We start from the raw sequence: 115343 nt of genomic DNA, 5'->3' as shown, positions 1-115343 counted from the left end.
TAACCTTGATCACCCGGGTTTTTACCGGATTTCCACTGGATTTGGTCGGCGCGACGGAACGAGTTGTTGATGCGCTTGACCACGGTTGGAACGGAGTCCACCGGGTACAGCGACTGGTCGGGGTACATGGATTCAGCAGAGTTGTTATCTGCCGCCACTTGCCAGCCCGAGAGGTAGATAGCCTGGATGCCGGCTTTAACCTGTTGTACTGCCTGGCCCCCGGTCAGGGCGCCCATGCAGTTGACGAAATCTTTTTCAGGACGGAAGGACGGGTGTGCGCCCTGAGTCACCAGTTTCCACAGCTTTTCGGCGCCCATTTTTGCAAAGGTGTGCTCGGGTTGAACCGAGCCGCGCAGGCGGACCACGTCAGCAGCGGAGTAATCGCGAGTCACGCCTTTCCAGCGTGGGTTTTCGGCCCAGTCTTTCTCGAGGGCTGCAATTTGCTGTTCGCGTGTCAGTGCCATGGTGATAAACCTCGTCGCATAGGTCTGGGTTGAAAAATTTTTGCTCCACCAGGCACACAACCATTTTGTTCGTATACGTGCGTGAATGGCTTCTCGCTTGCGGTCGGGGGCGCTTTGCAGGGCCTCTGATCGGCGGGAGCGGGGCCATCATGCCTTCGCTTTTTTGAGCCGTCAAACGTTTTGTAGTGCTTTTATGGTTGCACTACATATTTGGTCTAATACGACTCGTCAGTCAGTTTTGGCCCTTTTGGTCGAGCGCGTCGACTTTGACCCGCAATGTCATGTCATCCCGGTTTTGGGTCGAGTATGTAAGGGTTTGGCCCTGCTGCCCTGCTTGATTCTGGCCGCTGATGCCCGCCACTGTGATCCATTGTCCAAGGGGGCCGCTGACTTGTGTGTCGGTACTTTGCACGTTCACTACATCCGGTTGTTCCTGGCTCATGCGGTCGCGGTTGGTGCTGATCGCCAGGTGTACCGTTTCACCTGTAACACTGGCTGTGATGTAGAAACCCCGGGTCACAGTGCGGTAAGTGGTTTGTGCAGAGAGGCGCCCGTATGCGTCGGTCTGGGTGCTGGTCTGGGGAATGCTTTGGCCTGTCTGGATCAATGCAGGCACACCTTCAGTGGCCTGAATTTGCTGAACGCCGCCGTCACGGCTGGCGGTGCTGTAAACCCGTGTGCTGCTGTTGGTGTCCGGCAGGTTGTTATCGCTGGTGTCGACGGTGATGAGTAAACGGCGTGCAGGTTTGTCGAGTTGTCTGAGCAGCGCTTCCAGGCTTTGGATTTTCTCTGACGGCGCCTCGACGATAAGTTGATTGCCGTAAACGCTGACGTTGCCGTCCTTGCCGATAAACTGCTGTGCAACCGGCAGTAAGTCTGCGCTGGTGCGGTTTTTCAGGGTGATGACTTGGGTGTCGGCAACGGCGTTGAGGCTGAACAGCAACATCAGACCGGCGATGAGGGGGCGTAAGACCATGTCTGTTATCTCCGCAAGGCTTGAAAAGGGATGAGGGCAGTGTGCCAGTTTGTCGGCGCAAATGTGACGAGGTTGAATGACACTTGGCAAAACGCCCTGCGATCCGAAGATGGCAGGGCGTTTTCTTATCCAGCAACGGGGATCGCTCGTGTCAGGCGCAGCGCACCATGTCCACGTGCGGAATGCCCGCCTCCAGAAACTCTTCGCTCACAATCTTGAACCCGAGTCGTTCATAGAAAGGCGTAGCGTGCACTTGCGCACTTAGCTTCTGCTCTTTCAGGCCGCGTTTTTCGGCTTCTTTGAGGGTGGCTTGCATCAGCGCGTCGCCAACTTTCAGCCCGCGCCAGTCCTTGAGCACGGATACCCGGCCTATATGGCCGTCAGCCAGGAGCCTGGCCGTGCCAATCGGGTAATCACCCTCAAACGCCAGAAAGTGCACGGCGCTGCTATCGTCCGAATCCCACTCCAGCTCGGGCGGCACCTGCTGTTCATTAATAAACACCGCTTCACGGATGCGTCGAAGTTCGGCGTTATCCTTTTGCCAGTCGGCGACACGTACGTGAATTCTATTCATCAGCGAACCCCAGGCTTCCTTGTTTAACCAGCTCACAGAGCAGGTTGCGTCCATCTTCATCGGCCAGCCATGGGCCGAGGTTTTCAGCGTGCAAGGCATCAGCCGCACAGATCATTTTCAAGAGCTCGCGCAGTTTGCCCGGTAGCAGGCGGCTCTGGCCGCTGGCAAACAACAACAGGTCTTCATCCACTTCAGACCAGGCTAAGCGGGCGCTCGGGTTGCGAATCAATACCGCGCCCTGGTCGAGACTGCCCAGCAAGTCTTCCTCTTCGAGTTCGGGGCCAACCACGAGTTCCGGATATCTTGGCTCGGTCATGAATTGGCCGAACCAGGTCAGAAGCATGCGTTCATCGCTCATGTGCTCAGCGAGCAGCCCTTTGAGGCGATCCAGCGCATCGTGCTGGATCTGATGCGGGTCGCTGACCGGTTGCGCGTCGGCGTCCGTATAGCGCTCTTCATCGGGCAGGTACTGGCTCAGGAAGTCGGTGAAGTGAGTCAGTACTTCAGCTGCGCTTGGCGCGCGGAAACCGACCGAGTACGTCAGGCAGTCGTCGACTGCCACTCCGCAGTGGGCCAGGCGTGGCGGCAGATACAGCATGTCGCCGGGTTCCAGGGTCCACTCGTCGGTGGCCTTGAAGTCAGCCAGGATACGCAGGTCGGCGTGTTCCAGCAGTGCGCTGTCTGAGTCGCACATCTGACCGATCTGCCAGTGGCGCTTGCCGGCCCCTTGCAGCAGGAACACGTCGTAATTGTCGAAGTGCGGGCCTACGCTGCCGCCGGGCGCGGCGTAGCTGATCATCACATCGTCAATACGCCAGCTTGGCAGGAACCGAAAGTTCTCCAGCAGCTCGCCCACTTCCGGCACGAATTGATCCACCGCTTGTACCAGCAGGGTCCATTCGCGCTCGGGCAATTTGCCGAACTCATCTTCGGCAAAAGGCCCGCGGCGCAGCTCCCACGGGCGTTCGCCGTGCTCGATGACCAGTCGCGATTCGACCTCTTCTTCAAGCGCCAGACCGGCCAGTTCGTCGGCATCGATCGGGCTTTCGAAGTCAGGGATTGCCTGTCGGATCAGCAGCGGTTTTTTCTGCCAGTAGTCGCGCATGAATTCGCGTGCAGTGATGCCGCCCAGAAGTTGAAGAGGAAGATCAGGATTCATGTGTAACCTATTGAAAAGTTGCGCTTTGTATTCGGGAATAAAAACGCCCGGCACGGCCGGGCGTTAGTAGGTCGTACAGCGATCAGATGCGCTTGGCCTGTTCGACCGCGTTGCCGATGTAATTGGCAGGGGTCAGCAGCTTCAGCTCGGCCTTGGCCGCTTCCGGCATTTCAAGGCTATCAATGAAAGTCTGCAGCGCTTCAGGGCTAATGCCCTTGCCGCGCGTCAGCTCTTTAAGCTTCTCGTACGGGTTTTCAATGTTGTAGCGACGCATGACGGTCTGGATAGGCTCAGCCAGGACTTCCCAGCAGGCATCCAGATCCGCAGCGATCTTCTGGGCATTGAGCTCCAGCTTACTGATGCCTTTGAGGCTGGCTTCGTACGCGATCACGCTGTGGGCAAAACCCACGCCGAGGTTGCGCAGCACGGTGGAGTCGGTCAGGTCGCGCTGCCAGCGGGAGATTGGCAGCTTGCTGGCCAAGTGCTGGAACAGTGCGTTGGCGATACCCAGGTTGCCTTCGGAGTTTTCGAAGTCGATCGGGTTGACCTTGTGCGGCATGGTCGACGAGCCGATTTCGCCAGCGATGGTGCGCTGTTTGAAATAACCCAGGGAGATGTAGCCCCAGATATCACGGTCGAAGTCGATCAGGATGGTGTTGAAGCGCGCAATGGCGTCGAACAGCTCGGCAATGTAGTCGTGCGGTTCGATCTGCGTGGTGTACGGGTTGAAGCCCAGGCCCAGTTCGCCTTCGATGAAGGCGCGGGCGTTGGCTTCCCAGTCAATCTGCGGGTAGGCCGACAGGTGGGCGTTGTAGTTGCCTACGGCGCCGTTGATTTTGCCCAGTAGCGGTACCGCGGCCACTTGAGCGATCTGGCGCTCCAGACGGTAAACCACGTTGGCCAGCTCTTTACCCAGAGTGGTAGGCGACGCCGGTTGGCCGTGGGTGCGCGACAGCATCGGCACGTCGGCGAAGCGGATGGCCAACTCGCGGATGGCTTCAGCAGTTTGACGCATCAGCGGCAGCATCACGTCATCGCGGCCTTCGCGCAGCATCAGGGCGTGGGACAGGTTGTTGATGTCCTCGCTGGTGCAGGCAAAGTGGATGAATTCGCTGACGTTGGCCAGTTCAGGCAACTTGGCGGCCTGTTCCTTGAGCAGGTACTCAATGGCTTTGACGTCGTGGTTGGTGGTGCGTTCGATCTCTTTGACGCGTTCGGCGTGTTCCAGAGAGAAGTTCTCGGCCAGTTCATTCAGAACGGCGTTGGCTTCGGCGGAGAAGGCCGGTACTTCAGGGATGGCGGCGTGAGCGGCCAAACGCTGGAGCCAGCGAACTTCAACCAGTACGCGGGCACGGATCAAGCCGTACTCGCTGAAAATAGGGCGCAGGGCCTGGGTTTTGCCGGCGTAGCGGCCGTCAACAGGGGAAACCGCAGTGAGCGAAGAGAGCTTCATGGGGTGTTCTCGGACAGTCGGGCAACGAAATGGGGCGCGTATCATACATGAAAAAAACGGCCGGTCCGTTGCCAAGTGACCGGCGTCTTACGCGAAAGCGACGTTACAAAAGTGTGCGTTCTGGCGGTTTTTAGCCGCGCAGCATTGGATATAGCTCTTTGAGCAGTTTGCGACGGCTGAATACCAGCTGCCAGCGGTGACCGCCCAATTGCCGCCACAAGCGTGCCGAGCGAATCCCTGCCAGCAGCAGCGCGCGAATTTTGGCGGCGTTGTTGGGTTGTTGCAGGTTGCGCATGTCGCCGTGAACCTGAATCCGCTGTCGCAGGGTGCTCAGGGTGTCCTGATACAGTGCGCCGCACGCAGCCACTACGTTTTCATGGGCCGGACCGAAGTGCTCGACCTGCGACTGGATCTGCGGCAAGCGTTTGCCGATGAGTTCAAGCATGTCATCGCGCTTTGCCAGTTGGCGCTCCAGATTGAGCATCGACAGTGCGTAGCGCAAAGGTTCGCGCTGCAAGGTATTGGGATCGCGCTCAAGGGCGCCGATGAGCGCACGGTAACCCTCGCGCAGGTTGATGTCGTCGCCGCCAAACACTTCCAGCGTGTCTTTCGGGTCGCGCACCAGCAATGTGCCAAGCATGCAGGCCAGGTCAGCTTCACCAACCTGGCCGGTACGCGCGATCTTGTCCACCAGCACGGCAGCCAGAAAAACACCGCCGAGCGCGATCAGTTGTTCCTGGGTGGCATTCATGCCTGTTCGCCCTTGTTGGACCAGGGTTCAGCAACTTCGATCACGCCGCCGCCCAGGCACACGTCACCCTCGTAGAAGACCACGGACTGGCCAGGAGTAACGGCGCGTTGCGGGTCATCGAAGGTCGCGCGGTAGCCGCTTGCGGTTTTTTCCAGCGTGCACGGCTGATCGCTCTGGCGATAGCGCACTTTGGCGGTCAGGCGCAGCGGGCTGCCGAGATCAATCGGGTTGACCCAAAAGATTTCCGAAACCAGCAGGGCGCGCGAAAACAGCCATGGGTGATCGTTACCCTGACCGACAATCAACTCGTTGTTTTCGAGGTCTTTGTGCAGCACGTACCACGGCTCGTCGCTGGCATCTTTGAGGCCGCCAATACCCAGACCCTGCCGCTGGCCAATGGTGTGATACATCAGGCCGTGATGACGGCCGATGACCTCGCCTTCGGTGGTTTTGATCTCGCCCGGCTGTGCGGGCAGGTATTGCTTGAGGAAGTCGCTGAAGCGGCGTTCACCAATGAAGCAGATGCCGGTGGAATCTTTCTTCTTGGCGGTCGCCAGGCCGTGTTTCTCGGCAATTTTGCGCACTTCGGGCTTTTCCAGTTCGCCGACCGGGAACAGGGTACGGGCGATTTGCTCGCCGCCGACGGCGTGCAGGAAGTAGCTTTGATCCTTGTTCGGGTCCAGGCCCTTAAGCAGCTCAGTGCGGCCGTCGAGGTCGCGACGGCGCACGTAGTGGCCGGTGGCAATCAGGTCGGCGCCAAGCATCAGGGCGTAGTCGAGAAACGCCTTGAACTTGATTTCACGGTTGCACAGGATGTCCGGGTTGGGCGTGCGCCCGGCCTTGTATTCGGCCAGGAAGTGTTCAAACACGTTGTCCCAGTATTCGGCGGCAAAGTTGGCAGTGTGCAGCTTGATGCCGATTTTGTCGCACACGGCCTGGGCGTCTGCCAGATCATCCATGGCGGTGCAGTAATCCGTTCCGTCGTCTTCCTCCCAGTTCTTCATGAACAGGCCTTCCACCTGATAGCCCTGCTCCATGAGCAGAACGGCGGAAACGGAAGAGTCAACACCGCCGGACATGCCGACAATGACGCGCTGTTTTTCGGGGGCGACTAAGGCTGGATCACGCATAGGGGTTCAATGAGTGTCTTGAAAAAGGACGCGATTCTAGCAGGCCCGAGCGCTCAAGGCTAAACCGAAGGGCGGATTAACGAGAGGTCGAACAATTTGCCGGCCAGATAATCATCAATGCAGCGCAGGGTCAGTTCGCTGCGCCAGCGGTGGCGCTGTGCGAGTAGTTCGTTTCGGGTCAACCACAGTGGGCCGATAATCCCGGTATCGAGGGGCGAGTCGGGGTGATGCTTGAGCACTTTGCCTGCAAAGCACACGCGCTGATACGTCACACCATTGCTGGGGGCGGTGTACAGGTAAATGCCGATCACGCCGGTCAATTCGACGTCATAGCCAGTTTCTTCAAAGGTTTCGCGAATCGCGGCTTCGAGGAGGCTTTCATTGGGGTCCAGGTGCCCGGCAGGTTGATTAAGCACGGCACGTTCGTGCTTCAGTTCTTCGACCATGAGAAAGCGGCCGTGGTCCTCGACGACTGTGGCAACCGTGATGTGGGGTTTCCATTCCATGAAATCTGCTCGGCTTGAAGGTGGTGGGGTTCTGGATGCTACAGAAAGTTTGTGCCAAGCCCCAAATGTGCAGGTGTCGCAACACGGGGGGCCAAAAACACAAACCCCGGCGTCGTGGGCCGGGGTTTGTGGTGTTGCGGTGTTGCTCTTACACCGACGCGATGATCGCGTTCAGCGTGGCGCTAGGGCGCATTACGTTGCTGAGCTTGTCGGCATCGGCGTGGTAATAACCACCGATGTCTACCGGCTTGCCCTGAACAGCGTTGAGTTCGGCAACGATGGTTGCTTCGTTCTCGGCCATGGCTTTTGCCACAGGGGCAAATTGGGCTTGCAAGTCTTTGTCTTCAGTCTGGGCTGCCAAGGCTTGTGCCCAGTACAGTGCCAAGTAGAAGTGGCTACCGCGGTTGTCGATATTGCCGACTTTGCGCGATGGCGATTTGTTGTTGTCGAGGAACTGGCCGGTGGCCTGGTCCAGGGTTTTGGCCAACACCAACGCTTTCGGGTTGTTGTAAGTCGTGCCCAGGTGCTCCAGGGAAGCTGCCAGCGCCAGGAACTCACCCAGCGAGTCCCAGCGCAGGAAGTTTTCTTCCAGCAGTTGCTGCACGTGCTTGGGCGCCGAACCGCCAGCGCCGGTTTCGAACAGGCCGCCGCCATTCATCAGCGGAACGATCGACAGCATTTTGGCGCTGGTGCCCAGTTCCATGATCGGGAACAGGTCAGTCAGGTAGTCGCGCAGAACGTTACCGGTCACCGAAATGGTGTCCAGACCCTTGCGGGTGCGCTCCAGCGTGAATTTCATGGCTTCGACCGGGGACATGATGCGAATGTCCAGGCCGCTGGTGTCGTGATCCTTCAGGTAAGCCTGAACTTTCTCGATCATCACGCCGTCGTGGCTGCGTTTTGGGTCGAGCCAGAAGACAGCCGGGGTGTTGCTGGCGCGAGCACGGTTGACGGCCAGTTTGACCCAGTCACGGATCGGCGCGTCTTTGGCCTGGCACATGCGCCAGATGTCGCCAGCTTCGACTTTTTGTTCCATCAACACGTTGCCGTTGCTGTCGCTCACGCGAACCACGCCGTCTGTCTTGATTTGGAAGGTCTTGTCGTGGGAGCCGTACTCTTCGGCTTTTTGTGCCATCAGGCCGACGTTCGGCACGCTGCCCATGGTGGTCGGATCGAAGGCGCCGTGTTGCTTGCAGTCTTCGATAACCGCCTGGTAGATGGTGGCGTAGCAGCGGTCCGGGATCACGGCCTTGGCATCGTGCAACTGACCGTCGGTGCCCCACATCTTGCCGGAGTCGCGGATCATGGCGGGCATCGAGGCGTCGACAATGACGTCGCTCGGCACGTGCAGGTTGGTGATGCCTTTGTCGGAGTTAACCATGGCCAGCGCAGGACGATTGGCGTAGACCGCCTGGATGTCCGCTTCGATTTCGGCTTGCTTGTCCGCAGGCAGGGCCTTGATGCGGGCGTACAGGTCACCGATGCCGTTGTTCAGGTTGAAACCGATTTCTTTCAGGACGTCAGCGTGTTTTTCCAGCGCGTCTTTGTAGAACTCGGCCACGATCTGACCAAACATGATCGGGTCGGAGACCTTCATCATGGTGGCTTTCAAGTGCACCGAAAACAGTACGCCTTGTTTCTTGGCGTCTTCGATTTCGGCCGCTACGAACTGGCGCAGGGCTTTTTTGCTCATCACGGAGCAATCGATGATCTCGCCGGCCTGTACGGCCGTTTTTTCTTTCAGGACGGTAGTGGTGCCGTCTTGAGCGATCAATTCGATTTTGACGCTGTCCGGGGCTTCAATCAGGGCTGCTTTTTCGCTGCCGTAGAAGTCGCCTTCGCTCATGTGAGCCACGTGGGACTTGGAGTCTGCGGCCCAGGCACCCATTTTGTGCGGGTGCTTGCGCGCGTAGTTTTTCACCGACAGCGGGGCGCGGCGGTCGGAGTTGCCTTCGCGCAGTACCGGGTTTACGGCGCTGCCCATGACTTTGCTGTAACGCGCTTTAACGTCTTTCTCGGCGTCAGTGGTTACAGACTCAGGGTAATCCGGGATATCGAAGCCCTGCGCTTGCAGTTCTTTGATCGCGGCCTGCAATTGCGGGACCGAGGCGCTGATATTAGGCAGCTTGATGATATTGGCTTCAGGGGTAACGGCCAGGGCGCCCAATTCGGCGAGGTGGTCCGCTACAGCCTTGGCACCCAATTGCTCGGGGAAGCTGGCAAGGATTCGGCCTGCCAGAGAGATGTCGCGCGTCTCAACAGCGATATCAGCCGGCGCGGTGAACGCTTCGATGATAGGCAGCAGTGAATAGGTGGCGAGGGCCGGAGCTTCGTCGGTGAAGGTATAGATGATCTTCGAACGGGTGGGCATTTCGGATTAACTCTCTTCTTTGCTGAGCGTGCTCAGATTCTCGAGATGCGCAGGGTAGGCGCTTTCGTTCACAGTGAACAATGAGCCGAAAGTCGAGGTTCTTCGCGGTGATGTGAATGCATCAGTAGAGCGTCAAGCGGTCGAGCCGGGGTAACGGCTCAGCCTTTCTAGGCCTGAAAGACTCATTGCAGTGTGGTGCCTCGCGATGACTCCGCGGTCACCGGCGCAGTATACATAGGTCACTAATGTTCCGGCGAGGGCTGAGGTGGATCAGTGGTCATCCATTGGTCTAAGAAGCGTTCGCATATCGCCCTGTGTTTTGTCGCCAGGTCCTTTGTATCCGGGGTTGTCAGGGGCGCTGTGGCAGGCATGTAACCGGGTATGTAGAACATTCGGTTTGCGTGCCCATTCAACTGGGTTACGCTCGAGAGCGGCATAGATGTTAAACCCACATATGGAGTTCAGTATGGGATACAACAAGATCAAGGTTCCAGCCGCAGGTGAAAAAATCACCGTCAACGCAGACCACTCCCTGAACGTGCCCGATAACCCGATCATTCCTTACATCGAGGGTGATGGCATTGGTGTCGACATCAGCCCGGTCATGATCAAAGTAGTGGATGCTGCCGTGAACAAGGCCTACGGCGGCAAGCGTAAAATCTCCTGGATGGAGGTGTATGCAGGCGAGAAGGCGACTCAGGTTTACGATCAGGACACCTGGCTACCACAGGAAACACTGGATGCCGTCAAGGAATACGTTGTGTCGATCAAGGGGCCGCTGACCACGCCGGTCGGTGGCGGTATTCGATCGCTGAACGTGGCTCTTCGCCAGCAACTCGATCTGTATGTCTGCCTGCGCCCGGTGCGTTGGTTCGAAGGCGTGCCCAGTCCGGTCAAAAAGCCGGGTGATGTGGACATGACCATCTTCCGTGAGAACTCTGAAGACATTTATGCCGGCATCGAATGGAAGGCCGGTTCGCCCGAAGCCAATAAAGTCATCAAGTTCCTGAAAGAAGAAATGGGCGTGACCAAAATCCGTTTCGATCAGGATTGCGGTATTGGCGTCAAGCCAGTTTCTAAAGAGGGCACCAAGCGTCTGGCGCGTAAAGCCTTGCAATATGTCGTGGATAACGACCGCGAGTCGCTGACCATCGTGCACAAAGGCAACATCATGAAATTCACCGAAGGTGCTTTCAAGGAATGGGCCTATGAAGTGGCGGCTCAAGAGTTCGGCGCAACCTTGCTCGACGGCGGGCCGTGGATGCAATTCAAGAACCCGAAAACGGGGCGCAATGTCATCGTCAAGGACGCCATTGCCGACGCTATGCTTCAGCAGATTCTGCTGCGGCCAGCAGAGTATGATGTGATCGCCACGCTCAATCTCAATGGCGATTATCTGTCCGATGCGCTTGCTGCTGAAGTCGGCGGTATTGGCATTGCGCCAGGTGCAAACCTGTCCGACACCATTGCCATGTTCGAAGCGACTCACGGCACGGCGCCCAAATACGCGGGCAAGGATCAGGTCAACCCCGGATCACTCATTCTGTCGGCTGAAATGATGCTGCGGCACATGGGCTGGACCGAAGCGGCCGACCTGATCATCAAGGGCACCAATGGTGCGATCTCGGCCAAAACCGTCACTTACGACTTCGAGCGTCTGATGGAAGGCGCCAAGCTGGTGTCGTCTTCAGGTTTTGGCGATGCGCTGATTGCGCATATGTAGGCATTGCAGTAACAGAAAAGGCCGACTCACGTGAGTGAATCGGCCTTTTTTTGGCGCTGACTGTGGGATCGGCGGGTCAGACCGAGAGGCTATTGGCCTCTATGGCGGTCGCGGCAGGGGCGACTTTGGTGCTGGTAATATTCACTGCATGCAGGCCTTTGGGGCCTTGAATGATTTCGAAATTGACTGGCTGGCCCGCTTTAAGCGTTTTGTAGCCGTCCATGTCAATGGCTGAAAAGTGAGCGAAAAAGTCGATCTTGTCTCCTTGTTCATCTTTGCCTTCCTTGGCGTCCGTGTTGATAAAGCCGAAGCCTTTGGCATTGTTGAACCACTTGACCGTGCCTTGCATACTCATATCCCTCTGCTGCAAACGACTCCATCACTGGAGTATCATCCAGTTCACTCGCACATCGACCCTGAAAGTGGTTGACTGTGCGGACCTTTACTCCCCACATTGGGTACCAATGGTTGTAACACCGTTTTACCGATAGTCAAGGTCACGCGGCGGCGCTGTTGAAATTTGACGCGCCTGCCTCCATCACTGTAACCGCACAACGACGAACCTTTCTTTCCATGCATGCAATCAGCCAGATTCGACTAACATTCAATCAGGATCGACCCGATTTTGATGACGACGACTCCGCTGGCTTGGCTGTGCAAGAGGCTAAGCCCGCACTTCAGGCGCCGCCGATGTACAAGGTGGTTTTGTTCAACGATGACTACACACCCATGGATTTCGTCGTCGAAGTACTTGAGGTGTTTTTTAACTTGAATCGCGAATTGGCGACCAAGGTCATGCTGGCCGTTCATACAGAAGGACGGGCAGTGTGCGGCATCTTTACCCGCGACATCGCCGAGACCAAGGCCATGCAGGTAAACCAGTACGCACGCGAAAGCCAGCATCCGCTACTCTGTGAAATCGAGAAGGACGGTTAACGCCGACCACTTGGGTATGAGGTGAAGCCATGTTAAACCGCGAGCTCGAAGTCACCCTCAATCTTGCCTTCAAGGAAGCCCGCTCCAAGCGTCATGAATTCATGACGGTAGAGCACCTCCTTCTTGCGCTTTTAGATAATGAGGCAGCCGCAACCGTTCTACGCGCCTGCGGCGCAAACCTCGACAAACTCAAGCATGACCTGCAAGAGTTTATTGATTCCACAACGCCCCTGATCCCCGTTCACGATGAAGACCGTGAAACCCAGCCTACGCTCGGTTTTCAGCGGGTCTTGCAGCGTGCGGTGTTCCATGTCCAAAGCTCCGGCAAGCGCGAAGTCACGGGCGCCAACGTGCTGGTGGCCATTTTCAGCGAGCAGGAAAGCCAGGCTGTCTTCCTGCTCAAGCAGCAAAGTGTTGCCCGTATTGATGTGGTGAATTTCATCGCGCACGGCATCTCCAAGGTGCCGGGCCATGGCGAGCATTCTGACGGCGAGCAAGACATGCAAGACGAGGAAGGGGGCGAGTCCTCTTCTTCAAGCAATCCGCTGGACGCCTATGCCAGCAACTTGAACGAACTGGCCCGCCAGGGCCGTATCGATCCGTTGGTTGGTCGTGAGCATGAAGTTGAGCGTGTGGCTCAAATTCTGGCCCGACGTCGCAAAAACAACCCGTTGCTGGTTGGCGAGGCCGGTGTGGGTAAAACCGCGATTGCTGAAGGCCTGGCTAAACGTATTGTTGATAATCAGGTTCCGGACTTGCTGGCCAATAGCATCGTCTATTCGCTGGACCTTGGTGCATTGCTGGCTGGCACCAAATACCGTGGCGACTTCGAGAAGCGTTTCAAGGCGTTGCTGGGTGAGCTGAAGAAGCGCCCTCAAGCGATCCTGTTTATCGATGAGATCCACACCATCATTGGTGCTGGCGCTGCATCGGGTGGCGTGATGGACGCGTCCAACCTGCTCAAGCCCCTGTTATCTTCCGGCGATATCCGTTGCATTGGTTCCACGACCTTCCAGGAATTTCGCGGTATTTTCGAGAAGGACCGGGCACTGGCGCGTCGCTTCCAGAAAGTGGATGTCTCCGAGCCGTCGGTTGAAGACACGATAGGCATTCTGCGCGGGCTGAAGGGGCGTTTTGAACAGCACCACAGCATCGAATACAGCGACGAATCGTTGCGTGCCGCAGCCGAGCTGGCGTCACGCTACATCAATGATCGGCATATGCCGGACAAAGCCATTGATGTCATCGACGAAGCGGGTGCTTACCAGCGTCTGCAGCCGGTTGAGAAGCGCGTCAAGCGTATTGAGGTCGAGCAGGTCGAAGACATCGTGGCGAAAATCGCCCGCATTCCGCCAAAGCATGTCTCCAGCTCTGATAAAGAACTCCTGCGCAACCTTGAGCGTGACCTGAAGCTGACCGTGTTTGGTCAGGATGCGGCCATTGATTCGTTGTCGACAGCCATCAAGCTGTCACGTGCAGGGCTCAAGTCACCTGACAAACCGGTAGGGTCATTCCTGTTCGCGGGCCCGACGGGTGTGGGTAAAACCGAAGCGGCGCGTCAACTGGCTAAAGCGCTGGGTGTCGAGCTGGTGCGCTTCGACATGTCCGAGTACATGGAACGCCATACCGTCTCGCGTCTGATCGGTGCTCCTCCGGGGTACGTGGGCTTCGATCAGGGCGGTTTGCTGACGGAGGCAATCACCAAGCAGCCGCATTGCGTGTTGCTGCTCGATGAAATCGAGAAGGCACACCCTGAAGTCTTTAACCTGCTGCTGCAGGTCATGGATCACGGCACGCTGACTGACAACAACGGGCGCAAAGCCGACTTCCGCAACGTGATCATTATCATGACCACTAACGCAGGGGCTGAGACAGCATCTCGGGCTTCGATCGGGTTCACCTTCCAGGATCACTCATCCGATGCCATGGAAGCGATCAAGAAAAGCTTCACGCCGGAGTTCCGTAACCGCCTGGACACCATTATTCAATTTGGTCGCCTCAGTCACGAGGTTATCAAAAGTGTGGTGGACAAGTTCCTTACCGAGCTTCAGGCGCAGTTGGAAGACAAACACGTACAGCTTGACGTCACCGATGCAGCGCGGGGCTGGCTGGCAGCGGGTGGTTACGATGTACTGATGGGCGCGCGTCCGATGGCGCGTCTGATTCAGGACAAGATCAAGCGCCCGCTGGCGGAAGAAATCCTCTTTGGCGAATTGGCCGATCATGGCGGTGTGGTCCACATCGACCTGAAAGATGGCGAATTGACCTTTGAGTTTGAAACGGCTGTCGAAATGGCTTAAAGCAGCCAAGTATAAAAAAAGCGCCGAAAGGCGCTTTTTTTATGGAGTAAGCGGATGCTGACAAATCCCGGGCAAACAAAAACGCCCGGCAGAACCGGGCGTTTTGTATTGACTTGATTAGCGAGCGCGGTAAGTGATGCGCCCTTTGCTCAAGTCATAGGGCGTCAGCTCGACGCGCACTTTGTCACCGGTAAGAATACGGATGTAGTTCTTGCGCATCTTGCCGGAGATATGCGCGGTTACGACGTGCCCATTTTCCAACTCCACGCGAAACATGGTGTTGGGCAGGGTGTCGACGACAGTGCCTTCCATTTCGAAGCTGTCTTCTTTCGACATGCAGTAAAGCCCTCGGTGTCCAGTGAATGGCCCGGTGCAACTGCGCCAGGCAAAAGCGGCGTGCATTGTGCCCGAAAAGTGGGGTTCACGCCAAGGGGGTTCAGCAAAGAGTGCTCCATCTTTGGTTAATCAGCAGTTCAATAGGCCTGTATTCGGTCTTGTAATTCATTTTTTTGCAGTTTTTGATCCAGTAGCCCAGGTAAACGGCCTCCAGTCCAAGGCGCTCCGCCTCGGTGATTTGCCACAGGATGCAATAGCGGCCCAGGCTGCGGCGCTCTTCGTCGGGATCATAAAAGGTGTAAACCGCAGACAAGCCGTTAGGCAGCACATCCGTCACGGCCACCGCCAGTAACCGTCCGTCCAGCCGGAACTCATAGAATCTGGAAAATGGCAGATCACGCACCAGAAAGGTCGAAAACTGATCGCGACTCGGTGGGTACATGTCGCCATCGGCATGGCGCTGCTCGATGTAGCGCTGATACAGGTCGAAGTGTTCTTCACTGAAGCCCGGCCTGGCCACTTGCACGTGCAGGTCGGCATTGCGCTTGAAAATGCGTTTCTGCTGACGGTTCGGGTTAAAAAGCGCCACAGGAATACGTGCCGCTGTGCATGCGTCGCATCGCAGGCAGTGCGGGCGGTAAAGGTGGTCACCACTGCGACGAAAGCCCATTTCGGACAAGTCGGCATACACCTGCACGTCCATCGGCTGGCTGGGATCGAGGAACAGCGTCGTAGCTTGTTCATCGGGCAGGTAGCTGCAAGCGTGAGGTTGAGTGGCATAAAACTTCAAACGCGCCAGCTCGGTCATGATCGGCCCTCGGTGAATCTTTGAATTAAGTGTAAGCCAGCTCGGAAAACTCGCCTGTTAAACCACGACTGTTCGCCCGCGGCCAGTGCGGCAGTTTTAATTGTCGGGCGTTGATTAGCGGGGCCACTTGGCGCTTGTCGGTTGATCCAGGTGGTTATGCAGATAGTTGGCGAATTGTGCGCGCGGAATTGACCGCGCACCGAGGCTTTCGAGATGTCGGGTAGGCATCTGACAGTCAATCAAGACAAATCCCCACGCTTGAAGCTGTTTGACCAGCGTGGCAAATCCTGCTTTTGACGCGTTATCTGCGCGGCTGAACATGGATTCGCCAAAAAACAGTTGGCCCATCGCCAGGCCATATAATCCGCCCACCAGTTCATCGTGCTCCCACACCTCTACAGAATGGGCGTGTCCACGTTCGTGAAGTTCGATGTAAGCGTTTTGCATGTCGCCCGTGATCCACGTGCCATCGGCGTAGGCGCGTGGCGCTGCGCATGCGTGGATGACAGCCCGAAAATCACGGTCGAAGGTGACGGTGTATCGCTGCTGGCGCAGCAATTTGCCCAGGCTGCGTGAAACATGGAGCTCTTGCGGAAATAGCACCGTGCGAGGGTCTGGTGACCACCACAAGATGGGCTGGCCCTCTGAAAACCACGGAAAACACCCATGACGATAAGCTTGAATCAGGCGGTCAGCCGACAAGTCGCCGCCTGCGGCAAGTAAACCATTGGGCTCGCGCATGGCGTTGGCCAAGGGCGGGAATGTCAGGGAGTCGCGTTTCAACCAGGTCAGCATGGCATTGAGTCTTACAGTAGAAGGGGAGGGCGGCTGCAACTCTGTCGCGCAAGTGCGGTCTCAGTCGATCTGGCAGTCAATTCAGGGGGCTGTGTCGGGCCTGTTATAAGTCTTTGTCACATAAGGCAATGCATGCTCAAATTGGCGCGTTGGGGCGTTGTACAAGACAATTTCTGTAACCTCGGGTGCCAGCATGGCATCGGCGGCGCAAACCCGTACAATGGCCTGCCTGTTTGAGCTGTTCTAAGCTGCACAGTATTCACTGTTTTACATGGCGGGCTGGTCATGGAAAAACACGTAATAGTACAAGGCTGTGTGTAAGGCTAGTCCAGTTTCATGTCTGAACTTGTCACCTGCTCGCCGTGAGCAGTATTTTTGCAGTCAATCAATTGTTGGGCGCGCCACAGGCGCAGGAAAACACGCGTTTTGAAGAAATCCACAGCAGCACCTAAAGAAGTTCCTCTCTGGCGTCAGCAACTGCACTACCGGCTCAAGGAAGGTGCATTGATTGCGATTGGCGCCCTTTGCCTGTTCCTGATGATGGCCTTGCTGACCTATGGCAAGGACGATCCCGGCTGGAGTCACAACAGCCGCGTGGTGGATGTGCAGAACTTCGGCGGGCCTGCCGGTTCTTACAGCGCAGACATCCTGTTCATGGTGCTGGGCTACTTCGCTTATATCTTCCCGCTGCTGCTGGCGGTCAAGGCTTATCAGATCTTCCGTGAGCGGCATCAGCCCTGGCAGTGGAGCGGCTGGCTGTTTTCGTGGCGCCTGATCGGGCTGGTGTTTCTGGTGCTGTCAGGCGCAGCCCTGGCCCACATTCATTTTCACTCGGCTTCCGGCCTGCCGGCTGGCGCCGGTGGGGCGCTGGGTGAAAGCCTGGGCGATCTGGCCAAGAACGCGTTGAATGTACAAGGCAGTACGCTGCTGCTGATTGCTCTGTTTCTATTTGGTCTGACCGTATTTACCGACCTGTCGTGGTTCAAGGTGATGGACCTCACGGGCAAGATCACCCTTGATCTGTTCGAATTGATCCAGGGCGCCGCCAATCGCTGGTGGTCGGACCGCGCCGAGCGCAAGCAACTGCACGCGCAATTGCGAGAAGTCGATACCCGTGTCAATGAAGTGGTAGCGCCGAGCGTTCCCGACAAGCGCGAGCAAGCCAAGGCCAAGGAACGCCTGATCGAGCGTGAGCAGGCCCTGAGCAAACACATGTCCGAACGTGAAAAACATGTGCCGGCAGTGATTGCCCCTGCACCCGCCAAGGCGCCGGAACCCAGCAAACGCGTGCAAAAAGAAAAACAGGTTCCACTGTTTGTCGACAGTGCGGTTGAGGGCACGCTGCCACCGATCTCGATTCTTGATCCGGCCGAAAAGAAGCAGCTCAACTACTCCCCTGAATCACTCGCGGCGGTGGGGCATTTGCTAGAGATCAAGCTCAAGGAGTTTGGCGTAGAGGTGTCGGTGGACTCGATCCACCCTGGCCCGGTGATTACCCGTTATGAAATTCAGCCTGCAGCAGGCGTCAAGGTCAGCCGCATCGCCAACCTCGCCAAGGACCTTGCACGTTCCCTGGCGGTAACCAGCGTGCGCGTGGTTGAAGTCATTCCCGGTAAAACCACCGTGGGTATCGAGATCCCCAACGAAGACCGCCAGATCGTGCGCTTCAGCGAAGTGCTGTCGACTCCCGAATTTGATAATGCCAAGTCGCCCGTTGCCTTGGCATTGGGGCATGACATTGGTGGTAAGCCGGTCATTACCGATCTGGCGAAAATGCCGCATTTGCTGGTGGCCGGTACAACGGGTTCCGGTAAGTCGGTAGGTGTCAACGCGATGATCCTGTCGATCCTGTTCAAGTCGGGCCCGGAAGACGCCAAGCTGATCATGATTGACCCGAAAATGCTTGAACTGTCGATCTACGAAGGCATTCCGCACTTGCTGTGCCCGGTGGTGACCGACATGAAAGACGCCGCCAACGCCCTGCGCTGGAGCGTGGCGGAGATGGAGCGTCGCTACAAGCTGATGGCCAAGATGGGCGTGCGTAACCTTGCCGGCTTCAACCAGAAGATCAAAGATGCCCAAGAGGCTGGCGAACCGTTGACCGATCCGCTGTACAAGCGCGAAAGCATCCACGACGAAGCGCCGTTGCTGACCAAATTGCCGACCATCGTGGTGGTGGTTGACGAGTTTGCCGACATGATGATGATCGTCGGCAAGAAGGTGGAGGAGCTGATTGCCCGTATCGCGCAGAAAGCCCGTGCCGCAGGGATTCACTTGATTCTTGCGACCCAGCGTCCCTCGGTGGATGTGATAACCGGTCTGATCAAGGCCAACATTCCGACGCGCATGGCGTTTCAGGTGTCGAGCAAGATTGACTCTCGGACCATTATCGATCAGGGCGGCGCCGAGCAACTCTTGGGCCATGGTGACATGCTGTACATGCCACCGGGCACCAGCCTGCCGATTCGCGTGCATGGCGCGTTTGTATCCGACGAAGAAGTTCACCGTGTGGTCGAGGCCTGGAAGCTGCGCGGCAGCCCGGATTACAACGACGACATCCTCAACGGGGTGGAAGAAGCGGGCAGCGGCTTTGAAGGCGCAAATGGCGACGGTGGAGAGGATGCGGAAACCGACGCCTTGTATGACGAAGCTGTCCAGTTTGTGCTGGAAAGCCGTCGTGCCTCTATCTCAGCCGTTCAGCGAAAATTGAAAATCGGCTACAACCGCGCGGCACGCATGATTGAATCCATGGAAATGGCCGGGGTTGTAACCTCTATGAATACTAATGGCTCGCGTGAAGTTCTGGCGCCAGCTCCAATACGCGACTGATCGGCCCGCGGTGTACGCGGGGGCCTGGTTTAACTAATCAAAGAGGGTTTTCATGCGTTTTGTCAGCATGCTGTTGCTACCGGTTCTGGCTATGTCTTCTCTTGCGGCTCATGCCGGCGAACAGGATGTAAAGCGGTTAGGCCAACTGCTGAGGCAGTCCAACACCATCACTGCCCGTTTCAGTCAGTTGACGCTGGATGGCAGCGGCACCCAATTGCAGGAAACGACCGGTGACATGTCGGTCAAGCGTCCGGGGCTGTTCTATTGGCACACCGATGCGCCTCAAGAACAGACCATGATTTCTGATGGCAAGAAAGTGACCCTCTGGGACCCGGATCTGGAGCAGGCGACGATCAAGAAGCTGGATGAGCGCTTGACCCAGACGCCTGCTTTGCTGTTGTCGGGAGACGTCTCAAAAATTGAACAAAGTTATGACGTAAGCTCCAAGACGCAGGGAGAGGTCATGGAGTTCATCCTGAAACCTAAAACCAAAGACACCCTGTTCGATTCGCTTCGTTTGTCTTTCCGTAAGGGCAACATCAGTGAAATGCAATTAATCGACAGTGTCGGTCAACGCACCAATATCCTGTTCAACGAGGTGAAGGTGAATAAAGAGATTCCTGAGAGCAAATTCAAGTTCGTGGTGCCTAAAGGCGCTGATGTCATTCAGGAATAACTCACTGTGCCTATGGGTCGGTGACACGGGGCTCGCACTTTTCTGGCCGTTTTCAAGGCGATGTTATCGCTTGGTCACCGCCTTTGCGCGAAGGCGTGAGCACCGCCATGGCATTGGCCCGCAGCACACACGTGAGGTTGTTTAAGCAGTGATGGACCTGTTTCGAAGTGCACCAATCGCTCAGCCCCTGGCAGCCCGTTTGCGCGCCGCCAACCTGGATGAGTACGTGGGCCAGCAACATTTGCTGGCGCGCGGCAAGCCCTTGCGTGAAGCGCTCGAACAGGGGGCGCTGCATTCAATGATCTTCTGGGGCCCGCCGGGCGTGGGCAAAACCACGCTGGCGCGGTTGCTGGCGCAAGTCTCCGATGCACACTTTGAAACGGTTTCCGCCGTGCTGGCCGGGGTCAAAGAGATTCGTCAGGCCGTGGAAGTGGCCAAGCAGCAGGCCGGTCAATATGGCCGTCGCACCATTCTGTTTGTCGATGAAGTGCATCGCTTCAACAAGTCGCAGCAGGACGCGTTCCTGCCCTATGTGGAAGATGGCACCCTGATTTTTATTGGCGCCACCACGGAAAACCCGTCTTTCGAGCTCAACAACGCACTGCTCTCGCGGGCGCGGGTGTATGTGCTCAAAAGCCTTGATGAAGCGGCATTGCTCAAACTGGTGCAGCGCGCACTGACCGAGGAAAAAGGCTTGGGCAAGCGGGGGCTGACCCTCAGTGATGAGGGCTTTCACGTGCTGCTCAGGGCCGCCGATGGAGATGGTCGACGCCTGCTCAACCTGTTGGAAAACGCCGCAGACCTGGCCGAGGACAACAGTGAGATCGGTATCGACTTGCTGCAAAGCCTGCTCGGCGATACCCAACGACGCTTCGACAAAGGCGGCGAAGCCTTCTACGACCAGATCTCGGCCCTGCACAAATCCGTACGTGGTTCCAACCCTGATGGCGCCCTTTACTGGTTTGCGCGGATGATCGATGGCGGCTGCGACCCGCTGTACATCGCGCGCAGGGTGGTGCGCATGGCCAGTGAAGACATCGGTAACGCCGATCCGCGGGCCCTGAGCCTGTGCCTGGCCGCCTGGGACGTGCAGGAGCGTCTCGGTAGCCCCGAGGGTGAACTGGCCGTGGCGCAGGCGATTACCTACCTGGCCTGCGCGCCTAAAAGCAACGCGGTGTATATGGGTTTCAAGGCTGCGCTGCGCAGTGCGTCGGAATATGGCTCGCTGGAAGTGCCCCTGCATTTACGCAATGCGCCGACCAAGCTGATGAAACAGCTCGGGTATGGCGGCGAGTACCGCTACGCCCACGATGAACCGGATGCCTACGCGGCGGGGGAAGATTATTTCCCCGATGAGCTGGCGCCTTTGCCGCTCTATCAACCGGTGCCGCGCGGCCTGGAGCTTAAAATCGGCGAGAAGCTCAAACACCTTGCTGCACTGGACCGTGCCAGCCCCTTGCAGCGGAGAAAACCTTGATTCCATTGGTCGCAGCTGTTTCTATCGGCGGTGTCGCCGGCACATTATTGCGCTTTGCGACCGGAAACTGGATCAACGCCAATTGGCCGCGGCACTTCTATACCGCGACATTGGCCGTTAATATCGTGGGCTGCCTGCTGATTGGCATTCTTTACGGACTTTTCCTGATCCGCCCGGAAGTACCGATTGAGGTCCGCGCCGGACTGCTGGTGGGTTTCCTGGGTGGCTTGACCACTTTTTCATCCTTTTCACTGGATACGGTGCGCCTGCTGGAAAGCGGGCAGGTGCCACTGGCACTGGGCTATGCGGCCCTCAGCGTATTCGGCGGGCTGCTCGCAACCTGGGCTGGCCTGTCCCTGACCAAACTTTGATAAACGAGAAACCGACATGCTCGATTCCAAACTGTTACGTAGCAACCTTCAGGACGTAGCGGATCGCCTGGCATCCCGAGGCTTCACGCTGGACGTGGCGCGCATTGATGCGCTCGAAGCCAAGCGCAAAGAAGTCCAGACCCTGACCGAGAAGCTGCAGGCAGAGCGTAATGCGATCTCCAAAAGTATCGGTCAAGCCAAGGCACGTGGCGAAGACATCGCGCCGCTGATGGCCAGCGTAGAAACCATGGGCAGCGATCTGGCCAACGGCAAGGTTGAGCTGGAAGCCATTCAGACTGAACTGGACTCGATCCTGCTGAGCTTGCCTAACCTGCCGGACGCTTCCGTGCCTGTAGGCGCGGACGAAGATGATAACGTCGAGATTCGTCGCTGGGGCACGCCTGCTGCTTTCGATTTCGAGATCAAGGACCATGTCGCGCTCGGCGAGCAACACGGCTGGCTGGATTTCGAAACGGCCGCCAAATTGTCTGGCGCCCGTTTTGCCTTGCTGCGTGGCCCGATTGCCCGTCTGCACCGCGCACTGGCGCAGTTCATGCTGAACCTGCACATCAATGAACACGGCTATGAAGAGGCCTACACGCCTTATCTGGTTCAGGCCCCGGCGTTGCAGGGTACTGGCCAGTTGCCTAAGTTCGAAGAAGACCTGTTCAAGATCAGCCGCGAAGGCGAAGCCGACCTGTACCTAATCCCGACCGCTGAAGTGTCGTTGACCAACATCGTCTCTGGCGAAATCGTTGACCACAAAAACCTGCCGATCAAGTTCGTGGCACACACACCGTGCTTCCGCAGCGAAGCCGGGGCGTCGGGTCGCGATACCCGCGGCATGATTCGCCAGCACCAGTTCGACAAGGTTGAAATGGTGCAGATCGTCGAGCCGTCCACGTCGATGGATGCGCTGGAAGGTCTGGTCGGCAACGCCGAAAAAGTGTTGCAGCTGCTTGAACTGCCGTACCGCACCCTGGCCCTGTGCACAGGCGACATGGGTTTCAGTGCGGTCAAGACCTACGACCTGGAAGTGTGGATTCCGAGCCAGGACAAGTACCGCGAAATCTCGTCGTGCTCCAACTGTGGTGATTTCCAAGCGCGTCGTATGCAAGCGCGCTTCCGTAACCCGGAAACCGGCAAGCCGGAGCTGGTTCACACCCTCAACGGTTCGGGGCTGGCGGTAGGCCGTACGCTGGTGGCCGTGCTGGAAAACTACCAGCAGGCAGACGGCTCGATCCGTGTACCGGACGTGCTCAAGCCTTACATGGGCGGCATCGAGGTCATCGGCTAAATGGAGTTTCTGCCGCTGTTTCATAACCTGCGTGGCAGCCGTGTCCTGGTGGTCGGCGGCGGGGAGATTGCCTTGCGCAAGTCCCGGCTGCTGGCAGACGCCGGTGCGGTGTTGCGGGTAGTTGCACCCGCCATTGAGGCGCAGTTGTGCGCGTTGATCGACAGCAGCGGTGGTGAGCAAGTCTTGCGCGGCTATGTGGAAGCGGACCTGGAAGGGTGCGTGCTGATCATTGCCGCCACCGACGACGAACCGCTCAATGCCCAAGTCAGCGCCGACGCTCATCGGCGTTGCGTGCCGGTCAATGTGGTGGACGCACCTGCACTGTGCAGCGTGATTTTCCCCGCCATCGTTGATCGCTCGCCGTTAGTGATTGCGGTGTCCAGCGGGGGCGATGCGCCCGTCTTGGCCCGCTTGATCCGCGCCAAGCTCGAAACCTGGATTCCATCGACCTACGGTCAATTGGCGGGCCTTGCGGCGCGTTTTCGGGCGCAGGTCAAAGGCCTGTTTCCGGACGTGCAACAGCGACGTGCATTTTGGGAAGACGTGTTCCAAGGCCCGATTGCCGATCGCCAGTTGGCCGGGCAGGGTGGCGAAGCGGAGCGCTTGTTGCTGGCCAAAATCAATGGCGAGGCGAGCCTGGCTACCGGCGAGGTTTACCTGGTAGGAGCCGGGCCGGGCGATCCGGACTTGCTCACATTCCGCGCACTGCGTTTGATGCAACAAGCCGATGTGGTGCTGTACGACCGCTTGGTGGCACCTGCAATCCTTGAACTGTGCCGCCGTGATGCCGAGCGCATTTATGTCGGCAAGCGCCGTGCCGAACATGCGGTCCCGCAAGATCAGATCAACCAGCAACTGGTGGACCTGGCCAAGCAGGGCAAGCGTGTGGTGCGCCTTAAAGGTGGCGATCCGTTCATCTTTGGGCGCGGCGGTGAGGAAATCGAAGAGCTGGCCGCCCATGGAATTCCGTTCCAGGTGGTGCCGGGGATCACGGCGGCCAGCGGTTGTGCCGCCTACGCCGGGATTCCGTTGACCCACCGTGACTACGCGCAGTCGGTTCGATTCGTCACCGGCCACTTAAAGGATGGCACCAGCAATTTGCCTTGGAGCGATCTGGTCGCCCCGGCGCAAACCCTGGTGTTTTACATGGGGCTGGTGGGGTTGCCGATCATCTGCGAACAGTTGATCAAACATGGTCGCGCCGCTGATACCCCGGCAGCGTTGATCCAGCAGGGCACCACGACCAATCAGCGGGTGTTCACCGGCACGCTGGCCAATCTGGCCACCTTGGTGGCAGAGCACGAAGTGCATGCGCCCACCTTGGTCATCGTCGGGGAAGTGGTGTTGCTGCGTGAAAAACTGGCGTGGTTTGAAGGGGCGCAGGCCGACGTCTGAGAGCGCCCACCCCAACCCTGTCCCTGCGGGAGGCGGTTGGGGTGAGCGATGCTTTTCAGCTCCGGTTATCCCCAACCAGGCTGTCAACCGATGGCACCCGGGTGTCGCTTTCCATTTGTGTGTCGTGCTCCAGCTGGTGACTGAACCTGTCCAGTGAGCCTTGCGCAGGTTGTGCATCGCTGGCAAACACCGGCGGGCTCATCATGTACGCCCCCAGTAATCGACTTAACGCCGCCAGGCTATCGATGTGCGTGCGCTCATAGCCGTGGGTGGCATCACAGCCAAATGCCAGCAGCGCACAGCGTATGTCATGCCCCGCCGTGACCGCCGAGTGCGCATCGCTGAAGTAGTAGCGAAACATATCCCGACGCACAGGCAGTTCGTTCTCCGCCCCCAGACGCAACAAGTGCCGCGACAAGTGATAGTCATAAGGGCCGCCTGAGTCCTGCATTGCGACGCTCACGGCGTGTTCGCTGGAATGCTGGCCTGGGGCGACCGGGGCAATGTCGATGCCGACAAACTCACTCACGTCCCAAGGCAGTGCCGCGGCAGCCCCGCTACCCGTCTCTTCGGTGATGGTGAACAGCGGGTGACAGTCGATTTGCGGCTGCTCGCCACTTTCCACAATGGCTTTCAAGGCTGCCAGCAGTGCAGCCACCCCGGCTTTGTCATCCAGGTGGCGGGCGCTGATATGACCGCTTTCGGTGAACTCTGGCAACGGGTCGAAGGCGACAAAGTCTCCCACGTTGACCCCCAGCGAATCGCAATCGGCCCGGGTCGCGCAATAGGCGTCCAGACGCAACTCGATATGGTCCCAACTGATCGGCAGTTCATCCACTCCGGTATTGAATGCATGACCGGACGCCATCAAGGGCAACACACTGCCGCGGATGACACCGTTGTCGGTAAACAGGCTTACGCGACTGCCTTCGGCAAACCGGCTGGACCAGCAACCCACCGGAGCCAGTACCAGACGCCCGTTGTCCTTGATTGCCCGTACGCTGGCGCCAATGGTGTCCAGGTGCGCAGAGACAGCGCGATCCGGGCTGTTTTTCTGCCCCTTGAGGGTGGCGCGTAACGTGCCGCGCCGGGTGAGTTCAAAGGGAATACCCAATTCCTCAAGGCGTTCGGCCACGTAGCGCACGATGGTATCGGTGAAACCTGTGGGGCTGGGGATGGCTAGCATTTCCAGCAATACCCGTTGCAGGTAATCGAGGTCGGGTTCGGGGAACGTGCGATTCATAAACACTCCTGACGCGAGACCCACCGCACGCGCTGCGTACGGGGGCCTGATGGGATGTTCAGCGACTGGACCTACGGCACAGGCTGACGGTGAGGAAACAACAAGTCGATAAAGCGTTCGGCGGTAGGTTGTGGCTCATGGTTGGCCAGCCCGACCCGCTCATTGGCTTCGATAAACACGTACTCGGGTTGGTCGGCAGCGGGCACCATCAGGTCGAGCCCTACCACGGGGATGTCCAGCGCCCGAGCGGCACGCACCGCGGCATCCGCCAGCACCGGGTGCAAGATGTCCGTGACATCTTCCAGGCACCCGCCGGTGTGCAGGTTAGCGGCGCGGCGCACAGCCAACACTTCCCCGGCTGGCAGAATATGGGTGAACTCATAGCCGGCCGCCTGCACGGTGCGCTCGGTTTCAGCATCGACGGGAATGCGGCTCTCGCCATCGGTGGCGGCCTGACGTCGGCGGCTCTGCGCTTCAATCAGTTGCAGGATACTGTGGTGACCATCGCCCACCACCTGCGCGGGGCGCCTGATAGCGGCGGCCACCACTTCAAAGCCGATCACCACAATGCGCAGGTCGAGGCCTTCGTGGAAACTTTCCAGCAGCACGCGACTGTCAAACGTTCGTGCAGCTTCGATGGCCTGCTGCACCTGCTCAATATCGCTCAAGTCAACGGCCACGCCATTGCCTTGCTCGCCGTCCAGCGGTTTGACCACGATGCGTCTGTGCTGCTCCAGAAACGCCAGGTTATCGTCGGCTCCCCCCGCCCGTTGTTGCGTCGGCAAGCTCAGGCCCGCGTCACTCAACACCTTGTGGGTCAGGCTTTTGTCCTGACACAAACTCATGCTGATGGCGCTGGTCAGGTCCGACAGCGACTCGCGGCACCGAATGCGCCGTCCGCCGTGGCTGAGGGTGAACAGCCCGGCCGAGGCGTCATCAATCTGCACGTCGATCCCGCGCTTGTAGGCTTCTTCCACCAGGATTCGTGCATAAGGATTGAGCCCGGCTTCAGGGCCGGGGCCGAGAAAAAGAGGCTGGTTAATGCCGTTCTTGCGCTTGATGGCAAAGGTCGAGAGGGTGCGAAACCCGAGCTTGTTGTAGAGATTCTTCGCCTGCTGGTTGTCGTGCAGCACCGACAGGTCGAGGTAACTCAGGCCACGGCTCATGAAATGCTCCACCAGATGGCGGACCAGCACCTCACCGACCCCGGGGCGCGGGCACAGCGGATCGACCGCCAGGCACCACAGGCTGCTGCCGTTTTCCGGGTCGTGAAAGGCGGTGTGGTGATTCAACCCCATGACGCTGCCGATCACCGCGCCACTGTCTTCATCTTCCGCGATCCAGTACACCGGGCCGCCCTGATGGCGGGCAGTCAGCAGCGTTGGGTCAATCGGCAACATGTTGCGGGCGATGTACAGCGAATTGATGGCATCCCAATCAGCATCGGTTTGCGCCCGGCGAATACGAAAGCCGCGAAACACGCGGGTGGCCTGACGGTAGTCGGTAAACCACAGGCGCAAGGTGTCCGAGGGATCGAGAAACAACTGCTGGGGCGACTGTGCCAGGACCTGTTGCGGCGCTGCCACATACAGGGCGATATCACGCTCGCCGGTTTGCTCATTCAAGAGTTCGTTGGCCAAGCTGGCCGGGTCGGGAAAGGTGTGCCCGATCAGCAGGCGTCCCCAGCCGCAGTGCACGGCTACCGGCTGGGCATCGAGCGCACTGCCGTCTTCGGCAAAACGCGCTTGCAGGCGTTCGTAAGTCGGGGCTTGTCCGCGCAACAAGCGTTGGCTGTAGGCGGTGGCGAGGGGTTTCATGGGTTAGATTCCTTGTTCGCTCAGCCACAGGTTCAGGGCGGCCAGTTGCCATAACTTGGAGCCGTTGAGCGGCGTTAACTGGCTTTGCGGGTGGGTCAGCAGGCGGTCCAGCATGGCAGGCTGGAACAGGCCGCGGTCCTGGCTGGGGTCGAGCAGCAAATCACGCACCCAGTCCAGGGTGTCGCCTTGCAAGTGTTTCAGGCCGGGGACCGGGAAGTAACCTTTCTTACGGTCAATGACTTCACTGGGGATCACCAGCCGCGCAGCTTCTTTTAGCACTTGCTTGCCGCCATCCGGCAGTTTGAAACGTGCCGGGATACGCGCTGACAGTTCGGCCAGCCGGTAGTCGAGAAACGGCGTACGGGCTTCAAGGCCCCAGGCCATGGTCATGTTATCGACGCGTTTGACCGGGTCATCCACTAGCATCACCGTGCTGTCCAGGCGCAGCGCCTTGTCCACGCCAGCGTCGGCACCGGGCTGGGCGAAGTGCTCGCGTACAAAGTCCCCGGCGGCGTCATTGGCCGTTAGCCACTGTGGCTGCACAGTGGCTTTGTAATCGTCATAGCTGCGATCAAAAAAAGCCTCGCGATAGGCGGCATAGGGATCGCTGGCGCCATCGACCTGCGGGTACCAGTGGTAGCCGGCAAACAGTTCATCGGCGCCCTGGCCGCTCTGTACCACTTTGCAATGCTTGGCGACTTCCCGCGACAGCAAGTAAAACGCGATGCAGTCATGGCTAACCATTGGCTCGCTCATGGCGCGGAACGCTGCGGGCAGTTGCTCAATGATTTCGTGTTCGCCAATGCGCAGTTGGTGATGACGCGTGCCGTAGTGCTTGGCAATCAGGTCCGAATACTGGAATTCGTCCCCGCGTTCGCCACCTGCGTCCTGAAAACCGATGGAAAAGGTCGACAAGTCTTGTACGCCGACTTCCCGCAACAGCCCCACCAACAAACTGGAGTCCACGCCGCCCGAGAGCAGTACGCCGACATCCACCGCTGCGCGCTGGCGAATAGCCACAGCTTCACGGGTGCTGTCGAGTACACGGTCGCGCCAGTCTTCCAGTGTCAGGTGAGTTTCGTCGGCGTGAGGGCCATACGGTAACGTCCACCAAGTGTGCTGTTCGGTATTGCCTTGGGCGTCGATGCGAAGCCACGTGGCAGGCGGCAGTTTTTCGATACCGGCAATCAGGGTGCGCGGTGCTGGCACCACGGCGTGGAAATTCAGGTAGTGGTTCAATGCAACCGGATCGAGCATCGGGCTGATGTCGCCGCCTTTGAGCAGGGCCGGCAGGGTAGAGGCGAAGCGCAAGCGTTCGCCGGTGCGCGACAGGTACAGTGGCTTCACGCCCAAACGGTCGCGGGCAATGAACAGGCGCTTGGCATCACGCTCCCAAATGGCAAAGGCAAACATGCCATTGAGCTTGGGCAGCAACGCCTCGCCCCACGCGTGATAACCCTTGAGCAACACTTCGGTGTCGCCCCCGGAGTAAAAGGCATAACCGAGGGCTTCGAGTTCAGCGCGCAGTTCGGGGAAGTTGTAGATCGCACCGTTGAACGCCAGTGAAAGGCCCAATTGGCTATCGATCATTGGCTGGGCTGAACCATCGGACAGGTCCATGATTTTCAGCCGGCGATGCCCGAGGGCTATCGGCCCTTGGCTGTGAAATCCCCAGGCATCGGGGCCACGGGGTGCAAGGTGGTGGGTGATGCGTTCGATGGCTGCCAGGTCGGCAGGTTGTTGATCAAAACGTAACTCTCCAGCTAATCCGCACATACTGCTTGAACCCTTTTAAATCCGGGCCTCTCTCGCTACTGCTGTGAGTGCAGTACGCACTGCGTACTGCGTTGCAGAGATCGAAAGCACGTTCTGCACGCCGAGACCACGTTGGGTGGGGCAATAAACGCCGACTTCATCCCGTCTCTCAAACACTGTGGCATACGTGTGACGGGTGTCGGTCGTTTTGCCGTGTCTCGAACCCAGCGTACGCAGTGCTAACAACCCGTAGCGTTCAGGCCCTGTTTCGGATCGGACATGTTGCTCTGACCTGTCTCCCGATCCTTCCGGCGCGAATACACAGTCAGAGCGCGCCGCTTTTAGTGACTTGGTTTTTGTGAGTCCCTGGAAAGCGCGATCGTTCAAAAAAGTTCGCGAGTGGTCAGGGGGCTTGCCCTTTTTTTGTAGCCACAGCCGGAAATGCCGTGCGCAGCCTTGGAGCCTCCATCGCGCCCTGGCGCGGCTCCCAGGCTAGCCTGCACCTATTCGCGCTGTGAAAAAATCGGGATTAAAAGGCCTGAATGCCGAGGGGACCGTTCGTCAATTCCCGGTCAAGGCTGTGAACTGGGCGCAGGATTTGCACCGGTCATATTTATCTAGGTCATTGCACAAGCCGTGCGGGGATAGCGTGGAGTGCTTCTTCGTCCTTGCCCCGAGCGGTTGATATGACTGATACCCCCCTAACGTTACCCCTTGATGCCCGTGATTCCACCCTGAGTGAGTTGGAACCCCTGGAACTCGTTCGCGGGCATATGCCCAAGTGGCTGGTGAATGCAACACCGGATGCCATCAAGGCGTTGAACACGGCCATGGCTCAAAGCCGTGCTTACCATGCCTTGTCCGGCCAGCGTTTTTCCGAACTGGAAGGCATTGAAGCGTATTGCGCCCCGCTTCTGGCAGCGGAGGTCAAACGTCGCTTTGGCCACGCGCTCGACATTTTTCATGATCACCTGCACATCGTGCATGTGCACCTGATCACGGACGACACGCTCCTTGCCACGATTCGCCATTACACCTTGCTGGATGAGCCCAAAACGCTGCTGTGGGCGGCGCTTCAGAACTTTTCCGAAGACGAGGCTCTTCCTGGCGGCTTCAATCCGCAAAGCCGGATTCGCCTGACGCGGCAACAGGGGGCAATCAGCCCTGTGCATCCGCGCCACTTTGCGGCGTTGTGCCGCGAGCTTAACTTGGGGCTCAAATATCAGCAGTACCTGCAAGACTTCTTGGGAGTGGCGCCCAGCGGGGTGACAGCGCAAAGCGTCAGGGAGCAGGAGACTGAGTCCAACCTGCGTTTGCTCAAACGTTATGACATGGAGGTCGATGCCCGCGTAGCGTTCCTGAAAAAACACATCAGCGACTCTGCCCATACAGCCCTGATTGCCCTGCTGGGCGAGCACGCTTCCTCGGGAACGAGGGGGCGTGGCGCAACACTGGACGGCAAACCCCTTCAGCTCAGTTCGTTGTCACTGCTCGATAGCGTGATTGACGGGGTTGTGATCTTTACGGCCAATGCGCCCTTGCTGCATCCCGATCAGCGGGTGATCGTCTACATCCCCAATGATCCCGTGGCACCGTTCTTTGAGTTCAGTTCGCTGCAGGTCTTCATTGAAGAGTTGAAGGTCCGGCTGCGACGATCAGAGTACGTGGATTTTTTCTCACGTTTTGTTGCCCTGGGCGACCGGCCTGTGTTTTTGCAGAAGGTGCGGGCCCTCCCCGAACGAATGGGGCTGGTCACGACGCCCTTGAGCTTGAGCGCTGCGCATTACCTGTGTGCGGTGCAATTAAAAAACATGTTTGCCGAAGCCCAAGTGCTGGCCGTTCCTACGGGCGTGCTGGATGCGCAGGAGCGCGAGAAGAAATGGCAGCTCTACCAGGGTGTCGGCCTGTTTATCGTCAATGTGGCGTCCTTGTTTGTGCCAGTGCTGGGCGGCGCGATGTTGGCCCTTGCGGTGGGTCAAATGCTTGTAGAGGTGTACGAAGGCGTTGATGACTGGGCCCATGGGGATGTTGATCATGCGCGTGAGCACTTGTTGAACGTGGCGCTGGACATGGCCGCCACGGCCGCCACGGTGGTTGGGGGCGTAGTGGTTAAAAAACTCAGCAACCGCTTGAGTGCAGCCACCCACAGTTATTTTGAAGACTTTCAGCCCGTCATTCGTCAGGACGGCACGGCCCGGTTATGGAATAAACAGGTGAATCATTACGCTCACAGCGGTGCGGCCGAGCTGCATCAGTACACGCGGGACGCTCAAGGTTTTTTCAACGTTGAAGGCAAGCAACTTGTCACGGTCAATGGCAAGCACTTTGCCGTGGAGCACGACAGCGCGGCCCGGCAGTGGCGTATTGTCCACCCGCGTCGGCCACACGCGTACAAGCCAGGGTTGCTGCACAATCAGCACGGTGCCTGGCAGCACGCACATGAACGCCCGCTGGAATGGGAGGGCAGCGGCGTGTTACTGGGGCGATTGGGCCATCACTTTTCCAGTTTGGACGAACCGTCGCTGGCGCGAGTGATGGCATTGACGGGCACCGAGCCAGACGTCATGCGCAGGGTTCATCTGGAGAATCTGATGCCACCCCCGCTATTGAGTGTGAGCCTGAAACGCTTTGAGATAGACCGTCAAATCAGCGATTTCATTGAACACATGCAGACGGGTGACTACACCCATGCTAAATGGGCTGACCTGCAATTGAGCCTGCTGCCGGATTTACCGGGGTGGCCTGCAGGTAAGGGGCTGACGCTGATCAACGGGGCCGGGGGCCGCGACCTTGAGTATGGTGTTGCGCAGGGCGCGAACCGGATCAGTATCACCCACCCAATCCTTGAGCAAGGCAAGGTGCTTGAAGCGGTTCTGACGGCGTTGTCCGTAGAGCAAATGCAGGGACTACTGGGTCGCGAAATCCCCGTGTCACCGTTGCCCGTTGCATCCTTGGCCAACGCGTTGAGCGGGTATGCCCGTGATCATCGCGGGGCGCTGTTCGAGCGTCTGTACGGGCGCTTCAATGTGTCGGACTCCCCCCGGGTCAAGACCATTGAGGCGGTGTTCCCCGGTCTGCCGCAACCCGTTGCGCAGTCGTTGGTGGCGTCGGCCACCGATGTGCAACGCGCCAGCTTGAGCGCGGGTAAGGTGCCATTACCCTTGGCGGAACATGCGCGTGCGTACTTATACGATGGACGCTTGAACCGCGCCTTTGAAGGCTTTTACCTGACCTCGCACACGCCTGCGGCAGCGGATACCGAGCGACTGATCAGGCACTTTCTCGATCAATTGCCCCATTGGCCGGCCAGCGTTTCATGTGAGCTGCGGGACGGCTCGACCTTTGGCGCATCCTTGCAACGCTGGGGCCGCGACCCCCACCCGGCGCGATTAATTGTCAAAACCGGGCAGGGTTATCAGCGCTACGTGCTTGAACGCGGACGTTATGCGCTGCAACCCGGTGAAGATGCCCTGTTGTCGAGCGCCGTTTTTAAACTGTTGAGTAAGGCCGAGCGTGAAACGTTGGGGTTTTCGACGGCTAATGAAGAGGCTCGCTTTAACGCTGCCTTGGGTTCCATGGCGGCCAGTCAGCGTGAAGCGTGCGCACAGGCCTTGGGCATGCAATCGATCAAGCCGCGCTTTAAAGCGCCTACGCGCATGGCCAATGGCCAATTGGGGTATCCGTTGTGCGGGCTGGATCAAGGACGCTACTCCCGTGCTTTACGCCGTCGAGTGCGCGACCTGTATCCCGAGTTCTACGATGATTACGTGCAGGCGTATCTGGACTCAATCACGGAGAGTCAACAAGACCCGCTGCTGTATGTGCGCGCCCGCAAACGTCAACGAAACCTGTTGCGTGAAACCCTTCAGGAATGGATTAACGTTGCCCCTTCAGAAATGTCCGGCGCACCCGCGCTGCATGACTACCCGGAAAGCCGATACCAGGCGGCGGGACTGATAGAGCGCAGTTGGCGTAAAGATCCGGCACACATGCCCTGGGTCAGTCAAAGTCAGACCTACGAGTTGAACCTCAATGGCTTGCGTGTAGGCAATCTGCCTCGGCTCGCGGCGCAGATCGACTTCAGTCATGTCACCGACTTGAACCTGAACCACATGGATTGCCGTGACACCGCGGCTTCGTTTCTGGAGCATTTCACCGGCTTGACGTCGTTGCAGATGGACCACAACCGAATGGTTTACCTGCCGCCGCAATTGGCCAGGATGCCCCGACTGCGTCATTTGTCATTGGCGCACAACCTGCTGTACCTCTCGTCAGCGGATGCGGCGGTTATGAGGTCAATGCACCGGCTTGAAACGTTGGATTTGAATGACAACTTGCTCGGGCCGTTGCTGGATTTGAGCGGACTTCCCTACCTGCGCCGTGTGTACTTGCGTCGCACCTGGATTCAACAATGGCCTGAGGGGCTGATTTCGCGACCGCTGCTAGAAGCGGCCGATCTGCGGGAAAACCAGTTGGTCGACATTCCCGAGCTGGTGTACCAGACGTCGCCCACCCTCACGCGCAATATCTCCCTGTCGGGTAATCCTCTATCACCCGCCGCCCGTCTGCGTCTGGCGCGCTTTGTGTCTCAGGGCGGTAGCAGCCTGGGGATCAACACCGAGGATTTGATGAGCGAAGCGGCCGCCTTTGAGTTCTGGACCTCGGGGATTACCAATCATGAACGTGTGCAGCGTGAACGGTTGTGGGCCGAGCTGAAGGCCGAACCGGCGTCTGAAGACTTCTTCACGGTGATCAGCCGCTTGACCACCACCGCTGACGCCCAGACTGTGCGTCAGGATTTAAGCCGTCGAGTGTGGGAAATGATTGAAGCGGCGAGCGAAAGCTCCACGCTGCGCCGAGATTTGCTGAGCATCGCCGCAGCCCCGCGCAGTTGCACAGACAGTGTCGCCATGACCTTCAGTGCATTAGAGATAACCTTGCACCTGGCCAGGCTTGAAGCGCAGGGCCCGGCACAGGAGTCCGAGCTGCTGAGCTTTGCCACGGGTCTGTTCAGGTTGGATCAGGTGGGTAAAGTGGCCAGCGAAGTGTGCGAAGCCCGTGTGGCAGCAGGTGGGCCGGCACCTGATGACGTCGAAGTGCATTTGGCTTACAGAACCGGTCTGGCTCAGGTGCTGGGTTTGCCGGATCAACCGCGCAGCATGACGTTCAAGGAGATTGCCGGGGTGACCCAAGCCGATCTGGAGGATGCCCGTGCGCGGGTTGAGGTAGCCGAAAAAACCGCTGCGCTGGCCAACTTTATCAGCCGAACAGAGTTCTGGCGGGCGCAGCTGATCCGCAACCATCAGGCGGAGTTTTCGCACCTGACCGCGCCTTATTTTGAACAGTTGAGCGAATTGCTGCGCAAATCCCCTGAGATGAACAGTGAGCGTTATTTACGGCTTGTCAGCGAGGTACGCGCTGCCATGGAAGCGGCAGTGGATGCCTGGAGTTTGAGTAAAACCCTGGCAGTGCTGCCTGCAGCACTGCCAGGTTGAGGGTGAGCGCTTATAGCCTGCGCACCAATGCGCGTACCGCAAAGCGATTGGGGTGACAGGCGTGGGCCACGGCCCTTGGCATGGGCAACGGTTCATTATTGATCCATGCAGCCAACAACTCGCCCGACAGCGGGGCGGTAATCAGGCCGCGCGAACCATGGCCGCTGTTCACATACAGGCCATCCAGCCAAGGGCACGGGATGTCGGGCACCTGCCGGGCGTCCTTGCCCAGCACGGCATAGGCTTGGGCGAACGCTTCAGGTTCGGCCAGCGGGCCGACGATGGGCAGGTAATCGGGGCTGGTGCAACGGAAGGCCGCCCAACCCTGTAACGTCGCAGGGTCCAGGTTGCCCTTGCCGAGGCGTTGTACCAAGTCCGGCGAAATTTCTTCCAGCAAATCCAGATTGCCCTGATGGCCTTCAGGCGTGGTGGTTAAATCGTCGTTGTGAAAATCGAAGCTGGCACCCACCGTGTGCTCGCCAAGTCGGCCGGGGGCCACATACCCCTCGGCACAGACGACTGTTTTCAGTGCCGCACTGTCAGCCGTTTCGACCAACTGAGTGATCTGCCCGCGAATGCGTTTGAGCGGCAAGCCGCTGCTGGCCGGGAAGCGTTTGACCTCGGCGGCACCTGCCAATACCACCACCGACGCACTGGCCAGAACGCGGTCGTCCTGCAGCGCTTGCCACTGGCCATCCACGTTGTTGAGTTGCAACACGTCATGGTGGATCAAGACCTTCACGTTGGGGTGCAAGGTCTGAAACTGGCATAACGCAGGCGGGTGCACCCAGCCACCTTCGGGATAGAACAGACCGCCATGGGCTAACGCAACACCGGCCTTTGCTTGCGCCTGCGCCTGATCCAGCCAATGGACTAAAGCAGGAGAAAAGGCGTCGGCCAGTTGCGCCTGACGGTCTGCTTCCTTGGCATTAAAGCCCAGTTGCAGTACGCCACAGTCATCCCAGTCGCGGCCGCGCTGCAACTGCTCAAGCACGCGACGGGTGTAACCGAAACCACACACGATCATCTGCGACAGTGCGGTGCCGTGGGCGGAAAGCTTGAGGTACAACACGCCCTGTGGGTTGCCCGATGCTTCTTTGGCGAGCCGTTCGTGACGCTCCAGTACAGTCACCTTCCAACCGCGCCTGGCCAGGCTATTGGCACTGGCGCAGCCTGACAGTCCACCACCGATCACCAGTGCAGTGCGGGGCCCCTGGGGCTTAGGCGGGCGTGCGAACCAGGGTTTTTCGCCCGCGACTGGCACGGCTGTTTGTGGCGCGCCCAGGAACACGCCCCGCAGAATCTCCCACTTGTGCCCGATGCCGGGCGTGCGGCGCATCTTGAAGCCGGCCTCGTTCAAGGCGCGGCGCACCCAGCCGGTGCTGGTGAACGTGCTGATGGTGGCGTCGGGTGCGGCCAGGCGTGCCAACTGCGCAAACAGTTCGGGCGTCCACATGTCCGGGTTTTTCGCCGGGGCAAAGCCGTCCAGAAACCAGGCGTCGACCTGTGCATCCAGCTGCGGCAGCTGTTCCAGCACGTCACCGATCAACAAGGTCAGGGTGACCCGGCCATTGGCCAGGCTGAGGGTTTGAAACCCCGGATGAATGGCGAAATAGCTGGCCAGCAACTGTTCGCTGTAAGTCGCCAGTTCAGGCCATAGCCCAAGGGCGCGTTGCAAGTCCTCGCGGGTCAGCGGGTATTTTTCGACACTGATGAAATGCAGGCGAGCGTCGGGCGGCGCGGTTTCGTCAAACAGCTGCCATGCGCACAGAAAATTAAGCCCGGTGCCGAAGCCGGTTTCACCAATCACAAATGGCGCGTTGGCGGGCAGGGCGGCAAAACGCTCTCTGAGGGCATTCTGTTCGATAAAGACATAACGGGTTTCCTCCAGACCCGATTTGTCCGAAAAGTACACGTCGTCAAACAGTCGCGAATGGGGGCGACCCTGGTCATCCCAGTCGAGCTGGGCATTGGGCATTTCAATTGTCATAGGGGGCTCGGCATCGGCAAGGCGGTCATTCTAGCGGATTGGCAGAAGCGGGAATGATCCCTGACAGGTGTGTGAGCATTCTTTCCTACGCATGACAGATCATTCCGCTAGTCTTGTGGGCATCTTGCCAGGGAGCTTTCCATGTTCGAATCCGCTGAAATCGGCCACTTCATCGACAAAGAAACGTACGACAACGAAGTGCCTGCGCTGCGCGAGGCCTTGCTTGAGGCCCAGTACGAACTGCACCAGCAGAAACGCTCTGCGGTGATTGTGTTGATCAATGGCATCGAAGGCGCTGGCAAGGGCGAAACGGTCAAGTTGCTTAATGAATGGATGGACCCGCGCCTGATCGAAGTGCGCACCTTCGATACCCAGACCGATGAAGAGCTGGCGCACCCTCCGGCGTGGCGTTACTGGCGTCAACTGCCGGCCAAAGGGCGGATGGGGGTGTTCTTTGGCAACTGGTACAGCCAGATGCTGCAAGGGCGGGTGCATGGCCATTTCAAGGATGCGGTGCTTGATCAGGCGATCAACGGTGCCGAGCGCCTGGAAAAACTGCTGTGCAATGAAGGCGCAGTGATTTTGAAGTTCTGGTTTCACCTGTCCAAAAAGCAAATGAAAGCTCGGCTCAAAGCCTTGAAAGACGACCCGCTGCACAGTTGGCGCATCAGCCCGCTGGACTGGCAACAGTCTGAAACTTACGACAAAGTGGTGCATTTCGGTGAGCGCATGATCCGTCGCACCAGTCGCGACTATGCGCCTTGGAACATCGTGGAAGGGGTGGATCCGTACTACCGCAGCCTGACTGTGGGCAAGATCCTGCTGGAAGGTTTGCAGGCGGCCATCAACACGCCCAAAGCCCGGGTGCGCTCGATCAGCGTGCCGCCATTGCCAGCGCATATTGATGGCAAGAGCCTGCTCGATTGTCTGGACATGACCCACCGTCTGGACAAGGACGACTATCAAGAACAGTTGATTACCGAGCAAGCGCGCCTGTCCGGTCTGATGCGTGACAAGCGTATGCGTCGTCACGCGCTGGTCGCGGTATTTGAAGGCAACGATGCGGCGGGCAAGGGCGGCTCGATTCGTCGCGTGGCGGCGGCGCTTGACCCTCGTCAATACAGCATCGTGCCAATTGCGGCCCCTTCGGAAGATGAGCGTGCTCAGCCTTACCTGTGGCGCTTTTGGCGGCAGATCCCGGCACGGGGCAAGTTCACCATCTTTGACCGCTCCTGGTACGGACGCGTATTGGTGGAGCGCATTGAAGGCTTTTGCCCGCCGCAGGACTGGTTGCGTGCATATGGCGAGATCAACGACTTCGAAGAGCAGCTCAGTAATGCGGGCGTCATCGTGGTCAAGTTTTGGCTGGCGATTGACAAAGACACCCAGCTGGAACGTTTTCAGGAGCGCGAAACGATCCCGTTCAAACGTTTCAAAATTACCGAAGAAGACTGGCGCAACCGCGAAAAGTGGGACGAGTACCGCACCGCCGTGTGCGACATGGTGGACCGCACCAGCACCGAGATTTCGCCTTGGACCCTGGTGGAAGCCAACGACAAGCGCTGGGCGCGGGTCAAAGTGCTACGCACAATCAATGACGCGCTGGAAGCCGCGTTCGAGAAGCGTGACAAGCACGATAAAAAGCGCAAGAAGTAAGGGCGGCAGAGGCGGCGCCTGACCTCGCAGCCACGCGCTGCGCAGCTGTGAGGGCAGGCGGGGCGGATGTCAGTGTTTGCCTGTTCCCAGCATGTTCTCGGGCCGTACCCACTGGTCGAACTCTTCGTCCGTCAAATAACCCAGCGCCAGTGCGGCCTCGCGCAGGGTCAGGCCCTCGGCATAGGCTTTTTTGGCAATTTCTGCCGATTTGTCATAACCGATATGCGGGTTGAGCGCGGTCACCAGCATCAGGCCGCGTTCCAAGTGTTCGGCCATTTTTGCCGCATCGACTTCCAGCCCTGCGACGCAATGCTTCTGGAAGTTGCTGCAGCCGTCTGCCAGCAATTGGATCGACTGCAGCAGGTTGTGGATGATGACCGGTTTGTACACGTTGAGTTGCAAATGACCCTGGCTGGCAGCAAAGCCGATCGTCACATCATTGCCCATGACCTGGCAGGCCAGCATTGACAGCGCCTCGCACTGGGTCGGGTTGACCTTGCCCGGCATGATTGAGCTGCCCGGCTCATTGGCCGGAAGTTTTATTTCGGCCAAGCCCGCGCGTGGCCCCGAACCCAGCAGGCGGAAGTCGTTGGCCAATTTCATCAACATGACGGCGAGGGTTTTGAGAGCCCCCGACAGGTTGGTTAATGGCTCATGACCCGACAGTGCAGCGAATTTGTTGGGGGCCGTGACGAACGGCAAGCCGGACAGCGCCGCCAATTCCGCAGCAATGGCCTCGGCAAAACCGTGGGGCGCGTTCAAACCCGTCCCGACAGCGGTGCCTCCCTGGGCCAATTCATAGACAGCGGGCATTGCCGCGTAGATGCCGCGTTCGGCGTAATCCAATTGCGCTATAAACGCAGACACTTCCTGACCAAAGGTGATCGGCGTGGCATCCATCATGTGGGTGCGTCCGGTTTTCACCTGTTTCATGTGGCGCGCCGACAGTTCTGCCAGGCCGCCGGTCAGTTCGCTGATCGCGGGCAGTAAGTGTTCATGCACGGCTTTGGCCACGGCGATATGCATGGCCGTGGGAAAGCAGTCGTTGGAGCTTTGGGAGCGGTTGACGTGGTCATTGGGGTGCACGGGCGACTTTCCGCCCCGGCCCTTGCCGGCCAGCTCGTTGGCGCGCCCGGCCAGCACTTCGTTGGCGTTCATGTTGCTTTGGGTGCCGCTGCCGGTCTGCCAAACGGCCAGCGGGAACTGGTCATCGTGTTCTCCGGCCAGCACTTCATCGGCGGCCTGTTCGATCAGGCGTGCAATGTCAGCAGGCAAGTCGCCATTGCGGTCATTGACCCGGGCCGCAGCTTTTTTGATCAGTACCAGTGCATGCAACACCGGCAGCGGCATTTTCTCGTTGCCGATGGCAAAGTTGATCAGCGAACGTTGGGTCTGCGCGCCCCAATAGGCCTCTTCCGGCACATTCACTTCACCCAGGCTGTCGGTTTCGATACGGCTCATCAGGCTGCTTCCTCTCAGAATGTGATCACTGAGCTTAGGCGTGTATCGGGGAAAGGGGTTCAATCTTTGGTTCTATCGACTTTTGTCGACAGGATGAACCTCCCCCTCTCAGCGCCGGGGTTGAGTGACACACTTTGTTAGGCGCAGAATGGGCGTCCTTGGGGTTCGACCTCGCTTGCTAGATAAAGGAAACTCGATGACCCGTCTTCGCGCCATCTGTACAGCAGTTGCTCTGGTATGCGCCAGCGGCCAGGTTTTTGCCGATGCTGCCAGCCACGCTGCCAGTGCTGAAACCTTCCTGAAGCTGGCCCATGCCGACAAGCTGGGTACCCCGGTATACATGCAAGTGCAGCAAATGTTCGCTCAGCGTTTTGAGCAGACCAAAGCACCTGCCTCCAAGAAAGCCCTGCTGGAAACCTACCAGGCCAAGGCCAACACCGCGCTGGACCAGGCCATTGGCTGGGACAAGCTGAAGCCGGACATGGTCAAGCTGTACACCACCAACTTCAGCGAACCCGAGCTCAAGGAACTGGTTGCGTTCTACCAGTCGCCACTGGGTAAAAAAGTGCTGGAAAAAATGCCTCAGCTGACGCAGCAATCGGCGCAAATGACCCAGGCCAAACTGGAGAGCGCCGTACCGGTGGTCAACAAGCTGCTGGCGGACATGACCGCTGAGCTGGAGCCAAAAGCGGCCCCGGCCAAAAAGAAGTAAGCGGAGCCTGAATGAACATGCAACAACGTATTGAATCGGCGCTGAGTGCGTTGCAGCCCGTGCACCTGAGCGTGCTGGATGAAAGCCACATGCACAGCCGCGGTTTGCAGACGCACTTCAAGGCCGTGGTGGTCAGCGAGCAGTTTGCCGGGCTCAACAGCGTCAAGCGTCACCAAAAGGTATACGCCACCCTGGGTGACTTGATGGGCGAGTTCCATGCGTTGGCCTTGCACACGTACACGCCTGAAGAATGGGCGAAAATCGGCACAGCCCCGGCATCGCCGACCTGTGCCGGCGGTGATCGCCCGTTGGCTTAATCTGCGGGCTTTTTGCTAGAATCCGCAGCGCGCCGCTTAGCCGGCGCGTTTTTTTTTGGATCCGGTTCACCCCTTACGAGGGTAGCCACCTGGAGAGCGTCCCATGACTGCGCCAATCGTTGTCGCTGCACTGTATAAATTCGTCACCCTTGAAGACTACGTTGAACTGCGCGAGCCCTTGCTCAACGCCATGGTCGACAACGGTATCAAAGGCACCCTGTTGATCGCTGAAGAAGGCATCAACGGCACGGTTTCCGGCAGCCGTGAAGGCATCGACGGGCTGATGGCCTGGCTCAAGAATGACCCGCGGATGGTCGATATCGACCACAAAGAATCTTATTGCGACGACCAGCCGTTCTACCGGACCAAGGTCAAGCTGAAGAAAGAAATCGTCACCCTCGGCGTTGAAGGCGTAGACCCGAACAAGAAAGTCGGTACCTACGTCGACCCCGAGAACTGGAACGCGCTGATTAGCGATCCAGAGGTGTTGCTGATCGACACGCGCAATGACTACGAAGTGTCTATCGGTACATTTGAAGGCGCTATCGACCCTAAAACCACCAGCTTCCGTGAGTTCCCGGACTACATCAAAGCCAACTTCGACCCGGCCAGGCACAAGAAAATCGCCATGTTCTGTACGGGCGGCATTCGTTGCGAAAAAGCCTCGAGCTACATGCTCAGTCAGGGCTTTGACGAGGTCTATCACCTCAAGGGCGGGATCCTGAAGTACCTCGAAGAGGTCCCTCAGGAAGAAACCAAATGGCAGGGCGACTGCTTCGTGTTCGACAACCGTGTCACCGTGCGCCACGACCTGACCGAAGGCGAATACGATCAGTGCCACGCCTGCCGCACGCCGATCAGCGCGGCAGACCGTGAGTCCGAGCATTATCAGCCGGGTATCAGTTGCCCGCATTGCTGGGACAAGCTGAGCGAGAAAACCCGTCGCAGCGCCATCGACCGCCAAAAGCAGATCGAACTGGCCAAGGCCCGTAACCTGCCACACCCGATTGGCCACAACTACCGTAAACCTGCCGAGGCCTGAGCCATGTCAGCGCGCCTGCTTTATGTGATGGACCCCATGTGTTCGTGGTGCTGGGGGTTTGCGCCTACCGCCCGGGCCTTGGTCGAGCAGGCGCAGGCGGCCGGTGTTGAGCTGCATCTGGTGGTTGGCGGGTTGCGTACAGGCAGCGGCTCTGCGCTCGAACCCGGCACCCGTCGCTACATTCTGGAGCATTGGCAGGCGGTCACTGAGGCCACCGGGCAGCCGTTCACCTTTGACGGGGCCTTGCCCGAGGGTTTTGTGTACGACACCGAGCCTGCCTGCCGGGCTATCGTCGCGGCGCGCAGCCTGGCCCCCGATTGTGCGTGGACCCTGCTGGGTTTGATCCAGCAGGCGTTCTACGTGCAGGGCCGAGATGTGACCCAGGCCAGCGTGCTGGTGGAGCTGGCCGAAACAGCGGGTGTGCCACGCATCGAATTTGCGGCGGCTTTCGACAGTGTGCAACAACATGCCGCAACGGCGGCTGATTTTACCTGGGTGCAGGATTTGGGCATCGCCGGGTTCCCGACGCTGTTGGCTGAACGCAATGGCCAGTTGGCCTTGCTAACCAATGGCTATCAAGCACTCGAGCCTTTGTCCGATCTGCTCGGACGCTGGCTGGATCGTGCCGCGCGTGCCTGACGCCAAGGAATCCCCTCTGACAACTTCCCAACCGGATCGCCTGACCTGGGCCGAAATCCGTCGACTGGCCCTGCGTCATAAAAAAGCGCTGTGGATCGCCAATGGCGTCGCAGTACTGGCCACCCTGTGCAGTGTGCCGATTCCCTTGTTGCTGCCCTTGCTGGTGGACGAGGTGTTGCTGGGCAATGGCGATGCCGCGCTCAAAGTGATGAATCAGTTTTTGCCGACCACATTGCAGTCTTCAGTGGGGTATATCGGACTGATGCTGCTGGTGACATTGATGCTGCGTTGTGGCGCATTGTTGTTCAACGTGCTCCAGGCGCGGCTGTTTTCGCGGTTGGCCAAGGACATCGTGTTTCGCATCCGCCTGCGATTGATCGAGCGCCTCAAGCGCATCTCGCTGGCGGAATACGAGAGCCTGGGCAGCGGGACCGTGACCACGCACCTGGTGACCGACCTGGACACCCTGGACAAGTTCGTGGGCGAGACCTTGAGCCGGTTTCTGGTGGCGATGCTCACGCTGGTGGGCACGTCGGCGATTTTGTTGTGGATGCACTGGCAGTTGGCGCTGTTGATCTTGCTGTTCAATCCGTTAGTGATCTACGCCACGGTGCAGTTGGGTAAACGGGTCAAACACCTTAAAAAGCTTGAAAACGACAGCACGGCGCGGTTTACCCAGGCGCTGACTGAAACGCTGGATTCGATCCAGGAAGTGCGTGCCGGCAATCGTCAGGGCTATTTCCTCGGGCGCCTTGGGCACCGTGCCAAGGAAGTACGCGATTTCGCCGTGGCCTCGCAATGGAAAAGCGACGCGTCCAACCGTGCCAGTGGGTTGTTGTTCCAGTTCGGGATCGATATTTTCCGTGCCGCTGCGATGTTAACGGTGTTGTTTTCGGATTTGTCGATCGGCCAGATGCTGGCGGTCTTCAGCTACCTGTGGTTCATGATCGGCCCCGTTGAGCAACTGCTGAACTTGCAATATGCGTTTTATGCGGCGGGCGGGGCAGTGACACGTATCAACCAACTGCTGGCCCGCGCTGATGAGCCGCAGTATCCCGGCGGTGCCGACCCCTTCACGGGGCGACAGACCGTCGGGGTGCAGGTACGTGATCTGTGTTTCAGCTATGGCGAAGAGCGGGTGCTGGATCACCTCAACCTGACCATCGCACCGGGCGAAAAGGTGGCCATCGTCGGTGCCAGCGGTGGCGGCAAAAGTACCCTTGTTCAGTTGCTGCTGGGGCTTTACACGCCTCAGTCCGGCAGCATCTTCTTTGCCGGCGACAGCCAGCCGGCCATCGGTCTCGATACCATTCGTGAGCATGTGGCCGTGGTCTTGCAACACCCGGCGCTGTTCAACGATACGGTGCGCGCCAATCTGACCATGGGCCGCGAGCGCACCGACGAGGCTTGCTGGCGGGCGCTGGAAATCGCCCAACTCGACGGCACCATTGCTACCTTGCCCCAAGGACTGGACAGTATTGTCGGGCGCTCCGGTGTGCGCCTGTCCGGCGGTCAGCGGCAACGTTTGGCCATTGCGCGCATGGTGTTGGCCGATCCCAAAGTGGTGATCCTTGATGAGGCGACCAGTGCGCTGGACGCTGCCACGGAATACAACCTGCATCACGCTTTGGGAAAATTCTTGAGCGGACGCACGACTTTGATCATTGCCCACCGCCTATCTGCGGTAAAACAGGCGGATCGGGTATTGGTGTTTGATGGCGGTCGCATTGCCGAGCAGGGCGATCACCAACAGCTCATGGCTGAAGGCGGCCTCTACGCCAAGTTATACGGGCACTTGCAGCAAAGTTGACCCGGTGGCGACGTTGCGTTTTCCCTGTTGAGTGCTTGAATCCCCAACATCAATCTCTTTTATGTGCCTGATTGCCTGCCCGTCGCGTTTAGAGAGGGTCAGCACGTCTGGTTGTTTTGGTTGTCAGAAATTGGCCTAGTCTCAAGTACCTGTGAGGCATTTTCTCTGGTTTTCATCCAGCAGTCTGAATGAAAGGGAACTCATGAAGCGTAAACGTGAACTTGGTACACCGCGGTTGCTGGGCATTGTCTGGCCGTTTATTGCGGTGGTTTTATTCCAGGCGTTATTAGGCTGCGTAAGCCTTTATATGCTTTCGGCAGTTCGGGGCTATGTAGCGGGCGAAAGCCTGTGGTCCAAGGGTCAAAAAGATGCCATTTACTACCTCAACCTGTACGCGGACAGCCGGGACCAGGCCATTTTTGATAAGTACCAGCAAGCCATCAGGGTGCCGCAAGGAGGCCACAACCTGCGCCTGGCGCTGGATCAGTCCCCCCCCGATCTGAATGCCGCCCGCGAAGGCATCTTGCAGGGAGGCAACAGCCCGGATGATGTGACGAGCATCATTTGGTTCTATCGCAATTTTCGACATTTCAGTTACCTGGATACCGCTATCCAAAAGTGGACGGTGGGTGACGATTACCTGATCCAGCTCGATAACCTGGCGCAGGAAATGCACCAAAAAATCAGTGCTAACCAGGCCAGCGATGCGGACGTGCAGCGCTGGAAGCGGCGGATTTTCGAGATCAACGAAGGCGTGACCCCGGCCGCCAAAGCCTTCAGCGACGCGCTGGGTGAAGGTTCGCGCTTTATTCAACAGCTGCTGATTGTCGTTAACCTGGCCACGGCCCTGATGCTGATTATGCTGGCCCTGTTGCGCACCCATAAAATCCTGGCGCAGCGCCGGGCCTTTGCCGAGGCGTTGCAGGTGGAGAAAGAGCGCGCGCTGGTGACGTTGGAGTCGATTGGCGACGGGGTGATTACCACTGATGTGAACGGTGCCATCGATTACATGAACCCGGCTGCCGAACAGCTCACCCACTGGAACTCCAGGCAGGCGCAGGGCGTGCCCTTGGCGGCGTTGTTCAGGTTGTTGGATGAAAATGCGCCTGATGATGGTTTTAAGCTGATCGACCATATTTTGAGTGGGCAGTTGGGCAATAGCAGCGATCACTCCAAGCTGATCCAGCGCATGGATGGCACCACCGTCGCCGTGACGCTGGTTGGCGCGCCTATTTTCAGTGCAGGCAAAGTCAGCGGCGCCGTGCTGGTGCTGCATGATATGACCCAGGAGCGGCAATACATCGCTAATCTGTCCTGGCAGGCCACCCACGATGCATTGACCGGATTGGCCAATCGCCGCGAATTTGAGTACCGACTGGATCTGGTGCTGCAAAACCTGGGGCGTCAACACGGGCGGCATGCGTTGATGTTTCTCGACCTTGATCAGTTCAAATTGGTCAATGACACCTGTGGCCATGCAGCGGGTGATGAGTTACTGCGCCATATCTGCGCGCTGCTGCAATCAGGCTTGCGCGAGGGCGATACGCTGGCCCGTCTGGGGGGCGATGAGTTTGGCATTCTGCTGGAGAATTGCCCGCCGGACATGGCGGAAAAAATTGCCGAGGGCTTGCGTCAGACCGTACAAAGTTTGCATTTTGCGTGGAAGGGTCGCCCCTTTCTCAACACCATCAGCATCGGTCTGGTGCACATCCATCAAGCCCCTGTGACGCTGGAAGGTTCGCTGCGCGCAGCGGACATGGCCTGTTACATGGCCAAGGAAAAAGGCCGCAACCGGGTGCAGGTCTACCACGCCGACGACTCCGAACTGTCCTTGCGTTTTGGCGAAATGGCATGGGTGCAACGCCTGCACGTGGCATTGGAAGAGAACCGGTTTTGCCTGTATTCACAGGAGATCACGCCGCTGGGGCAGGGCGTCGAAGGCGGGCACGTCGAGATTTTGCTGCGCCTGCACGACGAGTCGGGGCACATCATTCTGCCCGACAGTTTTATCCCGGCAGCAGAGCGCTATGGCCTGATGACATCCATCGACCGATGGGTGGTCGAAAACGTGTTCAAGGTGATTTCTGAATGTGCCGCGCAGGGGTCGGATCAACCGATGGCCATGTGCGCGATCAATCTGTCGGGCTCAACCATTGGTGATGAGGACTTCCTGCAGTTCCTGCACGAACAATTCGAGTGTTACGGGGTGGCGCCGGAGCGGGTGTGTTTCGAAATAACCGAAACCAGCGCCATTTCAAATCTGGGCAGTGCGATTCGCTTTATCAACGACCTCAAAGGGTTGGGTTGCCACTTTTCGCTGGATGACTTTTGCGCTGGCATGTCATCGTTCGCGTACCTGAAACATCTGCCCGTCGATTTTTTGAAGATCGACGGCAGTTTTGTGAAGGATATGCTGGACGACCCCATTAACCGCGCTATGGTTGAGGTTATTAATCATATCGGGCATGTTATGGGCAAACGCACTATTGCAGAGTTCGTTGAATCGCCGCAGATTGAGCAGGCATTGATCGAGATTGGTGTCGATTATGCTCAAGGCTACATCATTGAACGACCGCGATTGTTCACCTGTGACAGCCTGTTGTCCCGCCCCAAGCGCTCATGGCCATTGGCTTTGAAGGCGCCGGGTTCGTTGCGTTGACGTTGTGCAGGTATGTCTTAATCACCTCTCAAAAGGAACCCGATTGTGATCGATACATTTGTTCGTACTGGCCCGCTCATGGAAGCCACCAGTTATCCGCAATGGGCTCAGCAGCTGATTCGTGACTGCGCGCCGAGCAAGCGCCGGGTCGTAGAGCATGAAATCTACAAACGCATGCGCGACAACACGATCAACCCCAAAACCATGCGCATGTACCTGATTGGTGGCTGGCCAGTGGTCGAGCAATTTTCGTTGTACATGGGGCACAACCTCGGCAAAACCCGCTATGGCCGCCACCCCGGCGAAGACATGGCCCGTCGTTGGCTGATTCGCAACATTCGCGTTGAACTCAACCATGCCGATTACTGGGTGCATTGGGCGCGGGCCCATGATGTGAGCCTGGACGACATGATTGCCCAGGATATTCCGGCAGAGTTTCAGGCATTGAACGACTGGTGCTGGCACACCTGCACGGCGGACTCGTTGGCGGTGTCGATGGCAGCGACCAACTACGCCATTGAAGGTGCTGTGGGTGAGTGGTCGGCCGTGGTCTGTTCGAGCACGGTGTATGAAGAGTCATTTCCGCAAGAAGGGCGCAAGCGCGCCATGAAGTGGCTAAAAATGCATGCTCAGTACGATGACGAGCATCCATGGGAAGCTCTGGAGATTATTTGCACGCTGGCAGGCTTGAACCCGAGCGAAGCGCTGCAAACTGAGTTGCGCAAAGCGATTTGCAAAAGCTACGACTACAAATACTTGTTTCTGCAAAGCTGCCTGCAATACGAGAAGGCACCTGTGGTGCGCGAGCGGCTGGAGATGGTCGAGGCCACCTAAAGCCCTTTTCCCCGCTTTTAAGGCGTAAAAAAACCGCAAGCTGCATCACGTGCAGCCTGCGGTTTTTTTGTAGGCGCTTACTGCGCGTCGAACGCCTGACCGTTGATCCCGGTGCTGTCCGGGCCCATCAAGTACAGGTAAACCGGCATGATTGCTTGCGGCAGCGGGTTGTTTTCCGGGTTTTCGCCCGGATACGCCAATGCCCTCATGCTGGTGCGGGTTGCGCCGGGGTTGATGCTGTTGGCGCGAACTGGCGCTACGCCGTCCACTTCGTCGGCCAAGGTCTGCATCAAGCCTTCGGTCGCGAACTTCGACACGCCATAGGCGCCCCAGTAAGCTCGGCCTTTGCGGCCCACACTGCTTGAGGTGAAGATCACCGATGCGTCCTGCGACAGCTTGAGCAGCGGCAGCAGGGTGCTAGTGAGCATGAACATGGCATTGACGTTGACCTGCATGACACGCATGAAGTTCTCGCCCGAGAGCTGTTCCAGCGGCGTACGCGGGCCGATGATTGAGGCGTTGTGCAGCAGGCCGTCGAGGTGGCCGAATTCGTTTTCGATCATGGCCGCCAGTTCGTCGTACTGGTGCGGCAGTGCGGTTTCCAGATTGAACGGGATGACCACGGGTTGCGGATGACCTGCGGCCTCAATCTCGTCGTAAACCTGACTCAGATTGGCCTCGGTTTTACCCAGCAGCAGTACCGTTGCACCATGGGCTGCGTAGGTTTTGGCGGCGGCAGCGCCGATGCCCCGGCCTGCGCCAGTCACCAGAATGACGCGGCCCTGAAGCAGGTCAGGGCGGGCGGAATAATCAAACATAAAAAGCCTCTACGAGAAGATAGGGTCCAAGGCGGCGCTTGCTGCTTAGCAACTGCACATCGCGTTATCCAATACTTTGCGCAAATCGCAGGGGTGATCGACCACGACGTCGGCGCCCCAGTGATCCGGGTTGTCGTCGGGATTGATATAGCCAAAGCGCACAGCGGCGGTCTTGGTGCCTGCATCACGGCCCGACTCGATATCGCGCAGGTCATCACCCACGTACAGAACGCTTGCAGGGTCGAGGCCAAGCATGTTGCAGGCCAGTAATACTGGCTCCGGATCGGGCTTGCTGTTTGTCACGTGGTCGGGGCAGATCAAGACTGCCGAGCGCTCAGCCAGCCCCAGGCGCTTCATGATCGGTTCTGCGAAGCGCACCGGCTTGTTGGTGACGACGCCCCAGACCAGGTGCGCTTTTTCGATATCGGCCAGGAGCTCGGCCATGCCATCGAACAGCCGGGTGTGAACGGCGCACTCTTGCTGATAGCGTTCGAGGAACTCCAGGCGCAGGGCTTCGAACCCCGGGGACTCCGGGTCCATGCTAAACGTCACGGCCACCATGGCGCGTGCGCCCCCGGAGATTTCGTCGCGGATCAGCTTGTCAGCGATAGGTGGCAGGTCACGTTCAGCACGCATTGCCTGACAGATGGCAATAAAGTCCGGCGCGGTATCGAGCAGGGTGCCGTCCATGTCAAAAAGAACTGCTCTTAAACGCATGGGTTACTCCTCGCGCAGGGTCTGGATCATGTAGTTGACGTCGACGTCCGATTCCAGCTTGTAGTGCTTGGTCAGCGGGTTGTAGGTCAGGCCGATGATGTCTTTGACGCTCAGTCCGGCTTGACGGCTCCATGCACCCAGCTCGGAAGGGCGGATGAACTTCTTGAAGTCGTGGGTCCCGCGCGGGATCAGCTTCATGATGTATTCGGCGCCAATGATCGCGAACAGGTAGGCTTTAGGGTTGCGGTTGATGGTGGAGAAGAACACTTGGCCGCCGGGTTTGACCAAGCGATGGCAGGCGCGGATGACCGACGCAGGATCTGGCACGTGCTCAAGCATTTCAAGGCAGGTCACCACGTCGAATTGCCCCGGCATTTCTTCAGCCAGTGCTTCAGCGGTGATCTGGCGGTAATCCACTTCCACACCGGATTCCAGTTGATGCAGGCGGGCAACGGCCAGTGGCGCTTCGCCCATGTCGATGCCCGTCACCTGTGCCCCGCGTTGGGCCATGGATTCGCTGAGAATGCCGCCGCCGCAGCCGACGTCGAGAACTTTTTTGCCGGCCAGTTGCACCCGTTCGTCAATCCAGTTGACGCGCAGCGGATTGATGTCATGCAGCGGCTTGAATTCGCTTTCGCGGTCCCACCAGCGATGGGCAAGCGCTTCGAATTTGGCGATCTCGGCGTGGTCAACGTTGCTCATGGGTAAATCCTCTAAAACTGAAAAATCCGGGTAATGCGGCGGGCTTGCGCCCACGCGTTGGAATCAATGGGCCTGGCTGGCGATGCGCTCGCCCCAGGCTTTGGCGGTGCTGACCAACTGTTGCTCGTCCAGGCGGGTCAGGCGTCGGTCTTCGACCAGCTGTTTACCGCCTACCCACAGGTGTTGCACGCAATCACGGCCTGTGGCGTAGATCAGTTGCGACACGGGATCGTAGACCGGCTGCTGGGCGAGCCCGCTCAGGTCAAAGGCCACTATGTCTGCATATTTACCGATTTCAATGGAGCCGATATCGCTTTCCAGGCCCAAGGCGCGGGCGCCGTTGAGGGTGGCCATGCGCAAGGCGCGGTGGGCGTCCAGCGCCGTGGCCGAACCTGCAACTGCCTTGGCCAATAAGGCGGCAGTACGGGTTTCGCCCAATACGTCGAGGTCATTGTTGCTGGCTGCGCCATCCGTGCCAACGGCCACATTCACCCCGGCCTGCCATAAGCGCTCGACCGGGCAGAAGCCGCTGGCCAGTTTCAGGTTTGACTCGGGGCAGTGAATCACGCTGGAGTTGCTTTCTACCAGCATCGCCAGGTCGTCATCGCTGATCTGGGTCATGTGAACGGCCTGGAAGCGCGGGCCCAGCAGGCCCAGTCGGGACAAGCGGGCCAGTGGGCGCTCGCCGTTATGCTCAAGCGCCTGATGCACTTCAAATGCCGTTTCGTGCAGGTGCATATGAATCGCCGCGTCCAGCTCATCGGCCACAACGCGGATTTTTTCCAGGTTCTCGTCGCTGACCGTGTAGGGCGCATGGGGCCCAAAAGCGATCTTGATGCGCGGATGAAATTTAAGGTCGCCAAACAGCTCGACCGCCTGGCGCAACGATTCATCCGCCGTGCTGGCGCCGGGGATCGGGAAATCGAGGATTGGAATGGCCACCTGCGCCCGAATACCGCTTTCGTGAACTCGGTCGCACGCGATCTTGGGGTAAAAGTACATGTCACTGAAGCAGGTGATGCCGCCTTTTAGCTGCTCGGCAATCGCAAGGTCGGTGCCGTCGCGCACGAAGGCTTCGTCGACCCATTTGCCTTCTGCGGGCCAGATATGGTCTTGCAGCCAGGTCATGAGAGGCAGGTCATCGGACATGCCGCGAAACAGCGTCATCGCCGCATGCCCGTGCGCGTTAATCAGCCCCGGGCAGAGCAGCATGTCTGGCAGCTCGCGGGTTTCATGCGCGGTGTGTTTCAAGGCCGCGGCGCGCGGGCCAATGAACACGATGCGTCCGTCACGGATCCCCACGCCGTGGTCCTTGAGTACGACGCCGGCGGGTTCGACAGGCACCAACCAGGTTGGCAACAGTAATAAGTCGAGGGGCGCAGTAGCAATCGGCATCGAAAAGGGTGTCCAGTGCTTTATAAAAAGGAGGCGAAGTATACCCGAGCGTCTTGCAAGAGGGCTCGCTATAATCGGCGGCTTTGTTTCTGGGTGATGGGGGAAGGCATGCGCGATCGACTGCTGGCGGCGGAAAAAGTGAAGGCCATCGACTGGCGGGGCGAGGCCCTGTATCTGCTGGATCAGCGCATTTTGCCGTTTGAGGAAAGCTGGCTGGCCTACACCAGCGCCGAAGGTGTCGCACAGGCCATTCGTGACATGGTGGTGCGTGGTGCGCCGGCGATTGGTATTGCGGCAGGTTACGGCGTGGTGCTCGCTGCACGCACGCGCAAGGCCGCTGGCGGTGACTGGGTGGCAGCACTGGAGGCCGATTTTATGCTGCTGGCCGATTCGCGGCCGACGGCGGTCAACTTATTCTGGGCGCTCAACCGCATGCGCGAGCGTCTGGCCCGTGTGCAGCATCGCGAGAATGCCCTGCAGGCCCTCGAAGATGAAGCCCTGGCCATTCATGAGAGTGATCGCGAAGCCAACCTGACGATGGCGCAGCTGGGTGTTGATGTGATTCGTCGTCATCAAGGCAACGCCCAGGCAGTGTTGACTCACTGCAATACCGGTGCGCTGGCGACCGGTGGGTTTGGGACGGCGCTGGGCGTGATTCGTGCTGCGTTCCTGGAAGGCATGATTGAACAGGTCTATGCCGATGAAACCCGGCCGTGGCTGCAAGGTTCACGCCTGACCGCCTGGGAATTGGCCAATGAAGGTATTCCAGTGACGCTGAATGCGGATTCGGCTGCGGCTCACATCATGAAAACCAAAGGGGTGACCTGGGTGATTGTGGGTGCAGATCGCATTACGGCCAATGGCGATGTGGCGAACAAAATCGGTACTTACCAGTTGGCAGTCAATGCCATGCACCATGGTGTGCGGTTTATGGTGGTCGCGCCCAGCTCGACCATTGACATGGAAATGGACAGCGGCGAGGCCATTCCGATCGAAGAGCGTGAGGGGGATGAACTGCTGAGTGTGGGCGGTAAGCGGGTTGGTGCCCACGTCCAGGCGTTCAATCCGGTATTTGACGTTACCCCTGCGGACCTGATCGATGTGATCGTGACTGAAAAGGGCATTGTCGAACGTCCGGATGCCGCCAAAATGGCTCAGCTAATGTGCCGCAAGCGGCTGCATTAAGACGCTCTCGGCTCCCCAGAGCGCGTTTGAGCCGATAATTGGTGCACTTACTGTGTGGCATGCGCATCTGGGGGATAGGTGCGTGGCGGCGATTGTGATAACATCCGGCGGTTTCCAGGGTGCCCCGCAGGGGTTGCCCTTAATGCGCAAATCCGTGTCATAACTCGTTGATTTGTCGTAAGTCGTTGCTTGGCACGTGGCCAGCATCGGCGAGCTTCGTTCGTCCCGAATGGATGTGGCGAAGTTTCACCCGAAAAAGGAATCAGGCTTCTCATGGGCGAACTGGCCAAAGAAATCCTCCCGGTCAATATCGAAGACGAGCTGAAACAGTCCTACCTCGACTACGCAATGAGCGTAATTGTCGGGCGGGCACTGCCTGATGCACGCGATGGCTTGAAGCCCGTGCACCGGCGTGTGCTGTTTGCAATGAGCGAACTGAACAACGACTGGAACAAGCCGTACAAGAAATCTGCCCGTGTGGTCGGTGACGTAATCGGTAAGTATCACCCGCATGGTGATACTGCGGTTTACGACACCATCGTTCGAATGGCTCAGCCATTCTCCCTGCGCTACCTGCTGGTAGACGGTCAGGGTAACTTCGGTTCGGTCGACGGCGATAACGCTGCGGCCATGCGATACACCGAAGTGCGCATGACCAAGTTGGCCCACGAGCTGCTGGCCGACTTGCACAAAGAGACCGTGGACTGGGTGCCGAACTACGACGGCACGGAAATGATCCCGGCGGTCATGCCCACCCGTATTCCGAACTTGCTGGTCAACGGCTCCAGCGGTATTGCCGTGGGCATGGCCACCAACATTCCGCCGCACAACCTGGGTGAAGTAATCGACGGCTGCCTGGCGCTGATCGATAACCCTGAGCTGAGCGTCGATGAGTTGATGCAGTTCATTCCGGGCCCGGACTTCCCGACAGCGGCCATCATTAACGGTCGTGCCGGCATCATCGAAGCCTATCGCACCGGTCGTGGCCGTATTTATATGCGTGCCCGCTCGATCATCGAAGACATCGACAAGGTCGGTGGTCGTCAGCAGATCGTGATCACCGAGCTGCCTTACCAGTTGAACAAGGCGCGTCTGATCGAAAAGATCGCCGAACTGGTCAAAGAGAAAAAGCTCGAAGGCATCACCGAGCTGCGCGACGAGTCCGACAAAGACGGTATGCGTGTCGTGATCGAGCTGCGTCGCGGTGAGGTTCCGGAAGTCATCCTCAACAACCTGTATGCCCAGACTCAGCTGCAAAGCGTGTTCGGCATCAACATCGTGGCCCTGATCGACGGTCGTCCGCGCATCCTGAACCTCAAGGATCTGCTGGAAGCCTTCGTGCGTCACCGCCGCGAAGTCGTCACTCGCCGCACCGTATTCGAGCTGCGTAAAGCCCGCGAACGCGGTCACATCCTTGAAGGCCAGGCGGTAGCACTGTCCAACATCGATCCTGTGATTGCCCTGATCAAGGCCTCGCCAACGCCGTCGGAAGCCAAGGAAGCGCTGATCAGCACCCCTTGGGAGTCCACCGCTGTGGTGGCCATGGTCGAGCGCGCCGGTGCCGACTCCTGCCGTCCAGAGAACCTGGACCCGCAATACGGTCTGCGTGATGGCAAGTACTTCCTGTCGCCAGAGCAGGCTCAGGCCATTCTTGAATTGCGCCTGCACCGCCTGACCGGCCTTGAGCACGAGAAGCTGCTGGCCGAATATCAGGAAATCCTGAACCAGATCGGCGAGCTGATCCGTATCCTCAACAGCGCTGTGCGATTGATGGAAGTGATTCGCGAAGAGCTGGAAGTGATCCGCGCCGAATACGGTGATGTGCGCCGTACCGAAATCCTCGATGCCCGCCTCGATCTGACGCTGGGTGACATGATTCCGGAAGAAGAGCGCGTGGTGACCATTTCCCATGGTGGTTACGCCAAGACCCAACCACTGGCTGCGTACCAGGCTCAGCGCCGTGGCGGCAAGGGTAAGTCGGCTACTGGCGTCAAGGATGAGGACTACATCGCTCACCTGCTGGTAGCCAACAGCCACACAACGTTGTTGCTGTTCTCCAGCAAAGGCAAGGTGTACTGGCTCAAGACTTATGAAATTCCTGAGGCTTCCCGCGCAGCCCGTGGTCGTCCGCTGGTTAATCTGCTGCCGCTGGATGATGGCGAATACATCACCACCATGCTGCCGGTCGAGCAATACACGGAAGGTCACTTCATCTTCATGGCCACTGCCAACGGCACTGTGAAGAAAACCCCTCTGGAAGCCTTCAGCCGCCAGCGCAGCGTCGGCTTGATCGCCCTGGAACTGGATGAAGGCGATGTGCTGATCAGTGCTGCGATCACGGATGGCGAGCGCGAAGTCATGCTGTTCTCCGATGGCGGCAAGGTCACGCGCTTCAAAGAGTCTGACGTGCGCGCCATGGGCCGTACGGCACGCGGTGTTCGCGGCATGCGTCTGCCAGAAGGTCAAAAGCTGATTTCGATGCTGATTCCTGAAGAAGGCAGCCAGATCCTCACCGCTTCGGCGCGTGGTTATGGCAAGCGCACGCCGATCAGCGAGTTCCCTGAATACAAGCGTGGCGGACAGGGTGTAATTGCCATGGTCAGCAATGAGCGTAATGGCCGTCTGGTCGGTGCGGTTCAGGTGCTGGATGGTGAAGAGATCATGCTGATTTCCGATCAGGGCACGCTGGTGCGCACCCGTGTCGATGAAGTATCGAGCTTGGGGCGTAACACGCAGGGCGTTACCTTGATCAAGCTGGCAAGCGATGAAACGCTGGTTGGGCTTGAGCGGGTTCAGGAGCCTTCTGAAGTTGAAGGCGAAGAGCTCGAAGGTGAGGGCGAAGGCGGTCTCGAGGCCGAAGGCGAGGTCCTGCGCGATGGCGCTGACGACGAGCAACCGCTAGAGGCTGCCGCTGACGAAGAAGCACCGCAAGAATAAGCGGACACACAGGGGGCGGATGAGAATTCGCCCCCTTGTTGTTTGTCCCGTATGAAAAATCGGCACCCCCGTGGGCGCGGTCTCGCGTTTAACCGCAGTGCCGAGTACCGATTTATTGCATGACCCACCAAATCAGAGCGAGAGTGGATGTGAGCAAACGAGCCTATAACTTCTGCGCAGGACCCGCTGCGCTTCCTGAAGCTGTCCTGTTGCGTGCCCAGTCCGAGTTGCTCGACTGGCATGGCAAAGGCCTGTCAGTTATGGAAATGAGCCATCGCAGCGATGAGTTCGTGTCCATTGCCACCAAGGCTGAGCAGGACCTGCGTGACCTGCTGTCTATTCCCTCGGACTACAAAGTGTTGTTTCTGCAGGGTGGCGCGAGTCAGCAATTTGCTCAGATCCCGCTTAACCTGCTGCCGGAAAATGGCAAGGCTGATTACATCGACACGGGTATCTGGTCCCAAAAAGCCATTGAAGAAGCATCGCGCTTTGGTGCGGTCAATGTGGCTGCCACGGCCAAGCCGTACGACTACTTTGCGATTCCGGGTCAGAACGAATGGAATCTGAACAAAGACGCGGCCTATGTGCATTACGCGCCGAACGAGACGATTGGTGGCCTGGAGTTTGACTGGATTCCGGAAACGGGTGACGTGCCGCTGGTGGCTGACATGTCCTCTGACATCCTGTCGCGTCCGGTGGACGTGTCGCGTTTCGGCATGATTTACGCAGGGGCACAGAAAAACATCGGGCCGAGCGGTATCGTGGTCAACATCATTCGGGAAGATTTGCTGGGGCGTGCACGCTCAATCTGCCCGACCATGCTCGATTACAAGGTCGCGGCCGACAATGGCTCGATGTACAACACGCCACCGACGCTGGCATGGTACTTGTCCGGCCTGGTGTTCGAGTGGCTGAAAGAGCAGGGCGGGGTGGAAGCCATTGGCAAGCGTAATGAAGTGAAAAAACGTACGCTTTACGACTTCATTGATGCCAGCGGTCTGTACAGCAACCCGATCAACAAAACCGACCGCTCCTGGATGAACGTTCCGTTCCGTTTGGCCGATGACCGTCTCGACAAGCCGTTCCTGGCGGGTGCCGAGGCGCGTGGCCTGTTGAACCTCAAGGGGCATCGTTCGGTGGGGGGGATGCGGGCTTCGATCTACAACGCAGTGGACATCAACGCCGTCAATGCGCTGGTGGACTACATGGCAGCGTTCGAAAAGGAACACGGCTAATGTCCGAACAGGAACTCAAAGCCTTGCGTTTGCGCATTGATAGCCTGGACGAAAAGGTCCTGGAGTTGATCAGTGAGCGCGCGCGCTGCGCACAAGAGGTCGCGCGGGTAAAAATGGGCTCGCTGGCGGAGGGCGAGGTGCCGGTGTTTTATCGGCCCGAGCGCGAGGCTCAGGTGCTCAAGCGGGTGATGGAGCGCAACAAGGGGCCGCTGGGTAACGAAGAGATGGCGCGCTTGTTCCGCGAAATCATGTCGTCGTGCCTGGCGTTGGAGCAGCCTCTGAAGGTGGCTTATCTGGGGCCGGAAGGCACCTTTACGCAAGCTGCCGCGATGAAGCACTTCGGTCATGCCGTCATCAGCAAGCCAATGGCTGCAATCGATGAGGTGTTTCGTGAAGTGGCGGCCGGAGCAGTGAATTTTGGTGTGGTGCCGGTGGAAAACTCCACCGAAGGTGCTGTTAACCACACGCTCGACAGCTTCCTTGAGCACGATATGGTGATTTGCGGCGAGGTCGAGTTGCGCATTCACCATCACTTGCTGGTGGGCGAGAACACCAAGACCGATAGCATCAGCCGCATTTATTCCCACGCCCAGTCGCTGGCCCAGTGCCGCAAGTGGCTGGACGCGCATTACCCGAATGTCGAGCGTATTGCCGTATCGAGCAACGCCGAAGCGGCCAAGCGTGTGAAAGGTGAGTGGAACTCGGCAGCCATTGCTGGTGATATGGCAGCGGGCCTCTATGGCCTGACGCGACTGGCCGAAAAGATTGAAGACCGTCCGGACAACTCCACGCGGTTCTTGATGATCGGTAATCAGGAAGTGCCGCCGACCGGTGATGATAAAACATCGATCATTGTGTCCATGAGTAACCGTCCGGGTGCGCTGCATGAGTTGCTGGTGCCGTTCCATGAAAACGGCATCGACCTCACGCGCATCGAGACGCGTCCTTCGCGCAGTGGTAAATGGACTTACGTTTTCTTCATTGATTTTGCGGGTCACCACCGAGATCCGCTGGTCAAAAGTGTGCTGGAACAGATCAGTCAGGAAGCAGTTGCACTCAAAGTGTTGGGTTCCTACCCGAAAGCGGTTCTTTAAGGCGATTTCTCATGAGTGGTGATTTTCTCGCCCTGGCATTGCCGGGCGTGCAACAACTTTCGCCTTACGTCCCGGGTAAGCCTGTGGACGAGCTGGCGCGTGAGCTGGGGATTAATCCGGACACGATCGTCAAGTTGGCGAGTAACGAAAACCCGTTGGGTCCGAGCCCTAAAGCGTTGGCGGCTATTGGCGATGCGCTGGCAGAGCTGACGCGTTATCCCGATGGCAACGGTTTTGCCCTAAAGACCCTGCTGGCGGAGCAATGTGGCGTCGAGCTGGATCAGGTGACGCTGGGTAACGGTTCCAATGACATTCTGGAGCTGGTAGCGCGCGCCTATCTGGCGCCGGGCCTGAATGCCGTCTTCAGTGAGCATGCGTTTGCGGTGTACCCGATTGTCACGCAGGCTGTGGGTGCACAAGCCCGTGTGGTGCCTGCAAAAGCGTGGGGTCATGATCTGCCTGCCATGTTGGCTGCCATAGATGAATCCACGCGAGTGGTGTTTATCGCCAACCCGAACAACCCGACTGGAACCTGGTTCGATGCAAATGCGTTGAATGAGTTTTTGCAGGATGTTCCGCAGCGTGTGCTGGTTGTGCTGGATGAGGCCTACATCGAATACGCGGATGGTGGCGATTTGCCGGATGGCCTGGAGTTTCTGTCTGCTTATCCGAATCTGCTGGTATCGCGTACCTTCTCCAAAGCTTACGGTCTGGCAGCATTGCGTGTGGGCTACAGCCTGTCGGCGGCAGTCGTGGCGGATGTGCTGAACCGCGTGCGGCAGCCATTCAATGTCAACAGCCTGGCGTTGGCGGCTGCTTGTGCTGCGCTCAAAGATATCGAGTATCTGGCACAAAGCCGGCGTCTGAACGAGGCCGGAATGCAGCAGTTGCAAGAGGGTTTTAGTGCGCTCGGCCTGAGCTGGATCCCGTCCAAAGGCAATTTCATTGCGCTGGATGTAGGGCAGGAAGCTGCCCTTGTGTATCAAGGCCTGCTGCAGGAGGGGGTGATTGTGCGTCCCGTCGCCAATTACGGCATGCCGAATCACCTGCGCATCACCGTGGGGCTACCCACTGAAAACGCCCGCTTGCTTGAAGCATTGTGCAGGGTTCTTGCTCGTGGTTGATGTCATGTCCAGGCATTCTGTCAAGCCGTTAGTGGGCCGATTGGTGGTCGTCGGGTTGGGGCTCATCGGTGGTTCATTTGCCAAGGGGCTGCGTGAAAGCGGGTTGTGCGCGGAAGTGGTGGGCGTCGATCTTGATGCTGCATCCCGTGCCCTGGCTGTCGATCTGGGCGTGGTGGACCGCTGCGAGGCGGATCTGGCAGTAGCATGCCGCGGGGCTGATGTGATTCAGTTGGCGGTGCCGATCCTGGCCATGGAGAAAATGCTCGTTCAGTTGGCGGGCATGGAACTGGGGCAGGCCATCCTGACGGACGTTGGCAGCGCCAAAGGCAACGTAGTGCGCGCAGCAGCTCAAGCGTTTGGTGGTGTGCCGCCACGCTTTGTGCCCGGGCATCCGATTGCGGGCTCCGAACAAAGCGGGGTAGAGGCATCAAATGCCCGTCTGTTCGAGCGGCACAAAGTCATTTTGACGCCGTTAACCGACACGGACCCCGACGCGCTCAGGGTGGTGGATGCGATGTGGCGTGCCCTCGGGGCTGACGTCGAGCACATGCAGGTTGAGCGTCACGATGAAGTCCTCGCAGCGACGAGTCATTTGCCACACTTGCTGGCATTTGGTTTGGTGGATTCACTGGCCAAACGCAACGAGAATCTGGATATTTTTCGCTACGCTGCGGGTGGCTTTCGCGATTTCACAAGGATCGCGGGCAGCGACCCGGTGATGTGGCATGACATTTTCCTCGCCAATCGCGAGGCGGTTCTGCGCACATTGGATACATTTCGCACAGACCTCGACGCCTTGCGCGACGCGGTCGATGCAGGGGACGGGCATCAGTTATTGGGCGTGTTCACGCGCGCCCGTGTTGCTCGCGAGCATTTCGGTAAAATCCTGGCCCGCCGGGCATATGTGGACCCTATGAATACGAATGATCTGATTTTCCTGGCAAAACCTGGTGGACACGCAACTGGCCGCATCCGTGTGCCGGGCGACAAGTCCATTTCTCACCGCTCGATCATGCTCGGCTCGTTGGCTGAAGGCACGACCGAGGTAGAGGGATTCCTTGAAGGCGAAGATGCGCTGGCAACGTTGCAGGCTTTTCGTGACATGGGTGTGGTCATTGAGGGGCCGCATCAGGGGCGCGTGACGATTCACGGTGTTGGCCTGCACGGCCTGAAAGCGCCTCCGGGGCCGATTTATCTGGGCAATTCCGGGACATCCATGCGCTTGTTGTCGGGTTTGTTGGCGGCGCAACCGTTTGATACCACCCTGACCGGTGATGCCTCGCTGACCAAGCGCCCAATGAATCGTGTGGCCAATCCATTGCGTGAAATGGGTGCCGTCATTGAAACCGCCGCCGAAGGACGTCCTCCGATGACCATTCGAGGCGGCCATGCGCTAAAAGGCATGAATTACACCCTGCCGATGGCAAGTGCACAGGTTAAATCCTGCCTGCTGCTGGCTGGTTTGTACGCTGAAGGCAAGACCTCGGTGACTGAGCCTGCGCCAACCCGTGACCATACCGAGCGCATGCTGCGTGGCTTCGGCTATCCGGTGACTGTCAACGGTGCCACTGCTTCTGTTGAGTCGGGCCATAAGCTGACTGCGACACACATTGAAGTGCCGGGTGATATCTCGTCCTCTGCGTTTTTTCTGGTTGCTGCTTCGATTGCTGAAGGTTCCGACCTGGTGCTGGAACATGTCGGAATCAACCCGACCCGTACCGGTGTCATCGACATTCTGCGTTTGATGGGGGCCGATATTACCCTTGAAAACCAGCGTGAAGTCGGAGGCGAGCCCGTTGCAGATCTGCATGTGCGTGCCGCGAAGCTTAAAGGTATCGACATTCCGCAAGCGCTGGTGCCGCTGGCAATTGACGAGTTCCCGGTGTTGTTTGTGGCGGCTGCGGTAGCTGAAGGCCGTACGGTGTTGCGTGGCGCGGAAGAGTTGCGCGTCAAGGAGTCAGACCGTATTCAGGTGATGGCAGATGGCTTGCTGGCACTGGGCGTGAAATGCGAGACGACCCCGGACGGCATCATTATCGACGGTGGCTCGATAGGCGGTGGCGAAGTCCATGGCCATGGTGATCATCGTATTTCGATGGCGTTCAGCGTGGCGTCCTTGCGTGCCTCTGCGCCGATTCGCATCCATGACTGTGCAAACGTTGCGACGTCGTTCCCCAACTTCCTTGCGCTGTGCAAGCAGGTCGGTATGAATGTCGCAGTAGAAGAGGCAGTGTCGTGAACCAGTCGCCCCCGGTTATCACCATTGACGGTCCTAGCGGTTCGGGTAAGGGCACGGTAGCAGGGCGTCTGGCCAGAGAGTTGGGCTGGAAACTGCTGGATTCCGGTGCCTTGTATCGTCTGTTGGCGCTTGCGGCCCGCAATCATGCTGTCAAGCTGGATGACGAAAAGTTGCTGAAAATGTTGGCGACACATTTGGATGTGCAGTTCGTCGGAGCGACAGAAGGTAGTCTGGCCAGGATTATTCTGGAAGGCACTGATGTCACTGGGGATATTCGCGATGAGTACGTAGCGGCAGATGCGTCGACTGTCGCGGCGTTGCCCGCTGTTCGTGAAGCTTTGCTGCAACGTCAGCGAGATTTTCAGGAATTTCCCGGGCTGGTTGCGGACGGCCGTGACATGGGAACGGTCGTTTTTCCGGGCGCTCCGCTGAAGATTTTCCTCACCGCCAGCGCTGAAGAGAGAGCCCGGCGGCGCTACTTGCAGTTGAAGGCAAAGGGCGATGATGTTAGTCTCCCGGGTCTGCTTGCCGAGATACGTGCGCGCGATGAGCGCGATACGCAGCGTGCAATAGCCCCGCTCAAGCCGGCGGCTGATGCCATACAGCTTGACTCTACGGAGTTGTCTGTTGAGCAGGTGCTTGACCGCATCAAAAGTGAAATCGCACTGCGCGGTATCGCTTGATGACCAAGAAAGCATGCAGGAGACCAGAAATAGTCCTGCATGCCTTCTTTTATATGAACGTAACCCACATTGTCTGGAATGTGGCAGATGGGCGTATTCCTTCGCCCTTATTCAACAGGAATTAAAATGAGCGAAAGCTTTGCAGAACTCTTTGAAGAAAGCCTAAAAACCCTGAATCTTCAGGCTGGCTCGATCATCACCGCGATCATCGTTGATATCGACTACCAAGCTGGTTGGGTTACCGTTCACGCTGGTTTGAAGTCTGAAGGCCTCATCCCGCTGGAGCAGTTCCACAACGACGCTGGCGAACTGAACATCAACATCGGTGATGAAGTTCACGTTGCGCTGGACGCGGTAGAAGACGGCTTTGGCGAAACCAAACTGTCCCGTGAAAAAGCCAAGCGCGCTGAATGCTGGATCGTTCTGGAAGCAGCCTTCGCAGCAGAAGAAGTGGTCAAGGGCGTTATCAACGGTAAGGTTAAAGGCGGCTTCACTGTCGACGTTAACGGCATCCGTGCGTTCCTGCCAGGTTCTCTGGTTGACGTTCGTCCAGTGCGCGACACCACGCACCTGGAAGGTAAAGAACTGGAATTCAAGGTCATCAAACTTGACCAGAAGCGCAACAACGTTGTTGTTTCGCGTCGCAGCGTACTGGAAGCAGAGAACTCGGCAGAGCGTGAAGCGCTGCTGGAATCCCTGCAAGAAGGTCAGCAAGTTAAAGGTATCGTTAAAAACCTCACCGACTACGGCGCATTCGTGGATCTGGGTGGCGTTGACGGCCTGCTGCACATCACCGACATGGCGTGGAAGCGTATCAAGCATCCTTCCGAAATCGTCAACGTTGGCGACGAGATCGATGTCAAGGTTCTGAAGTACGATCGCGAACGCAATCGTGTTTCCCTGGGCCTCAAGCAACTGGGCGAAGATCCATGGGTTGCTATCAAAGCCCGTTACCCAGAAAGCACTCGCGTTACCGCTCGTGTAACCAACCTGACCGACTACGGCTGCTTCGCTGAGCTGGAAGAAGGCGTTGAAGGTCTGGTACACGTTTCCGAAATGGACTGGACCAACAAAAACATCCACCCTTCGAAAGTCGTACAAGTCGGCGACGAAGTGGAAGTTATGGTTCTGGACATCGACGAAGAGCGTCGTCGTATCTCCCTGGGCATCAAGCAGTGCAAATCTAACCCATGGGAAGATTTCTCTGGCCAGTTCAACAAGGGCGATAAAATCTCCGGCACCATCAAGTCGATCACCGATTTCGGTATCTTCATTGGTCTGGACGGCGGCATCGACGGTCTGGTTCACCTGTCCGACATCTCCTGGAACGAAGTTGGCGAAGAAGCCGTACGTCGTTTCAAGAAGGGCGACGAGCTGGACACCGTTATCCTGTCTGTTGATCCAGAGCGTGAGCGCATCTCCCTGGGTATCAAGCAGCTGGAAAGCGATCCGTTCTCCGAGTACGTACAAGAGAACGACAAAGGCGCAATCGTTAAGGGCATCGTGAAAGAAGTTGACGCTAAAGGCGCCATCATCACTCTGGCCAACGATATCGAAGCGACTCTGAAAGCCTCCGAAATCAGCCGTGACCGCGTTGAAGACGCGCGCAACGTTCTGAAAGAAGGCGAAGAAGTAGAAGCCAAGATCATCAGCGTTGATCGTAAGAGCCGCGTAATCCAACTCTCCATCAAGTCGAAAGATGATGCTGAAGAGAAAGAAGCAATCCAGAGCCTGCGCGACAAGCCAGCGACCTCTGACATTGCTGCTGGTCCGACCACTCTGGGCGACCTGCTGCGTGCACAAATGGAAAAGCAGAACTAAGTTCTGATTGACCATTAAAAAGGGCGACTTCGGTCGCCCTTTTTTGTGCGCGATGGAGTCTCTTGGCTTTACAGTCTCAATCCCTTGCTCTTGTAGTCACTCATGCGCTCGAGCGTGACTGAGTGGGGCTCTGCGTGCCCATGCAAATCCCACCCCTGCGGGCCTGCTGATCATCGAGTTACTTGCAGCGTACTTGCGTCTATCTTTATGAGTCGCGTGTGCCTAAAAGTTCCCCTTCAATATTTCTTTCGATAAGTCAATCCCTGGGCTGTTCAAAGTCACTTGATCATGCTAAAACCTTTCAAGCGCTGATCTAGCTGCTTGAAAAAGAAGGGAAAAATATGACGAAGTCGGAGTTGATCGAACGAATTGTCACCCATCAAGGGCTACTCTCATCCAAAGATGTGGAGCTGGCCATCAAGACCATGCTTGAACAAATGTCACAGTCCCTGGCGACCGGAGATCGAATAGAGATCCGAGGTTTTGGCAGTTTTTCGCTGCACTATCGTGCACCGCGTGTTGGCCGAAACCCAAAAACCGGGCAGTCCGTCAGCCTTGACGGCAAATTCGTACCTCACTTCAAGCCGGGCAAGGAATTGCGTGATCGGGTCAATGAGGACGAGGAAGATGGCTTTAACCCTGAAGAGTAAAGGAGCTGCTCATGCGTGCTATTAAGCGCACAGCCGTCGTGGTGGTGTCTCTGCTGATTTTCTTTGGCGTGATTATTTTCATCCTTGAAAACCAAGAGGCGACATCGCTGACGTTTTTGGGCTGGCATACACCATCATTGCCAGCCTCTGTGTTTTTCGTAGGGGCATTACTGGTGGGTTTAGCAATTGGGCCGCTATTAGGGTTGCTTGCCTACTGGCGAAAATCGGCTGGTTTGAAGCGTCGAGCGCACCTAAGCTGACGAGCGTTTTTACCGTTGAAGCGCGTGAGCTTTAACGGAAAGGGCAATATACGGTGAGTGGGGCGCCGTAAGAATTATGACTTTTTTGTGTAAGCTTTTTCCCAGGAAAAATCCTGCTCATCCTTAAGCCTTGTATTGTTTTGCAATACTGGCAGAATGTGGGTTGTACTCGATTGCCAGCTATTTTTTGTGCTTCACCAGGTGCGCAGTGATGCCATTACCCGGTTGATAATAAATCGTATTTCAAGCACGCAAGAAAAATTTCTGTATGACGAGCCCGCAGTTTCTTTTGAAGGCAGGCCCTTGTTGTGACCAGTATTTCTCGTATACCCAGTGGCTCATCGTCGGATGAGATTGACCTGTTTGCATTGTTTCAGGCAATTTGGCAACAAAAGATAATCATCATCGCCACAACCATCGTCTGCGGGATGATTGCACTGGGCTATGCCTATTACGCAACACCTGAATATCAGGTCACCAGCATTCTTCGTCCGGCTGCCATCAATGAGCTGGACGCTTTGAATCGCTCGGGTGTCTACACTCTCCCGCCCAGCGAGGCATTGTTGAAAGTTGGAGCAAGCCTGGAGTCATACGACTCGCGCTTGGGTTTCTTCCGGGAGAATCAGGAGCTCTTCAGACAATTCGAGCGTCCAGGGCGAACACTTGAACAAAGTTTCGAGGAGTTCAACCGTGACTCGCTCAAGTTGGTTCTGCCAGACCCTAAAAAAGCGGATGCACTCAGTGCTTTCATAGGTCTTGAGCTGAACTACCCCAAAGGCGTGGATGGTGTCCAGATTCTCAATGGATTTGTTGATTACGCAATCAATGCAGAGCGTGAACAGATTGCTGCTGACCTGAAAGTCATCGTCAACAACCGTCTGACTGAGCTCAAAGGCAAGATCGACGCTGCCCGCGCAAGCTATGAAAATGACAAAGCATCTCGTATCGCCACGTTGCAGGAGGCAGATAACCTTAAGCGTGCTCAGCTACAAGATGAGTTGAAAGCCTTGCGTCAGCAGTTGAAAGTGGCGCGTTCAGACAGGATGGCGCAATTGTCAGAAGCGATTGGCATTGCTAAAACCTTGGGGATTCAAAAGCCGACCACGCCTTCTGCCTTGGGCGACTCTGTACGTTCGGGCGATACCAGCGTCATGCGGACCGAAATCAACAACCAGCAGATTCCTCTCTACTTCATGGGTGTTGAAGCCCTGGAGGCGGAGCGTGCGGCCTTGCAGCAGCGTAAAACGGATGACTTCACCGAAGGGCGCATTGCACAGATTGCCCGTGAGTTGCAATTACTGCAAAGCAACAGGGAAGTTGAAGTGCTCAAGCAGCGTCAAAATGAAGACGTTTTTTTGAGTGGGGTTGAACCTCTGCGTGCAGAAGTCGTACGGTTGGGCAACTTGAACAATCTGGATTTCACAAACCTGAAGCTTGTTTCCATCGACCGTAAAGCGTTGGAACCTATGGCGCCTGTTAAACCCAAAAAGTCGTTGATTGTAGTGATGGGTTTGTTGCTCGGTGGCATGTTTGGAGTCTTCATTGTGCTAATGCGGTACTTGGTCAAGTCGCATCGACTTCAGCAGCAAAGACTGTCCCCGGTGCTCTCTGCGACGTTAAACGGAGCACAGGGTGTGGTGAGCGGTAACGGAAAAGTCTTGCAAAGTGATCGACGCTGATCGGTTAGATGCCTGGATGCATCTCGACCTGACTTGTGGACTAATTGCCTCTTCATGGAGTTGAGCCGAGAGCAAGCCTATGCCGTATCCACACATCATTCACCATGGGGCCGTTAATGGCGTCACAGGTTCATGCCACCAACTGGTGATGGATGCTGATGCCAGTCTGTTGATTGACTGTGGCCTTTTTCAGGGAACTGAAAAAAGTGCTAATGCCAGCGTTCATAGCCAGCAGCATGGCATCAATTTTTGCCTGGAAGGTATCAAGGCGTTGGTGGTTACGCATGTGCATGCAGACCACGTGGGTCGAATTTCTTGGTTGCTGGCAGCGGGGTTCGATGGGCCGATCATTTGTAGCGAACCCTCGGCCAAGCTTTTGCCATTGATTCTTGAGGATGCTTTCAAGCTTGAAATAAGTCGCGACTCAAAAAAAGTTGAGCGTTACTTAGAGTATGTAGATGCCCGTATTGTGGCGTTGCCTTACGGGCAATGGCACGCGATTGAATCCGGTGAGCATGTACTGCCACGAATCCGCTTACAGCGCGCAGGCCACATCCTGGGTTCGGCTTATGTGGAATGTGATCTGAGCTACCCGACTCATGACCAAAACCTGAGGATCGTGTTTTCTGGCGATTTGGGTGCACCGCATACCCCTTTGTTACCGTCTCCTCAATCTCCCGAACGTGCGGATGTGCTGGTCTTGGAAAGCACCTATGGCGATCGTTTACATGAGGGCAGGGCTTGCCGTCAGTTGACGCTTGAACACGCCATTGACAAGGCACTCGCAGACCACGGCACTTTGTTGATTCCGGCATTCAGCATAGGTCGTACCCAAGAGCTGCTCTGCGAAATTGAAGACATCCTTCACCGAAAAGCAATGCTTGCAGTGAACCTTGCAGCGGCGAACAAGGATCAATCCTTGCCGGTCAATTGGCCGCAATTGCCTGTCATCGTCGATTCCCCCCTGGCAGGTCGGCTAACAGCTGCATATCGCCAACTGGAACCTTACTGGGATGGGCCTGCACGTGAGCGCTTGAGCGATAATCGTAACCCTCTGCTTTTTGAGCAATTAATCACTATCGATAGCCACGCAAAACACCTGCAAACAGTCAACTATCTAAGCAGCACGGGTCGCCCCGCCATTGTGATAGCGGCAAGTGGCATGTGCTCCAGCGGTCGAATTGTTAATTACCTCAAAGCCATGCTTTCAGACCCAAGGCATAATGTACTTTTTGTGGGTTATCAAGCGCAGGGTTCAGTTGGCGCAAATATTCAAAAATACGGATCGACAGGTGGTTTTGTTGAGTTAGAAGGTGAGCGCTGTATTATCCGTGCAGGCGTTTCGAGCTTAGGCGGATATTCTGCCCATGCTGACCAACAAGATTTGCTCAATTTTGTATCCGGTATCGACCCGTTGCCCAAACAAATACGCTTAGTGCACGGTGAGCTTTTTGCAAAAGAAACCTTAGGGAATGAACTCTACAAGCTCTACAACACTCGAAGCCAATCACTTGAGCTACTGATTCCTGAATATTAAACCTGAACATGTGCGATGGCATATCGCCACTAATAAAAGACCCTGACGGTTTGCCCGCGCAATCATGACAGGCACGATGGCAGACCACGGAAGACCGCTTGATGATTGACCCATGGACCTGAGAAGCAACCACAATGTTCCAACATCCGTTGCGCCAAAGCAGGGCGACTGGTACTTGGTGCAATGCAAACCTCAACAAGACGAGCGCGCAGAAGAAAACCTTGTGCGTCAGGGCTTTGTATGTTCACGTCCAGTCTGTCGCCGTGAGCGTATGCTAAGAGGCAAGCGTCAAATCATCGAAGAATCGTTGTTTCCAGGCTACCTCTTCATCCACATGCCAGCCGGTTCAAACTGGGCTCCCCTGCGCTCGACGCGAGGGGTGGCACGTATTGTTGCGTTTGGTGGACGCCCCTTGGCAGTCGCTGACGATCTCATCGAAACCCTCCAGTCGCGTGTCAAAACGCAGCTTATCTCCCAGTTCACGCCAGGTGAGCACGTTGTCATCAAGGATCACGGATTTGAGGGCATTGAGTCCATCTTCATGGCAATGGAGGGAGATGAAAGGGTCATTTTGCTTATCAATCTGCTAAATCGGCAGCAACAGATCAGTTTGCCTCTGGCGAGTATCGCCAGTCGCTAAAGCAATACTCAGGATCGCATCCTGGGCAGCTATGGATTAAACCGTTCTCAGGAAATTGACGATCAATCCTGGGGCGGTAGCGTGTTTTTATAAACATCAAATGCCTCCAGCCGACACCTGTCGCGCTAAAGGTGCTTTAATAAATAAATAAGGAAATTATTAAACGATGACCATACCAAACCGCAAAGGCATAATTCTCGCAGGCGGTTCAGGCACACGCCTACACCCCCTGACCTTAGGCGTATCAAAACAGATGTTGCCGATCTACGATAAACCCATGATTTTCTATCCATTATCCGTACTCATGCTGGCGGGCATGCAAGAGATCTTGATTATTTCTACGCCGGAAGATCTACCAAGTTTTAAAAAGTTACTGGGGGATGGTAGTCAATACGGTATTAAGCTTAGTTACGCTGCGCAACCTAGCCCTGATGGATTAGCACAAGCATTTATTATAGGTGAAGAGTTCATTGGTGAGGATCATGTATGCTTGATTCTCGGTGATAATATTTTTTATGGCCAATATTTTTCAGAAAACTTACGCTCGGCTATGTCGAAAATTGTAGGTGCTACAGTTTTCGGTTATCACGTTTCTGACCCCGAGAGATTTGGTGTTGTTGAATTTGATAAGTCTGGCCGCGCATTAAGTATTGAAGAAAAGCCGGTTTCACCTCGATCAAACTATGCAGTCACAGGGTTGTACTTTTACGACAATGACGTGGTGGAAATAGCTAAAAATATCATGCCTTCACATCGCGGTGAGTTAGAAATTACTGATGTTAATAGTAAGTACCTAGAAGAAAAAAAGCTAAGTGTAGAAATGTTAGGCCGTGGATTCGCTTGGTTAGATACGGGTACTCATGAGTCCTTATTAGAGGCAAGCCACTTCGTACATACTATTGAGCATCGCCAAGGTCTTAAAGTAGCATGTTTAGAAGAAATAGCACTCAATAAAGGGTGGATTACTGCTGAGATGTTAGCGGTGCAAGCTGAGCGGCTCAAGAAAACTGGATATGGACAGTACCTTGCTAAATTATTGATGTAACTCATTTCTTGCGAGGCTTTAGTTGTCTTGTAGGGTTGTTTGTGATTCTATTATAAGCTTAATATTGTAATTTGAGAGGTAGCTTTGGCATATTTAAAATCTGAAGAGCTTCGTGCTCTTGGTTATAAGAAAGTTGGTGAAAATGTCAGGGTTAGCGATAAGGCAGCTGTATATAATGTTTCGGATTTAGAGATAGGAGATCATTCTAGAATTGATGATTTCTGTGTTATATCTGGAAGCGTTAAAATTGGAAGAAATGTACATATTGCTCCATTCTGTTTGGTTGCAGGAGGAGAGCTAGGAGTAGTATTTGATGATTATTCTGGGCTTGCATATGGTGTGAAGGTTTTCACTCAGTCTGATGATTACAGTGGTGCTACACTAACCAATCCAACTATTCCTTCGTGTTACAAGAATGAGAAGAAGTCGCCTATACATATTGGCAGGCATGTAATAATTGGTGCCTCATCAATGGTTTTCCCTGGCGTTAAAATTGCGGACGGTTGTTCTGTCGGCGCTATGACTTTGGTGAACAAAAGTACAGAGGAGTGGGGTATTTACTTAGGGAATCCTGCTCGAAGAATTAAAGAAAGAAAAAAAAATCTGCTGAATTTAGAGAGTGAATATATTAGGAGATGTGATGATACCGTTTAATAAGCCACTTTATATCGGCGTAGAAGATCAGTTTGTTATGGCGTCTATGCGAAGTTCTAAAATTTCTGGTGATGGTGAATACAGCAAAAAGTGTCAAGAGTGGTTTCAAGTAAAGTTGGGCTGCGTAAAAGCTTTACTTACACCTTCGTGTACGCATGCATTAGAAATGGCTGCTATTTTAATTAACATCCAACCCGGCGATGAAGTCATAATGCCGAGTTATACCTTCGTAAGTACGGCTAACGCTTTCGTACTTCGTGGCGCAAAAATCGTATTTGTTGATATTAGGCCTGATACGATGAATATTAATGAGGAATTAATTGAGGTAGCGATAACAAATAAAACTAAAGCAATTGTTCCAGTTCATTATGCCGGTGTAGCTTGTGACATGGATGTAATTATGGAGGTGGCGAACAAGTACGGTCTATACGTGATTGAAGATGCCGCACAAGCTATGATGTCAACCTACAATGGGAAAAAATTAGGGAGTATTGGGCATTTTGGTGCTTATAGTTTTCACGAAACGAAGAACTACACTAGCGGAGGTGAAGGGGGGCTACTTATTATAAATGACAGGGAGTTTGCTGAGCGTGCAGAAGTAATTCGGGAAAAGGGGACTAATAGAAGTCAATTTTTTCGAGGTATGGTCGATAAGTATAGTTGGGTAGACTTAGGTAGTAGTTATTTGCCATGTGATTTGCAAGCGGCTTATTTGTGGGGACAATTGAATATGGCCGACGATGTTAATGAAGCGCGAGTACAGATATGGAATAAGTATAAAGGGTTATTACAACCTTTAGCTGACGAGGGGTATGTTGAGTTGCCATTTATACCTAAAGAATGTAGGCAAAATGCTCATATGTTCTACTTTAAAGTTAAAGACTTAGCTGAAAGGATGTGCTTGATTGAGTATCTTGTTAGTAATGGCGTGCAGGCAGTATTCCATTACATACCCTTGCACTCGTCGACGGCAGGCAATATATTTTCAAGGTTTCATGGGCAGGATATCAGCACCACTATTGAAAGCGAACGAGTAGTAAGACTTCCTATTTGGTATGGTATAACCCCCGCGGAAATTGAAAAAATTGCATCCGTTGTAACAGGATTCTACAAGTAATTTTTTAGTTTGGGTGGTTAATTTGTCTGGTGTAAGTAATTTAATATTGACTTCATCTGCGCATTTGATCAGGTTGGCTTCAGGGCTTTTGCTTATAAAGTTAATCGCAGTTTACTTAGGACCAGATGGTCTGGGGAAGCTTGGTCAATTTTTGAGCTTTGCGACAATACTAACTTTGATTGCAGGGGGGGGGATTACTAATGGTGTAATAAAGTATGTAGCGGAGTATAAAAACGAATCGGAAAAGCTAGTCGGTTTTTTGCAAGCAGCTATTTCATACACTATTTTTTGTTCTATAATTGTTTTTGCTTTATGTGTTGTATTTTCTAAAGCGTTATCTTCATTTATATTTTTAACACCTCAATATTATTGGGTTTTTGTCATTATAGGCTTGGCTCAAATCGGTTATGCATTTGTCAATTTTACAGTTGGGTTTGTATGCGGTTTAAGACAAACTAGGAATTACGCATTCGTCCAAGTTATAGGTGGGGTGATCTCTTTACCGATCATCTTTCTTTTTGTCTATTTTGGAGGTGTGTGGGGCGGGGCACTAGCCATAATTTCAGCTACATTTATGAATGTTATCCCTGCATTTTTTATATACAGAAAAACAAGTACCTTAACTCAACTAAAAGTTCATATTGGGGATTTCTCAAAATTCGGTGGCTTACCGAAGTACTCATTGATGCTTATTTGTAGTGCTATAGCTTTTCCGATCGTTGAAATGATTATTCGACAGTGGCTTATCGAGCACTCTAGTTTTCATGAGGCAGGAGTATGGCAGGGCGCAAGTAAACTATCAGCGGCTTATTTAGGTTTTTTTAGTGTTTTTTTAGCTTACGTATTTGTTCCTCAAATATCTGAAATCAACTCTAGGAATCAGATTTCTAAGACGGTACTAAAATATATGGTGGCAGTTGCAAGTATTTTCTTAATCGGTGCAGCTGTTCTATATTGGTGGAGATATTATTTTATAGGTTTATTTTTTTCTGAAGAGTTTTCTGAGCTCGGTAAGTTTTTAATATACCAACTCGTAGGGGATTTTTTTAAAATATGTTCTTACGTGATTGGTTTTGTGGGTGTTGCCAAAGCGACGACTAAGCTTTATATAGCTGCCGAGTTTATACAAGCTATTCTCTTTATATGTTTTGTATACTTCTCAGATTCATCTACAAGTGCATTGGGTGCTGTTATGCAGGGATATGCAATAGCTTATGCGATATATTTTGTTATTTGCTGTGTCTCGTTGTATGTATATGTCTCTTCTAATGAGTGCCTGCGAAAGGCTCTAGGTTGATTAAATGTTCCTCTTTTAATTTTGTCTCTAGCATATAATGCACCCTTGATAATCTATAATCTATGCATAAGGAAAAATCATGAAAAAAGTACTGTTTATACAATCATCTTTAGGCTTGGGTGGCATAGAAACATTTTTTGTGAGGTTAGTTAAGAAGTTAAATACAAAAGGGATTAGACCACAATTCATTTTTCTGTATGAAAGTAAAATTAACTCCGGGCTTTTAAGTGAGCTCGAACCTCATGCTGATGTTTACTATTGGCGTCAGCTTACAAAGCTTCCGCGGGTAGTAGCTAGTGAAAAGCTTCGCTTATTACTTCCGTTGGATAGTAATAAAGTTAAAGAATTATTTAGTCATTGTGAGGCTGTACATGTTTCAAACGCACTTACTTATCTATGTGCGAAGCGGCTAGCCTCTTGTCTCGATAACAATCTTAAATCAGTATTTGGAATATACCACGCGAATGAATTGGCATGGGGTAATGATACTTTGCCAATATATGAATCATATTTCAGGAAAGATTTATTTTCGTCACCTCCCATGTTTTTATTCTTTAATGATGCTTCGTCACTGATCACATCGTTGAAAAATAATAATCCTAAATATACTTCGATGATGTTTCCGCTTGGTGTGGAAATTCCTCAAAATCCAGAATTTAAAGATTTTAATAGCCCTGGCAGTATTCGAATCGTATCCATCGGTCGCTTGGTCGAGTTTAAAACATATAATATTTATATGCTAGATGTGGCTTATCAACTTAAAAAAGATGGAGTTAACTTCAGTTATAGTATTTTCGGGTCGGGTCCCTTAATGGACCAAATGAAATCGAAAATAATTGAGTTGGAGCTTTCGGATTCTGTTTTTTTAGAAGGTGATTTAGAATATGCGGATTTGGATATCAAATTAAAAGGTTATGATATATTTATTGGTACGGGAACAGCTGTGCTTCATGCGGCTGCTAATGGCCTTGCTTGCATAACAGCAATCGAGAATGAGAAAGGTCCAAACTCTTATGGTTTTTTTGCTGACCTGCCTGGTTATGACTATCATGAGCAAGGTATGAATTTTCCTAAGCTTTCTTTTTATGATATGTTAGTTAGTTATAATAGCTTAGATAATGAAGGGAAGGTTGAGTTGTCAGAACGTCACCGTAAAAAAAGCCATTATTTCAACATGGACGCATGTGCTCATAGTTTTGCACTGTCTTTTGAGTCTGCTCCATATATCAATAAAAAGAATAGCGTGTTTTATAAGTTTATGGCTCTTTTTGTTGTATGTGAATTATTGGCATCTATAGGGATTGGTCATAAGTATAGTAAAAAATATGAGCACGTGCTTTGACGGGGGGCGTAAATGCTATTTCGTCACTTATGTTTGATGAGTATGGTTTATGAAAGTATTACTTGCTCTCTATGTAATCATAGTTATAAAATTTTTATTGTTTTTCTCGATTCTTTCTCAGCCAATGATTTTGTTTTCCGGTGGTAGTGATGCAGATTTTTATGATTCTTATGCAAAAGGTGTAGATTCATTAACTTCTAGTATTTGGCCTGATTTACTGAGATGCCTAAATGAAATTGGATTGTATTCACGTTTCAGTACAAGTATCTTCTTGATGATCATTGGTGTTATTATTATTCCATTGCTATCTGGTCGCTTAGCATGTGTAAAGACGTACCCTACTAAAAATAGAATAATGCTCACCTTGGCACTTATTTTGAGTGCGTACCCTACTTTGTATTATTATTCAATTGATATATATCGTGATGTATTTATGTTGTTTTTGTATTTGCTGGGTGTTTTGTTGTTGCGCTATATGATCAACTCGAAATCAAAGCTAAGAAAATTTTTGTTAGTGATTGCTGTTTTTATATGTTCTTACTGGATGTATTTATTTAGAGGTTACCTAGGTTTTTCATTTATATGTTCATTCTGTGTTTTTCTTTTCTTTGATTTTAGAAGGATCTTATTAATTCCTTCAGTATTATTTTTGCTATGTTTGCTGAATATTATTTATTTTTTTGGTTTTTTTGATTCTTTAATGTCCTATAGAGAGTTGTTTGATAGTGTTGAAGGTGGATCTAGTTTAGGGATACGTTTTGATTCTGTAGCTATGTTTATTCCAGATTTTATTCTAAGTTTAATCTATCAATTGTTTGGTCTGCACTTTCCCAACTTAATGGCTGTATTTGTATTTTTATTTGAGTCTGTCCCGTTTTTAGTTGCACTGATTTATTTGGTGATCAATCGTAAATATGCTGATCCGTTAGTTAACTTTATGATTGTTTTTACTACCCTCTATTCTGTAATTTGGCTATTGGGTAATGACAATTTAGGGACTGCTATGAGGTTGCGAATGTATACATACATAAGTATCATGATTTGCGCATTTATAGTTTTCCAGTATAAGAAGCAGTCGTATCATATCAAGCCTGTTTGAAGGTTTCGTTCTTATCGGAATAATATTTTTTGGAGTGGGATAGTGAATATTGCTATTACTGGAAGTAGCGGTTTTATTGGAAGTGTATTGACGAATTATCTAATTGAAAGTGGCGAAACAGTAACGAGATTGCCCCGTCAAAATATAAACGCTCGTTCGAATATTAGAACTGTAACAGGTGATTTAGTTAATGATGTGTCTGGGCTTGCAGATTTCGTCAAAAATGCTTCTGTAATTTATCACTGTGCGGGCGAGGTAAAAAGAGATGATCTAATGTATGACTTGCATGTCAGCGGTACGAGAAATCTACTTAGAGTAGTGCATGATGAAATAGTAAGAACTGGTAAACCTATTCATTGGGTACAGTTAAGTAGTACAGGAGCTTATGGGGTTCAGAGAAATAATTTGAGATCTACAGTGGCTATTGATGAAACTTTTAGTCCTAAACCAGAAAATATATATGAAATTACAAAAACTATTTCTGATGAGCTTGTAGTTAATCTAGCGCAAATTCAACCACTTTTTACTTATACTATTGTTCGTCCCTCAATTGTGATTGGTGATGGTATGCCTAATTCATCATTTTATCAAATGACCGAAATTGTACGTAAGAAGTTATTTTTTTATATTGGCTCTAAAAACTTTACAGCGACCTATGTCCATGTTGAGGATGTGGTTCGTTTGCTTGTTCTTTGTTCAAAGAGTACTCGCGCTATCGGGCAGACGTTTATTATTTCTAATGATTGTCTTATGTCGGATTTGATTAGCAGCATTGCTAAGGCTCATGGCGTGTCAAGACCTAAACTTGTTGTCCCTGAATTTTTGGTTAGGGGCATAGTCAAAATTTTGCCTTCCTTTATACCTTTCCCGCTAACTTCTCAACGAGTAGATGCATTAACAAGGCGTGCTGGATATAACTCAGTGCATTTGCAACGTACTTTAGATTTTCAATTTGAACACCCAATACCGGATATAGTTGAAAGAATGATTTTCAAAAATGTGAAGAGTATTTCTTAAATCACGGTAATTTAATATGTCTAATCTTCAAAAGATTTGTATTGTTGCAACGGTTCCAGTCGCACTGAGAGCATTCATGTTGGAGCATGTGCTTGAGTTATCAAAAAAATTTAGTATTACATTAATGGCCAATGGTAATGCTGAGGATTTAGGGTTTAATCTTAATGAAAATATCACCTTTACGCCATTGCCAATCCAAAGAAAGGTTTCTCTTTTTAATGATTTGATAGCATTGTCGAAATTATACCTTTTTTTTCGTGAGCAGAAGTTTGATTGTGTTCTGTCGTTAATGCCGAAATCTGGTTTGTTAGGTATGTTATCTAGTCGTATGGCTAAAGTACCTGTGCGGATTCATATTTTTACCGGACAAGTTTGGTTTACTAAAAAAGGTATTGTCAGATTTTTTTTAAAAAATTTAGACCGCTTGCTTTCTATGTGTTCTACAAATTTATTGGCCGATAGTCCTTCTCAAAAAGATTTCTTACTTTCTGAAAAGGTTGTGAATGAGCAGAAAATAAGCGTTCTAGGTAAGGGTTCTATAAGTGGAGTAGACGTTGAACGGTTTAAGCCAGATGCGAAGTCAAGATCTGAGATCCGACGGCAGTTGGCTATACCTAAAACGGATGTAGTTTTTTTATTCATGGCTCGTCTCACTCATGTAAAAGGAATCATTGAGCTGGGAGCTGCGTTTGAACGAATATCTAGTCACATACCTAATGGGCATTTGATTGTTGTGGGTCCAGATGAGGAAAATCTTGATCCAAAACTTCGTAACTTAATGAAAAGTTATGAAGGTAAATTTCATCGCGTAGGCTACACTCAAAATCCGGAAGCATATATGGCTGCAAGTGATGTATTTTGCATACCAAGTCATCGTGAAGGATTCAGTCTTGCTACTATACAAGCGGCAGGAGTAGGGCTACCAGCCATAGCATCGAGAATATATGGATTGACTGATGCAGTTGAAAAAGATGTCACTGGAATTTTTCATGAAGTAGGTTCAGTGCCGGAGTTAAGCCAATCCATTATTCGACTCTATAATGATGTCGCTCTTCGCGATAGATTATCAAAGGCTGCAACATCACGTGCGCACAGAGACTTTTCTCAATCTTATATTGTGCGGGAAATGGTTAACTATTTGAGTAGTAAAATTATAAGATGATTTACATGATGCTGCATACTTATACTTAGAATGTCTTCCGGTATTGTTTCTATATTGTTGTCATTTGCCCATTTTTTTAATTTCTCGCTTTGATGACTCGTTATTTCTTACCCTTAAAATCGTTCTTGCATTTTTAAATGTATGGGCCCCTAATTATCTTGACTATCTGAAGGTTGTCTAGTTAATGTTGAAGCGTCTCTTTGATATAATAGTATCTTTTTCCATTTTAATTATCTTTTCGCCTATTTTGCTTTTGATTGCATGGATGATATTTAAGAAGTTGGGTTCTCCAATTTTTTTTCACCAGATACGTCCAGGCTATAATGCTAAACCGTTTCGAATGATAAAGTTTCGGTCTATGAAAGACTCTAAAGATAATGAGGGGAATTTTTTACCGGATTCTGAGCGTATGACTAAATTTGGCTCATTTTTGCGATCTAGCAGTATCGATGAGCTGCCAGGTCTATGGAACGTTCTAAAAGGCGATATGAGTCTTGTCGGCCCAAGACCCTTGCTTATGGAGTACTTACCTCTTTATGATGATATTCAAAATCGTCGTCATGAAGTCAGGCCTGGTATTACCGGCTGGGCACAAGTAAATGGTCGCAACGCCCTGAGCTGGGAGGAAAAATTTAATTATGATGTCTGGTACATAGATAATCATACGCTTTGGTTGGATTTTAGAATTATTGCGCTCACTGTTAAGAAAGTTATTGTGCGTGAAGGTATTAGTGCAGATGGTGAAGTTACAATGCCAAAATTTCAGGGGCGGGAAATTAAGAAGCTAGCAATTTTAGGAGGTGGGGGCCACGCGCGAGTTGTGTCAGATACTGCAGAATGTTTAGGTTGGGAGTCGATTGAATTTTTCGATGATATGTGGCCAAATATACAGAATATTGGTAAGTGGCCGGTCAGCGGTGACACCAATTCTTTGCTAAAAAATATACATGAATTTCACGGTGTCGTAGTAGCAATTGGAGACAACGATGTTCGGCTATCTAAAATCAACGAATTGAATGTAGCTGGTGCAGCCTTCACTTCGCTAATACATCCAGCAGCTACAGTTAGTGCAAATGCGCGTATCGGGCATGGGGTCGTGGCTTTTGCAGGTGCAGTAGTAAATACAGGCGCTGTAATAGGAGACGGAACTATTCTTAATACGGGTTGCAGCGTTGATCACGATTGTTTTCTGGGTGAGTGCGTTCATATCAGCCCTGGAGCCAGATTAGCTGGTGCGGTAAATATAGGATGCTGTACTTGGATTGGAATAGGCGCATGTGTCAAGCAAGCTATTAGCATCGGCTCACGGGTTAAAGTCGGTGCAGGTGCAGCAGTTGTTAATCATGTGGTTTCGGGCATAACGGTTGTGGGGGTTCCTGCAAAACCCTTATTTTTTGATTGATCTATAGTCGATCATTGTTACGTACATTTGAATTTGATCTGCTTCGCAGGTTAATACTTTAGCTAATCATGGATGCATAAGCGTGCTAAATACCAAATTTTCCCCATGGCCCTCCTTCACTGAAGCAGAGGCCAACGCCGTCCGCGATGTGATCCTGTCCAACAAGGTCAACTATTGGACAGGTCAAGAAACGCGTTCTTTTGAAAAAGAGTTTGCGGCCTGGGCGGGCACAGAGTACGCCGTGGCGCTTGCTAACGGCACAGTCGCTTTGGATTTGGCATTGAAAGCTCTGCAGGTTGGAGCGGGTGATGAGGTGATCGTTACCTCCCGTACATTCTTGGCCTCTGTGTCCAGTATCGTTAATGCGGGAGCGGTCCCTGTATTCGCAGATGTTGATCTGGGTTCACAAAATATTACGTTGGAAAGTATTCAGCGAGTATTGACAGCCCGTACCCGAGCCATTATTTGCGTACATTTGGCTGGCTGGCCGTGTGATATGGATCCGATTATGGAGCTTGCTGATGCCCATGATTTAAAGGTTATTGAGGACTGCGCACAAGCACACGGTGCACTGTATAAAGGTAGGCCTGTAGGCTCTATTGGCCATATAGGCGCATGGTCGTTCTGTCAGGACAAGATCATGACCACTGGTGGTGAAGGTGGCATGGTGACTACCAATGATCATCAATTGTGGGCCGATATGTGGGCCTACAAGGACCATGGCAAGAGCTGGGACGCTGTATATGAGCGTGAGCATGCTCCTGGGTTTCGCTGGTTGCATGAGACTTTCGGTACGAACTGGCGCATGCTTGAAGTACAAGCTGTAATCGGCCGTATTCAGTTGGGCAGAATGGTGGCATGGCAAGCAGCGCGATTAAAAAATGCGCAAGCAATTTGGAGTACAGCTTCCTCGCTATCTGCTTTGCGCGTACCTGAAGTTCCTGCAGAGATTCAACATGCAGCCTATAAGTGTTATGTCTTTGTGCGCCCTGAGCGTTTGAAAGATGGATGGTCCCGAGATCGGATTCTGAACGAAATCTCAGTGCGTGGTGTGCCTGTTTTCTCGGGATCCTGTTCCGAGGTCTACCTTGAGAAAGCGTTCGACAATACGGGCTGGCGGCCAGTGGAGCGCCTACCGCATGCAAAAGAACTGGGTGAGACCAGTTTGATGTTTTTAGTTCACCCAACCCTGACACAGCAAGAAATTCTATTGACTTGCAAAACGCTGACTGATGTTATTCAGGAAGTTTCGCTGCTTTAGCTTGACCATGACGTGTGTTTGAAGTGAGCAGAGTTGACTTCTGCAGCTATTTTTGGAGCGGCAAAGGTGTACAAAGGGGTTATGGGTAAGATACGGAGCTATTTACTGAGTTTGTCACGGCGCGAAAAGCGAGTACTACAGGTCATCACTGACGTAGTTCTTGTCTGGATTGCCCTGTGGCTGGCATTTGTCGTGCGTTTGGGTATGGACGAAATGATTAACCCTGTGAAGATTCACACCTGGTTATTCATTTGCGCCCCTTTGATTGCCATCCCTTTATTCATCCGCTTCGGCATGTACCGTGCGGTCATGCGTTACTTCGGTAACGACGCACTCATCGCCATTATTAAAGCTGTCAGTCTTTCTTCTCTTATATTGGCGGTTGTCGTGTATTGGTACAGCAATCACGACAACGTTGTCCCGCGCTCGATCATTTTCAACTACTGGTGGTTGAGTCTGATCATGCTCGGTGGCCTGCGCTTGGGCATGCGTCAGTATTTCCTTGGTGACTGGTTTGCCGCCGCTCAGCATGTGCCGTTTACCAGCCGTGATGACGGCCTGCCGCGTGTTGCCATTTATGGCGCCGGTGCTGCCGGTAATCAGTTGGTGGCGGCCCTGCGCATGGGGCGGGTCATGCGGCCTGTGGCGTTCATCGATGATGACGAGAGCATTGCCGATCGGGTGATTTCAGGGTTGCAGGTGTTTAAGCCCGACAATATTCAGCAAATGATTGATCGCACTGGCGCACAAGAGTTGCTGTTGGCGATTCCGTCTTCTTCCCGGGGACGACGCCGCGAGATTCTCGGCTTGCTTGAAGGGTTCCCGCTGCACGTACGCAGTGTTCCCGGCTTCATGGATTTGGCCAGTGGCCGGGTGAAGGTTGACGATATTCAGGAAGTGGATATCGCTGACTTGCTTGGCAGGGACGCAGTACCAGCCCAAGGCGAACTGCTTGAGCATTGCATCAAGGGTCAGAGCGTTCTGGTTACGGGTGCGGGCGGTTCCATCGGTTCCGAGCTCTGCCGTCAGATTCTGGCTTTGCGTCCGACCACGTTGCTGTTGTTCGAACACAGTGAGTTCAACCTTTACAGCATCTTGTCGGAGCTTGAGCAGCGGGTTAATCGAGAGTCGCTTTCGGTCAGGGTGTTGCCGATTCTGGGGTCTGTGCGCAACCAGCCGAAGTTGCTGGATGTGATGCGGACCTGGAGTGTGGATACGGTTTATCACGCGGCTGCGTATAAGCATGTGCCGATGGTTGAGCACAATATCGCTGAAGGTGTGCTCAACAATGTCATCGGAACGTTAAACACGGCTCAGGCAGCGTTGCAGGCTGGCGTCGCTAACTTTGTGTTGATCTCGACCGATAAAGCCGTACGGCCAACCAATGTGATGGGCAGCACCAAGCGTCTGGCGGAAATGACCTTGCAAGCGTTAAGCCGGGAAGTGGCTCCTGTGTTGTTCGGGGACAAGGCCAATGTCTCTCACGTCAATAAAACCCGCTTCACGATGGTGCGCTTCGGCAATGTACTGGGTTCTTCGGGGTCTGTAATTCCGTTGTTTCACAAGCAGATCAAAGCTGGCGGCCCGTTGACCGTGACACACCCGAAAATCACCCGTTACTTCATGACCATTCCCGAAGCCGCGCAGTTGGTCATTCAGGCAGGGTCCATGGGGCAGGGCGGTGATGTGTTTGTGCTGGATATGGGCGAGCCGGTACGCATCGTTGAACTGGCCGAGAAAATGATTCATTTGTCGGGCCTTAGCATCCGTTCCGATAAAAACCTGCATGGCGATATCGAGATTGAATTCACCGGCCTGCGCCCCGGTGAAAAGCTTTACGAGGAGTTGCTGATTGGTGACAACGTGGTCGCGACTCAGCACCCGATGATCATGAGTGCTAACGAAGACATGTTGTCGTGGGAAGAGTTGAAGAAACGTTTGTCCAGTTTGCTGGACGCAGTCGATAACGACGACTACACCCGTGTTCGTCAGTTGTTGCGCGATACCGTCAGCGGCTATGCGCCAGAGGGTGAAATCGTTGACTGGATCTACCAGCAGCGTCGCTCGGAACCCTCCTAGGACATACTCTGCAATTGACACATTTTTGACACTCACAAGCCATCGTCTAGGTTTTGGATACAGCTCAGGAAAGCTGTTTCCATTTAACGGTGTATTGGAGTGTCAATTATGCGTATCACCCTTGTTCCCTCGTTTGTCATGGCTGTGTTGTTGGGCTTTTCGGGGTTGAGTGTTGCCAGCACTGCACCGACATCGCCTGCTCCGGTGGTGTCTGAAACCACCATCTCCCCTGAAGCCCAAGTTGTAACAATCAACTTGAACACGGCTGACGAAGCGACCCTGCAGCGCGAGTTGTCGGGTGTAGGCGCTGCTAAAGCCAGGGCGATCGTGGCTTACCGTGAGGCGAATGGGGATTTCACGTCAGCGGATGAGCTGATGGAAGTCAAAGGGATTGGTAAGGCGATATATGAGAAGAATCGGGACAAAGTCGCGGTTAACTAAGCGATAACGTTGTATGACAAAAGGCCAGTCACTGACTGGCCTTTTTGTATTCAGCAATTCAAGCCGTGATGGCTGACCCCTTCAGCGCTGCGCGTGTAACGTCCAGAATTCTCTTTTTCAAGGCTTGGTTTTCCGCACCGCGGGACAACACAAGGGCTCCCACTAACGCGGCAAATAACACAATGCTGCGATCTTCTGTATCCGGACCTTCAAGTTCAGCCTGGATTTGAGTCAGGCGAGCGTTGATGACGCTATCGGTAACGGGGCTGGGGTTGCCGTTTTGCGCCATCTCCACGGACATGGTCGGTAAAGGGCAGCCTTCATGGGGCGAGGCGAGGTGCCATTCGGACAGATAAGTGTCGATAAAGGTTGGCAGCGCATCTGGACTGTCGAACAGTTCGGCACAATGTACTTCTACTTGGTTCGCCGCGTGCTGCAGCGCTTTTTCGACCAGTTCATCCTTGGAGGCGAAGTGGGCATAGAAGCCGCCATGGGTAAGTCCCAACGCTTTCATAAGAGGCTGCAACCCCGTCGCACCTATACCGTCGCGTCGGAAACGTATGGACGCTTCCTCAATGATGCGCTGATGGGTTTGGGCCTTATGGTGTTGGGAATACCTCATGACGGCTGTCTCTTGATTTCAAACAGCCATCATATGCCTGCGACCCTGCGCAACGCAGTGGGGCTTTTATGCAAAGGCGTGTAGGCATTTGGCTATGTGCAAGCAAGGCTCTTCGCTTCAGACCATCGAAAAGTTAATTGTCTTTCGATTCCTTGGCGTCCATCTCGGCGTTGCGTTCCGCCACGCGTTTGCGTTGCTCGTCCGTCAGCTCAACCTTATTGGCGGTGTCGCGCAGGGTCATGAGGCCACCAACAATGGCACCAATCGCAACGATCAGAATTAACCAGGCATACCACGGCATAAGATTCTCCTTGAATGGTCGTTCGACCGGGCTCACAGTGCCCGGCGAGTGGTGTTATGTAGCTGTGAGTGCACGCAGGCGTCAGTGGTTCAATTGTAGGCCGCTTATCCGGGGGCGGGCTTTTAATGTTTCGTGCTGACTAAAATGCTGAAATTGTGATCATCGGGTGCCGGTATGCGGTTGGTTCCGCTACAATGCGCGCCGATTTCGACCAGCCTGAGAACCCGCTAATGTCCGATTGCCAGACTCCTATTATCGTCGCCCTGGATTTCCCTACGCGTGACGCCGCATTGAAACTGGCTGATCAGTTGGACCCCACGCTGTGCCGCGTGAAGGTGGGTAAAGAGTTGTTCACCAGTTGTGCCTCGGAGATCGTCGTAACCCTGCGTGACAAAGGTTTTGACGTGTTCCTGGACCTGAAATTTCATGACATCCCGAACACCACGGCAATGGCCGTTAAAGCTGCGGCCGAAATGGGGGTGTGGATGGTCAACGTTCATTGCTCGGGCGGCATGCGGATGATGGCTGCCTGCCGTGAGGTGCTGGACAAGCGCTCCGGGCCGCAACCCTTGCTGATTGGTGTCACCGTGCTGACCAGCATGGAGCGTGAGGACCTTGCAGGTATCGGCCTGGATATCGAACCACAAGAGCAAGTGCTGCGTCTGGCGGCCCTGGCGCAAAAAGCCGGGATGGACGGTCTGGTATGTTCAGCGCTGGAAGCTCAGGCGTTGAAAGCCGCGCACCCTTCGTTGCAGTTGGTGACGCCGGGGATTCGTCCTGCAGGCAGTGCGCTGGATGACCAGCGTCGCATCCTGACACCGCGTCAAGCCTTGGAAGCCGGGTCGGATTACCTGGTAATCGGGCGCCCTATCAGCCAGGCAACTGATCCTGCCAAGGCGTTGGCCGCTGTGGTTGCAGAATTGGCGTAATCGCTGACCCGCGTGGCAGGTGTCGATACATTCGCAAAGGACGTATCGACACCTCGGCGGCTCAAGTCTGTCGACGCGCGCGTTTAGACCTTCAGCAGCAACTTGCCGAAGTTTGCGCTGTTGAACAGTTTCATCAGGGTCTCCGGGAACGTCTCCAGCCCTTCGACAATGTCCTCTTTGCTTTTCACTTGGCCCTTGGCCAGCCATCCCGCCATTTCTTGCGCGGCCGCTGCATAGCGATCGGCGTAGTCCATCACCACAAAACCTTCCATGCGTGCGCGATTAACCAGCAATGACAGGTAATTGGCCGGGCCTTTTGCAGCCTCTTTGTTGTTGTACTGGCTGATGGCTCCGCAAATCACCACCCGTGCCTTGACGTTCAGGCGACTGAGCACGGCATCGAGTATGTCGCCGCCCACGTTGTCGAAATACACATCCACACCGTTAGGGCATTCGCGTTTAAGGCCAGCGATCACGTCTTCGTTTTTGTAATCAATGGCACCGTCAAAGCCCAGCTCATCGATCAGGTAGGCGCATTTCTCTTTCCCCCCTGCAATCCCGACCACGCGGCAGCCTTTGAGCTTGGCGATTTGCCCGGCAATGCTACCCACTGCACCTGCCGCGCCCGAGATGACCACGGTGTCGCCCGCTTTGGGCGCACCCACTTCCAGCAGGGCGAAATAGGCGGTCATGCCGGTCATGCCCAGTGCGGACAAATACACCGGCAGGGGGACACGTGTTGGATCGACTTTGTAGAAGCCGCGAGGTGCCCCGAGGAAATAATCCTGCACGCCAAGTGCGCCATTCACGTAGTCGCCCACGTTGAAGTCGGGATGCCTGGAGGCGATCACTTTACCCACGCCCAACGCTCGCATGACCTCGCCCAAGGCCACCGGTGGAATATAGGACTTGCCTTCATTCATCCAGCCACGCATGGCCGGGTCGAGGGACAGGTATTCATTTTTAACCAGAACCTGCCCCTCGGCGGGCTGGCCCACGGGCACTTGCTGATAGGTAAAGGTGTCACGGGTGGCTGCACCGACTGGGCGTTTTGCGAGCAAAAACTGGCGGTTGGTCAAATCGGTCATGGTGCGATCTCTTTAAAAGACAAAGGGTGTTGATAGACGTTATGCGCGCGGACATCAAGTGAATGCGTGTTCACGAATGGAGTTTTATCAGTCGTGATGATGGTGCTGGGCAGGGTTTTATCACTGGGATAAATAAACAGATGACTGTCTAGACTGACGATGCAGCGAACTACTGACGAGGATAAAAACAATGAGCATGACGTTTGCGGGGCGCGTGGCGATCGTAACCGGAGCCGGGGCAGGCATCGGGCGCGCCACGGCCTTGGCCTTTGCCGCGCAAGGGCTGACTGTCGTGGTGTCTGACGTGCATGTGGCGGGCGGGCAAGCCACAGTCCAGCAGATTCTGACGGCTGGGGGCGCAGCTGTTTTTGTGCGTTGCGACGTTACGCAGGAAGCAGATGTCCAGCAACTGATGGAGCACACGATCAGTGCTTTCGGGCGTCTGGATTATGCCTTCAATAATGCCGGGATCGAGATTGAGCATGGGCGCCTGGCCGATGGCACGCTGGACGAGTTCGACGCCATCATGGCGGTCAATGTTAAAGGCGTCTGGCTGTGCATGAAATATCAGTTGCCACTGATGGTGGCGCAGGGTGGTGGTGCCATCGTCAATGCCGCTTCAGTGGCCGGTTTGGGGGCGGCGCCGAAGATGAGTATTTATGCGGCCTCAAAGCACGCGGTCATCGGGCTGACGAAATCGGCGGCGATTGAGTATGCGAAGAAAAAAGTCCGCGTGAATGCGGTGTGTCCGGCGGTGATTGATACCGATATGTTTCGGCGTGCCTATGAAACCGACCCGCGCAAGGCCGACTATGCGGCAGCGGTGCACCCGGTCGGGCGGATCGGCACTGTCGAAGAGGTGGCCAGTGCCGTGTTGTATCTGTGCTCTGACGGCGCAGCGTTCACCACGGGGCATGCCCTTGCAGTTGATGGCGGGGCAATGGCGATCTGAATGCTCACAGGGCCTGTAGCCGCAACAGTGCGGCTACAGGGTTGCAGACGTTGGTTACTTCGCCTTCCAGCTCAGAATTATCAAGGTCAGCACGCCCGCCACAATGCCCCAAAAAGCCGAGCCCACCGAGAACAGCGTCATCCCCGACGCGGTGACCATGAAGGTGACCAGCGCGGCTTCGCGTTCCTTGGGCTCATTCATGGCAATGGTCAGGCCGTTCATGATTGAGCCGAACAGCGCCAACGCGGCAATCGACAGCACCAGCTCCTTCGGAAAGGCCGCGAACAGTCCGGCCAGCGTTGCGCCGAAAATCCCCGCGATCCCGTAGAAGATCCCGCACCAGACGGCAGCGGTGTAACGCTTGTTCGGATCTTCGTGGGCGTGCGGGCCGGTGCAAATGGCGGCGCTGATGGCAGCCAGGTTAATGCCGTGGGAGCCAAACGGTGCCAGTAGCAGTGATGCCACCCCGGTGGTGGTGATCAACGGTGAAGCGGGCACGGTGTAGCCGTCTGCACGCAACACCGCGACCCCCGGCATGTTTTGCGAGGTCATGGCCACTACAAACAGGGGGATGCCGATGCTGATGGTGGCCGCGAGGGAAAAGGAGGGGCTGGTCCATTCGGGCACCGCCACCTCAAGGGCAAAACCGTTGAAGTCCAGCAACCCCATCAGCCCTGAAATCAGTGTCCCGATCAATAACGCGCCCAGTACCGCATACCGTGGGGACACCCGCTTGACGATCAGGTAGGTAAGAAACATGCCCAGTACCAGCCCGGTTTGGTGCTGGGCAGCGACGAAGAGTTCACTGCAAATCTTGAACAGGATCCCGGCCAGCAGGGCTGAGGCCAGTGATGCCGGGATGCGTTTGACCAGTCGCTCGAAGCTGCCGGTCACGCCGCAAATGATCACCAGCACTGCGCACGTGATGTACCCGCCAATCGCCTCGGGGTAGCTGACCCCCCCCAGGCTGGTAATCAGCAAGGCAGCGCCGGGGGTTGACCAGGCAATCGTGATCGGGGACCGGTAGCGCAACGAAAGGCCAATACTGCAAATCGCCATGCCGATCGACAGGGCCCAGATCCATGAGGAAATTTGCCCATTGGTCAGCCCCGCAGCCTGACCCGCCTGAAACATCAGGACCAGTGTGCTGGTGTAGCCGGTCATCATCGCGATGAAACCAGCCACCACGGCTGAAGGGGAACTGTCTGCCAAGGGGTGCAAGCGCGTGTGGGTGGCGTCAGTCATCAAACGGTATTCCTTGTTCTTTAAAAAGGGTGGAGCAGGGCGCCAGCCTAAACGCAAAGGTTACACTTCATTGCAATACAGCCGCGGCTGCAAACAGCCGTACAGTCGTACTGGCAATCTGGGTTGTGTACAATGCGCGCTGTTTTTTAGTATTAATTCATTACCAGCGACGCTCGTTTACGGACTAACGTAAACCCTCATACGCCGCCGCTATCCCACACGAGACCTCATGAACGAACAGTTGCAGCCCCTCAAGAAATCCACCCGCACTGGCAAGGCCGGTCGCAGCGGCACTCAGGACGATATTGTCTACGCGCATATTTTTGAGGCCATCCTCGAACAGCGATTGGCGCCGGGGACCAAGCTGAGTGAAGAAGCGCTGGGTGAAATTTTTGGGGTGAGCCGCACCATCATTCGCCGTGCACTGTCGCGTTTGGCCCATGAAGGCGTGGTGTTGTTGCGCCCTAACCGAGGTGCCGTCGTGGCCAGCCCCAGCATTGACGAAGCGCGGCAGGTGTTTTTTGCCCGGCGTCTGGTCGAGAAAGCCATCACTGAACTGGCCGTGGAGCACGCCTCAGCCGACGACCTCGCTGACTTGCGCAAGATGGTCCAGGACGAACGCGACAGTTTCTCGCGCGGGGACCGCGGGGCGGGGATTCGGCTGTCGGGCGAGTTTCACCTCAAGCTGGCCGAAGCGGCAAAGAATGCACCGTTGATCAGCTTTCAACGCAGCCTGGTGTCCCAGACCTCGCTGATCATTGCGCAGTATGAGAGCGGCAACCGTTCCCATTGCTCCTATGACGAGCACATGCAACTGATCGACGCGATTGAGGCGCGTAATGGCGAGCTGGCCGTGAGCCTGATGATGCACCACATGGATCACATCGACAGCAAGCTCAACCTCGACGAAGAAAGCGCCTCCGACGATTTGCACGCTGTGTTCTCACATTTGCTGCAAACCAAAGGCAAACCGACACGCCCCTCGGCCAAGTTGTAACGGGAGGCGTACAGTCGCTGTCCAGGCGCAAGGTTGCAGTACGGCCAGAGCGTCCGTAAACCCTGGGCCCTCGATATGCCTGAAACACCCATGAGTTGCAACGTCGCCCTGCGCGTCAGTGACGACGCAGGGCGAGTCTGTCAGCGTTGGTGCACCTTGTTGCCCGCTGCGAAGGTCTGCAGCACGGTGCGGTCGTCGCCCAGTGTCATCAGCACGAACAGGGTTTCAGCGATGCTCTTCGATTGCTTCAGGCGATAGCTGAGCAAGGGTGTTGCGTTGTAGTCCAGCACGACAAAATCCGCGTCAGTGCCCGGCTGCAGGGTGCCAATGCGATCTTCCAGGCGCAGTGCCCGTGCGCCACCCAATGTAGCCAGATACAACGACTTGAACGGGTTCAGGCGCAGCCCTTGCAGTTGCATGACTTTGTAGGCTTCGTTCAGGGTATTGAGCAGCGAAAAACTGGTGCCGGCGCCTACATCCGTGCCCAGCCCTACGTTGAGGTTGTGCTTCTCAGCCATGGGCAGGTTAAACAGGCCGCTGCCGAGGAACAGGTTTGACGTCGGGCAAAAGGCCACGGCCGAACCGGTTTCCGCCAACCGTGCACACTCGTCATCACACAGGTGCACGCCATGGGCAAATACCGAGCGTTCGCCCAGCAGTTGGTAATGGTCATACACATCCAGATAGCCTTTGCGTTCAGGGAACAGGGATTTCACCCACTCAATTTCCTGAAGGTTCTCGCTGATATGCGTGTGCAAGTACAGGTCCGGGTATTCGCCCAACAGCTTGCCAGCCAGCGTGAGTTGTTCCGGTGTGCTGGTGGGCGCGAAGCGCGGGGTGACGGCGTAATGCAAACGCCCCTTGCCATGCCAGCGCTCAATCAGTGCCTTGCTCTCGCTGTAGCCGGTTTCTGCGGTGTCTGTCAGATAGTCCGGCGCATTGCGGTCCATCATCACTTTGCCCGCGATTAGACGCAGGTCCAGACGCTGTGCAGCTTCGAACAGGGCGTCGACGGATTGCGGGTGCACGCTGCCAAATACCAGCGCTGTCGTCGTGCCGTTGCGCAGCAACTCCTTGAGGAACACCTGCGCGACTTCTTGCGCATGGTCTTTGTCGGCAAACTGGCTCTCACACGGGAAGGTGTAGGTGTTCAGCCAGTCAAGGAGCTGTTCGCCGTAGGAGCCAATCATGCCGGTCTGCGGGAAATGGATGTGTGTATCAATGAAGCCCGGCGTGATCAGCGCGTCGCTGTAAGTGGTCACATCGACGTCAGACGCTAAGGACGGCAACAGGTCGCAGGCGTTGCCTACGGCTTTGATCTGACCGTTTTCAACGACCAGCAAGCCATCTTCGAAGTATTCATAAGAGGCATCGATCCCGACCTGCGCCGGGTCGGCGATGCTGTGCAGGAGGGCGGCGCGGTAGGCTTTACAAGTCATCATGTTTCTCAGTTCGTGGCCTGGCTGCGTCGCGAGGACGGCAGCAGTCGTTTAATGGGTTCAACGCTTGCACCCGGTTGACCGAAGTGGGCGTTGTAGGTGGCGATAATTTCGCCGGCGATGGAGATGGCGATTTCAATTGGCAGTTTGCCTTTGACTTCGCTCAACCCCATGGGGCAGCGCATGCGCTGCAAATGGGGGGCGCTGATGCCTCGGTCGCGCAGTCGATGCTCGAACTTCAGGCGTTTGGTGCGAGAACCAATCAAGCCGAAGTAGACAAAGTCGTTGCGCATGAGTAAGGCTGCACTGAGTTCCAGATCCAGTGCGTGATTATGCGTCATGACGATGCAGTAGCAACCCGCGGGTAGCGCTTTGATTTCATCCACGGGCTCATCGGTCACGATTGTTTGCACACCTGCCGGAATCAGCGCCGGAAATTCCTGTTCGCGTTCATCGATCCAGCGAATGCGGCAGGGCAGGCTGGCGAGCAGCGGCACCAGCGCCCGGGCGACATGACCGGCGCCAAATACCGCGATCTGCGCGTGCACCTGGCCCATCGGCTCAAACAACAGAACGGCGACGCCGCCGCAACATTGCCCGAGGCTGGCGCCGAGGCTGAAGCGTTGTAGGTCGGGCGCCTGCTTGCCGTTGGCCAGCATGTCGCGGGCGATCTGCATGGCTTTGTATTCCAGATGGCCCCCGCCGATGGTGTCAAAGGCTTGCGCGGCGCTGATGACCATTTTCGACCCGGCATTACGCGGCGTTGAGCCCTGTTCTTCAATGATCGTAACCAACACGCAGGGTTCACCCTGGCGTTGCAGGTCGGCAAGGGCGCTGATCCAGTTATGCATGGCGTTCACCGTGCTGGCGCATTTGCTCGCAGCCCCACAGTACGCGTTCGGGGGTCGCGGGTGCGTCGATAGCGGGTTGCACGCGGTAGTCTGCCAAGCTCGCCACGGCATCTTTGATCGCGCACCACGCGGCGATGCCGAGCATAAACGGCGGCTCGCCCACGGCCTTGGAATGGAACACGGTGTCTTCCGGGTTTTTGCGGTTTTCGACCAGCTTTACCCGCAGGTCCAGCGGCATGTCGGCGACCGCGGGAATTTTGTAGCTGGCGGGGCCGCTGGTCATCAACTTGCCTTTGGCGTTCCACACCAGCTCTTCCATGGTCAGCCAGCCAGCGCCTTGCAGGTAGCCGCCTTCAACCTGACCGATGTCGATGGCGGGGTTAAGGGAGGCACCGACGTCATGCAGGATGTCGGTGCGCAACATTTTGTATTCGCCGGTCAGGGTGTCGACGATCACTTCGGCGCAGGCTGCGCCAAAGGCGTAGTAGTAAAACGGTCGGCCCCGGGCCTGGCTACGGTCGTAGTAGATTTTCGGGGTTTTGTAGTAGCCCGTGCTCGACAGAGACACCTGCCCGAAATACGCCTGCTGGATCAAGGTGTCGAAACTCAGCAGCAGGTCGCCTGCGCGCACCTGGCCGTTGTGGAACTGCACCGCCTGTTCACTGACCGCATATTTTTCAGCCGCAAAGGCAATCAGCCGTTGCTTGATGGTTTCGGCCGCATTTTGCGCAGCCTTGCCATTGAGGTCTGCTCCGCTGGATGCCGCCGTGGGCGAGGTGTTAGGCACTTTGTCGGTGTTGGTGGCAGTGATCTGTACGCGGCTGATGTCCACCTGGAAGACTTCGGCCACCACTTGCGCGACCTTGGTGTTCAGCCCCTGACCCATCTCGGTGCCACCATGGTTCAGGTGAATGCTGCCGTCGGTGTAAATGTGGATCAGCGCGCCTGCCTGATTGAGAAAGCTGGCAGTAAAGGAAATCCCGAACTTGACCGGTGTCAGTGCCAGGCCTTTTTTCAGGATCGGGCTGTTGGCATTGAACACCCTGATTGCCTCGCGCCGCTCGGCGTATTGGCTGCTGGCTTCAAGGTCGGCGGTCATTTCTTCCAGCAGGTTGTGCTCCACGGTCTGGTAATAGTGGGTCACGTTGCGCTCGGTCTTGCCGTAGTAGTTGGCTTTGCGCACGGCCAGCGGGTCGAGCCCCAGATGGCGGGCGATGTGGTCCATGACCTGCTCGATGGCCACCATCCCTTGCGGGCCGCCGAACCCCCGGTACGCGGTATTGGAGGCGGTGTTGGTTTTGCAACGATGGCCATGGGTGGTGGCATCGCCCAGGTAGTAGGCGTTGTCGGCGTGAAACATGGCGCGGTCGACAATCGAGGCAGATAAATCGGGTGAATAACCGCAGTTGCCCGCCAGGTCCAGTTGAATGCCTTGCAACCGGCCGCTGGCGTCGAAACCTACATCGTATTCCACGTAAAAGGGGTGGCGCTTGCCGGTCATGTGCATGTCTTCAGCCCGTGGCAGGCGCATTTTGGCCGGCTGCCCGGTGAGGCGCGCGACCACGGCGCACAGGCAGGCAGGGCTGGCGGCCTGCGTTTCCTTTCCACCAAAGCCGCCGCCCATGCGGCGCATGTCGACCATGATGTTATTCATTGGAACATCGAGTACGAGTGCCACCAGTTTCTGGATTTCGCTGGGGTTTTGGGTTGAGCAGTACACGATCATGCCGCCGTCTTCAGTGGGCATGACCGAGGAGATCTGGGTTTCCAGATAGAAGTGTTCCTGTCCCCCGATATGCAGCGTGCCTTTAAGCCGGTGTTTGGCGTGGGCCAGCGCCATGGCCGAGTCGCCGCGCTGATGGGTGTGGCTGGCGAGGACAAAGTGTTGGCTGCGCAAGGCTTGCACCACATCGAGTACCGGTTCCAGGTCCTCGTATTCGATGATGGCGGCCATCGCGGCGTTGCGCGCGGTCTCCAGGTCGCGGGCAGCGACAGCCAGCACGGGCTGGCCAACAAACTCCACAGTGTCGATGGCCAGCAATGGGTCGCCGGGCAGCAGCGGGCCGATATCTTTCAGGCCGGGGATGTCTTCATGGGTGATGACCAGTCGCACGCCTTCAAATGCGTAGCAGGGCGCGGTGTCGATGCTGATGATCCTGGCGTGCGCCCGATCAGACAGGCGCGCGTAAAGATGCAGCTGGTTGGGAAACTCCAGTCGGTCGTCAATGTATTGCGCTTCCCCGGACACATGCTTTTCGGCGCTGTCATGTTTGACGCTGCGGCCTACCCCGGTTTTCAGGTCCTGCGCGAAAAGGGCGGTCAGTTCGGCCTGGGACAGCTCGACGGTGCGATGGTTAGACATACGCTGTCACCCGCGTTTCGAGGGTTGGGGTTTGCAGTTCGAGGAAGTACTTGCGCAGCAGGTTTTGCGCGGTCAGCAAGCGGTATTCCTTGCTGGCGCGAAAGTCCGACAGCGGCGTGAAGTCCTCGGCCAGTGCCCGGCAGGCGCGCTCGACGCTGGCGTTGTCAAAGCGGTTGCCAATCAGCGCGGTTTCGCAGGCGCGGGCGCGCTTTGGTGTAGCCGCCATGCCGCCGAAAGCGATCCGCGCGCCGGTGACTGTTCCGTTGTCGAGGGTCAGGTTAAAGGCTGCGCACACGGCACTGATGTCGTCGTCCAGCCGTTTCGACACTTTGTATGCGCGAAAGGTGTGGTCGGCGGTGGCGCGAGGAACAATGATTTTCTCGATGAATTCGCCCTCTTGCCGGGCGGTCACGCGGTAATCAATAAAGTAGTCCTCAAGTGGCAGGCTTCGGCAGGTGCCGCCCTTGCGCAGCACGAGGCTGGCCCCCAAAGCAATTAACAGGGGCGGTGTGTCGCCAATCGGGGAGGCGTTGCCAATGTTGCCGCCCAGCGTGCCTTGATTGCGGATTTGCAATGAGGCAAAGCGCTGTAGCAGCTCGCCGAAATCCGGGTATTGCGTGGTGAGCAGGGAGGAGGCGTCGGTGAGGGTGACGGCTGCACCGATCTCGATGCGGTCCTCAATGATTTCAATGCGCTTCATGTCGGCCACGTGGCCCACGTAGATCATCACCGGCAGCGGGCGATGGAATTGCGTGACCTCCAGCGCCAGGTCCGTGCCGCCGGCCAGCAGCCGTGCTTGCGGGCAGGCTTCATACAAGTCGGCCAGGTCGCTGAGGGTGAGTGGCAGCAAGCAGCGTTTATCGCCGCTATTAAGCTCGGCGGTCTGCTGGGGGGCGATGGCGTTGAGGGCGGCCAGGGTCGCCTGCTCGCGTGCATCAAATTGGTCACCGCTCTGCACCGAGCAGGCGCGTTCGGCGGCGGCCAGAATCGGCCGATAGCCGGTGCAGCGGCACAGATTACCGGCCAGCGCTTCATGGGCCTGATAGGCGTCGGGTTGGGTGCTGTTCTTTTGCAGCGCAAACAGGGACATCACAATTCCGGGGGTGCAGAACCCGCACTGCGAGCCATGGCACTCGACCATGGCGCTTTGCACGCTGTGCAATTGGCCTTGATGCTTGAGGTCTTCCACGCAGATCAATTGCTTGCCGTGCAGCGCCGACACGAAGGTCAGGCATGCGTTGAGACTGCGATAACGCACGCGTTGCTGGCCCTGCGGGTCGGTGTGGATTTCGCCCACGACCACCGTGCAGGCGCCACAGTCGCCACTGGCGCAGCCTTCCTTGGTTCCGGGTTTATGCAAATGCTCGCGCAGGTAATTGAGCACGGTCAGGTTCGGGTCCAGCGCGTGCTCGGTACGCAGCGTCTGGTTGAGTAGGAACTGGATCACGGAAGGCCTCGCAAAATCATTATTGTTATCGAGCGGGATGGGCTGAATTTAGTCATAACTGACTCACGGGTCAAGAAAATGAGCGAAGGCCTGCAAAATGTTGTTCTGCGACGGCGATTACCCATTTATTTGCGGGTTTCGTGCCAAATTCAGCGCAGTGGGCACTCCGCTTGAGCCCGACAAGTGCGTTACACTTCGCCGCCTGCACTGATCAAAGATTTTGAAGGTAAAACATGACGTTCAAGGCGCCGGATAGCCTCGCCGAGCAAATCGCTCATCACCTCGCCGAACGGATCATTCGGGGCGAGTTACAGCCAGGGGAACGCATTCAGGAACAGAAGGTGACGCTGGCGCTCAATGTCAGCCGAGGCTCTGTGCGCGAAGCGTTGCTGATCCTCGAGCGTCGGCACCTGATCGCCATCCTGCCGCGACGCGGCGCGCACGTCACCGAACTCACTGCACATAAAGTACAGAGCCTGTGCACGTTGATGAGCGAGCTGTATATCCTGCTGGGCAATGCCGTGGCGCAGCGCTGGGCGGTTCAGGCCGATCTCGGGCCGTTCCTGCAAATCCAGCAGCGCCTGACCGCCAGCCTTGAGCGCCAGGACATCAGCGCGTTTGTTGAAGACAGCTTCAATGTCATGCGCGCGGCCTATCCGTTTGCCAACAACCCGTACCTGCAAGAAACCGTCGAGAACCTGCATCCGGCCATGAGCCGTGCCTATTACCTGGCACTGGAACAACGCAAGGCGGCGATGAGTGAATTCCTGGCCCTCTTTGCGCAGCTGCTTGACGCCGTACTGGCCCGTGATCTGCCGAAGATCCGCCTGGTACTCGGCAGCTACGCCCAGCGCAGTTGCGATTTGGTGCTGACTGCCTTGACGGTTGCCTGAGCGTGCGGCTCAAGTGCATCAAGCTGGCCGGTTTCAAATCGTTCGTCGACCCGACGACGGTTAACTTTCCGAGCAATATGGCGGCAGTGGTCGGCCCCAATGGCTGCGGCAAATCGAACATCATCGACGCCGTGCGCTGGGTCATGGGCGAAAGCTCAGCCAAAAATTTGCGCGGCGAATCGATGACCGATGTCATCTTCAATGGCTCGACCAGCCGCAAACCCGTGAGTCAGGCCAGTATCGAACTGGTGTTCGACAACGCCGACGGTACGCTGCTGGGCGAGTACGCGGCCTACGCTGAGATTTCGATCCGGCGCAAAGTGACCCGCGACAGCCAGACCACGTATTACCTCAATGGCACCAAGTGCCGGCGCCGTGATATCACCGACATTTTCCTCGGTACGGGCCTGGGGCCGCGCAGTTACTCAATCATCGAGCAGGGCATGATCTCGAAACTGATCGAGTCCAAGCCCGAAGACCTGCGTAATTTTATCGAAGAAGCGGCGGGTATCTCCAAGTACAAGGAGCGCCGCCGCGAGACTGAAAACCGTATCCGCCGCACCCACGAAAACCTCGCCCGTCTGACAGACCTGCGTGAAGAGTTGGGGCGGCAGCTGGAGCGCCTGCACCGTCAGGCCCAGGCGGCGGAGAAGTACCAAGAATACAAAGCCGAGGAGCGTCAGCTCAAAGCGCAACTGTCGGCGCTGCGTTGGCAGGCCCTGAACGAACAGGTCGGCCAGCGCGAAGCGGTCATCGGTAATCAGGAGGTTAGCTTCGAAGCCCTGGTGGCCGAGCAGCGTAATGCTGATGCGAGCATCGAGCGTCTGCGCGACGGGCACCATGATCTGTCAGAGCGCTTCAATCTGGTGCAGGGCCGTTTCTACTCCGTGGGGGGCGACATTGCCCGCGTCGAACAAAGCATTCAACACGGCCAGCAACGGTTGCGCCAATTGCAGGACGACCTGCGTGAAGCTGAACGTTCGCGTCTTGAAACCGAATCGCACTTGGGTCACGACCGTACGCTGCTTGCCACGCTGGGTGAAGAACTGGCGATGCTTGAGCCCGAGCAGGCGCTCACCAGCGCCGCCGCCGAAGAAGCGGGTGCGGCGCTCGAGGAATCTGAAGTCACCATGCAGGCCTGGCAAGAGCAGTGGGATGCGTTCAACTTGCGCAGTGCCGAGCCGCAGCGTCAATCCGAAGTGTTGCAAGCGCGTATTCAGCAACTGGAAACCAGCATGGAGCGCGTTGCAGAGCGCCAGCGTCGTCTGGCTGAAGAGCGCACCTTGCTGGCGGCCGACCCTGAAGACGCGGCCATTCTCGAGCTGAGCGAATTGCTGGCCACCAGCGAACTCACCCACGAAGAACTGCAAGGCACTGAAGAACAGCTTGTGGAGCGTCTGGAGCAGGTGCGTCACGACTTGCAGCAAGCTACCCACAATCAGCAGCAGGCGCAGGGCGACTTGCAGCGGCTTAATGGCCGTTTGGCATCGCTGGAGGCGCTGCAGCAGGCTGCCCTCGATCCGGGCACTGGCACGGGTGAGTGGCTGCGTGAGCATCAACTCAGCCAGCAACCGCGTCTGGCTGAGGGCTTGCGCGTTGAGCCGGGCTGGGAGCTGGCAGTCGAAACGGTCTTGGGCGCCGACCTGCAAGCGGTGCTGGTTGACGAGTTTGCACCGCTTGATCTGGCGGGGTTTACCCAGGGCGATCTGCGCCTGTTCAGCGCAGGCACGCCCGGCCACGCGCAAGCAGGCAGTTTGCTCGACAAGGTTGAATCAGCGTTCGACCTCGCACCCTGGCTGGGTCAGGTCAACCCGGTCGATACCCTCGAGCAGGCACTGGCCTTGCGCTCGCAGCTGGCTGAGGGGCAAAGCCTGATCAGTCGCGATGGCTTTTGGGTGGGGCGTACGTTTTTGCGCGTGCGCCGTGCCAGTGAAGCGGAAAGCGGGGTGCTGGCCCGTGGCCAGGAAATACAGCGTCTGGAGCATGAGCGCGATACGCGCGAAGCCACGTTGGCAACCCTTGAGGAGCAGTTGCAGCAGTTGCGCGAGCAGCAACTGACTCAAGAAGACGCCCGCGAGCAAGTGCGTCGGCGCTTGCAGGATGAAGCGCGTCAACAGGGTGAAATCAAGGCCAGGCTCTCGGCCAGTAAAGCCAAGGTCGAGCAATTGACCCTGCGCCGTCGTCGTCTGGATGAAGAGTTGGCTGAGCTGGGTGAGCAGCGCGCGTTGGAGCATGAGCAGGTCGGTGAGGCGCGCCTGCAATTGCAGGAAGCGCTGGACGCCATGGCCACGGATACCGAGCAGCGTGAGCTGTTATTGGCCCGGCGCGACAGCTTGCGTGAGCGTCTTGACCGGGTGCGTCAGGACGCTCGCCAGCACAAGGACCACGCCCACCAATTGGCTGTACGGCTCGGGTCGCTCAAGGCGCAGCACGATTCCACGCGGCAGGCCCTTGAACGTCTGGAGTTGCAATCGGAGCGTCTGGCTGAAAAACGCGAGCAACTCACGCTTAACCTCGAAGAGGGCGAGGCGCCTCTGGAAGAGCTGCGCCTGAAACTCGAAGAGTTGCTCGACAAGCGCCTGAGTGTGGACGAAGAGCTTAAAGTCGCGCAAACCGCCCTTGAAGACGCCGATCGCGAATTGCGCGAAGCTGAAAAACGGCGTAATCAGGCCGAGCAGCAATCGCAACTGATTCGCGGCCAGCTCGAACAGCAGCGCATGGAATGGCAAGCGCTGACCGTGCGACGCACCGCGTTACAAGATCAATTGCTGGCTGATGGTTATGACTTGCACGGAGTGCTGGCCACCTTGAGCAATGCGTTAAACGAGCAGCAGGCCGAAGAAGAGCTGGAACGTATTGCCGCGCGTATTCAGCGTTTGGGCGCGATCAACCTTGCGGCCATCGACGAGTACCAGCAGCAGTCCGAACGCAAACGCTATCTGGATGCCCAGGATGCGGATTTGGTGGAAGCACTTGAAACGCTGGAAAACGTCATTCGCAAGATCGACAAAGAAACCCGCAGCCGCTTCAAAGACACCTTTGATCAGATAAATGGTGGATTACAGGCACTTTTCCCAAAAGTTTTCGGTGGTGGCAGCGCTTACTTGGAACTGACGGGCGAAGATTTACTCGATACAGGGGTAACGATCATGGCGCGGCCGCCAGGCAAGAAGAACAGCACCATCCATTTGTTATCGGGTGGTGAGAAGGCATTGACCGCGTTGGCGCTGGTTTTTGCCATCTTCAAGTTGAACCCGGCACCGTTTTGCATGCTCGATGAAGTGGATGCGCCGCTTGATGATGCGAACGTAGGGCGTTATGCCCGTCTGGTTAAAGAGATGTCTCAGACGGTGCAGTTCATCTACATCACCCACAACAAAATCGCCATGGAAATGGCCGATCAGTTGATGGGGGTGACGATGCACGAGCCCGGTTGTTCGCGTCTGGTGGCTGTGGATGTCGAGGAGGCCATGGCAATGGTGGATGCTTGAGCTATAAGCAAAGAGGGTCAAAAAAATCTTTGTGTAGGATATTTCCCAAAGAGCTGACCGATTTGGATTGCATGCTTGTAGGGCTTCGGCATAGCCCAATGCGACAGACGGTGTAAAGTTATCTTTGGTCGTGCTAATTTAGCGTCTAATTTTTTTATACGTGGGTAAAACGCCATTCAGAACATAGAGTTGGCGCCACGTTTTAAAGGGCTTTAGGCTCTTCTTCATAGAATCATTTTTTAGGGGCACGGGATTACATGGAAATCGGTCTGCGCGAGTGGCTGATCGTCATCGGCATAGTGGTCATCGCCGGTATTCTTTTCGATGGCTGGCGCCGGATGCGCGGTGGCAAAGGCAAGCTCAAGTTTCGTCTTGATCGCAGCTTTTCCAACTTGCCCGACGAGGAGGAGACCAGCGCCGAGCTGCTGGGGCCTCCGCGAGTGCTGGACACCCCGCATCACAAGGAGCCGCAGCTCGATGAGCATGACCTGCCATCAGTGAGCATGCCGCCGCGTGAGAAAGGTGCCAAGCGCGGCAAACGCGGTAGCGAGCCAAGCCAGGGCGACTTGAACCTCAATCTGGACCTGGAAGACGACGGCCCGAGCCTCAGCGCCGCCCGTGATGACTTCCCGGCAGAATCCAAGCCTTCTCGCGGTCGTGCCACGGCAAGCCCGTCGGTGTCGGCAGTTGCAGAAGAGAAAGAGCCGCCGCAAGCCGCAGAGGAAGTACTGGTCATTAGCGTCATCAGTCGTGACCCGGCTGGCTTCAAGGGGCCGGCCCTGTTGCAGAATATTCTGGAAAGCGGTCTGCGCTTTGGCGAGATGGACATCTTCCACCGCCACGAAAGCATGGCCGGTAATGGTGAAGTGCTGTTCTCGATGGCCAACGCTGTTAAGCCGGGTGTATTCGATCTGGACGATATCGATCTCTTCAGTACGCCTGCGGTGAGTTTTTTCCTGGGGCTGCCGGGGCCGCGCCATCCCAAGCAGGCGTTTGATGTGATGGTGGCAGCGGCACGCAAGCTGTCGCAGGAACTGAACGGCGAGCTCAAGGATGACCAGCGCAGTGTGTTGACGGCGCAAACCATTGAGCATTACCGCCAGCGCATCGTTGAATTTGAACGTCGCGCATTGACACAAAAACGCTAAGCGCAGTGGGAGTCAACCTGTTTGCTCCCACGCAAACGCGAATGAATTAACTCAAGAGCAGCCTCGGCTGCTCTTTTGCATTGTGAGAACACCCCCATGACCGCCGCCCATGACCGAATCCTAGCGCTGCGCGCTGAACTGGAACAGCACAACTATCGCTACCACGTGCTCGACGAGCCGAGCATCCCGGACGCCGAATACGATCGTCTGTTCAATGAGCTCAAAGCGCTGGAGGCCCAGCATCCAGAGTGGGTCACGCCTGACTCCCCGACGCAACGGGTGGGCAGCGCTGCGTTGTCAGCCTTCACTCAGGTCCGGCATGAAGTGCCGATGCTGAGCCTGGGCAACGCCTTCGATGAAGCGGACATGCGCGAGTTCGACCGCCGGGTCAATGAAGGGCTGGACTTGCCGGCCGGTGACTTGTTCGGCGCCGGTGCCGAGGTCGAATACAGCTGCGAGCCCAAGCTGGACGGTCTGGCGGTAAGTCTGTTGTATCAGGACGGGCATCTGGTGCGCGGTGCCACGCGGGGGGATGGGACCACGGGTGAAGACATCAGTATCAACGTGCGTACCGTGCGCAACATTCCGCTCAAGCTGCAGGGCAGTGGCTGGCCTGCAGTGTTAGAGGTGCGCGGCGAAGTCTTCATGTCCAAGGCCGGGTTTGAGCGCCTGAACGAAGCCCAGATGGCGGCGGGCGGCAAAACGTTCGCTAACCCGCGCAATGCGGCGGCGGGCAGCCTGCGGCAGCTGGACTCGAAAATCACTGCCAGCCGTCCGTTGGAATTCTGCTGTTACGGTTTGGGGCAGGTGTCTGAAGAGTTTGCTGACACGCACATCGGCAATCTTAAGCAACTGCAAAAGTGGGGTATGCCTATCAGTCATGAGCTGAAGCTGGCCAAGGGCATTGCCGAGTGTCTGGAGTATTACCGCGACATCGGTGAGCGTCGCGCGTCGTTGCCCTATGAAATCGATGGCGTGGTGTTCAAGGTCAACAACCTGGCCTCGCAGCGTGAGCTTGGTTTCCGTGCCCGCGAACCGCGTTGGGCCATCGCCCATAAGTTTCCGGCGATGGAGGAACTGACCGAGCTGCTGGATGTGGAGTTTCAGGTAGGCCGAACCGGCGCCGTCACCCCGGTGGCACGTTTGAAGCCGGTGAAGGTGGCTGGCGTGACAGTGTCCAATGCAACGTTGCACAACATGGATGAAGTGGCGCGTCTGGGGTTGATGATCGGCGATACCGTCATCATTCGCCGTGCAGGCGATGTGATCCCGCAGGTGGTGCAGGTGGTGCTGGACCGCCGGCCGGACTCTGCACGGCCGGTGCACATTCCTGAAAACTGCCCGGTGTGCGGTTCGCATGTCGAGCGCACACAGCTGATCAAACGCAGCAAAGGCCGCGAAACAGTCAGTGAGGGCGCGGTCTACCGTTGCGTGGGCCGTCTGGCCTGCGGGGCGCAGCTTAAGCAGGCGATCATTCACTTCGTTTCGCGCCGGGCGATGGATATTGAAGGGTTGGGTGAAAAAAGCGTTGAGCAGTTGGTGGACGAAGGCTTGGTGCGTTCACCGGCTGATCTGTACATTTTGAGTTTCGATCAGATTGTCGAGCTGGACGGCTTTGCCGAGTTGTCGACCAAAAACCTGTTGGCCGCCATCGCTGACAGTAAACGTCCGACACTGGCCCGCTTTATCTATGCGCTGGGCATTCCGGACGTGGGCGAGGAAACGGCCAAAGTGCTGGCGCGCTCGCTGGCTTCGCTGGAGCGCGTCCAGCAGGCGTTGCCCCAGGTACTCACGTACTTGCCGGATGTGGGGCTGGAGGTCGCCCACGAGATTCACAGCTTCTTCAGCGATGAACACAACCGGCAGGTGATCCGCCAGTTGCTGGAGCGAGGGCTTGAGTTGCAGGATCAGGGCGATCTGGGGGCTGAGTTTGCCGCGAGTGCGACGTTGGGTGGCTTGATCGACAAGCTGCATATCCCGTTTGTAGGGCCGGGCGGCGCGCAAAAGCTGGCGGACAAGTTTGGTTCGCTGCAAGGCGTGATCGACGCTGACTGGCTGGACATGCGTCAGGCGCTGCCGGAGAAGCAGGCCAAGGCGGTGCGCGCGTTTTTTGACCAGCCTGAGAATGCCCGCCAGGCGCTGGCGATTGAGGCGCAACTGCGCGATTTCGGCATGCACTGGCAGAGCGAGAAAAAAACCGTGGAAGGCTTGCCCCTGGCAGGGCAGACCTGGGTCTTGACGGGTTCGCTGGAGCTGATGAGTCGCGATGTGGCCAAGGACAAGCTGGAAAGCCTTGGTGCCAAGGTGTCGGGTTCGGTGTCCGGCAAGACCCACTGCGTGGTCGCGGGGCCGGGTGCGGGATCCAAGTTGGTCAAGGCCAACGAATTGGGGCTCAAGGTGCTGGACGAAGAGGCATTTGTTGCGTTTCTGGCCCGGCAGGGCATCAGCGTGTGAAGGCGTCGATCTGAAACCCCGGCCGTCGCCCGGACGCTGCGCAAGGTTGTGCCTTGCGCAGCGCGCGGCTTCAGGCACGCTCCCTGTTCGCAGGCTCGGGCTGTCTGGCAGCGCTTGCGCAATCCAAGTGCCTGAGCCTGTTCATTTTTTTATTCTTGAATAGGCGGTTGTAACTTTTCCTCAGACAGGTACAATGGCGCCGTTCGCTGCTAGGCGAATGTTGTTATGGTGACCCTATCGGTCCCTCCGCAACGGTTACCCGTGAACCTGGTCAGATCCGGAAGGAAGCAGCCACAGCGGGAACACTGTGTGCCGGGGTGTGGCTGGTGGGGGCACCACCTTAGTTCCAACTTCTTGATTTCTAACGGTTTTTCGCTCTGATCACGCCAGTGATCCAAAGGGTGATCCACCGTGTCTTCCGTACCTTCTTACCTCTGGTTGTCCCGACACTCGATCTTCTATTTCAGAGTCGTAGTGCCGTCAGTCCTCCGTCCATTATTTCCCTGTGGCGAAATACGTCGTTCTTTGCAGACTCGCTGCAAGCGCGAAGCGTTGATCCGTGGCCGTGAGTTGCTCTTGCAGGTCCAGAAGCTCTATACCCAAGCTTTCCAGGGGATTAGGCCTAGCCTCGATTCCTTGCGTGGTGCTTGGGAGGCGGGCGGCAAGCGAGTTGCTAGTTGGGCGGCTTGGCTCCGTCAGCAGCAATTAGTTCATTTGGCGGACAGTGCCGCGTCTACTTCTCCAGTGCCCGTGAAAGGCAGCGGCAAGACCTCGCTGAAGGCCCGCATAGCTTCTTCACGAGTAAGCCCGGCGCTGAACAAGGGGTTCTTGGGGGATCTTCCTAGCAACGCTCCTCGCTTCTCCAAGGTGGTTCACGAATGCCTGGAGCACCAACGGCAGGAAGGGATCGCTGCAAAGACGATTGCTGATAAACGATCAGTAGCAGAGATGATGATCCGTATCGTTGGTGATCTTCCCGTCGACCTGATCACTCGACAGGACGCCCGTAAATATCGAGAGACAGCACTTAAGCTGCCGCCTCGCATCTACCAGTTGCCCGAGGGGCAGTCGTTGGAGCAAATCATCGAGAATGCGTCCACCACGATCAGCCTTACCACGTTTAACAATTACGTTAAAAACCTGACTACGTTTTTCTCTTACGCGATTCGCGAGGGATACTGCGAGCGCAATCCGTTCGATGGCCTTCGTGTCAGGCAGCGAGGCAAGGTCAGCGAGGAGCGCAGCATCTTTACTGAGGACGATCTGCGTCTTCTGTTCTCGAAGCAGGTTTACGCATCAGCGAAGTCGGCTCAGCCACACAAGTACTGGCTGCCACTTCTCGGTCTTTACACGGGGGCAAGGCTCAATGAGCTATGCCAGCTATATCTGGATGACGTGGTCGTTATCAACGGCATCGACTGTCTTCATATCCGTGCGACAAGGCCAGATCAGAAGCTGAAAACCGTCACCTCGGAAAGGATCGTGCCGATACACTCGAAGTTGAAAGCGCTGGGGTTCCTTGAGTTCGTTCGCGCGCAGCGAGAGGCTGGGCATCAGCGCGTCTTTGCGGAGCTGAGCACGCACAAGTCTCACGGCTACGCTGCAGCTCCCTCCAAGTGGTTCGCTCGGGTGCGTGATCAGTTGGGCTTCCGCGAGGGGAGCGAGCGTAAGGACTTCCACAGCTTCCGCCATACGCTAGCAGATCATCTGAAGCAGAAAGGGATAATCGAGTCGCTGGTTGGCGGCATTCTTGGACACCAGAGCGGTGGGATTACTTTCAGTCGGTACGGGAAGGATTTCAGACCAGAGGTGTTGGCTCCGGTTATAGAGTCCGTCGACTTCGATGCTGTCGAGTGGCTGCAGTGACTACATGACTCCGGGTTGGCCGGTATCAGTGGCTGCGTTCCTATGTGCGGCGACGCCATCGGAAGCTAGTCGGTCATTCCGGCGGATGAGCGCTGACCAACCACAGACGACAGTCCGTCGCGCTCGGTGGTGAGCTGCTTGTTCTCGCTGGACAGCCGGTCGATCTTCCGCTGGAGAATCTCGATGGCCTTCAAGACGAAGGCGTCCTCGTCCATCTCGCCGGTCGCTACCTTCTCCTCGCCCATGATGTAGGCGCCGTCCTTGCGGATGGCCGGGAGAACGTCGCGGGTTACCCAGTCTTGGAAGCGCTGGGCCTCGGGTTTGTCCGAGCGCATGACCAGCTTGTACAGACCGGACTCGGAGATAAGGCTGACGGAACGCACCCCTTTCTGAATCTGTTTCAGAATGACTTCATCATCGGCCAGCTTCTTGAGGATGTTGGCGTGGGATGTCTGCGGGTATCCCATCCCGGCCAGCGCATCCTTCGCCACGAACCAGGGGTTGCCTTCGATCTCAACCACACGGATCTCGGTGGTGTCCTCGAACTTGTAGATGCTCACGTTGCTCATGTTCTGTCCTCCAGAAAAGACGAAGCCCGCTCAGAGGCGGGCTATGGGTGTTCGCTGGTAGTGAGGGTTTTTCCGTGATCGTGGAAAAAGGTCAGAGGGCTGGGCTGACCAGGGCTTTCAGGTTCTCGGCGGTCTCCTTGGCAGCCTGGGCTTCTGCGATCAGCAGCAGGTTCTTCTCTTGCAGTCGGTCGATCTGCTCGGTATTGCGGCTGACCTCGATGTTGTTGGTGGCGGTCAGTTGTTCGAGCTGGTCGATGGTCTTCGAGAAGGACTTGAGGATCTTGTGGAGCTGGATCATGCGGGCCTCGTCGGGAGGCAAGACAGAGAGGCGAACTATGCGTGTGCGGTTAGCTGGACTGGCCGATTGGGGCGCGATGCCGCTGTAGCCCTGATACTGAGTGGCGCTGCCAACTATTGGGTTATGCATTTGATTCTGCATTGAAAATGACGCGAAAGTGGAAACGTTGAAGCGCCCCGATACGGTCTGCTATCTGTAGCGAACACGACAAATGAATCGGAGGTTTCGGCCAATGACCGGCAATCAATTTGGCTTCAGCGTCTCTATTGGCAAGGCACGTTTTTGCTTATTCATCGGCGACGTGTATGTCCGAGTTCCAAGGTGCTTTGAGTTGGCCTGGAATAGCTCTGGCTTCTATCTAGGTAAGGACGGAGCGTGACGCACATGGAAACCACATTCAGCAAACACGCTCTGGCTTATGATCGGTATGCCCTTGTCCAGCTTTTCAAAGCGATTGAGGAGTTCCGTGGCGTTGATCCTGAGATGCCTTCACAAAGTGCTGCATTGTTTCTCTATTCGGCGATCTACCCAGGCTGCACGATGACGGATCTGCAGACGAATCTCGGGATGAGCCAAGCGTCCTGCTCAAGGAATGTCTCGGCCTTGTCGGAGTGGCATCGTCTCGAAAAACCAGGGCTCGGACTGATAGTGGCAACGCCAGATCCGATGGAGCGCCGCAGGAAGATCGTGCAGTTGACCGAGAAGGGGCAGCAACTGGCCGTCTCCCTGACCGAGGCGGTGATGAACCCGGTTCGACTGTCGTCGTTCTCCAAGGCGGCACGGTAAAAAATAACCCCCAGCACCAAGCCGATAGATCGGCCTCCTGGCTGGCCAGGCGAAGGGTGATGGGGGCTCTGTCAGTCGCTGTTTGTAGGCTTCAGTCGGAGCACGGGAAGACTCATTTGTTGGGCCGCTTTCCATCTGCGCTTGTCTGCAATCAGGATCTCGCTCAGCATCGGATGTTGAACAGTGCCTTCGGCAGTCGTAGCCGAGCCTGAAGTACTCCGCCTTCTAGCCATCCTCACTTCGTTGGCGATCTTTTTCATGATCGAGCCCCTTCTGTTGATCTCTGTTTGGATCGAGCAACCAACTTGAAGTCGGTCTGCCAGACGATGCAGAGCAAGTATGCTAGGGGAACCAAAGGCCAGAGCAGCAGAGCGCCCAGGAAGATCAGTTCAGGTAGACGCATCAGGCTAACTCCGCTTGGGTCTTGATGTAGTCGCTCGGGTCGATGCTGTTTCCGTAAGGCAGGTTCAGCACGGCTTCGATCTGTGACAGAGTCATGCCGCCAATTAGCATGGTCAGGGCGGAGTCATAGGCTCGGCTGTACTGATTGAGGTCTTCGGCACTAAGCGAATCCCTAATGGGGCGGCCAATTGAGACTCTCCATTCGCTGGCAGACAGCCCGGTCATCACTCGGCATACGAGCGACATCAGGCTTGCTCGCATTTCCATCGCTTTTTGACTGACAAGGCTTTTGGACAGCTCTCCAGACTTCGCCTTTTCGCCAGCAATGACGAACGCCTGATGAGCGACCTGATTGTCGATGCTTGTGAGCATGGAGCCCCTGATCGGGGTATAGCGGATGAGCTTGAAGGCCAGCTCTTCCATGTCGAGGAAGTAGTGCCGCACCTCGCTCCCTTCTGGGGTTTGTGTGCTCATGGCCAAATGCGCCGCGCAGTTACGGCTGAGAATGTAGTCGGTGCGGGGCTTTCGCGATGATGGCGTGCTCTTCTTTACCACCTCCGAATAATGCCCGAACTCGTCCATTATTCTTGCTGCGCCGCGAGAGACCCATTTGTCGAAACGGGCTTCGGGTCTGCCTATTTTCTCCCAGAGCCTTCGAGCATCAATACACGGCTCTGTTCTGCTCTCGACGAATGGGAGTATCCGGCGAACCTGGATCATCCTCTCGGCCTGTTCGTCGGCGAAGCCAAGAGTCTGCATGACGTGCTTCGGACAGTCAGCCGGGGTGTAGTTGAAGGTCTTACCAGTGCGTTTGCTTTTCATGGTGCGTTTCCTTTTTGTTCAGCCGTCAGAGTCCCTTCCATCCATGCCACCAGCTCCCCACACCAAGGGAAACATGGACGGCTCGGACGGCTGGACAAAACGGGCTGGGTTTGTGGGGGATCTGCAAGGGATGCAGGGTTGATGCGGGTGACTTGCCCAGGAGTTCCCCGGTGCCTGAGTGCCATCCATGGGCCAAAGCCTGGGCAGCAGTGGTTGCCTAGGTCGCTACTGTGCTGAGGCCAGGGCTGATGTATGGCATAGGCGAATGGGAAAACTCCTGGGCGGAGTCATCTGGAGGTACATGAAGATGAGCAGGAGGTGGACTGGCAGAGAGGCTTGGGCTTCCTGACAACCACTGACGGGGATGGTCACTGACAACATCGTCATCGGTGATCATCGATCCTGTGTCAGCAGTGTTGGGGAGGCATCAAGAGCAACTTGCGGTACAGCTTGAAGAGCACCTGTCAGTGTCTCCGCAAGACAGACTTGATGCTGTCTCATGGCTTCGTTCTTCATTGATTTATGAATAGTAATAACCATGGATACTGAACAGCTTAAAGACACTCATAGAGTGGCTTCGCCATCCACCGCTACACCCCGCGAGTCATCGCAGGTAGCCAGCCTCGACTAAGTGCCATCACCTCTTAGTCAGCTATGTCAGGTTCGTCATCACCCGTGACTGCTGACCGATCTTTCGGGGCAGTGAGAGGGGCTGTACGCCTGAAGCTCAAAGTAGCAGTAGGTACTCGACAGTGGCCTCGATGGGCTGCCGCCTTTCCCGGTTCGATCAGTCTCTCGGCGGTTTGCCAGCGCGGATGATCGAGCGTCGTGGTCGAGGATTGAACGTGCTAGGTTGCGCGTTCTCCTATCCATAACTGTGTGTTAATTGATCGTCGTCGAACGTGCTGTGATCTTGCAGATTTATCAGAGGAGCAAAACCCTTGCTGCCGCCCACCGGTAGAGCGCTTGATGACAGTTTGCTCAACACAGGTTATAGCCATACGTTTGATCTGCTCCCGTCTGTAGTAAGCTCGTCGGCATTTTTGTATTACTGCGTGGAGATGTGCCTTGGTCACTGGAGATGTAGAAAAGCGTTTGTGGGCTGTAGCTGACCAACTATGGGCCAACACAGGGCTGAGGCCGGGTGAGTTCTCGGTGCCTGTCCTGGGGCTGATCTTCCTGCGATATGCCGAGAAGATGTATGCCGCTGCCGAAGAGAAGCTGGGGCCGATTGGCTCTGGTGGTCGCCGCAAGGTCAGCAAAGATGACTATCTGGCCGAGGGCGTGATCTTCCTGCCAGAGAAGGCCCGTTTCTCCTATCTGCAGACCCTCACTGAGGGCGATGTCATCGGGCTTGCGATCAACGAAGCCATGAAAGCTGTTGAGGAAGAGAACGTCGACCTCAAAGGCGCTCTGCCTCGCAACTACGTCCAGCTTGGCAACAAGGTACTGCTGGAGCTGATCAAGCTGCTTGGCCCGGTGGATCTCACTGGGGATGCTTTCGGTAAGGTCTATGAGTACTTCCTGGGCAACTTCGCGCTGAAGGAAGGCCAGAAAGGCGGGGTCTTCTACACCCCCGAGTCCATCGTGAAGCTGATCGTCGAGATCATCGAGCCGTTCCACGGGCGGATCTTCGACCCGGCTTGTGGTTCCGGCGGTATGTTCGCCCAGTCGGCTGACTTCGTTAAACGCCACCACAAGACGGCGATGGAAGAAATCTCCATCTTCGGCACCGAGAAAGAACAGGTCACGGTCAATCTCAACAAGATGAACCTGGCTGTGCATGGCCTGTCGGGTGATGTGCGTATTGCCAACACCTACTATGAAGACCCGCATGAGGCCGTTACCCGTGACGGTGGTCGCTTCGACTTTGTTATGGCTAATCCGCCGTTCAACGTATCTGGGGTCGATAAGGAGCGTCTTGAAGGCGACCTGCGCTTCCCGTTCGGTGTTCCGAAGACCGATAACGCCAACTATCTCTGGATCCAGCTCTTCTACGCATCGCTGAACAAGAACGGTCGTGCTGGTTTCGTTATGGCGAACTCGGCAGGTGATGCCCGAGGCAGCGAGCAGGTGATCCGGCAGAAGCTGATTGAGAGTGGTGCAGTCGATGTGATCGTGTCGGTCGGCTCGAACTTCTTCTACACCGTGACTCTGCCTTGCACGCTGTGGTTCTTCGACCGGGCGAAAGAAGGTGATGCGGAGCGAGCAGACAAGGTTCTGTTTATCGACGCTCGCCACATCTACCGGCAGATCGACCGGGCACATCGCGACTGGCTACCTGAGCAGATTGAGCTCCTTGCCAACATCGTGCGGCTGTACCGTGGGCAAGCGCCCGAACTGGGGCAAGGTAGTGCCGAGTTGCTGGCTGAGAGAGGGCTGGGCGATGGTTATATGGATGTCCCTGGGCTGTGCAAGGTTGCTTCTCGCGAGCTTATCGAGTCTCAGGGTTGGTCGCTGAACCCTGGACGGTATGTGGGAGCGGCAACTAGAGAGGCCGAGGATATCGACTTCACGGAGCGTTTAGAGGAGCTTGCCGAGGAACTGGAGGTTCTGAACGCCGAGTCTAAAGAGCTTGAGGCGTCTATCGCAGAGAGTATTACAGCGATATTGGCTGGGGGGCGCTAGCATGAGTTGGGCTCTGAAGCCTTTTGGTGATATCGCCAGCCTCAAAAATGGCAAGTCAATTAAGCCAGGGCTTTCTGGTGAGTTTCCAGTTTATGGCGCTAACGGAATAATCGGTGGCGCTAACGAATGGGTGTATGAGTCCTCTCTGATACTAGGAAGGGTCGGAGCATACTGTGGCGCTGTTGAGTTGTGTGAGGGTAGGTTTTGGCCGTCTGATAACACAATAGTTGTACAGGCCGTCGAAGATAGCGTGACTCTCAAGTTCTTATATTACTTGTTGAAGCACGCTGATCTTAATAGGTACGCAGGGGGGGCTGCACAACCTCTCTTGACTCAGTCTCGCTTGAAGCCGATAGAGTTTCTGCTACCGCCGCTTGCTGTACAGAGCCAGATCGCGGCAATCCTTTCCGCCTACGACGACCTCATAGAAAACAACACACGCCGCATCGAGATCCTCGAAGAAATGGCGCGGCGGTTGTACGAGGAGTGGTTCGTTCAGTTCCGCTTTCCGGGGCATGAGGGGGTGGGGCTCAAGGAGAGTGAGCTTGGGCTGATTCCTGAAGGGTGGGAGCTTCTTCGGCTTGGCGATTGCATGGAACTGGCGTATGGCAAGGCGCTTAAAGCACAAGACCGAGTCCCAGGTGATTATCCCGTTTACGGTTCTAGTGGTGTCGTAGGGTCTCATTGTGAGAGCTTGGTGGAGGGGCCAGGGATTGTAGTTGGAAGGAAGGGCAACGTTGGGAGCGTTTTTTGGAGCGATGTTTCGTTCTTTCCTATCGATACTACCTACTACGTAAGAAGTGAGGTTCCATTTTCTTACGTGTACTTCAACTTGCAGAGGCAGCGCTTCTTAAATAATGACGCCGCAGTACCAGGGCTTAATAGAGAGCAAGCGTATGCGTTACCGTTTTTGCTTCCCGATCAAGATGTGCTGTCAAGGTTTAGCTCAGAGTGGGAAAGGATTTATGGTTTACTGAGACGCCTCGAACGCATCAATGTAAACCTCCGAGCCCAGCGAGACCTGCTCCTTCCTAAACTAATCTCCGGTGAGATCGACGTATCCGATATCCCCATGCCGACCTAAAAGGAGTTCAGGCGCATGAGTCCAGCAGCACCGCATTCGCACGACTATTCCGAGGACACGCTGGTCGAGCAGCCAGCCATTGCGCTGTTCGAGTCCCTCGGCTGGGAAACGGGGAACCTCTACGCAGAGTGGACAAGTAGTTCCTCCAGCGAAGGTCGACAGACCCAGCAGGATGTAGTGCTGGAGGGGCGTCTGCGGGCTGCTCTGAGTAGGCTCAATCCTGATCTGCCCAACGAGGCCATCAATCTGGTTGTCGAGGAATTGGCCCGAGATCGCTCCAAGCTGCTGCCGGTCAACGCCAATCAGGAGGCCTACCGGCTGCTGAAGGACGGAGTGCCTGTCCCAGTCACCGATGAGCACGGGCATAACACGCTTAGAGTGGCCAAGGTCATCGACTGGGGCAATGTTGAGGAGAACGACTTCTTCCTCGCGTCCCAGTTCTGGGTGAAAGGGGACTACCACACCCGACGTACTGACCTGCTGGGCTTCGTGAACGGTATCCCGCTGTTGTTCGTCGAGCTGAAGGCGACCCACAAGATACTCAAGGCCGCCTACGACGACAACCTAACCGACTACCGCACGGTCATCCCGCAGCTCTTCACCTACAACGGCGCACTGATGCTGTCGAATGGCTCCCAGACGGTGGTGGGCAGCACATTCTCTCCCTGGGAGCATCTGTTCGAATGGAAGCGGATCAACGATGAGGGTGAGAAGGGCGTTGTCTCCCTAGAGACAGCTATCAGAGGCATCGGTGAGCCTTCCAGGTTGCTGGACATTGTCGAGAACTTCACCGTATTCGAGGACGTGGCTGGTGGTGTGATCAAGAAGATCGCTAAGAATCACCAGTACCTCGGGGTCAATAAAGCCATTGCTGAGGTCTGGCGTACGAAGGATCGGCCCAAGGATCAGGCTGGGCGGCTGGGCGTCTTCTGGCACACACAAGGATCGGGCAAGTCTCTGTCGATGGTCTTCTTCGCTCAGAAGATCCTGCGCAAGATCCCAGGCAACTGGACGTTCGTGATCGTCACTGACCGCAATGAACTGGACGAGCAGATCTACAAGACCTTCGCCGCTACAGGTGCTGTGGGCGAGGTCGAGGCTCATGCCACCAGCGGTGCTCACCTCAAGCAGTTGCTCACTGAAGATCACCGCTACGTCTTCACGTTGATCCAGAAGTTCGGCACCAAGAAAGGTGAGGTCTATCCGCAGCTCTCTGAGCGTCAAGACATCATCGTCATTACCGACGAAGCTCACCGCTCCCAGTACGACACCCTGGCCATGAACATGAGGACGGCACTCCCAAATGCCGCCTTCCTTGGCTTTACCGGGACGCCGCTGATGGCTGGTGAGGAGAAGACCAAAGAGGTCTTCGGTGACTACATCTCCGTCTATGACTTTGGCCAGTCCATCGCTGACGGTGCCACAGTTCCGCTGTACTACGAGAACCGCATTCCCGAGATGCAGCTCATAAATGACAACCTCAACGAGGACATGGCGGCGTTACTCGAAGAGGCCGAGCTGGATGAGGAACAAGAGCGCAAGGTCGAGCAGGTCTTCGCCCGTGAGTACCACCTGATTACCCGAGAGGATCGCCTTGAGGCCATTGCCAAGGATATGGTGAACCACTTCGTTGGTCGTGGTTACCAGGGCAAGGCCATGCTGGTGTGCATCGACAAGGCCACCGCCGTCCGCATGTACAACAAGGTTCAGGATCACTGGAAGACGTATTTGGCTGACCTGAAAGCTCAACTCGCAAAGGCTCCCAAGGTGCAGCAGGAGGAGTTGCAGCACAAGATCCAGGTGATGACATCGACCGACATGGCGGTGGTCGTCTCCCAAGGTCAGAACGAGGTAAAGGAGCTAGCCGACAAAGGGCTGGACATCATCCCGCACCGTAAGCGCATGAATGAGGAGAACCTGGGCGAGAAGTTCAAGGACTCCAAGGATCCTCTGCGGTTGGTCTTCGTGTGCGCTATGTGGATCACCGGCTTTGATGTGCCGTCTTGCTCGACCATCTACCTCGACAAGCCGATGAAGAACCACACCCTGATGCAGACCATCGCTAGGGCCAACCGGAAGTATCCAGGCAAGGAAGCAGGACTGATCGTCGACTATGTGGGTGTCTTCCGTAAGCTGCAGGAAGCCTTAGCCATCTATGGCGGCGCTTCCTCTGGCGAAGGTGGTGAGGGTGAGCCAATCAAGAACAAGGCCGAGCTGGTCGAGTACTTGAAGCACCTGCTTGCTAGGGGGATCTCGTTCTTGTCCGAGCATGGTGTGAATGCCCAGGCTATCAAAGATGCTCAAGGCTTCGAGAAGGTGGCCAAGCTGGATGATGCTGTTGAGCAACTCATTGCCAATGAGGAAACCAAGAACAGCTTTATGAGTCAGGCCAGGATTGTGTCTCGGGTCTACCGAGCGATTCTTCCTGATCCCGATGCCAATGAGCTTGCTCCTGACGCTGTGCTGATCTCTGTCATTGCCCAGAAGATCAAGGCATTGGCTCCTCCCGTCGACATCTCCGAGGTGATGCAGCAGGTCGAGGAGTTACTGGATCGTTCCATCGCTCCAGTGCCTTACATCATCAAGGAAGACGACGATCAGCCACTGCATGACCTCAGCAAGATCGACTTCGAGAAACTCAAGGAAAAGTTCAACCAGGGGCGCAAGCGCACAGAAGCCGAGAAGCTCCGAGCCTTGCTGAGCATGAAGCTGGAAACCATGCTGACGGAGAACCCTACTCGAAAGGATTTCATGGAGAAATTCCAAAAGCTGATCGATGCCTACAACTCTGGAAGCATGAACATCGAGGTGTTCTTCAAGGAGTTGTTGGATATCACTGCTGATCTGCAGATGGAGGATCAACGGGCTATCCGCGAGAAACTCTCGGAGGAAGAGCTGGCTCTGTTCGACATCCTGACCAGGCCTGTGCCTGAGCTTTCGGAGAAGGAAAAGGCGCAGGTGAAGATGGTCTGCAAGGAGCTTCTGGAAACACTGAAGGCTGAGAAGCTGGTGCTCGACTGGCGGAAGAAGGACAGGGCTAGAAGTGATGTAAGGCGCACCTTGGAGATCGCCTTCGACCGGGGACTACCTGATAGCTATGACGAAGTGATCTACAACGAGAAGTGTGATATGGCCTTCCATCACATCTTCACGAGCTACTACGGGGCGGGTGAGAGCGTGTATTCGGCTATGCGATAGGTGTGTTCTGGGGGAGCAAAAAATAATGCACCCCCAAACACGCCACCTCGTCTATTAGGCTGCTGCTTCCTGTACTCGTGGGCCTCTACAAGCCCGCTTCACTGCAGCCGTCGAGATGCCCCAGTGCTTGGCTGTATCCGCGATGCTGGCACCGTTCTTCTTCCTCCAAGCGGCAACAGCCGCATCGTCAATCACCTTCGGTGCTCCCAGCTTCTTCCCCTGTGCCCTGGCTCGCTCTATCCCTGCCATCTGGCGAGCTTTGATGTTGGCTCGCTCCAGCTCAGCTACGGCAGCCAACATGGTGAGCATTGCCTTGCCAATTGGGCTTGATAGGTCGAAGCCTTCGCGCATCGAGACCACTGTCACGCCTTTGGCCTTCAAGGCTTCCACTGTTTCCAATACATCGATGGTGTCTCGGCCCAGGCGGTCGATGGCTGCCACCACAACCGTGTCTCCCTTCCTGGCGTAAGCATGGAGTGCCTTGAAGCCCTCCCGTTGCATCGCTTTGGTGGCACCACTGGTGGCCTCATCGGAGAACCACTCGCTCACCTTGAAGCGTTGGCCGATGGAGTGGCGCTGGGCTTCGGTGGTCTGGTCGTCGGTGCTCACCCGGATGTAGGCGATAGTGGCGGTCATGGCTGATAGCTCCTCGAGTGCAGGGTGGATCATAAAGCTGGCTCAAGATACTATTGGGTGGATCAGTGAAAATCAACAGTTTTGATCCACTTGAGAGCCTCAGCATTTCGTCTAGCTCAAGAGGTGCTCAGGTTGGCTCGCAAGGTACACCTTCTGATCCCCCCCTTAGTGCGCACGGGAACCCATCTCGCGGTCGTGCGGGCTGATCTGTCCTTCCATCGAGACCTCTGGCCAGAGCGCGGTACTCGTTCACATGGAAGTGAGGTCGAGGTCTGTGGGTGGTCGTCGTGCCCCGGCTCCCCATCGTTGTCGACAGGTATGCAGTGGTCAACTAATACCGGACACCTCGATAGGTGATTTTGACGCCATCGCCCGCTCGTAACCGGTCGGTGGCAGATATCCCAGTTTCGAGTGCAGCCTCTCGTTGTTGTAAAACCCAACGATGT

At 55.8% G+C, this 115343-nt stretch carries 90 protein-coding genes, 1 other RNA gene and 2 pseudogenes (1 of these 93 running past the window's edge); 58 read left to right on the top strand and 35 right to left on the bottom strand.

Translation table 11 applies throughout. From position 1 onward, the window contains the following. The 9 genes from aceA to HBN68_RS16485 form a co-directional block, all read right to left on the bottom strand. Positions 1–464: the beginning of an isocitrate lyase gene (gene aceA, locus HBN68_RS16525; protein ID WP_047274311.1), read on the bottom strand. It extends 862 nt beyond the left edge of the window; 464 of the gene's 1326 nt are visible here — the first part of the coding sequence; the start codon lies at positions 462–464; the stop codon falls past the left edge of the window. A gap of 232 nt (positions 465–696) precedes the next feature. After that, positions 697–1440, bottom strand: coding sequence for a secretin N-terminal domain-containing protein (locus tag HBN68_RS16520; protein WP_094992617.1), 744 nt, complete (start codon positions 1438–1440; stop codon positions 697–699). 151 nt (positions 1441–1591) lie between these two features. Next, positions 1592–2014 (bottom strand): GNAT family N-acetyltransferase, encoded by a 423-nt coding sequence (locus tag HBN68_RS16515; protein WP_094992616.1) that lies wholly within the window; start codon positions 2012–2014, stop codon positions 1592–1594. Beyond that, complete coding sequence (locus HBN68_RS16510; RefSeq protein ID WP_169965330.1) at positions 2007–3173, bottom strand: cupin domain-containing protein; 1167 nt, start codon at positions 3171–3173, stop codon at positions 2007–2009. Before HBN68_RS16510 ends, HBN68_RS16515 begins: the two co-directional genes overlap by 8 nt. 82 nt (positions 3174–3255) lie before the next feature. Beyond that, positions 3256–4626 carry an adenylosuccinate lyase gene (gene purB, locus HBN68_RS16505; RefSeq protein WP_169965328.1) on the bottom strand — a complete coding sequence of 457 codons (1371 nt, stop codon included), beginning with the start codon at positions 4624–4626 and terminating at the stop codon, positions 3256–3258. Between the two features lie 130 nt (positions 4627–4756). After that, a complete protein-coding gene (gene hflD, locus HBN68_RS16500; protein WP_070411976.1) occupies positions 4757–5377 on the bottom strand; it encodes a high frequency lysogenization protein HflD in 621 nt (206 codons plus the stop codon). Next, positions 5374–6507, bottom strand: a complete 1134-nt coding sequence (mnmA, locus tag HBN68_RS16495) for a tRNA 2-thiouridine(34) synthase MnmA (protein ID WP_169965326.1) — start codon at positions 6505–6507, stop codon at positions 5374–5376. Before mnmA ends, hflD begins: the two co-directional genes overlap by 4 nt. Positions 6508–6566: 59 nt before the next feature. After that, positions 6567–7013 carry an NUDIX hydrolase gene (locus tag HBN68_RS16490; RefSeq protein WP_169965324.1) on the bottom strand — a complete coding sequence of 149 codons (447 nt, stop codon included), beginning with the start codon at positions 7011–7013 and terminating at the stop codon, positions 6567–6569. Positions 7014–7161: 148 nt separating this feature from the next. Then, the gene (locus HBN68_RS16485; RefSeq protein WP_169965322.1) at positions 7162–9384 is read right to left on the bottom strand and encodes an NADP-dependent isocitrate dehydrogenase; all 2223 of its coding nucleotides are present in this window, start codon (positions 9382–9384) and stop codon (positions 7162–7164) included. A gap of 466 nt (positions 9385–9850) precedes the next feature. Between HBN68_RS16485 and icd the strand changes: the two genes are divergently transcribed. Next, the gene (icd, locus tag HBN68_RS16480; protein WP_094992611.1) at positions 9851–11107 is read left to right on the top strand and encodes an NADP-dependent isocitrate dehydrogenase; all 1257 of its coding nucleotides are present in this window, start codon (positions 9851–9853) and stop codon (positions 11105–11107) included. A gap of 76 nt (positions 11108–11183) precedes the next feature. Here icd and HBN68_RS16475 read toward each other — a convergent pair whose 3' ends face one another. Continuing rightward, complete coding sequence (locus tag HBN68_RS16475) at positions 11184–11456, bottom strand: cold shock domain-containing protein (protein ID WP_141232167.1); 273 nt, start codon at positions 11454–11456, stop codon at positions 11184–11186. Between the two features lie 224 nt (positions 11457–11680). Between HBN68_RS16475 and clpS the strand changes: the two genes are divergently transcribed. Both clpS and clpA read left to right on the top strand, forming a co-directional pair. After that, entirely contained in the window at positions 11681–12043 is a 363-nt protein-coding gene (clpS, locus tag HBN68_RS16470; protein WP_047274327.1) for an ATP-dependent Clp protease adapter ClpS, read from the top strand. Positions 12044–12072: 29 nt separating this feature from the next. After that, positions 12073–14343 carry an ATP-dependent Clp protease ATP-binding subunit ClpA gene (clpA, locus tag HBN68_RS16465; protein ID WP_094992609.1) on the top strand — a complete coding sequence of 757 codons (2271 nt, stop codon included), beginning with the start codon at positions 12073–12075 and terminating at the stop codon, positions 14341–14343. Positions 14344–14460: 117 nt separating this feature from the next. Here clpA and infA read toward each other — a convergent pair whose 3' ends face one another. The 3 genes from infA to aat all read right to left on the bottom strand — a co-directional run bounded on the left by infA (position 14461) and on the right by aat (position 16282). Beyond that, the gene (infA, locus tag HBN68_RS16460; protein ID WP_002553999.1) at positions 14461–14679 is read right to left on the bottom strand and encodes a translation initiation factor IF-1; all 219 of its coding nucleotides are present in this window, start codon (positions 14677–14679) and stop codon (positions 14461–14463) included. A 100-nt stretch (positions 14680–14779) separates the two neighbouring features. Further along, positions 14780–15487: an arginyltransferase gene (locus tag HBN68_RS16455; protein WP_169965320.1), complete on the bottom strand. Its 708-nt coding sequence runs from the start codon at positions 15485–15487 to the stop codon at positions 14780–14782. A gap of 114 nt (positions 15488–15601) precedes the next feature. Continuing rightward, positions 15602–16282: a leucyl/phenylalanyl-tRNA--protein transferase gene (aat, locus tag HBN68_RS16450; RefSeq protein WP_169965318.1), complete on the bottom strand. Its 681-nt coding sequence runs from the start codon at positions 16280–16282 to the stop codon at positions 15602–15604. Between the two features lie 426 nt (positions 16283–16708). On the opposite strand from aat, the gene HBN68_RS16445 reads away from it, so the two are divergent. The 6 genes from HBN68_RS16445 (at position 16709) to cysG (ending at position 24327) form a co-directional block, all read left to right on the top strand. After that, entirely contained in the window at positions 16709–19111 is a 2403-nt protein-coding gene (locus HBN68_RS16445; protein ID WP_169965316.1) for a DNA translocase FtsK, read from the top strand. 52 nt (positions 19112–19163) lie between these two features. Beyond that, positions 19164–19787, top strand: coding sequence for an outer membrane lipoprotein chaperone LolA (gene lolA, locus HBN68_RS16440; protein WP_169965314.1), 624 nt, complete (start codon positions 19164–19166; stop codon positions 19785–19787). A 151-nt stretch (positions 19788–19938) separates the two neighbouring features. Further along, entirely contained in the window at positions 19939–21264 is a 1326-nt protein-coding gene (locus tag HBN68_RS16435; protein WP_094992604.1) for a replication-associated recombination protein A, read from the top strand. Continuing rightward, positions 21261–21635 carry a fluoride efflux transporter CrcB gene (gene crcB / locus HBN68_RS16430; RefSeq protein ID WP_047274335.1) on the top strand — a complete coding sequence of 125 codons (375 nt, stop codon included), beginning with the start codon at positions 21261–21263 and terminating at the stop codon, positions 21633–21635. Before HBN68_RS16435 ends, crcB begins: the two co-directional genes overlap by 4 nt. 16 nt (positions 21636–21651) lie before the next feature. Then, entirely contained in the window at positions 21652–22932 is a 1281-nt protein-coding gene (serS, locus tag HBN68_RS16425; RefSeq protein ID WP_094992603.1) for a serine--tRNA ligase, read from the top strand. After that, the gene (gene cysG, locus HBN68_RS16420; RefSeq protein WP_169965312.1) at positions 22933–24327 is read left to right on the top strand and encodes a siroheme synthase CysG; all 1395 of its coding nucleotides are present in this window, start codon (positions 22933–22935) and stop codon (positions 24325–24327) included. A 55-nt stretch (positions 24328–24382) separates the two neighbouring features. On the opposite strand, the gene HBN68_RS16415 is transcribed toward cysG, so the two are convergent. From HBN68_RS16415 to HBN68_RS16405, 3 genes are all read right to left on the bottom strand, one after another. Continuing rightward, positions 24383–25570, bottom strand: coding sequence for an osmoprotectant NAGGN system M42 family peptidase (locus HBN68_RS16415; RefSeq protein WP_094992601.1), 1188 nt, complete (start codon positions 25568–25570; stop codon positions 24383–24385). A gap of 71 nt (positions 25571–25641) precedes the next feature. After that, a complete protein-coding gene (gene ngg / locus HBN68_RS16410; RefSeq protein ID WP_169965310.1) occupies positions 25642–27387 on the bottom strand; it encodes an N-acetylglutaminylglutamine synthetase in 1746 nt (581 codons plus the stop codon). Between the two features lie 3 nt (positions 27388–27390). Beyond that, positions 27391–29163, bottom strand: coding sequence for an N-acetylglutaminylglutamine amidotransferase (locus HBN68_RS16405; RefSeq protein WP_169965308.1), 1773 nt, complete (start codon positions 29161–29163; stop codon positions 27391–27393). A gap of 665 nt (positions 29164–29828) precedes the next feature. Between HBN68_RS16405 and HBN68_RS16400 the strand changes: the two genes are divergently transcribed. Further along, the gene (locus HBN68_RS16400) at positions 29829–34637 is read left to right on the top strand and encodes an NEL-type E3 ubiquitin ligase domain-containing protein (protein WP_169965306.1); all 4809 of its coding nucleotides are present in this window, start codon (positions 29829–29831) and stop codon (positions 34635–34637) included. Positions 34638–34647: 10 nt separating this feature from the next. On the opposite strand, the gene mnmC is transcribed toward HBN68_RS16400, so the two are convergent. Continuing rightward, entirely contained in the window at positions 34648–36627 is a 1980-nt protein-coding gene (mnmC, locus tag HBN68_RS16395; RefSeq protein ID WP_094992555.1) for a bifunctional tRNA (5-methylaminomethyl-2-thiouridine)(34)-methyltransferase MnmD/FAD-dependent 5-carboxymethylaminomethyl-2-thiouridine(34) oxidoreductase MnmC, read from the bottom strand. Between the two features lie 141 nt (positions 36628–36768). Here mnmC and pap point away from each other — a divergent pair, with 141 nt between their 5' ends. Further along, entirely contained in the window at positions 36769–38283 is a 1515-nt protein-coding gene (pap, locus tag HBN68_RS16390; protein ID WP_094992554.1) for a polyphosphate:AMP phosphotransferase, read from the top strand. 69 nt (positions 38284–38352) lie between these two features. Here pap and HBN68_RS16385 read toward each other — a convergent pair whose 3' ends face one another. Beyond that, positions 38353–39744 carry a class II fumarate hydratase gene (locus tag HBN68_RS16385; protein WP_094992553.1) on the bottom strand — a complete coding sequence of 464 codons (1392 nt, stop codon included), beginning with the start codon at positions 39742–39744 and terminating at the stop codon, positions 38353–38355. 196 nt (positions 39745–39940) lie between these two features. On the opposite strand from HBN68_RS16385, the gene HBN68_RS16380 reads away from it, so the two are divergent. The 7 genes from HBN68_RS16380 (at position 39941) to HBN68_RS16350 (ending at position 47757) form a co-directional block, all read left to right on the top strand. Continuing rightward, complete coding sequence (locus HBN68_RS16380) at positions 39941–40456, top strand: DUF2059 domain-containing protein (RefSeq protein ID WP_047277713.1); 516 nt, start codon at positions 39941–39943, stop codon at positions 40454–40456. Between the two features lie 11 nt (positions 40457–40467). After that, the gene (locus HBN68_RS16375) at positions 40468–40773 is read left to right on the top strand and encodes a BolA family protein (RefSeq protein WP_094992552.1); all 306 of its coding nucleotides are present in this window, start codon (positions 40468–40470) and stop codon (positions 40771–40773) included. 103 nt (positions 40774–40876) lie between these two features. Next, positions 40877–41815, top strand: coding sequence for a rhodanese-related sulfurtransferase (locus HBN68_RS16370; protein WP_169965304.1), 939 nt, complete (start codon positions 40877–40879; stop codon positions 41813–41815). 3 nt (positions 41816–41818) lie between these two features. Then, complete coding sequence (locus tag HBN68_RS16365; protein WP_094992550.1) at positions 41819–42454, top strand: DsbA family protein; 636 nt, start codon at positions 41819–41821, stop codon at positions 42452–42454. Positions 42455–42470: 16 nt separating this feature from the next. Then, entirely contained in the window at positions 42471–44264 is a 1794-nt protein-coding gene (locus tag HBN68_RS16360) for an ABC transporter ATP-binding protein (RefSeq protein WP_169965368.1), read from the top strand. A 202-nt stretch (positions 44265–44466) separates the two neighbouring features. Beyond that, complete coding sequence (locus HBN68_RS16355) at positions 44467–46923, top strand: EAL domain-containing protein (protein WP_094992549.1); 2457 nt, start codon at positions 44467–44469, stop codon at positions 46921–46923. A 45-nt stretch (positions 46924–46968) separates the two neighbouring features. After that, positions 46969–47757 (top strand): iron-containing redox enzyme family protein, encoded by a 789-nt coding sequence (locus HBN68_RS16350; protein ID WP_094992548.1) that lies wholly within the window; start codon positions 46969–46971, stop codon positions 47755–47757. Between the two features lie 77 nt (positions 47758–47834). On the opposite strand, the gene HBN68_RS16345 is transcribed toward HBN68_RS16350, so the two are convergent. The 4 genes from HBN68_RS16345 to HBN68_RS16330 form a co-directional block, all read right to left on the bottom strand. Then, positions 47835–48575, bottom strand: coding sequence for a YciK family oxidoreductase (locus tag HBN68_RS16345; RefSeq protein ID WP_094992547.1), 741 nt, complete (start codon positions 48573–48575; stop codon positions 47835–47837). Positions 48576–48620: 45 nt separating this feature from the next. Then, complete coding sequence (gene mupP, locus HBN68_RS16340; RefSeq protein WP_094992546.1) at positions 48621–49292, bottom strand: N-acetylmuramic acid 6-phosphate phosphatase MupP; 672 nt, start codon at positions 49290–49292, stop codon at positions 48621–48623. Between the two features lie 3 nt (positions 49293–49295). Next, positions 49296–49994 carry a bifunctional 2-polyprenyl-6-hydroxyphenol methylase/3-demethylubiquinol 3-O-methyltransferase UbiG gene (ubiG, locus tag HBN68_RS16335; protein ID WP_094992545.1) on the bottom strand — a complete coding sequence of 233 codons (699 nt, stop codon included), beginning with the start codon at positions 49992–49994 and terminating at the stop codon, positions 49296–49298. Positions 49995–50057: 63 nt separating this feature from the next. Continuing rightward, positions 50058–51389, bottom strand: coding sequence for a TRZ/ATZ family hydrolase (locus HBN68_RS16330; protein WP_094992544.1), 1332 nt, complete (start codon positions 51387–51389; stop codon positions 50058–50060). A gap of 108 nt (positions 51390–51497) precedes the next feature. Here HBN68_RS16330 and mtnA point away from each other — a divergent pair, with 108 nt between their 5' ends. From mtnA to HBN68_RS16205, 26 genes and pseudogenes are all read left to right on the top strand, one after another. Then, on the top strand, positions 51498–52574 hold the full coding sequence (mtnA, locus tag HBN68_RS16325; RefSeq protein ID WP_094992631.1) for an S-methyl-5-thioribose-1-phosphate isomerase: 1077 nt from the start codon (positions 51498–51500) through the stop codon (positions 52572–52574). 273 nt (positions 52575–52847) lie between these two features. Further along, the gene (gyrA, locus tag HBN68_RS16320) at positions 52848–55511 is read left to right on the top strand and encodes a DNA gyrase subunit A (RefSeq protein WP_094992543.1); all 2664 of its coding nucleotides are present in this window, start codon (positions 52848–52850) and stop codon (positions 55509–55511) included. A gap of 149 nt (positions 55512–55660) precedes the next feature. After that, positions 55661–56746, top strand: coding sequence for a 3-phosphoserine/phosphohydroxythreonine transaminase (serC, locus tag HBN68_RS16315; protein ID WP_094992630.1), 1086 nt, complete (start codon positions 55661–55663; stop codon positions 56744–56746). Beyond that, complete coding sequence (gene pheA, locus HBN68_RS16310; RefSeq protein ID WP_047275333.1) at positions 56746–57840, top strand: prephenate dehydratase; 1095 nt, start codon at positions 56746–56748, stop codon at positions 57838–57840. Before serC ends, pheA begins: the two co-directional genes overlap by 1 nt. Positions 57841–57851: 11 nt before the next feature. Then, positions 57852–58964: a histidinol-phosphate transaminase gene (gene hisC, locus HBN68_RS16305; protein ID WP_169965302.1), complete on the top strand. Its 1113-nt coding sequence runs from the start codon at positions 57852–57854 to the stop codon at positions 58962–58964. A 4-nt stretch (positions 58965–58968) separates the two neighbouring features. Beyond that, on the top strand, positions 58969–61203 hold the full coding sequence (locus HBN68_RS16300) for a bifunctional prephenate dehydrogenase/3-phosphoshikimate 1-carboxyvinyltransferase (RefSeq protein ID WP_094992629.1): 2235 nt from the start codon (positions 58969–58971) through the stop codon (positions 61201–61203). After that, positions 61200–61886: a (d)CMP kinase gene (gene cmk, locus HBN68_RS16295; protein ID WP_094992541.1), complete on the top strand. Its 687-nt coding sequence runs from the start codon at positions 61200–61202 to the stop codon at positions 61884–61886. The genes HBN68_RS16300 and cmk overlap by 4 nt, the downstream gene beginning before the upstream one ends. A 126-nt stretch (positions 61887–62012) precedes the next feature. Next, a complete protein-coding gene (rpsA, locus tag HBN68_RS16290; RefSeq protein ID WP_016780248.1) occupies positions 62013–63707 on the top strand; it encodes a 30S ribosomal protein S1 in 1695 nt (564 codons plus the stop codon). 341 nt (positions 63708–64048) lie between these two features. Continuing rightward, positions 64049–64357, top strand: coding sequence for an integration host factor subunit beta (ihfB, locus tag HBN68_RS16285; RefSeq protein WP_094992540.1), 309 nt, complete (start codon positions 64049–64051; stop codon positions 64355–64357). 11 nt (positions 64358–64368) lie between these two features. Next, positions 64369–64617: a lipopolysaccharide assembly protein LapA domain-containing protein gene (locus tag HBN68_RS16280; protein WP_070411999.1), complete on the top strand. Its 249-nt coding sequence runs from the start codon at positions 64369–64371 to the stop codon at positions 64615–64617. 308 nt (positions 64618–64925) lie between these two features. Beyond that, a complete protein-coding gene (locus HBN68_RS16275) occupies positions 64926–66296 on the top strand; it encodes a Wzz/FepE/Etk N-terminal domain-containing protein (RefSeq protein ID WP_169965300.1) in 1371 nt (456 codons plus the stop codon). Between the two features lie 79 nt (positions 66297–66375). Then, a complete protein-coding gene (locus tag HBN68_RS16270; RefSeq protein WP_169965298.1) occupies positions 66376–67833 on the top strand; it encodes an MBL fold metallo-hydrolase in 1458 nt (485 codons plus the stop codon). Positions 67834–67945: 112 nt separating this feature from the next. Continuing rightward, on the top strand, positions 67946–68473 hold the full coding sequence (rfaH, locus tag HBN68_RS16265; RefSeq protein WP_169965296.1) for a transcription/translation regulatory transformer protein RfaH: 528 nt from the start codon (positions 67946–67948) through the stop codon (positions 68471–68473). 166 nt (positions 68474–68639) lie between these two features. Further along, positions 68640–69518 (top strand): glucose-1-phosphate thymidylyltransferase RfbA, encoded by an 879-nt coding sequence (gene rfbA / locus HBN68_RS16260; protein ID WP_169965294.1) that lies wholly within the window; start codon positions 68640–68642, stop codon positions 69516–69518. An 84-nt stretch (positions 69519–69602) separates the two neighbouring features. Further along, on the top strand, positions 69603–70172 hold the full coding sequence (locus HBN68_RS16255) for an acyltransferase (RefSeq protein WP_169965292.1): 570 nt from the start codon (positions 69603–69605) through the stop codon (positions 70170–70172). Further along, positions 70159–71289, top strand: a complete 1131-nt coding sequence (rffA, locus tag HBN68_RS16250; protein WP_169965290.1) for a dTDP-4-amino-4,6-dideoxygalactose transaminase — start codon at positions 70159–70161, stop codon at positions 71287–71289. The genes HBN68_RS16255 and rffA overlap by 14 nt, the downstream gene beginning before the upstream one ends. A 22-nt stretch (positions 71290–71311) precedes the next feature. Further along, on the top strand, positions 71312–72586 hold the full coding sequence (locus HBN68_RS16245; protein WP_169965288.1) for an O-antigen translocase: 1275 nt from the start codon (positions 71312–71314) through the stop codon (positions 72584–72586). A 79-nt stretch (positions 72587–72665) separates the two neighbouring features. After that, the gene (locus HBN68_RS16240; protein ID WP_169965286.1) at positions 72666–73928 is read left to right on the top strand and encodes a glycosyltransferase; all 1263 of its coding nucleotides are present in this window, start codon (positions 72666–72668) and stop codon (positions 73926–73928) included. A 49-nt stretch (positions 73929–73977) separates the two neighbouring features. Beyond that, a complete protein-coding gene (locus HBN68_RS16235) occupies positions 73978–75027 on the top strand; it encodes a hypothetical protein (protein ID WP_169965284.1) in 1050 nt (349 codons plus the stop codon). A 42-nt stretch (positions 75028–75069) separates the two neighbouring features. After that, positions 75070–76044, top strand: a complete 975-nt coding sequence (locus tag HBN68_RS16230) for an NAD-dependent epimerase/dehydratase family protein (RefSeq protein WP_169965282.1) — start codon at positions 75070–75072, stop codon at positions 76042–76044. A gap of 16 nt (positions 76045–76060) precedes the next feature. Continuing rightward, positions 76061–77206, top strand: coding sequence for a glycosyltransferase family 4 protein (locus tag HBN68_RS16225; protein WP_169965280.1), 1146 nt, complete (start codon positions 76061–76063; stop codon positions 77204–77206). Positions 77207–77390: 184 nt separating this feature from the next. After that, positions 77391–77975: pseudogene (locus HBN68_RS22290) on the top strand (sugar transferase); the annotation flags it as partial. Then, entirely contained in the window at positions 77958–78608 is a 651-nt protein-coding gene (locus HBN68_RS22285; protein ID WP_262373560.1) for an acetyltransferase, read from the top strand. The pseudogene HBN68_RS22290 and the gene HBN68_RS22285, both read left to right, overlap by 18 nt. Before the next feature lie 82 nt (positions 78609–78690). Then, complete coding sequence (locus tag HBN68_RS16215) at positions 78691–79869, top strand: DegT/DnrJ/EryC1/StrS aminotransferase family protein (RefSeq protein WP_169965276.1); 1179 nt, start codon at positions 78691–78693, stop codon at positions 79867–79869. Positions 79870–79950: 81 nt separating this feature from the next. Beyond that, the gene (locus tag HBN68_RS16210) at positions 79951–81948 is read left to right on the top strand and encodes a nucleoside-diphosphate sugar epimerase/dehydratase (protein ID WP_169965274.1); all 1998 of its coding nucleotides are present in this window, start codon (positions 79951–79953) and stop codon (positions 81946–81948) included. A 108-nt stretch (positions 81949–82056) separates the two neighbouring features. After that, complete coding sequence (locus tag HBN68_RS16205) at positions 82057–82389, top strand: helix-hairpin-helix domain-containing protein (RefSeq protein ID WP_169965272.1); 333 nt, start codon at positions 82057–82059, stop codon at positions 82387–82389. Positions 82390–82447: 58 nt separating this feature from the next. Here the strand turns inward: HBN68_RS16205 and HBN68_RS16200 are convergent, their stop codons facing one another. Together HBN68_RS16200 and HBN68_RS16195 are read right to left on the bottom strand one after the other, a co-directional pair. After that, entirely contained in the window at positions 82448–83011 is a 564-nt protein-coding gene (locus tag HBN68_RS16200) for a TetR/AcrR family transcriptional regulator (RefSeq protein WP_169965270.1), read from the bottom strand. A gap of 133 nt (positions 83012–83144) precedes the next feature. Next, positions 83145–83312 carry a DUF2897 family protein gene (locus HBN68_RS16195; protein WP_082149311.1) on the bottom strand — a complete coding sequence of 56 codons (168 nt, stop codon included), beginning with the start codon at positions 83310–83312 and terminating at the stop codon, positions 83145–83147. 230 nt (positions 83313–83542) lie between these two features. Between HBN68_RS16195 and pyrF the strand changes: the two genes are divergently transcribed. Next, positions 83543–84241, top strand: a complete 699-nt coding sequence (gene pyrF, locus HBN68_RS16190; protein WP_169965366.1) for an orotidine-5'-phosphate decarboxylase — start codon at positions 83543–83545, stop codon at positions 84239–84241. Between the two features lie 83 nt (positions 84242–84324). Here the strand turns inward: pyrF and HBN68_RS16185 are convergent, their stop codons facing one another. Next, positions 84325–85329 (bottom strand): NADP-dependent oxidoreductase, encoded by a 1005-nt coding sequence (locus HBN68_RS16185; protein ID WP_169965268.1) that lies wholly within the window; start codon positions 85327–85329, stop codon positions 84325–84327. A 190-nt stretch (positions 85330–85519) separates the two neighbouring features. Between HBN68_RS16185 and HBN68_RS16180 the strand changes: the two genes are divergently transcribed. Beyond that, the gene (locus tag HBN68_RS16180; RefSeq protein WP_094994562.1) at positions 85520–86281 is read left to right on the top strand and encodes an SDR family oxidoreductase; all 762 of its coding nucleotides are present in this window, start codon (positions 85520–85522) and stop codon (positions 86279–86281) included. Between the two features lie 54 nt (positions 86282–86335). Here the strand turns inward: HBN68_RS16180 and HBN68_RS16175 are convergent, their stop codons facing one another. Beyond that, positions 86336–87526, bottom strand: a complete 1191-nt coding sequence (locus HBN68_RS16175; protein WP_094994561.1) for a benzoate/H(+) symporter BenE family transporter — start codon at positions 87524–87526, stop codon at positions 86336–86338. Positions 87527–87755: 229 nt separating this feature from the next. On the opposite strand from HBN68_RS16175, the gene HBN68_RS16170 reads away from it, so the two are divergent. After that, positions 87756–88523 carry a GntR family transcriptional regulator gene (locus tag HBN68_RS16170; protein ID WP_094994560.1) on the top strand — a complete coding sequence of 256 codons (768 nt, stop codon included), beginning with the start codon at positions 87756–87758 and terminating at the stop codon, positions 88521–88523. 140 nt (positions 88524–88663) lie between these two features. On the opposite strand, the gene guaD is transcribed toward HBN68_RS16170, so the two are convergent. The 4 genes from guaD to xdhA are packed head-to-tail and all read right to left on the bottom strand — an operon-like array spanning position 88664 to position 94622. Then, positions 88664–89962, bottom strand: a complete 1299-nt coding sequence (gene guaD / locus HBN68_RS16165) for a guanine deaminase (RefSeq protein WP_169965364.1) — start codon at positions 89960–89962, stop codon at positions 88664–88666. Positions 89963–89970: 8 nt separating this feature from the next. After that, on the bottom strand, positions 89971–90813 hold the full coding sequence (xdhC, locus tag HBN68_RS16160) for a xanthine dehydrogenase accessory protein XdhC (protein WP_169965266.1): 843 nt from the start codon (positions 90811–90813) through the stop codon (positions 89971–89973). Further along, positions 90806–93175: a xanthine dehydrogenase molybdopterin binding subunit gene (xdhB, locus tag HBN68_RS16155; RefSeq protein WP_169965264.1), complete on the bottom strand. Its 2370-nt coding sequence runs from the start codon at positions 93173–93175 to the stop codon at positions 90806–90808. Before xdhB ends, xdhC begins: the two co-directional genes overlap by 8 nt. Continuing rightward, complete coding sequence (gene xdhA, locus HBN68_RS16150) at positions 93168–94622, bottom strand: xanthine dehydrogenase small subunit (RefSeq protein WP_169965262.1); 1455 nt, start codon at positions 94620–94622, stop codon at positions 93168–93170. Before xdhA ends, xdhB begins: the two co-directional genes overlap by 8 nt. A gap of 233 nt (positions 94623–94855) precedes the next feature. On the opposite strand from xdhA, the gene HBN68_RS16145 reads away from it, so the two are divergent. From HBN68_RS16145 to HBN68_RS22280, 7 genes and pseudogenes are all read left to right on the top strand, one after another. Continuing rightward, the gene (locus HBN68_RS16145; protein ID WP_094994555.1) at positions 94856–95515 is read left to right on the top strand and encodes a GntR family transcriptional regulator; all 660 of its coding nucleotides are present in this window, start codon (positions 94856–94858) and stop codon (positions 95513–95515) included. A gap of 2 nt (positions 95516–95517) precedes the next feature. Beyond that, entirely contained in the window at positions 95518–99006 is a 3489-nt protein-coding gene (gene smc, locus HBN68_RS16140; protein WP_169965260.1) for a chromosome segregation protein SMC, read from the top strand. Positions 99007–99263: 257 nt separating this feature from the next. Beyond that, positions 99264–100154: a cell division protein ZipA gene (gene zipA, locus HBN68_RS16135; protein WP_169965258.1), complete on the top strand. Its 891-nt coding sequence runs from the start codon at positions 99264–99266 to the stop codon at positions 100152–100154. A 96-nt stretch (positions 100155–100250) separates the two neighbouring features. Then, a complete protein-coding gene (gene ligA, locus HBN68_RS16130) occupies positions 100251–102608 on the top strand; it encodes an NAD-dependent DNA ligase LigA (protein ID WP_169965256.1) in 2358 nt (785 codons plus the stop codon). Between the two features lie 235 nt (positions 102609–102843). Next, positions 102844–102940, top strand: an RNA gene (ffs, locus tag HBN68_RS16125) — signal recognition particle sRNA small type. A gap of 79 nt (positions 102941–103019) precedes the next feature. Further along, positions 103020–103199 (top strand): annotated as a pseudogene (locus tag HBN68_RS22425) (DUF6538 domain-containing protein); the annotation flags it as partial. A gap of 159 nt (positions 103200–103358) precedes the next feature. Next, positions 103359–104474 carry a tyrosine-type recombinase/integrase gene (locus HBN68_RS22280; protein ID WP_346010214.1) on the top strand — a complete coding sequence of 372 codons (1116 nt, stop codon included), beginning with the start codon at positions 103359–103361 and terminating at the stop codon, positions 104472–104474. 65 nt (positions 104475–104539) lie between these two features. Here HBN68_RS22280 and HBN68_RS16115 read toward each other — a convergent pair whose 3' ends face one another. Both HBN68_RS16115 and HBN68_RS16110 read right to left on the bottom strand, forming a co-directional pair. After that, positions 104540–105043 (bottom strand): BRO family protein, encoded by a 504-nt coding sequence (locus HBN68_RS16115; RefSeq protein WP_082149912.1) that lies wholly within the window; start codon positions 105041–105043, stop codon positions 104540–104542. 91 nt (positions 105044–105134) lie between these two features. Further along, positions 105135–105470 carry a hypothetical protein gene (locus tag HBN68_RS16110; protein WP_169775909.1) on the bottom strand — a complete coding sequence of 112 codons (336 nt, stop codon included), beginning with the start codon at positions 105468–105470 and terminating at the stop codon, positions 105135–105137. A gap of 255 nt (positions 105471–105725) precedes the next feature. Between HBN68_RS16110 and HBN68_RS16105 the strand changes: the two genes are divergently transcribed. Then, a complete protein-coding gene (locus HBN68_RS16105; protein ID WP_048377539.1) occupies positions 105726–106127 on the top strand; it encodes a MarR family transcriptional regulator in 402 nt (133 codons plus the stop codon). 71 nt (positions 106128–106198) lie between these two features. Here HBN68_RS16105 and HBN68_RS16100 read toward each other — a convergent pair whose 3' ends face one another. Then, the gene (locus HBN68_RS16100) at positions 106199–106387 is read right to left on the bottom strand and encodes a hypothetical protein (RefSeq protein WP_169965254.1); all 189 of its coding nucleotides are present in this window, start codon (positions 106385–106387) and stop codon (positions 106199–106201) included. Positions 106388–106529: 142 nt separating this feature from the next. After that, on the bottom strand, positions 106530–107351 hold the full coding sequence (locus HBN68_RS16095; RefSeq protein WP_178088585.1) for an antA/AntB antirepressor family protein: 822 nt from the start codon (positions 107349–107351) through the stop codon (positions 106530–106532). 1068 nt (positions 107352–108419) lie between these two features. Here HBN68_RS16095 and HBN68_RS16090 point away from each other — a divergent pair. Genes HBN68_RS16090 through HBN68_RS16080 form a run of 3 tightly spaced genes read left to right on the top strand, consistent with a single transcriptional unit; the run spans position 108420 to position 114261 of the window. Continuing rightward, complete coding sequence (locus HBN68_RS16090) at positions 108420–109979, top strand: class I SAM-dependent DNA methyltransferase (RefSeq protein WP_169965252.1); 1560 nt, start codon at positions 108420–108422, stop codon at positions 109977–109979. A 1-nt stretch (position 109980) separates the two neighbouring features. After that, positions 109981–111063: a restriction endonuclease subunit S gene (locus HBN68_RS16085; protein WP_169965250.1), complete on the top strand. Its 1083-nt coding sequence runs from the start codon at positions 109981–109983 to the stop codon at positions 111061–111063. A gap of 15 nt (positions 111064–111078) precedes the next feature. Beyond that, positions 111079–114261, top strand: a complete 3183-nt coding sequence (locus tag HBN68_RS16080; protein ID WP_169965248.1) for a type I restriction endonuclease subunit R — start codon at positions 111079–111081, stop codon at positions 114259–114261. A gap of 54 nt (positions 114262–114315) precedes the next feature. Here the strand turns inward: HBN68_RS16080 and HBN68_RS16075 are convergent, their stop codons facing one another. After that, entirely contained in the window at positions 114316–114897 is a 582-nt protein-coding gene (locus HBN68_RS16075) for a recombinase family protein (protein WP_169965246.1), read from the bottom strand. Positions 114898–115343 lie beyond the last annotated feature (446 nt).

The sequence above is a fragment of the Pseudomonas sp. WS 5078 genome (genome assembly GCF_012985745.1).
GTDB lineage: Bacteria > Pseudomonadota > Gammaproteobacteria > Pseudomonadales > Pseudomonadaceae > Aquipseudomonas > Aquipseudomonas lundensis_A.
This window is presented reverse-complemented; position numbering and strand designations above follow the sequence as displayed.

What these genes read in the sequence shown, in the direction of transcription:
- HBN68_RS16100 (WP_169965254.1), bottom strand. Translation starts at nt 106,387, where the DNA reads ATGAAAAAGATCGCCAACGAAGTGAGGATGGCTAGAAGGCGGAGTACT.
- HBN68_RS16080 (WP_169965248.1), top strand. Translation starts at nt 111,079, where the DNA reads ATGAGTCCAGCAGCACCGCATTCGCACGACTATTCCGAGGACACGCTG.
- icd (WP_094992611.1), top strand. Translation starts at nt 9,851, where the DNA reads ATGGGATACAACAAGATCAAGGTTCCAGCCGCAGGTGAAAAAATCACC.
- HBN68_RS16115 (WP_082149912.1), bottom strand. Translation starts at nt 105,043, where the DNA reads ATGAGCAACGTGAGCATCTACAAGTTCGAGGACACCACCGAGATCCGT.
- gyrA (WP_094992543.1), top strand. Translation starts at nt 52,848, where the DNA reads ATGGGCGAACTGGCCAAAGAAATCCTCCCGGTCAATATCGAAGACGAG.
- HBN68_RS16210 (WP_169965274.1), top strand. Translation starts at nt 79,951, where the DNA reads ATGGGTAAGATACGGAGCTATTTACTGAGTTTGTCACGGCGCGAAAAG.
- rffA (WP_169965290.1), top strand. Translation starts at nt 70,159, where the DNA reads ATGATACCGTTTAATAAGCCACTTTATATCGGCGTAGAAGATCAGTTT.
- rfbA (WP_169965294.1), top strand. Translation starts at nt 68,640, where the DNA reads ATGACCATACCAAACCGCAAAGGCATAATTCTCGCAGGCGGTTCAGGC.
- HBN68_RS16345 (WP_094992547.1), bottom strand. Translation starts at nt 48,575, where the DNA reads ATGTTTGATTATTCCGCCCGCCCTGACCTGCTTCAGGGCCGCGTCATT.
- mnmA (WP_169965326.1), bottom strand. Translation starts at nt 6,507, where the DNA reads ATGCGTGATCCAGCCTTAGTCGCCCCCGAAAAACAGCGCGTCATTGTC.
- clpA (WP_094992609.1), top strand. Translation starts at nt 12,073, where the DNA reads ATGTTAAACCGCGAGCTCGAAGTCACCCTCAATCTTGCCTTCAAGGAA.
- HBN68_RS16095 (WP_178088585.1), bottom strand. Translation starts at nt 107,351, where the DNA reads ATGAAAAGCAAACGCACTGGTAAGACCTTCAACTACACCCCGGCTGAC.
- mtnA (WP_094992631.1), top strand. Translation starts at nt 51,498, where the DNA reads ATGCGCGATCGACTGCTGGCGGCGGAAAAAGTGAAGGCCATCGACTGG.
- ngg (WP_169965310.1), bottom strand. Translation starts at nt 27,387, where the DNA reads ATGAAACCCCTCGCCACCGCCTACAGCCAACGCTTGTTGCGCGGACAA.
- HBN68_RS16270 (WP_169965298.1), top strand. Translation starts at nt 66,376, where the DNA reads ATGCCGTATCCACACATCATTCACCATGGGGCCGTTAATGGCGTCACA.
- HBN68_RS16205 (WP_169965272.1), top strand. Translation starts at nt 82,057, where the DNA reads ATGCGTATCACCCTTGTTCCCTCGTTTGTCATGGCTGTGTTGTTGGGC.
- aat (WP_169965318.1), bottom strand. Translation starts at nt 16,282, where the DNA reads ATGCTGACCTGGTTGAAACGCGACTCCCTGACATTCCCGCCCTTGGCC.
- HBN68_RS16435 (WP_094992604.1), top strand. Translation starts at nt 19,939, where the DNA reads ATGGACCTGTTTCGAAGTGCACCAATCGCTCAGCCCCTGGCAGCCCGT.
- HBN68_RS16180 (WP_094994562.1), top strand. Translation starts at nt 85,520, where the DNA reads ATGAGCATGACGTTTGCGGGGCGCGTGGCGATCGTAACCGGAGCCGGG.
- HBN68_RS16085 (WP_169965250.1), top strand. Translation starts at nt 109,981, where the DNA reads ATGAGTTGGGCTCTGAAGCCTTTTGGTGATATCGCCAGCCTCAAAAAT.
- ligA (WP_169965256.1), top strand. Translation starts at nt 100,251, where the DNA reads ATGACCGCCGCCCATGACCGAATCCTAGCGCTGCGCGCTGAACTGGAA.
- HBN68_RS16400 (WP_169965306.1), top strand. Translation starts at nt 29,829, where the DNA reads ATGACTGATACCCCCCTAACGTTACCCCTTGATGCCCGTGATTCCACC.
- xdhC (WP_169965266.1), bottom strand. Translation starts at nt 90,813, where the DNA reads ATGCATAACTGGATCAGCGCCCTTGCCGACCTGCAACGCCAGGGTGAA.
- HBN68_RS16370 (WP_169965304.1), top strand. Translation starts at nt 40,877, where the DNA reads ATGACTGCGCCAATCGTTGTCGCTGCACTGTATAAATTCGTCACCCTT.
- pheA (WP_047275333.1), top strand. Translation starts at nt 56,746, where the DNA reads ATGTCCGAACAGGAACTCAAAGCCTTGCGTTTGCGCATTGATAGCCTG.
- mnmC (WP_094992555.1), bottom strand. Translation starts at nt 36,627, where the DNA reads ATGACAATTGAAATGCCCAATGCCCAGCTCGACTGGGATGACCAGGGT.
- HBN68_RS16515 (WP_094992616.1), bottom strand. Translation starts at nt 2,014, where the DNA reads ATGAATAGAATTCACGTACGTGTCGCCGACTGGCAAAAGGATAACGCC.
- HBN68_RS16415 (WP_094992601.1), bottom strand. Translation starts at nt 25,570, where the DNA reads ATGAATCGCACGTTCCCCGAACCCGACCTCGATTACCTGCAACGGGTA.
- HBN68_RS16490 (WP_169965324.1), bottom strand. Translation starts at nt 7,013, where the DNA reads ATGGAATGGAAACCCCACATCACGGTTGCCACAGTCGTCGAGGACCAC.
- xdhB (WP_169965264.1), bottom strand. Translation starts at nt 93,175, where the DNA reads ATGTCTAACCATCGCACCGTCGAGCTGTCCCAGGCCGAACTGACCGCC.
- HBN68_RS16170 (WP_094994560.1), top strand. Translation starts at nt 87,756, where the DNA reads ATGAACGAACAGTTGCAGCCCCTCAAGAAATCCACCCGCACTGGCAAG.
- HBN68_RS16365 (WP_094992550.1), top strand. Translation starts at nt 41,819, where the DNA reads ATGTCAGCGCGCCTGCTTTATGTGATGGACCCCATGTGTTCGTGGTGC.
- HBN68_RS16475 (WP_141232167.1), bottom strand. Translation starts at nt 11,456, where the DNA reads ATGCAAGGCACGGTCAAGTGGTTCAACAATGCCAAAGGCTTCGGCTTT.
- HBN68_RS16225 (WP_169965280.1), top strand. Translation starts at nt 76,061, where the DNA reads ATGTCTAATCTTCAAAAGATTTGTATTGTTGCAACGGTTCCAGTCGCA.
- mupP (WP_094992546.1), bottom strand. Translation starts at nt 49,292, where the DNA reads ATGCGTTTAAGAGCAGTTCTTTTTGACATGGACGGCACCCTGCTCGAT.
- HBN68_RS16405 (WP_169965308.1), bottom strand. Translation starts at nt 29,163, where the DNA reads ATGTGCGGATTAGCTGGAGAGTTACGTTTTGATCAACAACCTGCCGAC.
- HBN68_RS16075 (WP_169965246.1), bottom strand. Translation starts at nt 114,897, where the DNA reads ATGACCGCCACTATCGCCTACATCCGGGTGAGCACCGACGACCAGACC.
- HBN68_RS16105 (WP_048377539.1), top strand. Translation starts at nt 105,726, where the DNA reads ATGGAAACCACATTCAGCAAACACGCTCTGGCTTATGATCGGTATGCC.
- cysG (WP_169965312.1), top strand. Translation starts at nt 22,933, where the DNA reads ATGGAGTTTCTGCCGCTGTTTCATAACCTGCGTGGCAGCCGTGTCCTG.
- HBN68_RS16380 (WP_047277713.1), top strand. Translation starts at nt 39,941, where the DNA reads ATGACCCGTCTTCGCGCCATCTGTACAGCAGTTGCTCTGGTATGCGCC.
- rpsA (WP_016780248.1), top strand. Translation starts at nt 62,013, where the DNA reads ATGAGCGAAAGCTTTGCAGAACTCTTTGAAGAAAGCCTAAAAACCCTG.
- HBN68_RS16355 (WP_094992549.1), top strand. Translation starts at nt 44,467, where the DNA reads ATGAAGCGTAAACGTGAACTTGGTACACCGCGGTTGCTGGGCATTGTC.
- HBN68_RS16385 (WP_094992553.1), bottom strand. Translation starts at nt 39,744, where the DNA reads ATGAGCCGTATCGAAACCGACAGCCTGGGTGAAGTGAATGTGCCGGAA.
- HBN68_RS16175 (WP_094994561.1), bottom strand. Translation starts at nt 87,526, where the DNA reads ATGACTGACGCCACCCACACGCGCTTGCACCCCTTGGCAGACAGTTCC.
- clpS (WP_047274327.1), top strand. Translation starts at nt 11,681, where the DNA reads ATGCATGCAATCAGCCAGATTCGACTAACATTCAATCAGGATCGACCC.
- pyrF (WP_169965366.1), top strand. Translation starts at nt 83,543, where the DNA reads ATGTCCGATTGCCAGACTCCTATTATCGTCGCCCTGGATTTCCCTACG.
- HBN68_RS16185 (WP_169965268.1), bottom strand. Translation starts at nt 85,329, where the DNA reads ATGACCGATTTGACCAACCGCCAGTTTTTGCTCGCAAAACGCCCAGTC.
- HBN68_RS16235 (WP_169965284.1), top strand. Translation starts at nt 73,978, where the DNA reads ATGAAAGTATTACTTGCTCTCTATGTAATCATAGTTATAAAATTTTTA.
- guaD (WP_169965364.1), bottom strand. Translation starts at nt 89,962, where the DNA reads ATGACTTGTAAAGCCTACCGCGCCGCCCTCCTGCACAGCATCGCCGAC.
- HBN68_RS16330 (WP_094992544.1), bottom strand. Translation starts at nt 51,389, where the DNA reads ATGCCGATTGCTACTGCGCCCCTCGACTTATTACTGTTGCCAACCTGG.
- HBN68_RS16485 (WP_169965322.1), bottom strand. Translation starts at nt 9,384, where the DNA reads ATGCCCACCCGTTCGAAGATCATCTATACCTTCACCGACGAAGCTCCG.
- hisC (WP_169965302.1), top strand. Translation starts at nt 57,852, where the DNA reads ATGAGTGGTGATTTTCTCGCCCTGGCATTGCCGGGCGTGCAACAACTT.
- zipA (WP_169965258.1), top strand. Translation starts at nt 99,264, where the DNA reads ATGGAAATCGGTCTGCGCGAGTGGCTGATCGTCATCGGCATAGTGGTC.
- HBN68_RS16110 (WP_169775909.1), bottom strand. Translation starts at nt 105,470, where the DNA reads ATGCATAACCCAATAGTTGGCAGCGCCACTCAGTATCAGGGCTACAGC.
- HBN68_RS16200 (WP_169965270.1), bottom strand. Translation starts at nt 83,011, where the DNA reads ATGAGGTATTCCCAACACCATAAGGCCCAAACCCATCAGCGCATCATT.
- ubiG (WP_094992545.1), bottom strand. Translation starts at nt 49,994, where the DNA reads ATGAGCAACGTTGACCACGCCGAGATCGCCAAATTCGAAGCGCTTGCC.
- HBN68_RS16375 (WP_094992552.1), top strand. Translation starts at nt 40,468, where the DNA reads ATGAACATGCAACAACGTATTGAATCGGCGCTGAGTGCGTTGCAGCCC.
- HBN68_RS16510 (WP_169965330.1), bottom strand. Translation starts at nt 3,173, where the DNA reads ATGAATCCTGATCTTCCTCTTCAACTTCTGGGCGGCATCACTGCACGC.
- serS (WP_094992603.1), top strand. Translation starts at nt 21,652, where the DNA reads ATGCTCGATTCCAAACTGTTACGTAGCAACCTTCAGGACGTAGCGGAT.
- HBN68_RS16455 (WP_169965320.1), bottom strand. Translation starts at nt 15,487, where the DNA reads ATGACCGAGCTGGCGCGTTTGAAGTTTTATGCCACTCAACCTCACGCT.
- lolA (WP_169965314.1), top strand. Translation starts at nt 19,164, where the DNA reads ATGCGTTTTGTCAGCATGCTGTTGCTACCGGTTCTGGCTATGTCTTCT.
- pap (WP_094992554.1), top strand. Translation starts at nt 36,769, where the DNA reads ATGTTCGAATCCGCTGAAATCGGCCACTTCATCGACAAAGAAACGTAC.
- infA (WP_002553999.1), bottom strand. Translation starts at nt 14,679, where the DNA reads ATGTCGAAAGAAGACAGCTTCGAAATGGAAGGCACTGTCGTCGACACC.
- HBN68_RS16300 (WP_094992629.1), top strand. Translation starts at nt 58,969, where the DNA reads ATGTCCAGGCATTCTGTCAAGCCGTTAGTGGGCCGATTGGTGGTCGTC.
- hflD (WP_070411976.1), bottom strand. Translation starts at nt 5,377, where the DNA reads ATGAATGCCACCCAGGAACAACTGATCGCGCTCGGCGGTGTTTTTCTG.
- HBN68_RS16280 (WP_070411999.1), top strand. Translation starts at nt 64,369, where the DNA reads ATGCGTGCTATTAAGCGCACAGCCGTCGTGGTGGTGTCTCTGCTGATT.
- ihfB (WP_094992540.1), top strand. Translation starts at nt 64,049, where the DNA reads ATGACGAAGTCGGAGTTGATCGAACGAATTGTCACCCATCAAGGGCTA.
- HBN68_RS16145 (WP_094994555.1), top strand. Translation starts at nt 94,856, where the DNA reads ATGACGTTCAAGGCGCCGGATAGCCTCGCCGAGCAAATCGCTCATCAC.
- HBN68_RS16195 (WP_082149311.1), bottom strand. Translation starts at nt 83,312, where the DNA reads ATGCCGTGGTATGCCTGGTTAATTCTGATCGTTGCGATTGGTGCCATT.
- HBN68_RS22285 (WP_262373560.1), top strand. Translation starts at nt 77,958, where the DNA reads ATGCCAAAATTTCAGGGGCGGGAAATTAAGAAGCTAGCAATTTTAGGA.
- HBN68_RS16240 (WP_169965286.1), top strand. Translation starts at nt 72,666, where the DNA reads ATGAAAAAAGTACTGTTTATACAATCATCTTTAGGCTTGGGTGGCATA.
- purB (WP_169965328.1), bottom strand. Translation starts at nt 4,626, where the DNA reads ATGAAGCTCTCTTCGCTCACTGCGGTTTCCCCTGTTGACGGCCGCTAC.
- HBN68_RS16520 (WP_094992617.1), bottom strand. Translation starts at nt 1,440, where the DNA reads ATGGTCTTACGCCCCCTCATCGCCGGTCTGATGTTGCTGTTCAGCCTC.
- rfaH (WP_169965296.1), top strand. Translation starts at nt 67,946, where the DNA reads ATGGACCTGAGAAGCAACCACAATGTTCCAACATCCGTTGCGCCAAAG.